This is a genomic window from Streptomyces sp. NPDC034103 (assembly GCF_055575395.1).
The window spans coordinates 167,953-280,935 of record NZ_JBVISS010000004.1 but is presented as its reverse complement, the minus strand read 5'-3'; the positions used below and the strand labels follow the sequence as shown (position 1 = coordinate 280,935).

The 112,983-nt window shown below is 71.8% G+C and carries 104 protein-coding genes (2 of these 104 cut by a window edge); 48 read left to right on the top strand and 56 right to left on the bottom strand.

Annotated elements, in window-relative coordinates; genetic code table 11:
• Nucleotides 1–224 carry the end of a sensor histidine kinase gene (locus ACZ56U_RS10680; protein ID WP_469083660.1) on the top strand. It extends 1,606 nt beyond the left edge of the window, so only the last 224 of its 1,830 coding nucleotides appear in the window; the start codon falls outside the window, past its left edge; it ends in the stop codon at nt 222–224.
• On the opposite strand, the gene ACZ56U_RS10675 is transcribed toward ACZ56U_RS10680, so the two are convergent.
• Both ACZ56U_RS10675 and ACZ56U_RS10670 read right to left on the bottom strand, forming a co-directional pair.
• Nucleotides 180–434: a WhiB family transcriptional regulator gene (locus ACZ56U_RS10675; protein ID WP_469083659.1), complete on the bottom strand. Its 255-nt coding sequence runs from the start codon at nt 432–434 to the stop codon at nt 180–182. The two genes, ACZ56U_RS10680 and ACZ56U_RS10675, sit on opposite strands and share 45 nt — an antisense overlap.
• Nucleotides 435–544: 110 nt before the next feature.
• Nucleotides 545–1,765 carry a saccharopine dehydrogenase family protein gene (locus tag ACZ56U_RS10670; RefSeq protein WP_469083658.1) on the bottom strand — a complete coding sequence of 407 codons (1,221 nt, stop codon included), beginning with the start codon at nt 1,763–1,765 and terminating at the stop codon, nt 545–547.
• Nucleotides 1,766–1,874: 109 nt separating this feature from the next.
• Between ACZ56U_RS10670 and ACZ56U_RS10665 the strand changes: the two genes are divergently transcribed.
• Nucleotides 1,875–2,591 (top strand): TetR/AcrR family transcriptional regulator, encoded by a 717-nt coding sequence (locus ACZ56U_RS10665; RefSeq protein WP_469083657.1) that lies wholly within the window; start codon nt 1,875–1,877, stop codon nt 2,589–2,591.
• Nucleotides 2,592–2,628: 37 nt separating this feature from the next.
• On the opposite strand, the gene ACZ56U_RS10660 is transcribed toward ACZ56U_RS10665, so the two are convergent.
• Nucleotides 2,629–3,528 (bottom strand): LysR family transcriptional regulator ArgP, encoded by a 900-nt coding sequence (locus ACZ56U_RS10660; RefSeq protein WP_469083656.1) that lies wholly within the window; start codon nt 3,526–3,528, stop codon nt 2,629–2,631.
• 69 nt (nt 3,529–3,597) lie between these two features.
• Between ACZ56U_RS10660 and ACZ56U_RS10655 the strand changes: the two genes are divergently transcribed.
• Nucleotides 3,598–4,215, top strand: a complete 618-nt coding sequence (locus ACZ56U_RS10655; RefSeq protein WP_469083655.1) for a LysE/ArgO family amino acid transporter — start codon at nt 3,598–3,600, stop codon at nt 4,213–4,215.
• Between the two features lie 138 nt (nt 4,216–4,353).
• On the opposite strand, the gene ACZ56U_RS10650 is transcribed toward ACZ56U_RS10655, so the two are convergent.
• Together ACZ56U_RS10650 and ACZ56U_RS10645 are read right to left on the bottom strand one after the other, a co-directional pair.
• The gene (locus tag ACZ56U_RS10650) at nt 4,354–4,806 is read right to left on the bottom strand and encodes a cyclic nucleotide-binding domain-containing protein (protein ID WP_469083654.1); all 453 of its coding nucleotides are present in this window, start codon (nt 4,804–4,806) and stop codon (nt 4,354–4,356) included.
• 316 nt (nt 4,807–5,122) lie between these two features.
• A complete protein-coding gene (locus ACZ56U_RS10645; RefSeq protein ID WP_469083653.1) occupies nt 5,123–5,389 on the bottom strand; it encodes a hypothetical protein in 267 nt (88 codons plus the stop codon).
• 188 nt (nt 5,390–5,577) lie between these two features.
• On the opposite strand from ACZ56U_RS10645, the gene ACZ56U_RS10640 reads away from it, so the two are divergent.
• The 4 genes from ACZ56U_RS10640 to ACZ56U_RS10625 all read left to right on the top strand — a co-directional run bounded on the left by ACZ56U_RS10640 (nt 5,578) and on the right by ACZ56U_RS10625 (nt 8,857).
• A complete protein-coding gene (locus tag ACZ56U_RS10640; RefSeq protein WP_469083652.1) occupies nt 5,578–5,997 on the top strand; it encodes an ATP-binding protein in 420 nt (139 codons plus the stop codon).
• Nucleotides 5,998–6,186: 189 nt separating this feature from the next.
• Nucleotides 6,187–7,020 carry a SigB/SigF/SigG family RNA polymerase sigma factor gene (locus ACZ56U_RS10635; protein ID WP_469083651.1) on the top strand — a complete coding sequence of 278 codons (834 nt, stop codon included), beginning with the start codon at nt 6,187–6,189 and terminating at the stop codon, nt 7,018–7,020.
• Between the two features lie 57 nt (nt 7,021–7,077).
• Nucleotides 7,078–7,929, top strand: coding sequence for an ANTAR domain-containing protein (locus ACZ56U_RS10630; RefSeq protein ID WP_469083650.1), 852 nt, complete (start codon nt 7,078–7,080; stop codon nt 7,927–7,929).
• 82 nt (nt 7,930–8,011) lie between these two features.
• Nucleotides 8,012–8,857, top strand: a complete 846-nt coding sequence (locus tag ACZ56U_RS10625) for a DUF1206 domain-containing protein (RefSeq protein WP_469083649.1) — start codon at nt 8,012–8,014, stop codon at nt 8,855–8,857.
• 308 nt (nt 8,858–9,165) lie between these two features.
• Here the strand turns inward: ACZ56U_RS10625 and ACZ56U_RS10620 are convergent, their stop codons facing one another.
• The 10 genes from ACZ56U_RS10620 to ACZ56U_RS10575 form a co-directional block, all read right to left on the bottom strand.
• Complete coding sequence (locus ACZ56U_RS10620; RefSeq protein ID WP_469083648.1) at nt 9,166–11,367, bottom strand: FUSC family protein; 2,202 nt, start codon at nt 11,365–11,367, stop codon at nt 9,166–9,168.
• Between the two features lie 54 nt (nt 11,368–11,421).
• Nucleotides 11,422–12,786: an NAD(P)/FAD-dependent oxidoreductase gene (locus ACZ56U_RS10615; protein ID WP_469083647.1), complete on the bottom strand. Its 1,365-nt coding sequence runs from the start codon at nt 12,784–12,786 to the stop codon at nt 11,422–11,424.
• A 216-nt stretch (nt 12,787–13,002) separates the two neighbouring features.
• A complete protein-coding gene (locus ACZ56U_RS10610; RefSeq protein WP_469083646.1) occupies nt 13,003–13,407 on the bottom strand; it encodes an ATP-binding protein in 405 nt (134 codons plus the stop codon).
• Nucleotides 13,408–13,519: 112 nt separating this feature from the next.
• Nucleotides 13,520–15,424: an AMP-dependent synthetase/ligase gene (locus ACZ56U_RS10605; protein WP_469083645.1), complete on the bottom strand. Its 1,905-nt coding sequence runs from the start codon at nt 15,422–15,424 to the stop codon at nt 13,520–13,522.
• Between the two features lie 223 nt (nt 15,425–15,647).
• Nucleotides 15,648–16,760: a glutamate--cysteine ligase 2 gene (locus tag ACZ56U_RS10600; protein ID WP_469083644.1), complete on the bottom strand. Its 1,113-nt coding sequence runs from the start codon at nt 16,758–16,760 to the stop codon at nt 15,648–15,650.
• Nucleotides 16,761–16,823: 63 nt separating this feature from the next.
• Entirely contained in the window at nt 16,824–19,025 is a 2,202-nt protein-coding gene (glgB, locus tag ACZ56U_RS10595) for a 1,4-alpha-glucan branching enzyme (protein ID WP_469083643.1), read from the bottom strand.
• Nucleotides 19,026–19,029: 4 nt separating this feature from the next.
• Complete coding sequence (locus ACZ56U_RS10590) at nt 19,030–20,394, bottom strand: maltokinase N-terminal cap-like domain-containing protein (protein ID WP_469083642.1); 1,365 nt, start codon at nt 20,392–20,394, stop codon at nt 19,030–19,032.
• 29 nt (nt 20,395–20,423) lie between these two features.
• Nucleotides 20,424–22,142: a maltose alpha-D-glucosyltransferase gene (gene treS, locus ACZ56U_RS10585; RefSeq protein WP_469083641.1), complete on the bottom strand. Its 1,719-nt coding sequence runs from the start codon at nt 22,140–22,142 to the stop codon at nt 20,424–20,426.
• Nucleotides 22,139–24,121: an alpha-1,4-glucan--maltose-1-phosphate maltosyltransferase gene (locus ACZ56U_RS10580; protein ID WP_469083640.1), complete on the bottom strand. Its 1,983-nt coding sequence runs from the start codon at nt 24,119–24,121 to the stop codon at nt 22,139–22,141. The genes treS and ACZ56U_RS10580 overlap by 4 nt, the downstream gene beginning before the upstream one ends.
• 71 nt (nt 24,122–24,192) lie before the next feature.
• Nucleotides 24,193–24,492: a DUF5133 domain-containing protein gene (locus ACZ56U_RS10575; protein ID WP_469083639.1), complete on the bottom strand. Its 300-nt coding sequence runs from the start codon at nt 24,490–24,492 to the stop codon at nt 24,193–24,195.
• Between the two features lie 227 nt (nt 24,493–24,719).
• On the opposite strand from ACZ56U_RS10575, the gene ACZ56U_RS10570 reads away from it, so the two are divergent.
• Both ACZ56U_RS10570 and glgX read left to right on the top strand, forming a co-directional pair.
• Nucleotides 24,720–25,205, top strand: a complete 486-nt coding sequence (locus tag ACZ56U_RS10570; RefSeq protein ID WP_469083638.1) for a pep a2 — start codon at nt 24,720–24,722, stop codon at nt 25,203–25,205.
• Between the two features lie 26 nt (nt 25,206–25,231).
• On the top strand, nt 25,232–27,361 hold the full coding sequence (glgX, locus tag ACZ56U_RS10565; protein ID WP_469083872.1) for a glycogen debranching protein GlgX: 2,130 nt from the start codon (nt 25,232–25,234) through the stop codon (nt 27,359–27,361).
• On the opposite strand, the gene ACZ56U_RS10560 is transcribed toward glgX, so the two are convergent.
• Nucleotides 27,333–28,136, bottom strand: a complete 804-nt coding sequence (locus tag ACZ56U_RS10560; protein ID WP_469083637.1) for a VOC family protein — start codon at nt 28,134–28,136, stop codon at nt 27,333–27,335. The two genes, glgX and ACZ56U_RS10560, sit on opposite strands and share 29 nt — an antisense overlap.
• Before the next feature lie 159 nt (nt 28,137–28,295).
• Here ACZ56U_RS10560 and ACZ56U_RS10555 point away from each other — a divergent pair, with 159 nt between their 5' ends.
• Entirely contained in the window at nt 28,296–28,628 is a 333-nt protein-coding gene (locus ACZ56U_RS10555; RefSeq protein WP_469083636.1) for an ANTAR domain-containing protein, read from the top strand.
• A gap of 10 nt (nt 28,629–28,638) precedes the next feature.
• On the opposite strand, the gene ACZ56U_RS10550 is transcribed toward ACZ56U_RS10555, so the two are convergent.
• Nucleotides 28,639–29,430: a SigB/SigF/SigG family RNA polymerase sigma factor gene (locus ACZ56U_RS10550; RefSeq protein ID WP_469083635.1), complete on the bottom strand. Its 792-nt coding sequence runs from the start codon at nt 29,428–29,430 to the stop codon at nt 28,639–28,641.
• Nucleotides 29,431–29,653: 223 nt separating this feature from the next.
• Between ACZ56U_RS10550 and ACZ56U_RS10545 the strand changes: the two genes are divergently transcribed.
• Nucleotides 29,654–29,875 (top strand): hypothetical protein, encoded by a 222-nt coding sequence (locus ACZ56U_RS10545; RefSeq protein WP_469083634.1) that lies wholly within the window; start codon nt 29,654–29,656, stop codon nt 29,873–29,875.
• A gap of 191 nt (nt 29,876–30,066) precedes the next feature.
• Nucleotides 30,067–30,582 (top strand): hypothetical protein, encoded by a 516-nt coding sequence (locus tag ACZ56U_RS10540; protein ID WP_469083633.1) that lies wholly within the window; start codon nt 30,067–30,069, stop codon nt 30,580–30,582.
• A 21-nt stretch (nt 30,583–30,603) separates the two neighbouring features.
• Here the strand turns inward: ACZ56U_RS10540 and hemC are convergent, their stop codons facing one another.
• The 5 genes from hemC to ACZ56U_RS10515 form a co-directional block, all read right to left on the bottom strand.
• Nucleotides 30,604–31,539: a hydroxymethylbilane synthase gene (hemC, locus tag ACZ56U_RS10535; RefSeq protein WP_469083632.1), complete on the bottom strand. Its 936-nt coding sequence runs from the start codon at nt 31,537–31,539 to the stop codon at nt 30,604–30,606.
• 162 nt (nt 31,540–31,701) lie between these two features.
• Nucleotides 31,702–32,712, bottom strand: coding sequence for a questin oxidase family protein (locus ACZ56U_RS10530; RefSeq protein ID WP_469083631.1), 1,011 nt, complete (start codon nt 32,710–32,712; stop codon nt 31,702–31,704).
• A 102-nt stretch (nt 32,713–32,814) separates the two neighbouring features.
• Nucleotides 32,815–33,591: an NPP1 family protein gene (locus ACZ56U_RS10525; protein WP_469083630.1), complete on the bottom strand. Its 777-nt coding sequence runs from the start codon at nt 33,589–33,591 to the stop codon at nt 32,815–32,817.
• Between the two features lie 143 nt (nt 33,592–33,734).
• Nucleotides 33,735–34,715: a non-homologous end-joining DNA ligase gene (gene ligD / locus ACZ56U_RS10520; protein ID WP_469083629.1), complete on the bottom strand. Its 981-nt coding sequence runs from the start codon at nt 34,713–34,715 to the stop codon at nt 33,735–33,737.
• Nucleotides 34,716–34,873: 158 nt separating this feature from the next.
• On the bottom strand, nt 34,874–35,611 hold the full coding sequence (locus tag ACZ56U_RS10515) for an SDR family oxidoreductase (RefSeq protein ID WP_469083628.1): 738 nt from the start codon (nt 35,609–35,611) through the stop codon (nt 34,874–34,876).
• A gap of 140 nt (nt 35,612–35,751) precedes the next feature.
• On the opposite strand from ACZ56U_RS10515, the gene ACZ56U_RS10510 reads away from it, so the two are divergent.
• From ACZ56U_RS10510 to ACZ56U_RS10495, 4 genes are all read left to right on the top strand, one after another.
• The gene (locus ACZ56U_RS10510) at nt 35,752–36,432 is read left to right on the top strand and encodes a TetR/AcrR family transcriptional regulator (protein WP_469083627.1); all 681 of its coding nucleotides are present in this window, start codon (nt 35,752–35,754) and stop codon (nt 36,430–36,432) included.
• Nucleotides 36,433–36,727: 295 nt separating this feature from the next.
• Nucleotides 36,728–37,108 (top strand): DoxX family protein, encoded by a 381-nt coding sequence (locus tag ACZ56U_RS10505; protein WP_469083626.1) that lies wholly within the window; start codon nt 36,728–36,730, stop codon nt 37,106–37,108.
• The gene (locus tag ACZ56U_RS10500; protein WP_469083625.1) at nt 37,105–37,572 is read left to right on the top strand and encodes a peroxiredoxin; all 468 of its coding nucleotides are present in this window, start codon (nt 37,105–37,107) and stop codon (nt 37,570–37,572) included. Before ACZ56U_RS10505 ends, ACZ56U_RS10500 begins: the two co-directional genes overlap by 4 nt.
• 64 nt (nt 37,573–37,636) lie before the next feature.
• Nucleotides 37,637–39,970: a SpoIIE family protein phosphatase gene (locus ACZ56U_RS10495; RefSeq protein ID WP_469083624.1), complete on the top strand. Its 2,334-nt coding sequence runs from the start codon at nt 37,637–37,639 to the stop codon at nt 39,968–39,970.
• 37 nt (nt 39,971–40,007) lie between these two features.
• Here ACZ56U_RS10495 and ACZ56U_RS10490 read toward each other — a convergent pair whose 3' ends face one another.
• Nucleotides 40,008–40,442, bottom strand: a complete 435-nt coding sequence (locus ACZ56U_RS10490; RefSeq protein ID WP_469083623.1) for a cupin domain-containing protein — start codon at nt 40,440–40,442, stop codon at nt 40,008–40,010.
• Nucleotides 40,443–40,604: 162 nt separating this feature from the next.
• Nucleotides 40,605–41,435 (bottom strand): aldo/keto reductase, encoded by an 831-nt coding sequence (locus ACZ56U_RS10485; protein ID WP_469083622.1) that lies wholly within the window; start codon nt 41,433–41,435, stop codon nt 40,605–40,607.
• 98 nt (nt 41,436–41,533) lie between these two features.
• On the opposite strand from ACZ56U_RS10485, the gene ACZ56U_RS10480 reads away from it, so the two are divergent.
• Entirely contained in the window at nt 41,534–42,595 is a 1,062-nt protein-coding gene (locus ACZ56U_RS10480; RefSeq protein WP_469083871.1) for a LacI family DNA-binding transcriptional regulator, read from the top strand.
• Here the strand turns inward: ACZ56U_RS10480 and ACZ56U_RS10475 are convergent.
• Genes ACZ56U_RS10475 through ACZ56U_RS10460 form a run of 4 tightly spaced genes read right to left on the bottom strand, consistent with a single transcriptional unit; the run spans nt 42,558 to nt 47,164 of the window.
• Nucleotides 42,558–43,943, bottom strand: a complete 1,386-nt coding sequence (locus ACZ56U_RS10475) for a glycoside hydrolase family 32 protein (protein ID WP_469083621.1) — start codon at nt 43,941–43,943, stop codon at nt 42,558–42,560. The two genes, ACZ56U_RS10480 and ACZ56U_RS10475, sit on opposite strands and share 38 nt — an antisense overlap.
• Nucleotides 43,940–44,794, bottom strand: coding sequence for a carbohydrate ABC transporter permease (locus tag ACZ56U_RS10470; RefSeq protein WP_469083620.1), 855 nt, complete (start codon nt 44,792–44,794; stop codon nt 43,940–43,942). Before ACZ56U_RS10470 ends, ACZ56U_RS10475 begins: the two co-directional genes overlap by 4 nt.
• Nucleotides 44,795–44,810: 16 nt before the next feature.
• A complete protein-coding gene (locus ACZ56U_RS10465; RefSeq protein WP_469083619.1) occupies nt 44,811–45,758 on the bottom strand; it encodes a carbohydrate ABC transporter permease in 948 nt (315 codons plus the stop codon).
• Nucleotides 45,755–47,164: an extracellular solute-binding protein gene (locus ACZ56U_RS10460; protein WP_469083618.1), complete on the bottom strand. Its 1,410-nt coding sequence runs from the start codon at nt 47,162–47,164 to the stop codon at nt 45,755–45,757. The genes ACZ56U_RS10465 and ACZ56U_RS10460 overlap by 4 nt, the downstream gene beginning before the upstream one ends.
• Before the next feature lie 215 nt (nt 47,165–47,379).
• On the opposite strand from ACZ56U_RS10460, the gene ACZ56U_RS10455 reads away from it, so the two are divergent.
• Together ACZ56U_RS10455 and ACZ56U_RS10450 are read left to right on the top strand one after the other, a co-directional pair.
• The gene (locus ACZ56U_RS10455; RefSeq protein WP_469083870.1) at nt 47,380–48,870 is read left to right on the top strand and encodes a glycoside hydrolase family 32 protein; all 1,491 of its coding nucleotides are present in this window, start codon (nt 47,380–47,382) and stop codon (nt 48,868–48,870) included.
• Nucleotides 48,871–49,034: 164 nt separating this feature from the next.
• A complete protein-coding gene (locus tag ACZ56U_RS10450; protein ID WP_469083617.1) occupies nt 49,035–50,006 on the top strand; it encodes a TauD/TfdA dioxygenase family protein in 972 nt (323 codons plus the stop codon).
• A gap of 67 nt (nt 50,007–50,073) precedes the next feature.
• Here the strand turns inward: ACZ56U_RS10450 and ACZ56U_RS10445 are convergent, their stop codons facing one another.
• The 3 genes from ACZ56U_RS10445 to ACZ56U_RS10435 form a co-directional block, all read right to left on the bottom strand.
• Nucleotides 50,074–51,102 carry an LLM class flavin-dependent oxidoreductase gene (locus ACZ56U_RS10445; RefSeq protein WP_469083616.1) on the bottom strand — a complete coding sequence of 343 codons (1,029 nt, stop codon included), beginning with the start codon at nt 51,100–51,102 and terminating at the stop codon, nt 50,074–50,076.
• Nucleotides 51,103–51,197: 95 nt separating this feature from the next.
• The gene (locus ACZ56U_RS10440) at nt 51,198–52,700 is read right to left on the bottom strand and encodes a metallophosphoesterase family protein (protein WP_469083615.1); all 1,503 of its coding nucleotides are present in this window, start codon (nt 52,698–52,700) and stop codon (nt 51,198–51,200) included.
• A 101-nt stretch (nt 52,701–52,801) separates the two neighbouring features.
• Nucleotides 52,802–53,695: an MHYT domain-containing protein gene (locus ACZ56U_RS10435; RefSeq protein WP_469083614.1), complete on the bottom strand. Its 894-nt coding sequence runs from the start codon at nt 53,693–53,695 to the stop codon at nt 52,802–52,804.
• Nucleotides 53,696–54,003: 308 nt separating this feature from the next.
• Between ACZ56U_RS10435 and ACZ56U_RS10430 the strand changes: the two genes are divergently transcribed.
• Nucleotides 54,004–54,531, top strand: coding sequence for a heme-binding beta-barrel domain-containing protein (locus ACZ56U_RS10430; RefSeq protein ID WP_469083613.1), 528 nt, complete (start codon nt 54,004–54,006; stop codon nt 54,529–54,531).
• A 218-nt stretch (nt 54,532–54,749) separates the two neighbouring features.
• Nucleotides 54,750–55,265, top strand: a complete 516-nt coding sequence (locus tag ACZ56U_RS10425) for a GNAT family N-acetyltransferase (protein ID WP_469083612.1) — start codon at nt 54,750–54,752, stop codon at nt 55,263–55,265.
• 53 nt (nt 55,266–55,318) lie between these two features.
• Here ACZ56U_RS10425 and ACZ56U_RS10420 read toward each other — a convergent pair whose 3' ends face one another.
• The 4 genes from ACZ56U_RS10420 to ACZ56U_RS10405 form a co-directional block, all read right to left on the bottom strand.
• Complete coding sequence (locus tag ACZ56U_RS10420) at nt 55,319–56,098, bottom strand: SDR family NAD(P)-dependent oxidoreductase (protein ID WP_469083611.1); 780 nt, start codon at nt 56,096–56,098, stop codon at nt 55,319–55,321.
• Between the two features lie 95 nt (nt 56,099–56,193).
• Nucleotides 56,194–57,393, bottom strand: a complete 1,200-nt coding sequence (locus ACZ56U_RS10415) for a glycoside hydrolase family 64 protein (RefSeq protein ID WP_469083610.1) — start codon at nt 57,391–57,393, stop codon at nt 56,194–56,196.
• Nucleotides 57,394–57,655: 262 nt separating this feature from the next.
• Complete coding sequence (locus tag ACZ56U_RS10410) at nt 57,656–58,411, bottom strand: dienelactone hydrolase family protein (RefSeq protein WP_469083609.1); 756 nt, start codon at nt 58,409–58,411, stop codon at nt 57,656–57,658.
• Between the two features lie 124 nt (nt 58,412–58,535).
• Nucleotides 58,536–59,156, bottom strand: coding sequence for an L-threonylcarbamoyladenylate synthase (locus ACZ56U_RS10405; RefSeq protein WP_469083608.1), 621 nt, complete (start codon nt 59,154–59,156; stop codon nt 58,536–58,538).
• Nucleotides 59,157–59,313: 157 nt separating this feature from the next.
• Between ACZ56U_RS10405 and ACZ56U_RS10400 the strand changes: the two genes are divergently transcribed.
• A complete protein-coding gene (locus tag ACZ56U_RS10400; RefSeq protein WP_469083607.1) occupies nt 59,314–60,786 on the top strand; it encodes a helix-turn-helix domain-containing protein in 1,473 nt (490 codons plus the stop codon).
• Nucleotides 60,787–60,962: 176 nt separating this feature from the next.
• Here ACZ56U_RS10400 and ACZ56U_RS10395 read toward each other — a convergent pair whose 3' ends face one another.
• Genes ACZ56U_RS10395 through ACZ56U_RS10370 form a run of 6 tightly spaced genes read right to left on the bottom strand, consistent with a single transcriptional unit; the run spans nt 60,963 to nt 66,152 of the window.
• Nucleotides 60,963–62,189 (bottom strand): cytochrome P450 family protein, encoded by a 1,227-nt coding sequence (locus ACZ56U_RS10395; RefSeq protein ID WP_469083606.1) that lies wholly within the window; start codon nt 62,187–62,189, stop codon nt 60,963–60,965.
• Entirely contained in the window at nt 62,186–63,457 is a 1,272-nt protein-coding gene (locus tag ACZ56U_RS10390; protein WP_469083605.1) for a cytochrome P450 family protein, read from the bottom strand. The genes ACZ56U_RS10395 and ACZ56U_RS10390 overlap by 4 nt, the downstream gene beginning before the upstream one ends.
• Nucleotides 63,454–64,074 carry a GTP-binding protein gene (locus ACZ56U_RS10385; RefSeq protein WP_469083604.1) on the bottom strand — a complete coding sequence of 207 codons (621 nt, stop codon included), beginning with the start codon at nt 64,072–64,074 and terminating at the stop codon, nt 63,454–63,456. Before ACZ56U_RS10385 ends, ACZ56U_RS10390 begins: the two co-directional genes overlap by 4 nt.
• Nucleotides 64,046–64,396 (bottom strand): DUF742 domain-containing protein, encoded by a 351-nt coding sequence (locus ACZ56U_RS10380; protein WP_469083603.1) that lies wholly within the window; start codon nt 64,394–64,396, stop codon nt 64,046–64,048. Before ACZ56U_RS10380 ends, ACZ56U_RS10385 begins: the two co-directional genes overlap by 29 nt.
• Entirely contained in the window at nt 64,393–64,815 is a 423-nt protein-coding gene (locus tag ACZ56U_RS10375) for a roadblock/LC7 domain-containing protein (RefSeq protein WP_469083602.1), read from the bottom strand. The genes ACZ56U_RS10380 and ACZ56U_RS10375 overlap by 4 nt, the downstream gene beginning before the upstream one ends.
• The gene (locus tag ACZ56U_RS10370) at nt 64,812–66,152 is read right to left on the bottom strand and encodes an ATP-binding protein (RefSeq protein ID WP_469083601.1); all 1,341 of its coding nucleotides are present in this window, start codon (nt 66,150–66,152) and stop codon (nt 64,812–64,814) included. The genes ACZ56U_RS10375 and ACZ56U_RS10370 overlap by 4 nt, the downstream gene beginning before the upstream one ends.
• A gap of 223 nt (nt 66,153–66,375) precedes the next feature.
• On the opposite strand from ACZ56U_RS10370, the gene ACZ56U_RS10365 reads away from it, so the two are divergent.
• The 4 genes from ACZ56U_RS10365 to ACZ56U_RS10350 all read left to right on the top strand — a co-directional run bounded on the left by ACZ56U_RS10365 (nt 66,376) and on the right by ACZ56U_RS10350 (nt 69,832).
• On the top strand, nt 66,376–67,725 hold the full coding sequence (locus ACZ56U_RS10365) for a transaminase (protein WP_469083600.1): 1,350 nt from the start codon (nt 66,376–66,378) through the stop codon (nt 67,723–67,725).
• 98 nt (nt 67,726–67,823) lie between these two features.
• On the top strand, nt 67,824–68,060 hold the full coding sequence (locus ACZ56U_RS10360; RefSeq protein ID WP_391231943.1) for a hypothetical protein: 237 nt from the start codon (nt 67,824–67,826) through the stop codon (nt 68,058–68,060).
• 102 nt (nt 68,061–68,162) lie between these two features.
• A complete protein-coding gene (locus ACZ56U_RS10355) occupies nt 68,163–69,101 on the top strand; it encodes a phosphotransferase family protein (protein WP_469083599.1) in 939 nt (312 codons plus the stop codon).
• 101 nt (nt 69,102–69,202) lie between these two features.
• On the top strand, nt 69,203–69,832 hold the full coding sequence (locus ACZ56U_RS10350; RefSeq protein ID WP_469083598.1) for an SRPBCC domain-containing protein: 630 nt from the start codon (nt 69,203–69,205) through the stop codon (nt 69,830–69,832).
• A gap of 63 nt (nt 69,833–69,895) precedes the next feature.
• On the opposite strand, the gene ACZ56U_RS10345 is transcribed toward ACZ56U_RS10350, so the two are convergent.
• Nucleotides 69,896–70,459, bottom strand: a complete 564-nt coding sequence (locus tag ACZ56U_RS10345; RefSeq protein WP_469083597.1) for an AMIN-like domain-containing (lipo)protein — start codon at nt 70,457–70,459, stop codon at nt 69,896–69,898.
• A 172-nt stretch (nt 70,460–70,631) separates the two neighbouring features.
• Nucleotides 70,632–71,291 (bottom strand): lipoprotein, encoded by a 660-nt coding sequence (locus ACZ56U_RS10340; protein WP_469083596.1) that lies wholly within the window; start codon nt 71,289–71,291, stop codon nt 70,632–70,634.
• A 199-nt stretch (nt 71,292–71,490) separates the two neighbouring features.
• Here ACZ56U_RS10340 and ACZ56U_RS10335 point away from each other — a divergent pair, with 199 nt between their 5' ends.
• The gene (locus ACZ56U_RS10335; RefSeq protein WP_469083595.1) at nt 71,491–72,195 is read left to right on the top strand and encodes a nucleotidyltransferase domain-containing protein; all 705 of its coding nucleotides are present in this window, start codon (nt 71,491–71,493) and stop codon (nt 72,193–72,195) included.
• A 75-nt stretch (nt 72,196–72,270) separates the two neighbouring features.
• Here the strand turns inward: ACZ56U_RS10335 and ACZ56U_RS10330 are convergent, their stop codons facing one another.
• Nucleotides 72,271–75,924, bottom strand: a complete 3,654-nt coding sequence (locus tag ACZ56U_RS10330) for a LamG-like jellyroll fold domain-containing protein (RefSeq protein WP_469083594.1) — start codon at nt 75,922–75,924, stop codon at nt 72,271–72,273.
• 283 nt (nt 75,925–76,207) lie between these two features.
• Here ACZ56U_RS10330 and ACZ56U_RS10325 point away from each other — a divergent pair, with 283 nt between their 5' ends.
• The 5 genes from ACZ56U_RS10325 to ACZ56U_RS10305 all read left to right on the top strand — a co-directional run bounded on the left by ACZ56U_RS10325 (nt 76,208) and on the right by ACZ56U_RS10305 (nt 82,420).
• Nucleotides 76,208–77,227, top strand: coding sequence for a LacI family DNA-binding transcriptional regulator (locus ACZ56U_RS10325; RefSeq protein ID WP_469083593.1), 1,020 nt, complete (start codon nt 76,208–76,210; stop codon nt 77,225–77,227).
• Between the two features lie 293 nt (nt 77,228–77,520).
• A complete protein-coding gene (locus tag ACZ56U_RS10320; protein ID WP_469083592.1) occupies nt 77,521–78,768 on the top strand; it encodes a sugar ABC transporter substrate-binding protein in 1,248 nt (415 codons plus the stop codon).
• A 20-nt stretch (nt 78,769–78,788) separates the two neighbouring features.
• Entirely contained in the window at nt 78,789–79,763 is a 975-nt protein-coding gene (locus tag ACZ56U_RS10315; protein WP_469083591.1) for a carbohydrate ABC transporter permease, read from the top strand.
• Nucleotides 79,760–80,584, top strand: coding sequence for a carbohydrate ABC transporter permease (locus tag ACZ56U_RS10310; RefSeq protein ID WP_469083590.1), 825 nt, complete (start codon nt 79,760–79,762; stop codon nt 80,582–80,584). The genes ACZ56U_RS10315 and ACZ56U_RS10310 overlap by 4 nt, the downstream gene beginning before the upstream one ends.
• Before the next feature lie 72 nt (nt 80,585–80,656).
• Nucleotides 80,657–82,420: an amylo-alpha-1,6-glucosidase gene (locus tag ACZ56U_RS10305; RefSeq protein ID WP_469083589.1), complete on the top strand. Its 1,764-nt coding sequence runs from the start codon at nt 80,657–80,659 to the stop codon at nt 82,418–82,420.
• Between the two features lie 69 nt (nt 82,421–82,489).
• Here the strand turns inward: ACZ56U_RS10305 and ACZ56U_RS10300 are convergent, their stop codons facing one another.
• The 3 genes from ACZ56U_RS10300 to ACZ56U_RS10290 form a co-directional block, all read right to left on the bottom strand.
• Nucleotides 82,490–83,662: an alanine--tRNA ligase-related protein gene (locus ACZ56U_RS10300; protein ID WP_469083588.1), complete on the bottom strand. Its 1,173-nt coding sequence runs from the start codon at nt 83,660–83,662 to the stop codon at nt 82,490–82,492.
• Between the two features lie 279 nt (nt 83,663–83,941).
• Nucleotides 83,942–84,625: a response regulator gene (locus tag ACZ56U_RS10295; RefSeq protein WP_469083869.1), complete on the bottom strand. Its 684-nt coding sequence runs from the start codon at nt 84,623–84,625 to the stop codon at nt 83,942–83,944.
• 86 nt (nt 84,626–84,711) lie between these two features.
• Nucleotides 84,712–85,995 carry a sensor histidine kinase gene (locus ACZ56U_RS10290; protein WP_469083587.1) on the bottom strand — a complete coding sequence of 428 codons (1,284 nt, stop codon included), beginning with the start codon at nt 85,993–85,995 and terminating at the stop codon, nt 84,712–84,714.
• A gap of 208 nt (nt 85,996–86,203) precedes the next feature.
• Between ACZ56U_RS10290 and ACZ56U_RS10285 the strand changes: the two genes are divergently transcribed.
• The 5 genes from ACZ56U_RS10285 to ACZ56U_RS10265 all read left to right on the top strand — a co-directional run bounded on the left by ACZ56U_RS10285 (nt 86,204) and on the right by ACZ56U_RS10265 (nt 91,235).
• Entirely contained in the window at nt 86,204–86,896 is a 693-nt protein-coding gene (locus ACZ56U_RS10285) for an ABC transporter ATP-binding protein (RefSeq protein WP_469083586.1), read from the top strand.
• The gene (locus ACZ56U_RS10280; protein WP_469083585.1) at nt 86,893–89,247 is read left to right on the top strand and encodes an ABC transporter permease; all 2,355 of its coding nucleotides are present in this window, start codon (nt 86,893–86,895) and stop codon (nt 89,245–89,247) included. Before ACZ56U_RS10285 ends, ACZ56U_RS10280 begins: the two co-directional genes overlap by 4 nt.
• A gap of 122 nt (nt 89,248–89,369) precedes the next feature.
• Nucleotides 89,370–90,047: a hypothetical protein gene (locus ACZ56U_RS10275; protein ID WP_469083584.1), complete on the top strand. Its 678-nt coding sequence runs from the start codon at nt 89,370–89,372 to the stop codon at nt 90,045–90,047.
• 43 nt (nt 90,048–90,090) lie between these two features.
• On the top strand, nt 90,091–90,543 hold the full coding sequence (locus tag ACZ56U_RS10270; protein ID WP_469083583.1) for a flavodoxin family protein: 453 nt from the start codon (nt 90,091–90,093) through the stop codon (nt 90,541–90,543).
• 38 nt (nt 90,544–90,581) lie between these two features.
• The gene (locus ACZ56U_RS10265) at nt 90,582–91,235 is read left to right on the top strand and encodes a class I SAM-dependent methyltransferase (protein WP_469083582.1); all 654 of its coding nucleotides are present in this window, start codon (nt 90,582–90,584) and stop codon (nt 91,233–91,235) included.
• Here ACZ56U_RS10265 and ACZ56U_RS10260 read toward each other — a convergent pair.
• The 3 genes from ACZ56U_RS10260 to ACZ56U_RS10250 all read right to left on the bottom strand — a co-directional run bounded on the left by ACZ56U_RS10260 (nt 91,199) and on the right by ACZ56U_RS10250 (nt 94,453).
• The gene (locus tag ACZ56U_RS10260; RefSeq protein ID WP_469083581.1) at nt 91,199–91,975 is read right to left on the bottom strand and encodes a class I SAM-dependent methyltransferase; all 777 of its coding nucleotides are present in this window, start codon (nt 91,973–91,975) and stop codon (nt 91,199–91,201) included. The genes ACZ56U_RS10265 and ACZ56U_RS10260 overlap by 37 nt on opposite strands.
• 160 nt (nt 91,976–92,135) lie before the next feature.
• Nucleotides 92,136–93,062, bottom strand: a complete 927-nt coding sequence (locus ACZ56U_RS10255; protein WP_469083580.1) for a GNAT family N-acetyltransferase — start codon at nt 93,060–93,062, stop codon at nt 92,136–92,138.
• Between the two features lie 71 nt (nt 93,063–93,133).
• Nucleotides 93,134–94,453, bottom strand: coding sequence for a hypothetical protein (locus ACZ56U_RS10250; RefSeq protein ID WP_469083579.1), 1,320 nt, complete (start codon nt 94,451–94,453; stop codon nt 93,134–93,136).
• Between the two features lie 113 nt (nt 94,454–94,566).
• Here ACZ56U_RS10250 and ACZ56U_RS10245 point away from each other — a divergent pair, with 113 nt between their 5' ends.
• Complete coding sequence (locus ACZ56U_RS10245; RefSeq protein WP_469083578.1) at nt 94,567–95,811, top strand: molybdopterin-dependent oxidoreductase; 1,245 nt, start codon at nt 94,567–94,569, stop codon at nt 95,809–95,811.
• A gap of 313 nt (nt 95,812–96,124) precedes the next feature.
• Here the strand turns inward: ACZ56U_RS10245 and ACZ56U_RS10240 are convergent, their stop codons facing one another.
• From ACZ56U_RS10240 to ACZ56U_RS10230, 3 genes are read right to left on the bottom strand one after another with little or no spacing between them, the layout of a single operon-like run.
• Nucleotides 96,125–96,871 (bottom strand): class I SAM-dependent methyltransferase, encoded by a 747-nt coding sequence (locus ACZ56U_RS10240; RefSeq protein WP_469083577.1) that lies wholly within the window; start codon nt 96,869–96,871, stop codon nt 96,125–96,127.
• A complete protein-coding gene (locus ACZ56U_RS10235; RefSeq protein WP_469083576.1) occupies nt 96,868–97,485 on the bottom strand; it encodes a TIGR04282 family arsenosugar biosynthesis glycosyltransferase in 618 nt (205 codons plus the stop codon). The genes ACZ56U_RS10240 and ACZ56U_RS10235 overlap by 4 nt, the downstream gene beginning before the upstream one ends.
• A complete protein-coding gene (locus tag ACZ56U_RS10230; RefSeq protein WP_469083575.1) occupies nt 97,482–98,165 on the bottom strand; it encodes a glycosyltransferase family 2 protein in 684 nt (227 codons plus the stop codon). Before ACZ56U_RS10230 ends, ACZ56U_RS10235 begins: the two co-directional genes overlap by 4 nt.
• Nucleotides 98,166–98,279: 114 nt before the next feature.
• On the opposite strand from ACZ56U_RS10230, the gene ACZ56U_RS10225 reads away from it, so the two are divergent.
• Nucleotides 98,280–98,990: a response regulator transcription factor gene (locus tag ACZ56U_RS10225; RefSeq protein WP_469083574.1), complete on the top strand. Its 711-nt coding sequence runs from the start codon at nt 98,280–98,282 to the stop codon at nt 98,988–98,990.
• Nucleotides 98,991–98,992: 2 nt separating this feature from the next.
• Nucleotides 98,993–100,105, top strand: a complete 1,113-nt coding sequence (locus ACZ56U_RS10220) for a sensor histidine kinase (RefSeq protein WP_469083573.1) — start codon at nt 98,993–98,995, stop codon at nt 100,103–100,105.
• A gap of 252 nt (nt 100,106–100,357) precedes the next feature.
• Here the strand turns inward: ACZ56U_RS10220 and ACZ56U_RS10215 are convergent, their stop codons facing one another.
• Nucleotides 100,358–101,344, bottom strand: a complete 987-nt coding sequence (locus ACZ56U_RS10215) for an NAD-dependent epimerase/dehydratase family protein (protein WP_469083572.1) — start codon at nt 101,342–101,344, stop codon at nt 100,358–100,360.
• Between the two features lie 119 nt (nt 101,345–101,463).
• Between ACZ56U_RS10215 and ACZ56U_RS10210 the strand changes: the two genes are divergently transcribed.
• From ACZ56U_RS10210 to ACZ56U_RS10195, 4 genes are all read left to right on the top strand, one after another.
• Nucleotides 101,464–101,682, top strand: a complete 219-nt coding sequence (locus ACZ56U_RS10210) for a hypothetical protein (RefSeq protein ID WP_469083571.1) — start codon at nt 101,464–101,466, stop codon at nt 101,680–101,682.
• Between the two features lie 78 nt (nt 101,683–101,760).
• Entirely contained in the window at nt 101,761–103,452 is a 1,692-nt protein-coding gene (locus ACZ56U_RS10205) for a tetratricopeptide repeat protein (protein WP_469083570.1), read from the top strand.
• A gap of 145 nt (nt 103,453–103,597) precedes the next feature.
• Nucleotides 103,598–105,253, top strand: a complete 1,656-nt coding sequence (locus ACZ56U_RS10200; protein WP_469083569.1) for a cellulase family glycosylhydrolase — start codon at nt 103,598–103,600, stop codon at nt 105,251–105,253.
• A 182-nt stretch (nt 105,254–105,435) separates the two neighbouring features.
• Nucleotides 105,436–106,398, top strand: a complete 963-nt coding sequence (locus ACZ56U_RS10195; RefSeq protein WP_469083568.1) for an alpha/beta hydrolase — start codon at nt 105,436–105,438, stop codon at nt 106,396–106,398.
• A 226-nt stretch (nt 106,399–106,624) separates the two neighbouring features.
• On the opposite strand, the gene ACZ56U_RS10190 is transcribed toward ACZ56U_RS10195, so the two are convergent.
• On the bottom strand, nt 106,625–107,272 hold the full coding sequence (locus ACZ56U_RS10190; protein ID WP_469083567.1) for a hypothetical protein: 648 nt from the start codon (nt 107,270–107,272) through the stop codon (nt 106,625–106,627).
• Between the two features lie 521 nt (nt 107,273–107,793).
• Here ACZ56U_RS10190 and ACZ56U_RS10185 point away from each other — a divergent pair.
• Nucleotides 107,794–109,314, top strand: a complete 1,521-nt coding sequence (locus ACZ56U_RS10185) for a carboxylesterase/lipase family protein (protein WP_469083566.1) — start codon at nt 107,794–107,796, stop codon at nt 109,312–109,314.
• A 327-nt stretch (nt 109,315–109,641) separates the two neighbouring features.
• Complete coding sequence (locus ACZ56U_RS10180) at nt 109,642–110,619, top strand: ABC transporter substrate-binding protein (RefSeq protein ID WP_469083565.1); 978 nt, start codon at nt 109,642–109,644, stop codon at nt 110,617–110,619.
• Here ACZ56U_RS10180 and ACZ56U_RS10175 read toward each other — a convergent pair.
• Nucleotides 110,614–110,853, bottom strand: a complete 240-nt coding sequence (locus ACZ56U_RS10175; RefSeq protein WP_469083564.1) for a twin-arginine translocase TatA/TatE family subunit — start codon at nt 110,851–110,853, stop codon at nt 110,614–110,616. The genes ACZ56U_RS10180 and ACZ56U_RS10175 overlap by 6 nt on opposite strands.
• A gap of 361 nt (nt 110,854–111,214) precedes the next feature.
• Between ACZ56U_RS10175 and ACZ56U_RS10170 the strand changes: the two genes are divergently transcribed.
• Nucleotides 111,215–112,534, top strand: a complete 1,320-nt coding sequence (locus ACZ56U_RS10170) for a hemolysin family protein (protein ID WP_469083563.1) — start codon at nt 111,215–111,217, stop codon at nt 112,532–112,534.
• Nucleotides 112,531–112,983: the 5' end (the start) of a hemolysin family protein gene (locus tag ACZ56U_RS10165; RefSeq protein ID WP_469083562.1), read on the top strand. It continues 570 nt past the right edge of the window; 453 of the gene's 1,023 nt are visible here — the first part of the coding sequence; the start codon lies at nt 112,531–112,533; its stop codon lies beyond the right edge, outside the window. Before ACZ56U_RS10170 ends, ACZ56U_RS10165 begins: the two co-directional genes overlap by 4 nt.

The following is a 112,983-nucleotide window of genomic DNA, read 5'->3' as shown; positions in this document are numbered from 1 at the left end:
ACGATCTGCCCCATGTGTTCGACCGGTTCTGGCGGGCCGAGAAGTCCCGCAGCCGTCGTACCGGCGGCAGCGGTCTGGGTCTGCCGATCGTCCGCCACCTGGTGGCCGCGCACGGCGGCACGGTCCAGGTGGCGAGCGAACCGGGAGTGGGGAGTGTCTTCACCCTGCGGCTGCCGGGGCTAGCCGGAGGCACGCCCGGCCCTGGCCCGGCGCCGCTGGAGTGAACGTCGTTCGGTCTCGCTCGTGCCGCCCCACACACCGATGGCCTGCCCGGAGTCCAGGGCCCACTCCAGGCACTGCGTCCGGACCGGGCATTGGTGGCAGACCGCCTTCGCCTGTTCCACCTGCACCAGTGCCGGGCCGGTGTTGCCGATCGGGAAGAAGAGGTCGGGGTCCTCCTGGCGGCACGCGGCATGGTCTCGCCAGTTCTCCATGGTTGTCACCTGCGCTCCAAGTCGTCCGTGCCCTCACGAATGGCTTACTCGCTGACGGGTCACCTGTCGATGCGTATGTGAAACAACGGAGTTCTGGGAAAACCGGTCTCTCACTGCTCGCGCAGACCCCACGGAGAGCCGTACGCGGTCAGCAGATCGAGGAAGGGTCCGGCGGGGAAGGCCTCCGGGCCGAGCACGCCCGAGCCCGACCAGGCGCCCGTGGCCAGGAGTTCGAGGGCGACGACCGGGTTGATCGCCGTCTGCCAGACCACGGCCTGGCAGCCGTACTCGGTCATGGACCACTGGTTGTCCACCACGTGGTAGAGGTACACCTCGCGCGGCGCCCCGTCCTTGCGGCCCTTCACCCAGGTGCCCGCGCAGGTCTTGCCGCGCATCCGCTCGCCCAGCGCCGCCGGGTCGGGGAGGCAGGCGGCGACGACGTCCCGGGGCGAGACCCGCACCGGACCGTCGGCGCTCGGGACGGTGACCGTCTCCGTGCGGTCCAGGCCGAGGAGGTGCAGCGTCCTGAGGGTCTGGATGAACTCCTCGCCCAGGCCGTACTTGAAGGTGACCCGCTGGGCGTCGATCCAGCGAGGGACGAGCAGCACCTCCTCGTGCTCGACGTTCACGCACTCCACCGGGCCGATGCCCTCGGGGAAGTCGAAGACCTCGGGCTCGCTGAACGGCTCGGTGGTGAACCAGCCGCGCTCGGCCTCGTAGACGACCGGCGGGTTCAGGCACTCCTCGATGGTGGTCCAGATGTTGAAGGAGGGGGCGAAGTCATAGCCGTCGACGGTGAGGTCGGCGCCGTCGCGGATGCCGATCTCCTCGATCTCGTCGAAGAGTTCGTCGGCCGCGTACCGGGCGAAGACGTCCGACAGACCCGGTTCCACGCCCATGCCGACGAGCGCCAGCACGCCGGCCTTCTCCCAGTCGACGGACGCCTCGAACTGGGCGTCGCCGAGCTTCACCCCGCACTCGTCGTAGGGGCGCTCCGGGTGCGGCCGGGACAGGGACATCGCCATGTCGACATAGGTGGCCCCGGCGCTGCCCGCGGCCCGGAACAGCGGCATCACGAAGCGCGGGTCGGTCGCGTTGAGCAGGACGTCGCACGCGTGCCGCTCCAGCAGCGCGGCCACGGCCGTCTCCTCGCTCGCGTCGACGCGTTCGGCCAGGAAGCGGCCGTCCTTCCCGCCCAGGGCCGCGACGGCGGCCTCGGCGCGGGCGAGGTCGTAGTCCGCCACCACCATCGCCTCGAAGAACGGCCGCCGGGCCGCGATCCGGGTGATGGCGGTGCCCACTCCACCGGCTCCCACGAGCAGTACACGCATGACAAGCACTCCGTCGGTCGAAGGTCGAAGACATCGGTGGGGCCCCTGTCGGAGATACAACGCCGCCCGCTCGGTTAAGGTCAATGGCGTTGGCATAAGGAGGCGAGCCATGCCGAAGGCCGTGGTACCCGAGGAGAAGCGGCGCCGGCGTCGCCCCACCAGGAGCGGCACCGTGCTGTCCGAGGCGCTGATCGTGGAGACCGCGCTGCGGATGCTGCGGGAGCACGGCAGCACCGGGCTCACCGCGCGCAGGCTCGGCCTCGCCCTGGACGCCGACCCGAGCACGCTCTACCGCTACTTCCGCGGCATGGACGACCTGACGCTCGCCATCGGCGACGCGCTCATCGGGCAGGCGCTGCGCGGCTGGGAGCCGACGGGGCAGTGGCGGACGGACCTGCGCGCCGTCGGGCTGCGCGTCCACGCGGCCTACGTCGCCCATCCGCAGGCCGCCCTGCTGACCGCGAACCGGGTCACCGGACGCCCGAGCGAACTCGCCGCCGACGAGGCGGTCCTGGACGTCCTGCGCACCGCGGGTTTCCCGCTGCCGGATACCGTGCGCATCTATCACGCCTTCATCGACCAGACCCTGGCCTTCGCCGCCCTCGACGCCGCCTCCCTGGCCCTGCCGAGCGCCGCGCTCCACGCCGACGAGGACAAGTGGCGCTCGACCTACGCCCGCCTGCCCCGGACCACGCACCCGCGGATCGCGGAGGCGGCACCGCTGCTGGCGGGGCGGATGGTGCACAGCGCCTACCCGACCGCGCTGGAGATGCTGCTGGACAGCGCCGAGACCCAGCTCGCCGTGCTGCTCGGTGAAGCGTCGTAGTGCTCCTCGCTGTTCCATGCCCCCGCAGGGTTGCCCGTCAGGCGTCGAGGGTCTTTGCCGCCGCGGTCGCGACCGCCTTGGCCACGGCCGCCAGCGCGGGGGAGTCCAGCTTCCACTGCTGCCAGTACAGGGGCGCGTCCATGGGGCGGTCGGGCGCGAGATGGACCAAGGTGCCCGCGTCCAGCAGGGGCGCGGCCTGTACCTCGGGGACCATGCCCCAGCCCAGGCCGAGGGCGACGGCCGCGACGAAGCCCTCCGAGGTGGGCACGTGGTGACGGGTCGGACTCGCACCGTTCCGGCCCCCGCGCAGGCTCCGTGCGAAGCGGTCCTGGTAGGAGTCGCGCCGGTCGAAGGCCACCGAGGGGGCCCGCGCGAGCGCTTCGTGCAGGGGGCCGTCACCGAGGTGCCGGTCGACGAACCCCGGGCTCGCCACGGCGTAGTACCGCATCCGTCCCAGCAGCCGCACCGAGCAGCCCGAGACGGCGTCCGGCGAGGCGGTCACCGCTGCCATCACCAGGCCCTCCCGCAGCAGCGTCGCCGTGTGCTCCTCGTCCTCGCGGTGCAGCTCGAAGGTGAGCCGGAGCCCGTCCGGGAGCCGGGTGAGGGCCGGGAGGAACCAGGTCGCCAGCGAGTCGGCGTTGACCGCGACCGACACGCGCGTGGCCTCCCCGGCGGCGCTCATCCCGAGCTCGGCCCGCGCGTCGCGCTCGAGGCGCGCCAGCTGCCGCGCGAACCGCACGACCACCTCGCCGGACTGGGTCGGCCGCACCGGCTTGGTGCGCACCAGCAGCACCCGGCCGGTGCGCTGTTCCAGCGCCTTGACCCGCTGGCTCACCGCCGACGGCGTCAGATGCAGGGCTGCGGCGGCGGCGTCGAAGGTGCCCTCGTCGACCACGGCCAGCAGGGTCCGGACCTGGTCGAGGGGAAGCTCTGACATCACGAGGGCTAATGATACGTAAGAATCTTTAGCTGTACTCCAGATGTGGCGTTCCCTAGCGTCGGGGCCATGACCGCATCGCTCACCGCCGCCGTCGCCGGATTCGGCACCGGCCTCTCGCTCATCGTCGCCATCGGCGCCCAGAACGCCTTCGTGCTGCGGCAGGGGGTCCGCCGCGACTCCGTCCTCGCCGTCGTCGGCATCTGCGCCCTGTCGGACGCGGCCCTCATCGCGTTGGGCGTCGGCGGCCTCGGTGCCCTGGTGGTGGCGTGGCCCGGGGCGCTGAGCGCGGTCGGCTGGATCGGCGGCGCCTTCCTGCTCTGCTACGGCGCCCTCGCCGCCCGTCGGGTGTTCCGACCGGCGGCGGGCGCGCTGCGGGCGGACGGCGAGGCGGCGGGCTCCCGCAGGCGGGCGGTCCTGACCTGCCTGGCGCTCACCTGGCTCAACCCGCACGTCTACCTCGACACCGTCTTCCTGCTGGGCTCCGTCGCCGCCGACCGGGGAGACCTGCGCTGGACCTTCGGGCTGGGCGCCGCGTGCGCCAGCCTGTGCTGGTTCGCGGCCCTGGGCTTCGGAGCCCGGCTGCTCGGCCGGTTCCTGACCAGGCCCACCGCCTGGCGCGTCCTGGACGGACTGGTCGCCGTCACGATGATCGCCATGGGCGGCATGCTGATCGCGGACGCCTGAACGGCGGCTCCGCGGCGTCCGGAAGCCGGGATCACCGGCCCCGGCGGTGCTGGGGCGCGGCTGCCAGCAGGTGGCGTCCGGGTCGTCCCGGTGATGCCGGCCCTGGCCGCCGCGGTCCCCGTCACGGCGTCTGGTCCGCTACCGGGCGCGCCGATGCAGGGAGTACTGCTCCAGCAGCTTGCCCCGGGTCGTCTCCAGCCGGTGCGCCAGGATCTCGGCGACGCTGCGCACCAGGATCAGGCCGAGCTGGGGATCCTCCTCGCACAGGGCGAGCACCGCCGCCGCGTCGAACTCGTAGGCGCGTACGGGGCTGAAGGCCACCGCGCCGAAGTCCCACTGGTGCGGTGGGAACAGCCACGACCAGCCGAGCAGGTCCCCGGCGCCGAGTCCGGCCACGGTCACCCGCTGCAGGGATGTCACCTGCTGGTCCAGGGAGACCGCGCCGGAGCGGATGACCCAGAAGCGGTCGGCCGTACCCCCTGCCTCGAAGATCCGGGTGTCCTCGGGGAAGGAGACCTCCCGGGCCAGGGCCGTCAGGCGCTGCCGCTGGGGCGGGGGCAGCGCGGTGAGCAGTTTGATCGCTTTGGTCATGACGCGGGGCTCCTCGCCGACGACTCGGTTCCGGTGCTTTCCCTACGCCCATTTCAGCCGCTGCGGGCGGCCGGGGCACCTCGGCGGACGACTTGTGCCTCGCCGTCGGCGCGCGGGCATGAAAAAGCCCTGGCTGGACGGGGGAGGCCAGCCAGGGCCGTACAGAGGTGGCGCAAGGGGGACGCTAGGGTCGACCCCATGACCACGTATGGATGAACCGTAAACCATCCCGGCTGCTTTTGCGTATACGAAAGCCGGTCACGTGACCCGTTTCACTTCCGTCCTTCGAGTACCGGTGCCTGCGTGTGATCCACCGTCACGGGGCCCCCGGTTCCCCGGAGCCAGGCTGCCCAGGGGATGGTTCGGCCCCCTCGGGCTGCCTGCCCGGGGTGAGGATCTCGTCCAGCACCCTGAGCACCGCCTCGTAGGCGAGCGTCCGCACGGCCGCGTCGCGCGAGCCCGCCGGGTCGCTCGACCGCAGGGCCTCGCTCCGGGACTGCCAGGCGCGCTCCTCCTCCAGGGCGCAGGCCCGGGCGCGATGCATGCGGCGCAACAGTTCATCTGAATCCACGACATCTGCCATGGCCCTCGGGTACCCAGCAAGTGACGTCGGACGACCCCGCGCACAAGGTTTGACAGGCTCCGGAAAGGTCAGCCGGAAGGGGAGACCCTTTCAGCGCTCGCGCAGTGTGGCACCCGCTGCCGCCGGGTGGGATCGCCGTGCCGTCCGCGAGCGCCTGGCCCACCCCCCACTCATCAGGGAGCCCAGGGATGTGCGAAATGCGCAGGACCGAATCAACCGATCGGTGCCGACGGCCGACCCACCCGGCCGAGGCGCGCCGAGCAGTCGAACGTGCCGTGGCCGAGCGATGCCGCGCCACCCACACCACCTGCGACCGTGAGGCACTGGCGGACGCCCTGCTGGTCGCCTCCGAACTCACCTCCAACGCGATCCTGCACGGCGGCGGGGTCACCGACTTCCACGTCGACATCGTCGAGCCCGGTGTCCGGGTCTCCGTGAGCGACCGCAGCGACGCCTTCCCCGAGGCCCTGGGCCCGGTCGACGTGCGCGGACGGCGCCGCGTCGGCGGCCTCGGCTGGCCCCTCGTGTGCCGGCTGGCCCGCGATGTCCGGGTCACGGATCTGCCCTGCGGAGGCAAGTGCATCACCGCTGTCGTGCCCCTGTCCTGAGAGTCGTCCCGTCTTTCGCGCCAAAGCGGAGTTTGGACCCCCGGGGTGAGGGCAGACGCAGTTTCGTGCTTCGGACCGGAGGCGCGTCAGCGGGAGCGATACGGCTGCCCCAGGAATCCCTTCGGGTGTTCAGCCGACCCTCTGCTCCCGTGGTAATTCCCTGAAACCACCGTTCAGGAGCGATTCCGCATGCGCATCGACATGTCGACAAGCCGTCCCGGCACGCCCGTCACGACCACCTCCGCCACCAAGCGACGCCACGACGACGCTCCCGACACCGCGGCCCTGTTCGCCCGGCTGGCCACTCTGGAGGAGGGTCCCGAGCGGGACGCCGTACGAGACGAGCTGGTCACCGCCTGGCTCCCCATGGCCCACCGGATCGCCGGCCGCTTTCGCGAGCGCGGCGAGTCCATCGAGGACCTGCGCCAGGTCGCGGCCCTCGGCCTGGTGAAGGCCGTCGACCGCTTCGACCCGGAGCGCGGCGCCTTCGAGAGCTACGCCGTGCCCACCATCACCGGCGAGGTCAAGCGGCACTTCCGCGACCGCATGTGGGCGCTGCGGGTGCCCCGCCGGGTGCAGGAACTCCGCAACAAGGTCCGGGTGGCCCGCCGGGAGCTCACCCAGACCCCGGGCAGCGCCGAGCCCACCGCCGCGGAGCTCGCCGCCCACACCGGCCTGACCGAGGAAGAGGTCGCCGCCGGCCTGGAGGCGCTGGAGAGCTTCAGCGCGCTGTCGCTGGACGCCGAGCTCTCCTCCGACGACGACGGATACAGCCTCGCCGACACCCTCGGCAGCTCCGACTCCTCGTTCGACACCGTGGTGGACCGGGAATCCGCCAAGGCGGGGCTGAGCCGACTGCCCGAACGTGAGCGCGCCATTCTCTACATGCGCTTCTTCGAGGACATGACACAGAGCCGGATCGCCGACCAGCTGGGCATCTCCCAGATGCACGTCTCGCGGCTGATCAGCCGCAGCTGCGCCCGCGTGCGCGCCGAAGTGATGGGCGAGCGCACGAGCCTGTGACCGCCCGGCCCGGATCGGGGCAGGCGCGTGTCCGGCGGAAGCAAATGAAGGAGCCACATGGCAGAGCCAGGACAGCCGGCCGCGGACGACGGAGCGGACCATGACGAGCTGCGGCGGCTGCGGGCCGAGGTCCGCGAGCTGCGCGTCCGTTCCCGCGCCCACGTCCTGATCGCCGAGGCCCAAGGCCTGCTGCGCGAGCGGTACACGCTGTCCGACGCCGACAGCGCGTTCACCCTCATGCGGAAGGCCTCCCAGCGGTACAACGTCAAGATGCGCAGCCTGGCGGAGATACTCCTGTCGGCGCCGCGCCCCGACGCCCCCGACGAGCTGTGGTTCCCGGGGCGGGCCCGGTCCGCCGAGCCCGCCCTGAGCTTCCCGGCCGCGCGACGCGTGGGGCCCGGCAACCGCGGCGGCGTCCTGAAGGCCGTACTGAGCCAGACGCTCGCCGTGGTCGGCGCCGACATGGGCAACGTCCAGCTCGTCGACCGGGTCAAGGGAGGCCTGCGCATCGAGGCGCACACCGGACACACCGAGCACTTCGTCGACTTCTTCGGCCATGTCGGCGAGGAGGGCACGTCCTGTGCGAAGGCGGCGCGTGACGTCGCCCAGGTCACCGTGCGCGATGTGGAGACCGACCCGGTCTTCACCGAGTCGGCGCGGGAGACGATCCTCGCCGAGGGCAGCCGGGCCTGTCACAGCGTGCCGCTGACCACCTCCTCCGGCCTGTGCGTGGGCATGGTCTCGGCCCATGTCGACCACACGCTCACCGGCCTGACCGACACGCAGCTGAAGGTGCTGGAGGTGGTGGGCAACCAGACCGGCCGGTGGCTCGCCTGGCACGAGCGCACGATCGTCCTGGACGCCCTGGAGTACCTGCACGCCCTGGGTGCCGGAAGGCCCCAGCAGTAGGTTCTGTCCTCACATTCCCGCCTGCCGGTGCAGGGGTGTGTCACGCCCTGACCGGGGCATTCGGAGTGCGGGAGGTCGAGAGATGAACGGGAGTCTTACGGCGGGGAGCGGACAGTCGGCGATCGGCAGATCGGCGCGCGGCTCCGCCACGGAAGGTGCCGCCCGGGCGGGGCTCGCGGCGCGTGGGGTCATCTACCTGATGGTCGGTGCGCTGGCGCTGCAGATCGCCTTCGGTAACGGAAAGCGCCAGGCGGACCGTGGCGGTGCCCTCGAAGAGCTGGCGGACAAGCCCTTCGGCTCCGCGATGCTGTGGGCCCTGGGCATCGGGCTGGTCTGCATGGCCCTGTGGCGTCTGTCGGAGATCGTGTTCGGCTCGGTCGGACCGAAGGGCCGTTCGGCGAAGAAGCGCCTGCTGGCTGGCGCCCGGTTCGTGTTCTACGCGTTCGTCGCCTACTCCGTGCTGTCGTTCGCGGCGGGCACCGGTTCCAGCAACGGCAGCGGCGGCTCCAGCGACAAGCAGTCCAAGGACGTCACCGCCAAGGTGCTGGACCTGCCCGGCGGCCAGTGGATCGTGGGCCTGGCGGGCGTCGGGATCGCCATCGCGGGCCTGTGGATCGGCGCCCGGGCCGTCATGCGGCACTACCGCGACAAGCTCAAGCTCAGCGAGATGTCGCAGCGCATGCGGCGGATGGTGGATGTGACCGGGGTGGGCGGCGGCGCGGCTCGCGGGCTGGTGTTCGCCGCGGCCGGAGCCTTCGCCGTACGGGCCGCGGTCGACTACAAGCCCGACAAGGCCAAGGGCCTGGACGACACCCTCCGCTCCTTCGCCGACACCCCGCTCGGCCCCTGGCTGCTGGCCCTGGTGGCCGCCGGCCTGGTGCTGTTCGGCCTGTTCTCCTTCGCCATGGCACGCTGGCGCCGGGTGTGAGGACAGGGCCCCGCGCCTCAGGACGCGGGCCCTGCGCGTCAGGAATCCGGCCCGCGCCTCAGGACGCGGGCCTCACGCTTCGGGACCCGTGCCCCACACCTCGGGGACTCCGGCCCGTGCCCCGCACGTCGGGACGCGGGCCTCACGCGTCGGGACATGTGCCCCGCACCTCGGGACTTCGGCCCGCGCCCCGCACCTCGGGTCGCGGGCCTCACGCGTCGGGACATGTGCCCCGCACCTCGGGACTCCGGCCCGCGCCCCGCACCTTCAGGACCCCGGTCCGCACCTCGGGACGTGGGCCTCACGCCTCAGCCCTTCGGGCTGCGCACCGGTACCTCCAGCGGGCGGGCCAGTCCCAGTACCCCTTCGTCCAGCCGTTGCAGATGTCGTAGGACCCGGTCAGTGACGCGGCCGTAGCGCGGTACGCCAGGGGCGCCGGCATCCAGGAGCGAGGCCATGCTCGGTCCCGTCTCCAGCACCTCCGTGGAACGGTCGTCGGCGACATACGCGGCGACCGCCCGGATGTTGTGCAGGATGCGCCGCCCCGCCCCGCGCAACCGGGGGTCCGCCGCGATCGAGGGATGCGTGGGCAGCAGTTCGGCCGTCGCCGCCAGCGAGCGCGCGTGGTAGGCGCAGGTCTCCAGCAGGGCGACGACGTAGCGCGCGGTGTCCCGCCGGGCCCGCAGCGGGGTGACGGGGTGGATGAGCGGCTGGGTGGCCGCCCGTAGGTCGGCCAGCGCCTGGTCCAGATCGCGGGCCAGGTCCAGCAACTCGGCCGGCGGTCCGCCGCTGAGCTGGTCCACGGCCGTCTCCGTGACATCCGCGAGCCGGTCCAGCACCTCCACCAGGAGGTCGTTCGTACGGTGGTCCGTGCGCACCGGCAGTACCAGCGCCGCCGCGAGCACCCCGCAGGCCGCCCCGAGCGCCGTCTCCTCCACCCGCAGCACCAGCACCGACAGGCTGTAGGTGTGCAGCAGGGTGTACAGCACCCCCAGCGCGGCGGTGACGAAGAACGACATCAGCGTGTACGACAGCGGCGCCGTGTAGAACATCAGGAACACACAGACCAGGACCACCGCGAACGCCGTCCAGGTGTGCTGCCCGACCAGCCCCGCCAGCGCGATACCGGCCACCACCCCCAGCAGGGTGCCCAGCAGCCGCCGGTAGCCCTTGACCAGGATCTCGCCCGTGGACGCGGTGTTGATGAACACGATCCAGCAGGTAAGCACCGCCCAGTACCAACGCTGGCTGGACAGCAGCTCACCGCCGACGATGGCCAGCGCCGACCCCACCGCGACCTGGACGGCCGCCCGGGTGGTGGGCCGCCCAAGGCCCGTGGGCTCGTCCTCGGCGGGTTCCTCGGCGGCGTCGATCGCCGCGTCCTCGGCGTCGAGCTCCTCGCGGGAACGGGTGGTGGCGGGGCTGTCGTCCGACTCGTCCTGCGGCCCGTCGAGCGCGACCCGCAGCCCCAGCACCGCGCGAGCCGCCTCCCCGACGGCCCGGAACACGTCCTGGACGGCCGGTGGCGCCGTCGGCAGGTTCTCCTCGTCCCGGTAGCCCAGCAGCCGGTTGCGGACATGCGACAGTCCCGTACCGGACCGTGCCGCGACGGGCCGATCCACGAGCAGCCGCAGCGCCTCCAGATCGCGCCGCAACATCCCGGTCGCCGCGTCCGCCGTGGCCGGCGGTCCGCCCGGCGGGACCGGCGCACCCGGCAGATGCAGGGTCAGCGTGTCCGCCCGCTCGGCACTGCGCGCGGTCAGCAGCGCGAGCCCCAGCCGCTCGGCGGCCACCTCCGCGTCCGCGATGCGCCGCTGCACCAGCCGCGCCGCCCCCTCGTCGGCCGTGCCCGCCTCCAGCCGGCCCTGGATCATCAGGGCCGTCTCGTGCAGCCGTGCCGTGCCGTCACGCACCTGCTCCAGCGCCTTCTCCACCTGGGCGGAGCCCCGCGCGTCGAGCAACTCCAGCTGCGCGGACACCAGTTGCGCCAGCCGGGCGCGGAAGGCCTCCCGCAGCCGCCCCAGCATCCCCGTCGGCGTCTCGGGCACGAGGGCGAAACGCGCGACGGCACTGGCGAGGAAGGCGACGGCCAGAGCGCCGTACAGCTCCGGCAGGGCGCCGGCGGTGGCCCCGACGAACAGGGAGACGAAGTAGACCTGGAACCCGATCAGCCCCAGTGCGGTGCCCCGGTCGCCGTAGCGCCGGCCGTAGACGGCGCAGAAGATCAGCGCGACGAAGAACAGGTCACCGGCGACCACATGGGAGCGCAGCAGCGCCCCGAGGGTGAGGGCGGCGAGCGCCACCGGCAGGCCCAGCGCGAGCGTGACGGCCTGCGCGGCACGCTCCTTCTCGCGGATGGCGAAGGTGGCGACCATCGCCGCGATCGCCCCCGCCACCAGATGCGGCACCGTGGCGCCGAGCAGGCCCAGTACGGCCAGGGTGAGCGCGATGGCGGCCACGGTCCGCAGCCCGGCCGCCAGCCGCAGCAGTCCGGGGTCGGACGCCGCCACGAGATCCCGTGGCCGCACCCGACCCGAACGACGTACCTCATGCACTGCGCGCGACTACTCCTGGCGGTCCGTTCCCTCGACGTGGGCCCGCACCTTCTCCGGCGTCAGATACGCGTCCGTGAACTCGAAGTCCTTCAGCTTCGCGGCCTTGCGGGCCTGGAAGCCGGTGCGGACGAAATCGTCGCCGGCGAGCGCGTTGAGCGTCCAGTTGGTCGCGACGCGGACCTTGGCGACGTTGGTGCGCAGCGCCATCCAGTGGTAGCCGCGGGCCGCGATCTGGGCGGGCAGGCCGCGCAGTTCGATGCCGAGCGGCTTGGACACGGCGTCCTTGCCGCCGAGGTCGACCACGAGACCGAGGTCCTTGTGGACGTAGGGCGTCGTCGCCTGCCCGCGCAGGGTCGCGATGACGTTGTCGGCGACGTGCTTGCCCTGGCGCATCGCGTGCTGCGCGGTGGGCGGGCAGACCGCGCCGTCCTCGTCCTTGGCCTCGTCGGGGACCGCGGCGGCGTCGCCGAGCGCGAACACGCCGTCGTGGCCCGGCAGTTTCATGTCGGAGGTGACCGCGAGCCGCCCCCGGATCGTCTCGGCGCCCAGCGTCGCGATGAGCGGGCTGGCGACCACGCCGGCCGTCCAGATCAGGGTGCGGGTGGGGATCACCCGGCCGTCGGTGAAGGTGACCTCCTCGGGGCCCGCCTTCGCGATGGAGGTGCCGAGCGAGATGTCGATGCCGCGCCGGGTCAGGATCTGCTGGGCGCTGCTGCCGAGCTTGTCGCCGAGTTCCGGCATCAGCTTCGGCGCGACGTCGATCAGGTGCCACTTGATGAGCCCCGGGTCGATGCGCGGGTAGCGCTTCACGGCGGCGTGGGTGAGCTTTTGCAGGCAGGCCGCGGTCTCGGTGCCCGCGTAGCCGCCGCCCACCACCACGAACTGCAGCCGCGCGGTGCGTTCGGCCTCGTCCTGGCTGGCGTCGGCGAGATCGAGCTGCGAGATGACGTGGTCACGCACATAGGCGGCCTCGGCGAGCGTCTTCATGCCGAACGCGTGGTCCGTCAGGCCGGGGATGTCGAAGGTGCGGGTCACACTGCCGGGCGCCAGCACGATGTAGTCGTAGGGCACGTCGACGATCTGGTCGGTGATGGTCCGCACCACGCAGACCTTGGACTTCAGGTCCACACCGATGGCGCCGCCCGGCACGATCCGCGTGCGGTACTTCTTGCTGCGGCGCAGCGAGACGGCGATCGACTGGGGTGTCAGCACACCGGAGGCGACCTGGGGGAGCAGCGGGAGATAGAGCTGGTAGGCGAACGGCGTCACCAGCGTGACGTCGGCTTCGTCCGGCGCGAGTTTGCGTTCCAGTCGGCGGACGCACTCCACGCCGGCGAAACCTGCGCCGACCACCAGGATCCTGGGTCGTGTCACGGTCGTTCTTCCCTTCTGCGGCTCCGGCGGTCCGAGTCGGACGCCGTACGCCTGCCCCTGGATCGCGCTCGTGCAACATCGATCCCACCGTGCTTCCGGCCGTTCCGCCAGCCGGGTGCGGCAGGCAGACGTACGCGTCGTGCACCACCATGCCCGCCGGGGCGGGCCCGACGCACCGGATCAATGTGAAAGTCATGTGATTCACGAGGGGGCTGCTCACCAGGGCAGGAACACATGCACGTCCTTGCCGGAGCCGTCGGTCAGCACGCTCACCTGATCGCACAGGGCGTGGATCAGATGCCAGCCGACACCCCCGCCCCCCTTGCTCGGGTGGAAGGGGCGCGGCGCGGGCGGGGTGGGATTGGTGTCGTGCAGGGTCACGTGCACGCCGTCGAAGGTGCGCCGCAGGGACAGCTCGAAGGGTCCCGGGGCGTACTGGACGGCGTTGGCGGCCAGTTCGGTGACGACGAGCAGGATGTCGTCCCAGTGCTCGGGTGTCGAGGGCTCCGCGGCCTGCGCGAGCCCGTAGAGAAACTCGTCCGCGGCGACCCGCGCGCCGGTGACGCTCCGCGGCTCGCCCGCGAAGCTCGTGGTGAGGCTGGGGATCTCCACAGAAGCCAATGCTCGTTCCTACGGTGCTCGCATGCCCAGTCCGGTGTCCGGCGCTCCTCGGCGGCGCCACTGCTGCGAGTTCCCGGGGGCGCTGAGGTCAATCGGACTCCCGGGACCCGCGTCACCGGAACACGTTGTCCGCGTCGTCCCAGCCGCTCACCTCGTCGGACAGCTGTTGCCGCGGGGTGCGCGAGCGCGCCTGGTACATCGCGTCGATCTCGAAGGCGTAGTGCCGCACGATCTCGTCCCTGCGCAGCTTCATCGAGGGGGTGAGCAGTCCGCTGGCCAGGTCGAACGGCTCCGGCAGCACCCGGAAGACCCGGACGGACTCCGATCGGGACACCGCGCTGTTCGCGGCGGCCACGGCCCGCCCGATCTCCTCGCGCAGCGCGTTCTCCTCACGCGCCTGCCGACTCGGCGCGTCCCCCGGCAGCGCGAGCCCGCCCCGCCAGTGGGCCAGGAAGTCCGGGTCCAGGGTGATCAGGGCGCCCACACAGGGCCGGTCGTCGCCCACCAGGACCGCCTGGTGGATGAGCGGATGCATGCGCAGCCGCTGCTCCAGGAAGGCCGGCGCCACGCTTTTGCCGCTGCCGGTGATGATGACGTCCTTCTTGCGGCCGGTGATCGACAGATAGCCCTCGGCGTCCAGGCGCCCCAGATCCCCGGTGGCCAGCCACCCGCCCCCGAGCGCGGCCCGGGTGGCAGCCTCGTCGTTGACGTACCCCTGGAACATCGAGGGGCCGCTGACCAGGATCTCCCCGTCCTCGGCCACCATGATCCGGGTGCCCGGCAGGGCCTGTCCGACGGTGCCGGACTTCTCCCGGCCCAGCGGCTGGCCGGTGACCGCGCCACTGGTCTCGGTCAGCCCGTAGCCGTCGTTCACATACAGGCCGATGCCCTCGTAGAACAGGGAGAGCTCACGGCTCAGCGGTGACCCGCCCGACGTGGCCCGCAGCACCCGCCCGCCCATCGCGGACCGGAGCCTGCGGTACACCGTGCGTTCGTACAGGGCGTGTTGCAGGCGCAGGTCGAGGCCGGGTCCCGGTCCCTGGCCGAGGCGGTGGCGTTCGACGGCCGCGGCGAAGTCCCGTGCCGTCTCCGCGGCCCGCTCGAACAGGGTGCCGCGGCCGGTCTGCTGAGCCGTGCGCAGAAAGGTCTTGTAGATCCGCTCGAAGAGCGAGGGCACGGCACAGAAGTACGTGGGCGCAAAGGAGCGCAGCGCCGCCGAGAGGGCCGCCTCGGTCAGTTCCGGTTCGTGCCCCATCAGCAGGCCGCCGCGGATGCACAGGCTCTGCACCAGCAGGCCGTAGACGTGGGAGAACGGCAGGAAGGCGAGGACGCTGCCCTGCCCGCCCGGCGGTACCACCGTGTGGCCCCAGCCCTCCAGCAGGGTGTCGCAGGCGCTCGCCAGGCCGCGGTGGCTCAGGGCGCAGCCCAGGGCGCGGCCCGTGGTGCCGGAGGTGTAGACGACGGCCGCGGTGGAGTCCGGCATGACGATGCGGCGCAGCGACTCGACCGTGGTGAAGGGGATGAACTCGCCCCGCGCGACGAGCTGTTCCAGCGCCCCGTCGTCCATCTGCCAGACATGGCGCAACCGGGGCAGCGACGCGCACACCGAGCCGACCGTCATGATGCTCTGCTCGTCCTCGACGATCACGCCGACGCAGTCGGAGTCCTTGAGGATCCAGGCGACCTGGTCGCGTGAGGACGTCGGGTAGATGGGCACGACCTCGGCGCCGACGGCCCACAGGGCGTGGCTGAGAACCGTCCACTCGTACCGGGTACGGGCCATGATCGCCACGCGGTTGCCCGGTGCGATCCCGGAGGCGATCAGGCCCTTGGCGAGGTCGACGACCTCGTCCCGCACCTCCACGGCCGTCACCTCCTGCCATCTGGTCGAGGAGGGGTCGGAGCGGCGCGCGAGCATCGGCAGGGTGGGGTTGCGGGCCGCCGTGTCGAAGACGCTGTCGGCGAGCCCGCCGGTCAGGGGTGAGACGGACGGGGGAGCGAGGGCGACGTCGCGCATGCGCTGCTCCTGGTGTGTACGGGGTGTGACTCCACCGATGAGCACGGTTATCGGCGGTGCCCGAATCTAGCCCAGGTCAGCGCGGTCGATGCAGGGATTCGACAAGTAGGCCCCACTTGGTGATCTGGGCGTGATCAAGGCACTCGGAAGGCGTGCGCGACGGCGACCACGGTCCGGACCGGCGCGCAGGCTCACCCCTTGGCGGAGGCTGTCCCGCGCCCCGTCACAGGTGCGGCGAGAGCGGGCCGCTCTCCTCCTGGGTCTGGCGCACGCACTCGGTGACGACGTCCCGCAGACTCCCGGTCCGCTCCATCAGCTCCCGCTGCACCCGCGCGCCGTTGCCGTGCCGCAGCAACGCGGCACAGCCCTCCCGCGCCCGGTCGAGGTCACCGGTTTCGGCCAGTGCGTCACCGACGTGTTCCAGGAGTGCCCGTACGACCGTCTCCGCGGGCAGTCGTCTCATGGTCGTCGGATGCAGCAGTTCCCCCGTCAGACCCGACCTCGCGGCCTGCCAGGCGCCCATCCGCAGCAGGCTGACGCTGTGGCCCGCCGGTTCCCGGCCCGCGCGCCAGTCGCGCGCCGAGGTCTCGACGAGTCCGCGGGCGAGCGTGGCGATCAGGGCGGCGGTGGAGGCGTGCAGACAGACGTCCGAGACCCGGATCTCGACCGTCGGGTAGCGCTGGGACAGCCGGGCGTCGAAGTAGACCATCGCCTCGTCGAGGATCACCCCGGTGGCGACCATGTCCGCCACCCGCCGGTGATAGCACTCGGCCGACCCGAAGACCTCGGTCGGACCGGCCGACGGCCACCGCTGCCACACCCGGCTGCGATAACTGCTGTATTGGGTGTCCCGGCCCTGCCAGAACGGGGAGTTGGCACTCAGTGCCGCCAGCACCGACAGCCAGGGCTGCATCCGGTCGATCACGGCGACGCCCTCGTCGTCGGACTCGACGGACACATGGACATGGCACCCCAGCACGAGGTCCTTGCTGGTGGCGCCGTACTGCTCGGCCATCCACTGGTAGCGCTCGCCCACGTTCACCGAGGGGCTGACCGGCAGCGGAGAGGTCGCGAGCGCGGCGACGGTGCAGCCGATCTCCCCGGCATGCCGGGCCGCCTCCTTGCGGCAGCGGACGATCTCCGCGGCGAGTTCCGCCATCTCCGACTGGGGATGGGTGGCGAACTCGAGCATCTGGTTGTGGAGCTCCTTCTCGAAGACGTCCCCGTCCGGGTCGTCCTTTGCGGCACGCGCCAGCACTGCGGCCGACATGGCCCGAGGCTCGCCGGTCTCCGGGTCGACCAGGAGGAGTTCCTCCTCTACTCCAACGGTGCGCACGTGATACTGCCCTTCTGCCGCGACGGGGGTGTCGTACGCCCCGACTGCCCAGCGGACGGCCGATCACACAGGAGTGAGCCATACCGTCGCGAGCGGAGGCAGCGTGACGCGTACGACACCGTCCTCCGGTGTGACCGGTTCGGCGCAGGTCACGCCGCTGCCGCCATAGCGGTGCGCGTCGGTGTTGAGGATCTCCCGCCAGGCGGGGATGTCGTCGGGGACGCCGAGGCGGTAGTCGTGGCGGACGACGGGGGAGAAGTTCGAGACGGCCAGCAGCGGTGTGCCCTCCGCGTCGAAACGCAGGAAGGCGAAGACGTTGTCGTCGGCGGCGTCGCCCACGATCCACCGGAAGCCGTCGGGGGTGGTGTCCCGCTGCCACAGTGCCGGGGTGTGCCGGTAGACGGTGTTGAGGTCGGCCACCAGGTCCCGCACGCCGCGGTGGTCGGGCTCGGCGTCGTAGGCCGGGTCCAGCAGCCACCAGTCCGGGCCGTGCGCCTCGGACCACTCGGCGCCCTGGGCGAACTCCTGGCCCATGAAGAGGAGTTGCTTGCCGGGGTGGGCCCACATGAAGCCGAGGTAGGCGCGGTGGGTGGCGCGCTGCTGCCACCAGTCGCCGGGCATCTTGGAGACCAACGACTGTTTGCCGTGGACGACTTCGTCGTGGGAGATGGGCAGGACGTAGTTCTCGCTGTACGCGTAGACCATCGAGAAGGTCATCTCGTGGTGGTGGTACTTGCGGTGGATCGGATCGTGCTGGACGTAGCCGAGCGAGTCGTGCATCCAGCCCATGTTCCACTTCAGCCCGAAGCCCAGACCACCGCTCTCCGTGGGCCGCGTCACCCCGTCCCACGCGGTGGACTCCTCGGCGATCGTCATGACCCCCGGCACCCGCCGGTAGACGGTGGCGTTCATCTCCTGGAGGAACGCCATCGCGTCCAGGTCCTCACGGCCGCCGAACACATTGGGTGTCCACTGTCCGGAGTCGCGCGAGTAGTCCAGGTAGAGCATCGAGGCGACCGCGTCCACGCGCAGCCCGTCGATGTGGAACTCCTCGCACCAGTAGACCGCGTTGGCGACGAGGAAGTTGCGCACCTCGACCCGCCCGTAGTCGAACTCGTACGTCCCCCAGTCCGGGTGCTCGGCCCGTCGCCAGTCTCCCGGCTCGTACAGGGGCTCGCCGTCGAAGCGGCCCAACGCCCAGTCGTCCTTGGGGAAGTGAGCGGGCACCCAGTCCATGATCACGCCGAGACCGGCCCGGTGCAGTGCGTCGACGAGGTACTTGAAGTCGTCCGGTGAGCCGAGCCGGGCCGTCGGCGCGTAGAAACCGGTCACCTGGTAGCCCCAGGAACCGCTGAAGGGATGGTGCGCCACCGGCATCAGCTCCACATGCGTGAAGCCCAACTCCTTGACATATGGCGGGAGTTCCTCGGCCAACTGGCGATACGTCAGCCCGGGGCGCCAGGAGGGCAGATGGACCTCGTACACGGAGAACGGCGCCTCGTGCACGGGGACGTCGCCCCGGTGCGCCATCCACTCCGCGTCGTCCCACTCGTGGTGCGACACGGTCACGATCGACGCGGTGTCGGGAGGGACCTCGGCGCGACGGGCCATCGGGTCGGCCTTCAGGAACCGGTCGCCGCGCCGGGAGGTGATCTCGAACTTGTACCGGGCACCCTCCCCGATGCCCGGCAGGAACAGCTCCCACACCCCGGACGCGCCCAGCGACCGCATCGGGAACGCCGTGCCGTCCCAGCACGTGAAGTCCCCGGCGACGCGTACCCCGCGCGCGTTCGGCGCCCAGACCGTGAAGCGCGTGCCGGTCACACCCTGGTGGGTCATCGGCTCGGCGCCGAGGGCCTTCCACAGCTGCTCGTGCCGGCCCTCACGGATGAGGTGCAGGTCCACCTCGCCGAGCGCGGGCAGGAAGGCGTACGGGTCGTGCACCTCGCGCTGGTCGTCCCCGTACGCCACGAGCAGGGTGTACGCGGGGATCGCGGTGAGGGGGAGGACGCCGGTGAACAGGCCCTCGCCCTCGGAGATGAGCCTGTGGGGCTCGGCGTCGACGACCACGCTCACCGAGCTCGCGAAGGGACGCAGGGCGCGGAAGGCGATGCCGCCGGGCACCGGGTGGGCGCCCAGGAGGGCGTGCGGATCGTGATGGGCGCCCGACAGCAGCCGGTCGCGATCGGCAGGGTCCAGGGCGGGGGCGGCTCGGCAGGGGGCCGGGCCGCCCGCCTCGGGGGGCGTGGTATCACGCAGGGCCACGGTCTCAGGCTCCTCTCACGGCAAGGCGTTCGATCGCCGCCATCGGTACGGGCATCCAGTCAGGGCGGTGCCGGGCCTCGTAGAGCACCTCGTACACGGCCCGGTCGGTCTCGTAGGCACGCAGCAGCCCGTGCTTCTTGCGCGGGTCCCACCCGGCGAGCGAGGCGTACCCCGCGCAGAAGGCCTCACGGCAGCGGCGCGCCCACTCCGGGCGCCAGGGGCGCCGCTGGCGGGCCGCGTAGTCGAAGGACCGCAGCATGCCGGCGATGTCCCGGACCGGGGAGTGGGTGCTGCGCCGTTCGGCGAGCGGGCGGGACGGTTCGCCCTCGAAGTCGATCACGAACCAGTCGCGGCCTGCCCGCAGCACCTGCCCGAGGTGCAGGTCGCCGTGGATGCGCTGGGCCGGCGGACCGGAGTCGCACGTGGTGAGCGCGGCGAAAGCGGCCCGCAGCCCGGGCACGAACGGCTGGAGGGCCGGTACGCAGTGCGCGGCGGAGGTCAGGCGCTCGCTCATCTCGGCCGCCGTCCGGTCGTTCTCCGCGGGGGCCCCGGTCGGGAAGGCGGCGGCCAGGGCGAGGTGCACCTCGGCGGTGGCCCGCCCCAGCGCGTGGGCCTGCGCCGTGAAGTCGTCCCCGGAGGCGAGGGCCTGGAGGGCCAGGGTCCAGCCGTCCGAGGCGTCGGGCAGGAAGGGCTGGAGCACCCCGAGGGTCGCCTCCTGCGGATGCGTGGTCCGGAACCAGGCGACCGGAGCGGGCACCCGGCGGCACCCCTGCCCGGCCAGCGCGCCCGGCACCTCCAGATCCGGGTTGACGCCGGGCTGCACCCGCCGGAAGACCTTGAGGATGTACGACTCCCCGTACACCAGCGAGGAGTTGGACTGCTCCGCCTCCAGGGCCCGCGGCGCGAGTCCCGCGGGCACCGACACGGCCGGGTCGGCCTCGAAACGCAGCGGTCCGGCCGCGCCGGGCTGCCGCAGCCGCTCCAGCAGCAGCTGTGCCGCCCGGGGATCTTGCAGGGCGTCGTAGACCACCAGCCCGGCCAGCGGCCCCTCCTCGGCCCGCCCGATCAGGGCCCGGCCGAGGCGCGGCGACAGATGCTTGCGGACGCCGAGGAGCAGCTGGTAGCAGTCGCCGGAGCTGCCGGCCGTGCCGCTGGGGGCGGGCAGGGCCGTGTGTCCGGCGTGGACCAGCAGGTGCAGACAGCCCGGGAACAGCTCCGTCATGGACAGCAGCGTGAGCTCCGTGACGGGCCGGTCCTTGCCCGCGAACCAGCGCTGCCGGGGCAGCCACTCGCGCAGCAGCCCGGCGAGCGAGGCCATGGGCCCGGTGACGGTCGTACCGTCCGGGCGTGGGAAGGCGGTCTTCGGCATGGTGACGACTCCTTTCACCGGCGCATCGCTCACGGTCGTCGGACGATGCGGGATGCGACTCGGGAGAGCCGGAACCAGTAGAAGCCGTGCCCTGCCAGCGTCAGCAGATACGGCAGTTCACCGATGGCGGGGAAGCGGACCCCGCCGATGAGTTCCACCGGGTGGCGTCCGTCGAAGGCGCGCAGATCGAGTTCGGTGGGCTGTGCGAAGCGGGAGAAGTTGTGCACGCACAGCACGAGGTCGTCCTCGTACTCGCGCAGGAAGGCGATCACGGCCGGGTTGGAGGACTGGAGCTCGGTGTAGGAGCCCAGGCCGAAGGCGGGATTCTGCTTGCGGATCTCGATCATGCGGCGGGTCCAGTGCAGCAGCGAGGAGGGGCTGCTCATGGACGCCTCGACGTTGGTGACCTGGTGGCCGTAGACCGGGTCCATGATGGTCGGCAGGTAGAGCCGCCCGGGGTCGGCCGTGGAGAAACCCGCGTTGCGGTCCGGTGTCCACTGCATCGGTGTGCGCACCGCGTCGCGGTCGCCGAGCCAGATGTTGTCGCCCATGCCGATCTCGTCGCCGTAGTAGAGGATCGGCGAGCCGGGCAGGGACAGCAGCAGCGCGGTGAACAGCTCGATGGTGTCCCGGTCGTTGTCGAGGAGCGGGGCGAGGCGGCGGCGGATGCCGATGTTGGCGCGCATCCGCGGGTCCTTGGCGTACTCCGCCCACATGTAGTCGCGTTCCTCGTCGGTGACCATCTCCAGGGTCAGCTCGTCGTGGTTGCGCAGGAAGATGCCCCACTGGCAACTGGACGGGATGGCCGGGGTCTTGGCGAGAATTTCGGAGACGGGGTAGCGCGATTCGCGGCGTACGGCCATGAAGATGCGGGGCATGACGGGGAAGTGGAACGCCATGTGGCACTCGTCGCCGCCGGAGGAGTAGTCGCCGAAGTAGTCCACGACGTCCTCGGGCCACTGGTTGGCCTCCGCCAGCAGCACCGTGTCCGGGTACATCAGGTCGATCTCGCGGCGCACCCGCTTGAGGAACTGGTGGGTGGCGGGCAGGTTCTCGCAGTTGGTGCCCTCCTCGGCGTAGAGGTAGGGGACCGCGTCGAGGCGGAAGCCGTCGATGCCCAGGTCCAGCCAGAAGCGCAGCGCCGCCAGGATCTCCTCCTGGACCGCGGGGTTCTCGTAGTTGAGGTCGGGCTGGTGGGAGAAGAACCGGTGGAAGAAGTACTGGCCGCGCACCGGATCGTGGGTCCAGTTGGAGACCTCGGTGTCGACGAAGATGATCCGCGCCTCGTCGTACTTCTTGTCGTCGTCGGCCCACATGTAGTAGTCGCCGTAGGGGCCGTCGGGGTCGCGCCTGGACTCCTGGAACCACGGGTGCTGGTCGCTGGTGTGGTTCATGACGAAGTCGATGATGACGCGCATGCCGCGCTGGTGGGCGGCGTCGACGAACTCCACGAAGTCGGCGAGGTCGCCGAACTCGGGCAGGACGGCGGTGTAGTCGGAGACGTCGTAGCCGCCGTCGCGCAGGGGTGACTTGAAGAAGGGCGGCAGCCACAGGCAGTCGACGCCGAGCCATTGCAGGTAGTCGAGTTTGGAGGTGAGGCCCTTCAGGTCGCCGACGCCGTCGCCGTTGCTGTCCTGGAAGGAGCGGACGAGCACCTCGTAGAACACGGCGCGCTTGAACCAGTCGGGATCCCGGTCCTTGGCGGGGGTGTCCTCGAAGGTGTCGTGGACGGGCTCGTTGACGGTCATGACGCTCTTGACCCTCCGGTCTCGGATGCCGATGGCTGGACGTGGAACACGTGCGCGGGCGCCCGACCGGGTTCGAGGCGCACATAGTTCCTGTCGCCCCAGCGGTAGCTGTCACCCGTCAGTTCGTCGTGCACGGACAGCGATGTGTTCCCGTCCAGGCCGAGTTGCGGCATGTCCAACGAGACCGTGGCCTCCTGGGTGTGATGAGGGTCGAGATTGACGACCACCAGAACCGTGTCCTCCCCGGTGCGCTTGCTGTAGGCGATCACCGAGTCGTTGTCGGTGGGGTGGAAGTGGATGTTCCTGAGCCGGCGCAGGGCCGGGTGCGCCCGGCGGATCGCGTTGAGCCGGGTGATCAGGGGAGCGATGGTGTCTTGTGCCGACTCCCAGTCGCGGGGCCTGAGTTGGTACTTCTCCGAGTCCAGGTACTCCTCGCTGCCGGCGCGCAGGGGGGTGTTCTCGCACAGTTCGTAGCCGCTGTAGATGCCCCAGGCCGGCGAGAGGGTGGCGGCCAGGACCGCGCGGACCTCGAAGGCCGGACGGCCGCCGTGCTGGAGGTAGGCGTGCAGGATGTCGGGGGTGTTGGCGAAGAAGTTGGGCCGCATGTAGGCGGCCGCCTCACCCGACAGCTCCGTCAGGTACTCGGTGAGTTCTTCCTTGGTGTTGCGCCAGGTGAAGTACGTGTAGGACTGCTGGAAGCCGATCTGGGCCAGGGTGTGCATCATCGCCGGCCGGGTGAACGCCTCGGCCAGGAAGATCACGTCCGGGTCGGCGGCGTTGATGTCCGCGATCACCCGCTGCCAGAACACGACCGGCTTGGTGTGCGGGTTGTCCACCCGGAAGATCCGCACCCCGTGCTCCATCCAGAACCGCAGCACCCGCACCGTCTCCGCGACCAGCCCGTCCAGGTCGGCGTCGAAGGCGATGGGGTAGATGTCCTGGTACTTCTTCGGCGGGTTCTCCGCGTACGCGATCGTCCCGTCCGGGCGGTGATGGAACCACTCCGGATGCTTGTGCACCCACGGATGGTCCGGCGAGCACTGCAACGCGAAGTCCAGCGCGATCTCCAGGTCGTGCCGGCGGGCCTGCTCCACGAACCAGTCGAAGTCCTCGATCGTGCCCAGATCCGGGTGCACCGCGTCATGACCGCCCTCGGGCGAACCGATCGCCCACGGCACCCCGGGATCCTCCGGACCCGCCGACAGCGTGTTGTTCGGCCCCTTGCGAAACGTCGTCCCGATCGGATGGACCGGCGGCAGATACACCACGTCGAAACCCATCGCCGCGATCGCCTCGAACCGCCGCGCCGCCGTCCGGAACGTACCGTGCGGCCGCTCCGGCGTGCCCTCCGAACGGGGGAAGAACTCGTACCACGCCCCCACCAACGCCCGCTCCCGCTCCACCAGAAGCGGCAGCACCTCCGAAACGGTCACCAGCTCCCGCAACGGATACCGGGCCAGCACCGCCTCCACCTCCGGCGACAACGCCCCCGCGAGCCGTGCGGAGACCACCAGCAGGTCGTCGCGCAGCGCGTCCGCGGCGGCCAGGACCAGCTCGCGCCCCGCGTCCTCGGGCACCCCGGCCGCCGCCCGGAGGTACAGGTCGGCGCCCTCCTCCAGCACGAGGCCGACGTCGATGCCGGCCGGGATCTTGATGCCGGCGTGGTGGCGCCAGGTGGCGATCGGGTGGCTCCAGGCCTCCACGTGGTACGTCCACCGGCCCACGGCGTCGGGGGTGACGTCGGCGCCCCAGCGGTCGGAGCCGGGGGCCAGTTCACGCATCGGGGTCCAGGGACCGGGGCGGCCTTCCGGGTCCGTGAGTACGACATTGGCGGCGACCGCGTCATGGCCCTCGCGGAACACGGTGGCCGTGACCTGGAACGTCTCCCCAGGGACCGCCTTGGCCGGGCTGCTGCCGCCGTCGACGAGCGGCCGGACGTCCCGTACCGGGATGCGGCCGATGGTGGTGTTCGCGCTCATGGGTCTCACCTCCGCCGTGCTCGAGGCCGGGCCCGTGGCCCGGCCGGGGATGGAAGCTGCGCCGGAAGGATCTACCTCCCCGCGGGGGTACGCACCGACGTCACCGGCGGGCTCCGTCGGACCTCGGTGGTCGCGCGGAACTGTTCGTCCTGCTCGCGCAGATAGGTGACGGGATTCGTCCGCAGATAGCGTTCGGCGGCGTCGGCGGCCTCGCGCGCGCAGCGTTTCCCCATGAGAACGCACAGGGTGTAGCCCGCGTCCTCGAAGGTGGCCCGTGCCCCGCGGTCGGCGGGGGAGGCGAGCATCACGCGTTCGCAGGCGCGGTAACGCCGAAGTTGCCGGGCGACTTCGGCCTTGGCCGGTAGCAGCATGGCGCCGTTCACCTTCCATGGAGAGTTTCACTCATGGTGCACGGGTCACGACGTAGCGTCTTGTTGGATCTTCAACCACCTCGTTGGCCTCACGGCTCGCTCGTGTTGCACGAATGGCGTAGCACTCCCACTCTTGAGGTGACTCAGGAGCGATCACTGCTCACGCTGCGCGTTCGTCCCGCCGGGGCGAGGGGCGGCAGAGCTTCGCCGGTGAGGAGCCAACGACGATGAACACCGCAGTGCCCCGCTACTACCACCTCGACGTGGACGTCACCCCGGAACGGGTCGATCAGGTCAGCCGCATCCTGGCGGCTCACCTGCGGTACTGGGACCTCGACAACCTGGTCGAACCCGTCTGCCGCGGCGCCGAGTTGCTGCTGAAGGCCATCGACGAGCACGCGACCGACAAGCTCACCTCGATCGAGATGTGGTGGAACGGCCAGCACCTCATCACGGCCGTCGGCGACGACGACCGTGACCTGCGCCCGGACCAGGACCTGCGTAGCTGCCTGGAGCACATCGCCGCGATGAGCGACGGCTGGGGCTGCTGCGCCACGGAGACCGGCAGCAAGGTCATCTGGTTCTCGCAGCGTGCCCGCGCCGGTGAGCGCGTCCCGCTGGTGCCGACCGCGCCCGTGCCGAGCGAGTGCGAGGTGCTGCAAGTGCCGCGCGAGGAACCGGTCGTCGGCGGCGTCCTGGAGGATGCCCGGTGACCGCGGAACGCCGACGCACGGCAGGGGTGCCCGTCTGGAGCGGGCACCCCTACCCGTTGGGCGCCTCCTACGACGGACAGGGCACCAACTTCGCGCTCTTCAGCGAGGTCGCCGAGTGCGTCGAACTCGTCCTCGTCGACGACGACGGCGGCCACCGCAGCGTCCCCCTCGCGGAGGTGGACGGCTTCGTATGGCACTGCTACCTGCCCGGGATCGGCCCCGGACAGCGTTACGGCTACCGGGTGCACGGGCCCTGGGACCCCGGGTTCGGCCATCGCTGCAACTCCGCGAAATTGCTGCTCGACCCGTACAGCAGGGCCGTGGACGGGCAGGTGGACCACGATCCCGCGCTCTACGACCCCGCCGCCGACAGCGCCGGACACACCATGCTCGGCGTGGTCACCGACCCGTTCTTCGACTGGGGCGACGACCGCCCACCCCGTCGGCCCTACGCGGACACCGTCATCTACGAGGCCCACGTCCGCGGGATGAGCCAGACCCACCCCGACGTCCCCGCCGAACTCCGCGGCACCTACGCCGGGTTGGCCCACCCGGCCGTCGTCGAGCACCTGACGTCCCTCGGGGTGACCGCGGTGGAGCTGATGCCGGTGCACCAGTTCGTGCACGACGGGGTGCTGCGCGGGCGCGGACTGTCCAACTACTGGGGCTACAACACGATCGGCTTCTTCGCCCCGCACAACGACTACGCCGCCCACGGCACCCGCGGTCAGCAGGTCACCGAGTTCAAGTCGATGGTGCGCACCCTGCACGCGGCCGGCCTCGAGGTGATCCTGGACGTCGTCTACAACCACACCGCCGAGGGCAACGAGAAGGGGCCCACCCTCTCCTTCCGGGGCATCGACAACGCGTCGTACTACCGGCTGGTGGACGGCGACTGGGAGCACTACTACGACACCACCGGCACCGGGAACAGCCTGCTGATGCGGCACCCCTACGTGCTCCAGCTCATCATGGACTCGCTGCGGTACTGGGTCACCGAGATGCATGTCGACGGCTTCCGCTTCGACCTCGCGGCGACCCTGGCCCGGCAGTTCCACGAGGTGGACCGGCTGTCGGCGTTCTTCGACCTGATCCAGCAGGACCCGGTGATCAGCCGCGTCAAGCTGATCGCCGAGCCGTGGGACGTCGGCGAGGGCGGCTACCAGGTGGGCAACTTCCCGCCGCTGTGGTCGGAGTGGAACGGCAAGTACCGGGACACCGTGCGGGACTTCTGGCGCGGCGGCGAGCACACCCTCGGCGACTTCGCCTCCCGGCTGACCGGCTCCTCCGACCTGTACCAGCACAGTCGGCGCCGGCCGCGGGCCAGCGTCAACTTCGTGACCGCGCACGACGGTTTCACCCTGCGCGACCTGGTCTCCTACAACGACAAGCACAACGAGGCCAACGGCGAGGGCAACAGCGACGGCGAGAGCGTCAACCAATCCTGGAACTGCGGGGTGGAGGGCGAGACCGACGACCCCGCCGTGCTCGAGCTGCGCGGCCGCCAGCAGCGCAACTTCCTGGCCACCCTGCTGCTGTCGCAGGGCATCCCGATGCTGTGCCACGGCGACGAACTCGGCCGCACCCAACGCGGCAACAACAACGCCTACTGCCAGGACAACGACGTCTCCTGGATCGACTGGCGGCTGACGGAGGACCAGCGCGACCTCGCCGACTTCACGCGGTACGTCGTGGGCCTGCGCGCCGCACACCCCGTGCTGCGGCGGCGGCGCTTCTTCCGCGGCGAGACCGTGACCCACGCCGGCCAGCCCCTGCCCGACCTCGTGTGGTTCGCGCCGGACGCGCGGGAGATGACCGACGAGGACTGGCTGCGCTCCGACGCGCACTCCGTCGCCGTCTTCCTCAACGGTGACGCCATCGCCGAACCGGACCCGTGCGGCCGGCCGGTGGTGGACGACTCCTTCCTGCTGCTGCTGAACAGCTACTGGGAGCCGGTCGACTTCCGGCTGCCGGACCCGGAGTACGGCGAACGCTGGACGACGCTGATCGACACCGCCGAGCCGAAGGGCGCCCCGGACGAGACGGAGCACAAGGCGCAGACGGTGGTGAGTGTCGAGCCGCGCAGCCTGGTCCTGCTGTCACGGCCCTCGAAGACGGCGTCCCCGCTCAGCGGGCGCGGCGCGCCGTCACGGTGAACCGGGCCCCGTCGGGATCGCGCAGCACGGCCTCGTCCTCGCCCTTGGACAGGACGCTCCCGCCGTGCCGCTCGGCGGCCAGGGCGCAGGCGCCGACGTCCGAGACGGCGAAGTGCACCTGCCAGTGCGGCCGAATGGTGGGATCGGGCGCCGCTCCCAGCGCCCCCGACTCGATCCGGGCCACGACGTCCCCCTGGCTGCGCAGGACGACCTCGCCGCCCTCGTAGCGGACCTCGCAGCAGCCGGGCCGGTTGGAGGCCCAGTCCAGGACCTCGCCGTAGAAGATGGCCGCGTCGAAGGCGTCGCGGGTGTGCAGGCGGATGAAGGTGGGGGCGGCGCGGCGCCAGCTGCCCCAGTTGGAGACGAGCTCGCCCTCCCAGATCCCGAAGGTCGCCCCGTCCCGGTCGGCCAGCAGTGCCGCCCGTCCGGGCGGGAAGGACAGCGGCCCGACGGCGGCGGTGCCGCCCCGCTCCTGTGCCCGCGCCACGGCCTCGTCGGCGCTGGGCACGGCGAAGTACGGCGTCCACGCGACCGCCATCTGCCACATCGTGGCGATCGCGGCGATCCCGGCGACCGGGGTCCCGTCCGCCACGGCCATCCGGAACCGGTCGCCGAGCTTGGCCGGGCGCCACTCCCAGCCCAGTACGGCGGTGTAGAACGCCTCGGCGGCCTCCTGGTCCCGGGTGGTCAGGCTCACCCAGCAGGGGGCACCGAACACGGAGTGGGTGGAGACGACGTCCGTCGTACCACCGGGTCGTCTGATGTCGTGGTTCATGGCAGTCGCGTCCTGATCTCGCCGGTCGGCGGCTCCTGGTCTGCTGACAGTGTCCGACCGGAACCGTTCCCAGCGCCTGTCGAGTACCCGGCGGACATGACCGAAACGAGCGGGACGCACCCGGTGGCACTGGGCCGGTGGAGTGACGAGGATGGTGGGGTGACCACGGAACGGGACGAACCCGGCGACGAGACGGACCGTATCTTCAAGCTCCAGGCGGAAGTGGAGCAGCTGAAGGAGGCGGTGACCGCGCATGCCGTCGTGGACCAGGCGATCGGCATGGTCGTCGCCCTCGGGCGCGTCACCCCGGACCAGGGCTGGGCGGTGCTGAAGGAGGTCTCCCAGCACACCAACATCAAGCTCCGCAATGTCGCCGAGCTGATCCTGATCTGGGGGCGCAGCGGACAGATGCCGCCGGAGATCCGGGCCGCGCTCGAGGAGGCGCTCGACCGCCACGGCCCGACCCAGATCCCCGGCTCGACCACGGAGTGACCCGCCGGCATCACCGGACCTCGGCCAGCAGTTCCTCACGGATCTGGGCGAAGCAGCCGCTGAGCAGCCGGGAGACGTGCATCTGTGAGATGCCCAGTTCCTCGGCGATGCCGCTCTGTGTCATGCCCTGGAAGAACCGCAGGTAGAGGATGGTCCGCTCGCGCTCCGGAAGGGCCCGCAGACAGGGGCCGACGGCGACGCGGTCCACCACGGTGTCGTACCGCGGGTCGGGGCCGCCGATGGCGTCGCCGAGCGCGTATCCGTCGGTGCCCGGCATCTCCGCCTCCAGGGACAGCGCGGAGAAGCACTCCAGGGCCTCCATGCCGCTGCGCACCTCGTCCTCGCTGAGGTGGGCGAACTCGGCGATCTCGGCCACGGTGGGGGCCCGCCCCTGGGTCGTCTGCGACAGCTCCTTGAGTGCCGCGCGGACCCGGTTGCGCAGGTCCTGCACCCGGCGGGGTACGTGCAGCGTCCACAGATGGTCGCGGAAGTGCCGCTTGATCTCACCGGTCACGGTCGGTACGGCGTACGCCTCGAAGGCGTGGCCGCGCGCGGGATCGTAGTGGTCGACGGCTTTCACCAGGCCCAGGGCGGCCACCTGGTAGAGGTCCTCCAGGGACTCCCCGCGGCCCTTGAAGCGGACCGCGATGCGCTCGGACATCGGCAGCCAGACCGCGATGAGCTCGTCGCGGAGCGCCTTGCGTTCCGGGCCGTCGGGCAGGGAGGCGAGTCGTTCGAAGGACGCCGCGGTGTCGGGGGCGTCGTCGTGCGGGTGCTGCTTGGTTCTGGTGGTGACGCGCATCGCGCGCACCTCCCTCAGCGGATGCTGGGATGGGAAACAACCATGGGAGGCGCGCGCTCGGAACCCGAACGGAGGACACCGGGGACGGACTCCCACGGACGTGCCTCCTGTCCGAAGCACATAGCTGCGCATTCCCGGTGACACATGAGTCAAAACAATCCGGGACATTTCGCCCAAAAAGATGTACGCGCTGACACCTTCCGCATCCTGTGCGTGAGCGACCTTGACCTGCCCTCGGGGCGGTTGCCTCTGCTGCGGAGGGCTGGTCGGCGGCGACCCCCGCGCTCTCGACAGGCGTCGTCGTCCCGGCTGCCAGGTCGACGCCCCGCGCGGCGTCCTCCTCGGCACGCCCGCCCATCTCGCGCTCGACTTCGGGGTACTGTTCGGCGCTGCCACGCTCGGCATCGCGGCGGCCCCGTCACTGCTCGGCCGGCTCGCGCGCTGATCATGGGGCGGGACGTGATGTGCGGCACGCCCGCGGGGTGGTGCGCCCCCGGTGTCGGGGTGTTCTTCCTGCGCACGGCTTGATCACTGATCAAAGGGGGTGAACCCGCTGGCCACAGCGCATTCTGCTCATTTGACAGTGCGCTGAGCACACAGATAGGAAGCAGCTCTCTGAGGGACAAGAGGTGGATTGTGTACGAGCCGAACGTGGTCGGGGACTGGCAGGAGTACGACGAGCGTGCCGGTCTGCGTGTCCGCGTCCACCGGCTGGAAGCCTCCGAGCCACCACGCGGCCGGGACGACGCCGCCGAGGGCCTCACGTACTTCAGCGTCCGCGTGACCGTCGAGAACCGCGGCGACCGGCACTCCACCATCCACCTGGAGGACGGCCAGATCGACGTCCGGATCGGTGCCGACGGCGAGAGCGCGTTCATCGACTGGCGCAACTCGCAGTTCATCGAGGGCTTCGACGTCTACCCGCTGCGCCGCGCCACCGCCGTGCTGTACGCGGCGGGCCCGGAGGCGTCCCTGAGCCAGGTCGACGTGCAGATCCAGCTGCGGGTCGACGAGGAGTGGGCCGACCGCAGGCTGTGGGCGGGCGGCATCGGCCTCCAGGAGGGTGCTGTGAGCTGCGCCGCCGGACGGGACGGCCTGGCCCACCAGATCAGCAACTTCCTGCGGGACCAGGCCGAAGAGGGCAGCGCCTGACGGTCGTTGCCGGCCGCGGGCTCAGTGCGGGATGCCGTCGATGATCTCCCGGGCGCCCTGCCGCAGCAGCGCCACCGCGACCGAGGTGCCGAGCGTGGCCGGGTCGAGACGGCCCGCCCACTCGTGGGCGTTCAGGCGGGTCTTGCCGTCCGGGGTGAACACACAGGCCCGCAGTGACAGTTCGCCCCCGTGGTCCACGCGCGCGTACCCGGCGATCGGGCTGTTGCAGTGCCCCTGGAGCACGTGCAGGAACATCCGCTCCGCCGTGGCCTCCCGGTGGGTGTCCGGATCGCCGAGCCCGCTGACCGCGTCGATCAGCTCGGTGTCGCCCTCGCGGCACTGGAGCGCCAGGATGCCCGCACCGATCGGCGGCATCATGGTCTCGGGGGAGAGGACCTCGCTGATCACGTCCTCGCGGCCGATGCGTTCCAGGCCGGACACCGCGAGCAGCAGCGCGTCCGCCTCTCCGGCCGCCAGCTTCGCGAGCCGCCGGTTGGCGTTGCCGCGGAACGGCACGCACTCCAACTCGGGGTGCGTGGCCGCCAGTTGTGCGACCCGGCGGACCGAGGAGGTGCCGATCCTGGTGCCGGCCGGCAGCTCGTCCAGGGTGAGCCCGCCCGGGTGGATCAGGGCGTCCCGGATGTCGTCCCGCTTCAGGAACGCGGCGAAGGTGGTCCCCGCCGGGAGCGGCCGGTCGGCGGGCACGTCCTTGACGCAGTGCACCGCGAGGTCGGCCTCGCCGGCCAGCAGGGCGGCGTCGACCTCCTTGGTGAAGGCGCCCTTGCCCTCGACCTTGGACAGGTCGCCCATCCACTTGTCGCCGGTCGTCCTCACCGGTACGACCTCGGTGCGCACACCCGGGTGCAGGACGGCCAACTCGGCGCGGACACGCTCCACTTGGGCGAGCGCCATGGGCGAGTCGCGGGAGACGATACGGATCAGTTCGGGCACGGACATGCGGACACGATAGACCCTCGCGACCGAGCGGCAGTCCGGTACCGCTCTCTTCACGCGCGCCGGTCGAAGGGGTGGAGACCCCTGCCGCCCGAGAGACCGGCCGCATCGCCCGGAAGTGCGCACCAGGCAGCGGTGGCGCGGGAGTTCGCGCCGCTCCACGCGCTATCCGGCGAGCGGATCGCTCATCTCGACCGAGCGCAGCGCCGCCGCGAGCGCCAGGTCGTCACCCACGTCGAGGGCTGTGTCGGTGAGCTTGATGACGTGTTCGTCGCCGTGGGCCAGGGCGCGTTCCAGGACCTCTTCGGGGGTGAGGCGGGCGGGTGGCGTGTACGTGACCCCGTCCGCGGGGGCGTACATCGCGGTGACCGCGGCGGAGGCGTTCCAGGCCGCGTGCAGGCTCGGCGCCCACAGGGTGCGGGGCAGCGCGTCCAGGGTGCGCAGGACGGCGTTGGGCGCCGTGGCCGCGTGGACGAGCATGGTCGGCTCGCCGTGGCCGTGGGTGGCGTAGCGGTGGGTGGCGGCGTGGACGAGTTCGGTGAGCCGGGCGCGGGCCGTCTCCGGGTCGGTCACGTCGTCGGCCCACGTGGGCAGGTGGCGGACGGCGCCGAGACGGTTCCGGAAGCCCACGTGGCCCGGTTCGATCGCGGGCACGGCGTCCAGGGACTCGCGCGCGCTCGGTGCGCCCTGCAGCGCGGTGAGACCGGTCACCGGCTGGTGCCGGGCGGCCCAGTAGCCCAGCGCGTGCGCCAGTTCGGTGACCCGGGGCGCGTTCTCGCCCGCCTCCAGGGCGCGGACGGCGTGGCCGACCCGGATGACGGTGTGGGTGGCACCGCCGTACAGGCCGGGCAGCAGTCGTGGCCACCACTCGGCGAGGACGGCCCGCCACGGGTGTGCGTCGAGGGCGCGGGCATAGTGGTCGGTCCAGTCGGCGATACGGCGTGGATCACCCAGCGCCTCCCGCCAGTTGGCCTCCGTGACGGGCGCGACGCGGTCGGGGAAGTCCTCCAGCTTGTCCCGGTACTGGTCCAGCCAGCGGTGCACCGCGTTCGCCTGTCCGTGGGCGGCGAGCGCCTCGACGACCATGGGGGCGTGGTTGCTGAGCCAGCCCTCCCGCTCGGGACCGAAGGCGTGGACGCGTTCGAGGGCCTCTTCCAGGTGTCCGCTTGTGTTCATGACAGGGACGGTATGCCGCCCGCCGGGGGGCGGGGATCGGGCGCGGGACCCAGAACCGTGCGTGCCTGGGACCTAGGTCTCGCGCCCGATGCCGTCAGCGGCTCACGCGTTGGGGTCGAAGGCGATCCCCGACGGCTTCGCGGACGCCAGATGGTTGGTGAAGTTGCCGTCCTTCAGGCCGAAGTTGGCGCTGCCGAAGTCGTACGCGCTGAGCTTGTCGCGGACTCCCGAGGGGTAGCCGTTCCATCCGACGAGCGGCGGGTACTGCCAGGTGCCCTTGGCGTTCTCCGGCGGCTCGTCGTTGGAGTTGGCGAGTCGGAAGCAGTGGGTGCTGATGCCGTCTTTGTGGTAGACGACCTTCGCGTGGCTGCCGTCGAAGCGGACGCCGGAGGCGGCGGTGATGGTGAACGAGCCGTGGTTGGACGTCGAGACGTACCGGACCGCGCCGTTCTGCACCCAGATCACGACGTGCTCCCAGTCGTGTCGGTGCCCGCCGATGCCGCTGCCCGCGACGGCCTGGTCCTTCTCGAAGTACAGGCCGTACATATAGGCGCACCAGCCGTTGTTGCACTTGGAGCGCGAGTACGAGTTGGTGTTGTTCAGGTCCGCGAGGTCGTGGCAGTCGCCGCTGAGCGAACCGGCCGGCTTCAGACCGCCGTTGACGGTCCCGTCGGGGCCGATCGCGGGCGTCGGGTAACAGCCGTCGGTGTCGTAGTCGAAGGCCGGCTGGTAGGTGTACTCGGCCGACTCGGCGTTGGTCGGCAGGGCGGCGGGCGGGGCAGCGAAGGCGACGCTGGGGAAGGCGACGACCAGGGCGGCGGCGCCGGCCAGACCGGTGAACCATCTCGCGCGGTGCCTCTTGAGCGACGGTGACGACACTGCGTCCTCCTCCTGGTGCGGGCGCAGCCGAACGGCTGTGGGGGAAAGGGAGGTTCAGCTTCCCCTTTTTTCATGTCCGCGCCAAGACTGTGCAAGCGGCTCTCTGGTAAAGGCCGTTGGAACCTTTGGATCCTGCGCGGGGCTCAGACGAGGTCGTCCGGCAGATCGGCCGCCGACTCCTGCGGCGCGAGGTCCGGACGCAGTCGCAGCCAGGACGGCTGGCGCAGCAGACCCGCCCGGGTACGGGTGGAGTAGCGGACCTCGCCGACGAGTCGGGGCAGGACCCAGTGGGCGCCCGCGACCCGGGGCACGGGGGAGAAGGGGCACGTGTCCGTGGCGGCGGTTCGCAGGAGCGCGGCGAGCTGGGTGCGTTCGGTCTCGCTCCAGCCGGTGCCCACGCTGCCGACGTACCGCAGCCGTCCGGCGGCGCGCTGGCCGACCAGCACCGCGCCCGGCAGGCCGGTGAGCCGCCCCTTGCCGGGCAGCCAGCCGCCGACGACGACGTCCTCGCTGCGCATGTTCCGGATCTTGATCCAGGCCCGGGAGCGGACCCCGGGCTCGTACACCGAGTCCAGTCGCTTGCACACCAGGCCTTCGAGACCGTGGTCGAGGGTGGCCTGGAGCGCCTGCCGACCGTGGCCGACGAGGGCGCCCGGGGTCGACCAGTAGGGGCCGTCCAGGCCGAGTTCCTGGAGCCGGTCGCGCCGGCGGACGTACGGGAGCGCGGTCAGGGTGCGGTCGGCCAGGTGGAGCACGTCGAACAGCACCAGGTGGACGGGGACTTCGGCGGCCTTCCGGGCGGCCTTGCCGGGGGCGTGCGCCAGCCCCATGCGGGACTGCAGGAGCTGGAAGTCGGCACGCCCCTGCGCGTCGAGCGCCAGGACCTCGCCGTCCAGTACGGCGGGCAGGGTGCCGAGTGCGCTGCCCAGAGGCGCCAGTTCGGGATAGGCGGCGGTGATGTCCTCCCCGGAGCGGGCGCGCAGCAGCACGCTGCCGTCACCGGCGAGGTAGACCACCACGCGCTGGCCGTCCTGCTTGGTCTCGTAGGCCCAGCGCGCGTCCTGTGCGGGGGGTGGCAGGGTGCCGGACGTGGCGAGCATGGGCGGGATCAGGGGGAGCTTCACGGGTGAGGTGTCGACGGGCCCCGCCCTCGGCACGCGCGCGTGAGGACGGTTTCGCCTGAACGGCGCTGCGCCTGCCGGCGGGGGCGGGACCGCACGCGGGGGCGCGACCGCACACGGGGGTGGGGTCCCACGCGGGGTTGGGGCCTCACACGATCGCCTCAGACGATCCCGCCGTTGGCCCGCAGCACCTGCCCGTTGACCCAGTGCCCGGCCGGGCCGACCAGGAAGGCGACCACCGAGGCGATGTCCTGCGGCGTGCCCAGGCGCTCCAGCGGCGGCTGCGCGGCCAGCCGGGCCACGGTCTCCTCGTCCTTGCCGTCCAGGAACAGGTCGGTCGCGGTCGGGCCGGGGGCCACGGCGTTGACCGTCACGTCACGGCCGCGCAGCTCACGGGCGAGGATCAGCGTCAGCGCCTCGACCGCGCCCTTGCTCGCGGCGTAGGCGCCGTAGCCGGGGAAGGACAGGCCGACGACCGAGCTGGAGAAGTTCACCAGCGCACCGCCCGGACGCAGCCTGCGGGCGGCCTGCTGGTCGACGACGAAGGTGCCGCGGATGTTGGTGCGGTACAGGGCGTCGAGCTCGTCGAGGTCCAGTTCCGCGATCGGAGCCAGGGGCATGCGGCCCGCCGCGTGCACGACCGCGTCCACCCCGCCGTACGTCGTCTCCGCGAGGTCGAAGAGTGCGGCCACCTCGGTCTCGTCGCCGACGTCCGCGCGGGCGGCCACGGCCGAGCCGCCGGCGGCCTCGATACCGCGTACGACCTCGTCGGCCGCGTCCTTGTCGCCCGCGTAGTTGACGACGACGGCGAACCCGTCGGCGGCCAGCTGCCGGGCGGTCTGGCGTCCGATGCCGCGCGATCCTCCGGTGACGATCGCGACGCGCTGCTCCGTGCTCATGTCCGCTCCTCGTGTGCCGTGCGAGTGGGGTTCGCATTTGTTAGCGATGCTACGTGCACCGCGTAACGACGATAACACAGTATCGTAGCGCTGCTATTCCCAGCTCGTATCAGCGCTACGAATGGCGTACCGTGCGGAGCATGGACGCGAGGGAAAAGATCCTGGAAGCCGCCGCGACGCTGCTCGCCGCGGCGCCCGCCGCCGATGTCTCCACCCGGGCCGTGTGCGAGGCGGCCGGAGTGGGCGCGCCGATGCTCTACCGGCTGTTCGGCGACAAGGCGGGGCTGCTGGCCGCCGTGGTGGACCGGGGATTCGAGCGGTACCTCGCCTCCAAGCGGGCCGCCAGGCCCGGCGAGGATCCCGTCGCCGACGTCAAGAACGGCTGGGACAACCACATGCGGTTCGCGCTGGAGCACCCCCATCACTACCGCCTGATGTACTCGCCCGAGCTGACGGCCCCGCCCGCCGCCGCGCGCGAGGCCCACGACCTGCTGCACGCCATCCTCGAACGCTGCGCGGCGGCCGGGCGGCTGAGCGTCCCGCCCGCTCTGGCCACACAGGTGATCATGTCCGCCAACGTGGGGGCGGCCCTGTCGATGCTCACCAGGCCGGAGCAGTACCCGGACCCGGGCTTCTCGACCCGCCTGCGCGATGCGGTGATCGACTCCCTGACCCGGCCGGCGGGCCCCGCGCAGACGGACGGCGTCCCCGTCGCGGCCGCCACCCTCGCCGCCCGGCTGCGCGCCGAACCCCCCGCGTCCTTCACGCCCGCCGAGTCGGGCTTGCTGCATCAGTGGCTGGGGACACTCGCCGGGAACTGACCTGACATGGCGCCGGGCGCGCGCGGCCCGCACATCGGCAGCCGCACGGCGCGGGCAGGGCGATGAGCGGCAACAGCGCGATCCGCGGGGACGTGGCGAGCACGTACGGCGCGACCGTGCCGGCCACCTGCTCGCCGCCGGTGCGCTCACGGACGTACGGCGAGGTGAAGGCGCTCAGCCCCACGAGAAACGATCGACCGGCAGACGAGCGCCCCCGCACGACCGGCAGGGGCCGAGGCACTCACGGATATACCGTCCAGTAATATCCGGCGGCAGGCCCCCCATAGGAGGAACCGTGCCCCGGTCCGAACGTTCACCCCTGCTGCTGGCCGCCCTGCTGGCCGGCGTGGGGGTCACCCACTTCGCCTCGCCCCGCTCGTTCGACGCGACCATCCCGCGGTCCCTGCCGGGCTCGCCCCGGACCTGGACCTACGCCAGTGGTGTCGCCGAGTTCGCGCTGGCGGCCGGGCTCGTGGCGCCGCGTACCCGCAAGGCCGCCGCGCTGGCATCCGCCGCCTTCTTCGTGGGTGTCTTCCCCGCCAACGTCAAGATGGCCGTGGACTGGCGCCACCGCCCGACCCCGCAGAAGGCCCTCGCGTTCGGCCGGCTGCCGCTCCAGGTGCCCCTCGTCCTGTGGGCCCGCAACGTCGCACGGAACACGGAGGGCCGGGCATGAGCGTACGCGTCGGCGTCGGCGACAAGATCGACGACTTCGAGCTGCCCGACGAGACCGGCACCCCGCGCAGCCTGACCTCGCTGCTCGCCGACGGGCCGATCGTCCTGTTCTTCTACCCGGCCGCGATGACGGCCGGCTGCACCGCCGAGGCCTGCCACTTCCGCGACCTCGCGGCCGAGTTCGCGGCCGTCGGCGCCCGCCCCGTCGGCATCAGCGGCGACTCTGTGGAGCGCCAGCAGGAGTTCGCCGGCAAGCACACCCTCGGCATGCCGCTGCTGTCCGACGCCGACGGGACGATCCGGGAGCGCTTCGGCGTGAACCGCGGTTTCTCACTGGCGCCCACCAGGCGGGTCACCTTCGTCATAGCCGAGGACCGCACCGTCCTGGAGGTCGTGCGCAGCGAGCTGCGGATGAACACCCACGCCGACCGGGCGCTGGCCGCGTTGCGCGACCACCGCAAGTGACTGCGGAGTCCCGGATGCCGTACCGAGGTTGAAGCGGTGCGGTAATGGGACCATCCTGGACGATATGGAGCACGCCTCCGCAGCGGCGGTCATCGACGTCCACGGCACGGTGACGGGGTGGAGCGACGGTGCCCGGCGACTGACCGGATACCCGGCCGAGGAGGCCGTGGGACTTCCGGTGCGTGAGCTGCTCGCCGAGGACCCGCCGCCCGACGTCGTGGCGGCCCGGACCGGCACCGTCGTCCTGCGGCACCGGGACGGCACCCCCCTCGCCCTCCCGCTGCGGGCGTGCGAGGTGCAGGGCCCGGACGGCTCACCCGGCGGTTTCGTGATCACCGCGGAGCAGCCCGGCGGGGCGGAGCCGACCCTCGCCGGGCAGGCCTTCCAGCAGGCCTCCATGTCCATGTCGGTCTTCGATCCCGGGCAGCGGTACCTACGGCTCAACGACGCCGCCTGCCAGGTGATGGGCGTTCCGGAGGAGGCCCTGCTGGGCCGGTTCTTCCCCGAGACCGTGGAGGAGGCCCAGCACAGCCACGGTTTCCACTGGCATCTGCGACGGGTCGCCGAGACCGGCGAGCCCCTGCACTACGAGAGCTACACCCGCGCCCCGTCCGGCAACCGCTACCACGCCTGGAACATCGAGATGTGGCCGGTGCGCAACGGCGCCGACGACGTCGTCGGGGTGGCCCTGGCCGCGTTCGACAGCACCGAGCAGCACTGGGCCCGGCAGCGCCTGGCGCTGCTCAACGAGGCCGCGGACGCCATCGGCACCACCCTCGACGTGGTCCGCACCGCCGAGGAACTGGTCTCGCTGGTGGTCCCGCGGTTCGCCGACTTCACCAGCGTCGACCTGCTCGAATGGGTCCTCGGGAGCGAGGAACCGCCGAGCGCCATGTCCCAGGACGTCGTTCTGCGCCGCGTCGCCCACGGCTCCGCCCACGAAGGCACCCCGGAGGCCGCCGTCCACCTGGGCGCGCTGGACGTCTACCCGCCCTACTCCCCGCCCGCCCGAGCCCTGCGCGAGGGCCGGGCCGTGCTCAGCCGGGCCGGCGAGCCCTCCTTCGACCGCTGGGTGCGCGAGCGCAACGCCCGCGCACCCCAGGGACGCTCCTACCGCGAGGGCACCCACTCGATGCTGGCGGTCCCGCTGCGGGCCCGCGGGATCACACTGGGCGTCGCCGTCGCCGTCCGTATCGGCCCCACCGACCCCTACGTCCCCGACGACGTCGCCCTCGCCGAGGAGCTGGCCAGCCGGGCCGCGGTCTGCGTCGACAACTCCCGCCGCTTCGCCCGGGAGCGGACCACCGCGCTGGCCCTCCAGCACAGCCTGCTGCCCCGGGGCCTGCCGGGACAGGCCGCCGTCGAGGTCGCCCACCGCTATCTGCCCTCAGGGTCCCTCGCGGGCATCGGCGGCGACTGGTTCGACGTCATCCCGCTCTCCGGCAGCCGGGTCGCCCTGGTCGTCGGCGACGTCGTCGGGCACGGCATCACCTCCTCGGCGACGATGGGCCGCCTGTGCACGGCCGTGCGCACCCTCGCCGACGTGGACCTGCCCCCCGACGAACTCCTCACCCACCTCGACGACCTGGTCACCCACCTGGCGGCCTACGACGTGGACGACGACATCGCGGAACTCGGCGCGACCTGCCTCTACGCCGTCTACGACCCGGTCTCGCGCCGCCTCACCCTCGCCGCCGCCGGGCATCCGCCGGCCGTCCTCGTGCTGCCCGACGGCACCTCGGCGCTCGTCCCCATGAACGCGGGCCCCCCGCTCGGCGTCGGAGGGCTGCCCTTCGAGGCCACCGAGGTGGAGGTGCCCGAGGGCGCCATCGTCGCCCTGTACACCGACGGCCTCATCGAGGACCGCGACCGCGACATCGACCACGCCAGCGGCGAACTGTGCCGCGCGCTCACCGCCCGCGCCAGCAGCCTCGACGCGCTGTGCGACTCGGTCCTCAAGGCCGTGCTGCCGGAGGAGCCGAGCGACGACGTGGCCCTGCTGCTGGCCCGCACCCGCGCGCTCGGCGCGGACCGCGTCGCCACCTGGGACGTGACGCCCGACCCCGTCCACGTGGCCGCCGCCCGGCAGGCCGCCACCGAGCAGCTCACCGCGTGGGGCCTGGACGAGGCCGCCTTCGTCACCGAACTCGTCGTCAGCGAACTGGTCACCAACGCCATTCGCTACGGCGCCCCGCCCGTCCAGCTCAGGCTGATCCGCGACCGCACCCTCATCTGCGAGGTCTCCGACGGCAGTTCGACCTCGCCGCACCTGCGCCGCGCCCACGCCTACGACGAAGGAGGGCGCGGACTGCTGCTGGTCGCCCAGTTCACCCAGCGCTGGGGCAGCAGACAGACCGGTTCCGGCAAGACGATCTGGGCCGAACAGCCGCTGCCCTGAGGTGCCTTGAGGTGCCTTGAGGTGCCCTGGGGCCCGATCACTCGAACGGGCACCCCGGGTTGGGCGCGTCCTCGGAGAACGGCGCCCCGTGCGGCAGCACGTACAGCACGTCCAGCACCAGCGGGGTGTCGCCCAGGTTGCGCCCGATGTGCACGTTGACCGACCCGGCCGGCTCCTGGACGAACTCGCCCTTCGCGTACACCCCGTCCGACGCGCAGGTGGAGTCGAAGTGGCTGAGCGTGCCCTGCTGGACGAAGGCGTACAGCGGGCCGTCGTGGTAGTGCCAGCCGGTCGCCTGACCCGGCGGAATCGTGATCTCTCTCAGGACGTAATCCGTGTCACCCACGGTCCGCTGGCTGACGAGCTTCGCGGTGACGCCGGGTCCCGGCGGGGTCGCCTGAGCGGTGCCGCAGGTGAGGGCGGTGGCCGCGGCCACCGCCCCGGCGATGCCGACACGGAGCGAGGTGCGCATACGGGGCCTCCAGAGGCTTGAGCGGCCGATCGGCCGATCGGCCGCTTCGGCGGACGATCGAGGACGTGCCGCTGCGAACATAGAGGCACAGCTGGGGAGTCGGGACCGGATTCAACAGATCTGAGGGTCCCCGGACGCGCCGCGTGCGGGCTCCGGCCGGTCTCAGAACTCCTCGTGCGCCTCCGGGTCCCCGCCCCTGCGCGGGTGCGCCCGGTCGCCGACCGCCGCCAGCTGGGCCGGGTCCAGCGTGAAGCCGAAGACGTCCAGGTTCAGGCGCTGCCGTTCCGGGTCCGAGGACTTCGGGATGGGCACCGCGCCGAGCTGTGTGTGCCAGCGCACGATCACCTGCCCCGGTGTCACCCCGTGGGCCTCGGCGACCCCGGCGACGACCGGGTCGTCCAGCAGGTCCGCGCCGGGGGCCAGCGGGCTCCAGCTCTCGGTGCGGATGCCCTTGGCGGTGTGGAAGGCGCGCAGCTCGTCCTGCGGGAACAGGGGGTGCAGCTCGATCTGGTTGACGCTCGGCAGGACGCCGGTCTCCTTCTCCAGCCGCTCGATGTGCTCCACCGTGAAGTTGGAGACGCCGATCGACCGCACCAGGCCCTCCTCGCGCAGCTTGATCATGGCCCGCCAGGAGTCGGCATAGCGGTCCACGCGGGGCAGCGGCCAGTGGATGAGGTACAGGTCCACGTAGTCCACGCCGAGGCGGCGGCGGGACTCCTCGAAGGAGGCGAGGGTCTCCTCGAAGCCGTGGTGGCGGCCCGGGAGCTTCGTCGTCACCACGACCTCCTCGCGGGGGACGCCGCTGCGGGTGACGCCGAGGCCCACGCCGACCTCGTTGCCGTAGTTCGTGGCCGTGTCCACCAGGCGGTAGCCCACCTCCAGGGCCCGGGCCACCGCCCGTTCCGCCTCCGCGTCGTCCATGGGCCAGGTGCCCAGGCCGATGGCCGGGAGCCTCGTACCGTCGTTGAGTTCGTGTGCCGGGGTGCTGATCACTGCCGGACCTTTCTCCTCGACCGTGTCGTCCTCCCAGCCTCACGGATAGGCTGGGCCGTGATCAAGCGGACGGGCGGGGGATGAGGGCGGCGGACGGCATGGGCGGCACCGAGGAGAAGCAGCGCGCGGGCGGGCGCCCCACGTCGAAGGACGTCGCCCGGCTCGCCGGGGTCTCCCACACCGCGGTCTCCTTCGTGTTCAACGGACGCGCCGAGGGCAACCTCTCGCCCGCCACCCAGGAACGCATCCGGCAGGCCGCCGCCCAGCTCGGCTACCGGCCCGACCCCGTCGCCCGGGGCCTGCGCCGCCGTCGTACGGCCGTGATCGGCCTGGTCACCGACGAGATCGCCTCCTCGCCGTTCGCGGGCCGGCTGCTGCGCGGCGCCATGGACACCGCCTGGGGCAGCGAACACCTGGTGCTGACCGTCGACTCCGGCGGTGACGCCGCCAAGGAGGACGCGGCGGTCGCCGAGCTCCTCGACCGGCGCGTGGACGGCATCATCTACGCGGCGATGTCCCTGCGCCGGGTGCGGGTCCCCGAGGGCCTGCACCGCACCCACTCGGTCCTCGCCAACTGTGTGCCCGAGGACGACTCGCTGCCCGCCGTCGTCCCCGCCGAGCGCGCCGGCGGCCGCACCGCGGCCCGGCTGCTGCTGGACGAGGGGCATCGCAGGGTCGCCATGGTGGGCGGCCAGGACGACATGGCCTCCGTGGACCGGCTGCGCGGCTTCCGCGACGCCCTGCGCGCCGAGGGCGTCACCGTGCCCAAGGAGTGGGTGGTGCGCAGCGGGGGCGAGATCTCCGGCGGGTACGAGGGCGCGCTGCGCGTCCTCGACGGCGTCCCCGCCGACCGGCGCCCCACCGGGATCTTCTGCTACAACGACCGGGTCGCGGCAGGCGTCCTGCACGCCGCGACCCGGCTCGGCCTCGCCGTTCCACAGGATCTGTCGGTGGTCGGCTACGACGACCAGGAGCACATGGCCGCGTACCTCACCCCGGCCCTCACCACGGTCGCGCTGCCGCACCGGGCGATGGGCGAGGCCGCCGCCCGGCTCGTCCTCGACTCGATCGACACTGGCCGGACGCCGTCCGCGACGGTACGGCGCCTGGCCTGCCAGGTGATCAGTCGTGCGTCGGTGGGACCAGCTCCCAGCCGGTGACCGCGGCCCCGGCGCCGGTGACGAGGAGTTCGGGTACGTCGTCGGGGCGCAGGTAGACCCGCTCGGTGACCGTGGCCCGGTCGCCGACGAACAGCTCCAGGAGTGAACCGTCCACGAGGATCCGCACCTCGCCGGCCGGTGCCCGCACCACGATCGGCGCCGACCCGTCGGGCCGTGCGCGCGTCCAGTCGGCCCGGTCGAGAGTGACCGTGCCCGTCCCCGGGTCGAGGAGGACGGTCAGTGCGGCGCCGGAGGCGGACCGCAGCAGACTCACCGTGGTGCGGCCGGACGCGGTGACGGTCAGGTCGTACGCCGACGGCAGCGGGGTGGGCCCGCCCGGCGCCGTGACGAACGGTTCGGCCGCCCGCAGCAGCGCGAGCTCCGGAGCCGGTACGACACGCAGGGAGCCGTCGGGATGGACGTCCACCACCCGCGGTGCCGTCAGGACACCGGCCCACCCGGCGCGGTCGACCTCGCCCTGTCCCCGGGCCTCCCACGACCAGCCCCACATGAGCACCCGGTCGGGCTCCTGGAGCACGGCGGGCGCGTAGAAGTCCCGGCCCTGGTCCAGGCGACCGGCGGCACGGGCCTCGAAGCGCAACCCGACCTGTCCGTACGGCTGGAGACGACCCGTCAGATAGCCGGTGGAGCACGGGTCCCCGTCCCACAGCGACACCGCCAGCACCCACTCGCCACTCGCCGTCGCGTACAGCTGCGGGCACTCCCAGCCGACCGCCTTGTCCCCGAACGCGTCGACCGCGACCGGGTCGTTGCCGTCCAGCAGCACCCCGGCGAACCGCCAGTCGGTCAGGTCCTCGCAGTCGTAGAGGAGCACCGAGGGGGTTCCGTCGGCGTGGCCCGCGCCGACCAGGGCCCAACGGCGGCCGGCGGCGCGGAAGACGAACGGGTCGCGGAACATCACCACGTCCAGTCCGGCGGGCGGGCCGGTCACGACGGGGGCGGGCAGCGGCCGCCAGTCGGTCAGCGTCTCGTCCTGAGGCATCAGGGCACGCGCCAGGCAGATGGAGCCGACACCGTTGTGATGGCGGTCGACGCCGGTGTAGACGGCGGTCGGCACGCCGTCGTCGTCGACCACGCACCCTGACCAGCAGCCCGCCTCGTCGGGGCCGCCCGGGGTCGGGGCGAGCGCGATCGGATGCTGTTCCCAGTGCGCGAGGTCGGGGCTGGAGACATGGCCCCAGTGGACGTTCGCGTGGACCGGTGCCTGCGGGTTGTGCTGGAAGAACAGGTGATAGCGGTTCCGCCAACGGAACGGCCCGTTCGGGTCGTTGAGCCAGTTCGCGGGCGGACGGACCCGGAACCGGGGGGCGTTGGGCGTGTGGCTCAACGGTTGACTCCTGCGGAAGTGATGCCCTCGCGAAGAGGGCGCTGGCCGACGAGGAACACGGCGACGGCGGGGAGCATGGAGAGCACGACACCGGCCAGCACCACCGAGATGGAACCGGTGCCGAGGTTGCCCTGGAGCGAGACCAGGCCCAGCGGCAGGGTGTAGTTCTGACCCGAGGTCTCCAGGATCAACGGCCGGAAGAACTCGTTCCAGTGGTAGTTGAAGGCCAGCACGCCGACGATCGCGAGGCCGGGCGCGGCCAGCGGCGCGTACACCGACCGGAAGGTCCGCCAGGGCCCGCAGCCGTCCAGCATCGCCGCCTCACCCAGGTCCTTGGGCATACCGAGGAAGTACTGGCGCATCAGGAAGGTGCCGAACGCGGTCGGGAAGGCCGGGATGATCAGACCGAGCAGGGTGTCGGTCAGACCCATCGACTTGAGCACCAGGAACACCGGCACGATGGTGACCTGCAACGGCACCATCATGGTCGCCAGGACCAGGCCGAACAGCGGCTTCTTGAACCGGAACTCAAGGCGCGCGAAGGCGTACCCCGCGAGACCGGCGGTGATCATCTGTCCGACGGCGATCAGCGCGGTCACCAGCGTGGAGTTGAGCGCCAGCAGCCAGACGTCGATCTGGTCGAACACCCCCCGGTAGGACTCGGCCGTGGGGTTCGTCGGGATGATCCTCGGAGGCAGGTCGAAGGACTCGGCCGGGGTGCGCAGGGAGGTGGAGACGGTCCAGATGACCGGGCCGAGGGTCAGCAGCGCGCACACCGCGAGGGCGGTGATCCGCGCCCAGGGCGCCAGGGAGTGGCGGGCTCGGCTCAGGTTCAGGGTTGCTTGGCTCATAGGGGGCTCACCCGGCTCACTGGTAGTGGACGAAACGCCGGCTGAGCCGGAACTGGAGGGCGGTGACGGCCATGATCAGCACGAACAGCAGCACGCCCACCGCGGAGGCCTCACCGAAGCGGAGCTGTTCGAAGGCGCTCTCGTAGATCACCATCACCACGGTCCGGGTGGCGTCCCCGGGCCCGCCGTTCGTGAGGACGTAGGGCTGCTCGAAGACCTGGAGCGCGTTGATGATCCCGACGACCGAGGCGACCAGCAGGGTGGGCGACAGCAGTGGCAGGGTGATGTTCAGGTGCTTGCGCAGACCGGTGGCGCCGTCGAGCGAGGAGGCCTCGTGGATCTCCTTGGGGATGTTGTTCAGACCGCCGACGAACAGCAGGAACGAGAAGCCGAACTGCTGCCAGACGTAGACCAGGACGACGGTCGCCATCGCGGCGTTCTCGGACGTCAGCCACGGCACGGGGGCGATCCCGACCGTGCCGAGCAGCCAGTTCACCACCCCGAAGTCCTGGTTGAACAGGTACTTCATCACCACCGAGATGGAGGCGGCGGACAGCACCAGCGGGAAGAAGAACGCCGAGCGGAACACCGACCGCAGCCACACCGGCATCCGCCCGTTGACCGCGAGCGCCAGCACCAGGGCGATCAGCAGTTGGAGCGCGACGGCGAGCACCATGAACACGAGGGTGTTGCGGAAGGAGACCAGCACGGTCGAATCGCCGAACGCCTCACGGTAGTTGGCGGCACCGGCGAAGCTCGGGTCGTCGATGACGTTCCAGTGGAAGAGGCTCAGCACCACCGAGCCGACGATCGGTACGACCGTGAAGACGACGATGCCGACGATCGTGGGTGCCAGGAAGAGGGTGGCCAGCATCCGGGTTCCGCGGTCACGGGCCGAAGGCCGCGCGGGGACCGGGGGCGGCGCGAACGGCTTCGTGGGCGCCGGGATCTGAGTGTCCGTCATACCTCACGCTCCATGGCCTTCTCCAGATCGTCCTGCATCCGCCGCAGCGCGGGGGCCACCGCGCGCCGGGACGACAGCGCGGTGCCGGTGTGCTTGAGCAGTACCTGCTCGACCTCGGCCACCTGCGGCGGGGCGGGGATCGGCCCGGTGTCGGGGAACGCGTCGAGGGTGTCGTAGAAGACCCGCCAGTGCCGGGGGCCGATCTCCCGGTAGCGGTCGGCGGTGAGCATCGAACGGCGGGCCGGGGTGGTCTGGTTGGTCCGGAACAGCCGCATCAGGGTGTCCCGGCGGGCGGCGTACTTGATGAACTCCCAGGCCTCGTCCTGTCGTGTGGAGGTACGCAGCAGCGCGTAGCCCGCGGCGCCGAACTGCATGCGCTGGGTGCGCCAGCGCGGGAAGTACTGCACGTCGAAACTGTCGGCCTCCATGCCGGCCAGATGCAGACCGCCGGCCCAGAAGCCGCCGGCGGGCGTGACGCCGACCCGGCCGGTGGAGAACACGCCGATCAGGTTCTGGCCGTTGCCTCCCTCGGGGCGGGTGCACAGGTCCTCCTGGATGAGGGAGGCGAGGTAGTCGTACGCCTCCTCCACCCGCTCATGGGTGGCCTGCGGGGTGGTCCACCGGAACCCGCCACCGCGCCCCTGCCGCTGGGCGGCCGGGTAGAAGGAGTCCCACAGCCAACTGCCGCCGGGCGCTTTGGACTCGGCGAGGAGGTTGGTGTCGTTGGCGAACAGCCACGGCACCACGCCGCCCCAGAGGCGGTTGGTCCAGAAGTACGGCGTGAACTGCGAGCCGCTGGACCTCTTCATGTCCCGCAGGAGGGCGGTGAAGTCGTCGCGGGTCCAGTCGGGCGCCGGGAAGCTCGCGCCCGCCCGCTTGAGGACCTGGTCGTTGAGGTACATGTCGGCCGCGTTGAACTCGACCGGCAGCTGGTAGAGGCTCCCCTCGTACATCATCGACTCCACCAGCGAGGGATGGACGTCGGCGAAGTACTCGCGCAGCTCCTCGGCGTCCCGCTTCACCCAGTGGTCCAGCGGGACCCCGAGGCGCTGCGCGAACAACTGGACGCCCTCGGTGGCGACATACACCAGGTCGGGGGCCGTGCCCGCCGCGATCTGGGTGAGGATCTTCGCGAAGAAGTCGGACCAGTCGACGGCCTGTACGGCGTTGATCCGCAGCTTGATGTCGGGGTGGAGCTCCTTGAAGCCCTCGGTGAGGGTGCGTACGGCCTCCGGGCCGTAGGCGGGGCCGAGCGTGGCGACGACGAGCGAGCCGTCGTCACGGCCGGGGATGTCGGCTCCGGTGAGCCGTTCCCAGCTGGCGGCGGTGCCGGCGAGGGCGGCTGCGCCCGCGCCGTAGGCGCCGTACCGCAGCAGGGTGCGGCGGGTGAGGTGCGAGTGGGTCATCCAAGCGCCTAACTCGTGTTAGTCCAGCCTTGACGCCCCAGATGATGGGAAACGGGGGATGTCCGTGTCAAGAGTCGTGCACCCCTTGACCTTTAACGAGTTAGGTCTCAGAGTCCTGGACCCATGAGCCGCAGTACTCACGAGAGGGGCGTCGCGTGACGCACGGGGTGACCAGAAGAGCGTTGCTGGCCGGGACGGCCGTCGGGGCGGCGGCCGTGGCGGTGCCGGCGGGACCGGCCTCGGCACGGCCGGGGCGTCCGGCGCGGGCAGGCGCGAGCTACCGCGCCGGGTACCACCTCACCGTCCCCGACGGATGGAAGAACGACCCGCAGCGGCCGGTCTGGATCGACGGCGAGTACCACTACTACTACCTGTACAACGCGGACTACCTCACCGGAGCCGTGGGCACGGCCTGGCGCCTGGCCACCAGCACCGACCTGGTCTCCTTCACCGACCGGGGGGTCGCCGTCCCGAAGGACACCACCCCCAACGGCGATGTCTGGTCGGGCTGCGCGGTGGTGGACACCGAGGGCACGGCGGGCTTCGGCGCGGGCGCGGTCGTGGTGCTCGCGACCATGGCGCCCGGCGACGGCCCCACCTCCCAGGCGCAGTACCTGTACTACTCCACCGACGGCGGCCGCACCTTCCGCAACCACGGCACCGAACCGGTGCTGCCCAACCCCGGTGTGCGCGACTTCCGCGACCCCAAGGTGATCCGCGACGAGGAGCGCGACCGGTGGGTGATGGCCCTCGCCGAAGGCACCAAGGTCGGCTTCTACCACTCCACGGACCTCAAGCGCTGGACGTACGCGGGCGGTTTCGTCAAGGAGGGGATCGGGACCCTGGAGTGCCCGGACCTGTTCCGCATCACGGCGACCGACGGCACGCGGACCTGGGTGCTGGGCGTGAGCGCGAACGGCAAGGGAGCCGGGCTGCCGAACACCTACGCCTACTGGACCGGCTCCTTCGACGGCGCCTCCTTCGCCGCCGACACCGCCGACCCGCAGTGGCTGGACCACGGCTTCGACTGGTACGGCGCCGTCACCTTCGACAAGCACCACGCCGACGGCTCGGTCGACCCCGGCACCCGGTACGCGATCGGCTGGCTGAACAACTGGGACTACGCCCACTTCACGCCGACGATCGACGGCGACGGCTTCAACGGCACCGACTCCGTCGTCCGCGAGATCGTCCTGAAGCGGGCCGCCTCCGGAACGCTGTACCTCGCCTCCCGGCCGGTCACCGCCCTGGACGACCACGTCTCCCGCACGATCGACCTCGGCGACCTGGAGGTCGACGGCACCCGCCTCCTGGACTACAACGGCACCGCCTACGAACTGACCTGCACGATCACCTGGGAGCAACTCACCGGGGCAGGTGTGCAGTTGCGCCGCTCGGCGGACGGGAACCGGCACATCGACGCCGGCGTGTACCGCGACTTCGCCTTCGTCAACCGGCGCGGCGCCGCGAACCCGGACGGCTCGGCCCGATGGCAGGAGAGCCACACGCCCTTCGACCCGGCCGCGCGCCGGGTTCGGCTGCGGATCCTCGTCGACCGTACGTCGGTGGAGGCGTTCGTGGACGACGGCCGTTACGTGCACTCCCTGGCGGCGTTCCCGTACCTGGCCGACACAGGGCTGGCCCTGTTCACGATCGACGGCAGGGCCGTGTTCCGGGACGTCGTGATACGGGAGTTCACCATGTGACCGCGCAACCCGCCCCCACGGCAGGGGAGTCGGGGCGGTCGGCCGTGCGAGCGCGGTCGCTCTGTCGCCGCTCTGGTGGAGGCCGCCCGGGTGGCGCTGTCGCCAGGAGTCGGGATCGCTGTCACGATCTTCGTGGAGAACGGCGGACGACCAACGGAGCACGGATGACCACGAACACGGGTACGGCGCAGGCGGAGCACATCCCGGGGATCGAGGTGAGACCGGTCGCCGGGCACATCGGGGCGGAGATCACGGGCGTCGACCTGGCCGGGGAGCTCGACGACGCCGTGGTCGCCGTGATCCGGGCGGCGGTGCTGCGCTGGAAGGTGGTGTTCTTCCGGGAGCAGCGGCTGGACCACGCCGGGCATGTGGCGTTCGCGCGCCGGTTCGGCACCCCGGTGGTGCTGCGCAAGCGGGGCGGCGCCTCGCCGCCGGACTTCCCCGAGGTGGAGACGACCGCCGACCGGCTGGAGCTGGGCGGCAGGTTCGGGATGGAGCACGACGAGTGGCTCCGGCGCCGCCGGCACACCCTGCTGCGCGGCTGGCACTGCGACCACGGCGCCCGCGTCGATCCGCCGGCCGCCACGATCCTGCGCGCCGAGACCGTTCCGCCGTACGGCGGCGACACCACCTGGTCCAACCTGGCCGCCGCGTACGCCGGGCTCTCCGCGCCGGTGCGGGAGTTCGTGGCCGGACTGCGGGCGGAGCACCGGCTCGGGGTCGGCTACCAGGCCCGCCCCGGGGACGACGCCTACGTCCGGCACCTGCTGGACCACCAGGTCGCCTCGCTGCACCCGCTGGTACGCGTCCACCCGGAGACGGGTGAGCGGATCCTCTGCGTCAACGGCTACTACGTCGAGCAGATCGCCGACCTCTCCCGCGCCGAGAGCACGGCGATCCTGGACATGCTCCTGGAGCAGGCGGTCCGGCCCGAGTACACGGTCCGCTTCCGCTGGGAGCCCGGCAGCGTCGCCTTCTGGGACAACCGCGCCACCATCCACCTCGCCCCGAGCGACAACGCCCACCTCGACTTCCCCCGGACCATGCACCGGGTCATGCTCACCGGCGACGTCCCGGTCGGCGTGGACGGCAGGCCGTCGGAGCCGGTGGTCGGCACGGAGGCGGGACGCTGGTGAGGCAGGGCTGACCCGCCCTTGCGCCCGCGACGCCGTGGCCGGTGGTGCCGCACCCGCCGCCCGTTCCTCAGGCGGACGGCCGCCGGCCCAGGGCCGGGCCCAGCTTCGTCGCCATGTCGGTGAGGATCTGCACGTAGTCCTCGTGCTCGAAGGTGAACGGCAGCGCGAAGGCCACCTCTTCCACCTCGCGGAACGCGGCGTGTGCGTGCAGCCGCTCGGCGATCTCCGCCGAGGTGCCGACGATGTCGGGGGCGAACATCAGCCGGGCCGGCCCCTGCGGGGACGTGGTGCGAGGGGTGCGCTGGGCGGCGTACTCCTCGTACCGGGCCCGCTGTGCGGGGGTGGCCGAGTCGGTGGGGATGACGACGAGGCCCTGGGAGACGCGGGCGGCCTCGCCCTCGGGGTGGGCGGCGCGGAAGGCGCGGATGTGGGAGAGCTGGATCTCGGCGAAGTCGGTCGTCACGTCCGGGTTCTCGGCCTTGACGACACTGCTGGTCAGGAAGTTCATGCCGTGCTCGCCCGCCCAGCGCGCCGAGCTCAGGCTGCCGCCGCCGTACCACATCCGCCCGCCCAGGCCGGGGGAGTGGGGCTGCACCCGGTCCGAGAACACCTCGAAGCCCTCGACGCCGCTGAAGTCCGTGGCCGGCTTGCCGCGCACGAGGTCGAGCAGCCGCCGCACCCGCTCGTAGGAGAAGTCCTCGGCGTCGGCGGTGTCCGGGTACAGCGCCTCCTTGACCTGGTCGTAGTGCAGCGGCGGGCCCACGCTCACGCCCGCGTTGACCCGGCCGCCCGAGAGGATGTCCGCCGTCGCCAGGTCCTCGGCCAGGCGCAGCGGGTTCTCCCAGCCGAGCGGGATGACCGCGGTGCCGAGCTCGATGCGGCTGGTGCGCTGGGAGGCCGCCGCCATGACCGCGACCGGGGAGGAGATGCCGTACTGCAGGTGCCGGTGGCGCAGCCAGGCGCTGTCGAAGCCGAGTCGTTCGCCCAGTTCGATGATCTCCAGGGTGGACTCGTGTCCGCGGCCCGGGTCCGCCTCGTCGAAGAGGCCGATGGTGAGGAAACCCAGTTTGCGCAACGGGCGAGGGGTGGGGGGCACCGGCTCCTCCAGGTGAGCACCGATCGACGTCGTACGGCAGTGGCAACTCGATCGCGGTCCGTGATGTTCCCGGCCGCCGCGATCGGGACGCCGTCTCAGACCAGGGGGATCGTGACCTCGTCCTCGACCGGCGGGTCCAGTTCCTGCGCGCGGTTGCCGGTGGCCGCGTGACAGCGCAGCCGGATCGACTCCGGGGTGACGTCCAGGCGCAGGAAGCACTTGAAGAACGGCGGGCTGTACGTGGCCGAGCTCGGGGAGAACAACTGCGTGTAGATCTTGCGCACCGGGAGCCGGAACCGTGAGGTGCGGTCGGGTCGGCCGCCGGCGCCCAGGAGACTGGCGACCAGACGCGTGCGGAACGTGACGCGCGCGGGTTCGCCCGGGGTGCGGGTCCGTGGGATGCCGAGGCGCTCGGCGATGACCGCCGCGGACTCCGCCTCGGTGAGGGTGAAGAAGCGGCGCAGCCGCAGCCGGCACCCGTAGAGCGTGCTGTAGAAGGCGAGGGAGTCGCCGCGCAGCGGGTAGCAGCGGAAGTCCCCCTCCGTGACGTTCGCGACCGAGACGCGCGGGATGGTGTGGGTGGCGTGCATGAAGGCTCCGCCGCCGCCCGAGACGACGTACTGGATGGTGCGGCCGTCCACGTCGACCGGATAGCGCTGGTAGTTGTGGATGTCGCCGCCTATCGCCGCGACGTAGTGGTGCTCGGGGGCGCGGACGAGGTCGTCGACGGTGCCGCCGCCCTCGATGGGGCAGGGGTGGTGCTCGCCGTCGACGTACAGGGGCGATCCGGTGACGAGGATCTTCGGTCGCGGCCCTTGTGACACCTCGCGCAGCCACGCGCCCTGTTCGGCGTCGACCGTCCCCAGGAGACCGGTGTCGATGCCTATGATCCGCACCGGTCCGGCGTCGATGGCCCAGTACGGGCCTGGCTGGGCGGCCTGTTGGTCCGGCGCCGAGCGCAACTGCCGTGCCGCGTCGAGGCGTTGGCCGTCACGGGGGCTCGGCCGGTGCCACAGCAGGGAGCGCAGCCAGGCCCGGCCGAGCGGGCGGGGGCGCGGCTCGGGAGTCAGTGGCGGGGTGTCGTCGCAGAAGACGCGCATGAAGGCGCCGAGGTCCTCGTACCAGTCGTGGTTGCCCGGTATCGCGTAGATGGGCGCCCGGTAGTCCTGGTAGGGGCGGAAGAACTTGGTGTCGTAGTCGTCGGCGCTGCCGGCCGGGTAGATCACGTCGCTGGCGAGGACCGAGAAGCGGGTGTCCTGACCGACCTTCAGAAAGCCTGGGACGACGGCGTACTGGGGTGCGTCGCCCTCGCCGGTGTCGCCGATCACCATGAAGGAGAAGCGGTCCGGGTCGTCCCGCCGGATCACCTTGTCGGCGGGGGCGCCGGCCGCCGCCCGCTGCGCCACCCAGCGGGCGCGGGTCCGGCCCGTGGGGTCCCCGAACCAGGAGGCCAGCACGCCGTTGCGGGCGGCCCACAGGGTCCTGGGGGCGAGCCAGGAGAGCTTGTGGACCTTGGTCGGCATCAACCGCTGGTACGCGCCGCGTTCTGCGGCACCCCAGCCGGCGCCCTCGGGGGTATCGCGTGAGGAGTCAGACACCGGTGCACCGTAACAACGCGCTGGTGGAGGTGGTACGGGGGAGGGGGCGTTCCTCGTGAACGCGCCCTGGACGCGGGGCCGTTGACCGTCGGGATCGTCGGTCACCACTCGCCGGGGTGCTGCCGGGCGCGCGGAGGTGTCGCGGAGGCGTCGAAGACCGAGCTGTGGCGCGGTGCGGGCGACTCCTCGACGGGGGCGGGTTCGGGGGCGGCGCGGCGGCGCGAGGAGGTGCGGTGCGAGGCGGTGCGGTTCCAGTCGCCGTCGCCGAGCACGAGCAGCGGGTCGAACATCACGACCACACCGGCCAGGACCAGGAAGATGACCGGCCCCAGCAGCATCGGCAGGAGCAGCGAGGAGGCCGAGTCGCCGGCCCAGGTGCCGCCGGTGGTGCCGTGCACATGGACACTGACGGCGGCCATCGCCGTGTAGTGCATGCCGGAGACGGCCACCCCCATGACCAGACTGGCGCCTAGGCTCGCCAGGAAGCCGCGGATGGTGACGGCCGCCCACAGGGCCGCGGTGGCGGCGACGATCGCGATCAGGATGGACAGGGCGACGGTGAACGGGTCATAGCGGATGGCACCGTTGAGGCGCATCGCGTGCATGCCCAGGTAGTGCATGGCGGCCACGCCGAGTCCGGTGACGATGCCGGCCAGGGCCAGGTTGCCGGTGGTGGCGCCGCGGTAGCCGACGATGAAGACACCGATGCCGACCACGACGACCGCCACGGCGAGACTGAGGAGGGTGAGCCCCGCGTCGTAGCGGATCCGGGTCTCCTCGACCTGGAAGCCGATCATGGCGATGAAGTGCATCGTCCAGATGCCGCAGCCGATGGACGCGGCGCCGAGCGCCAGCCAACCGGGCTTCCACGACTGGTCGTTGAGCAGGGACCGGACGATGCAGCGCAGCCCCAGCGCCCCTCCCAGGCAGGCCATGAGATAGGCCGTCACCGGCGTCACGGCGCCGTAGCGGAACCCGTCAACGGTGCCGTCCATAAGCCAACTCCCCCCAGAGTCACGGCTGCTGATGGAGCAGGTCTACGGGTAACGGCCGAGTAAAGCAAGCGCCTACCGGCGGTAACCAGATAACTCTGAACCGTCATGGCTTCACTCTCGTCACGGATCGAAAAGATTCAGCCATAAACCACTTGGGGACGCCCGTGCCGTCACCGGGGCCCTCCTGGCGAGTGGTCCGTCAGGCGCGGCGGGTGATGGCGCCCCCGGGTTTCGGCGCGCGGTTCGGGGCGCCGGGCGGCTCGCCCTCTAGGCTCGCTCCCGGTACCCCGACGACCCGAGGAGCACGCATGGAAGTCCCGTACCCCGATGGTCCGGAGCCCGGCGAAGGGCCTGTTCCGCATGCGCTGCTCGGGCCCGTCGTCCGGCTGCTGGGGGCGTGGCGCGGGCGGGGGCAGGGCGGGTATCCGACGCTTGCCGAAGGCTTCGCGTACGCGCAGGACGTCAGCTTCAGTCATGACGGGCGGCCCTTCCTCCGTTACGAGGCCCGGGCCTGGCTGATCGACGCCGAGGGCGTGCCGTTGCGGCCCGCCGCGCGGGAGAGCGGCTGGTGGCGGCTTCAGCCGGACGGCCGGGTGGAGGCGCTGATCACCCAGCCGACCGGCATCGCGGAGATCGCGGTCGGGCACGCGGCGGACGGCGTCGTGGAACTGTCCACCCACGACGTGGCCCTCACTCCCACCGCCAAGGACGTCACCGCCACCCGCCGCCGCTACACCCTGACCGACGACGACACGCTCACCTTCGTCCACCACCTCGCGGCGGTCGGCCAGCCCCTGCAGCACCATCTGTCGGCCACCCTGCGACGGGCGCGGTAGGCTCACCGGTGTTCGTGTGCCGGAATCGAGGAACACCGAGGGAAACGGGGAGGCGACGTCCGATGACCGCGCTCAAGGCCACTGCCGCGCGCAGCGCCCGGACCCTCCGCATGTCCCGGGCGACGGTCTGACCTCGACCCGATCCGCCTCGCCGGGAGCGTGAGCTCGCGAGGTGTCACCCACACGAACACCACCATGGAACGGATCCGTATCCCGCCATGAGCACACACACCGACTGGATCACCCGCGCCGAGACCGGCGCCGACCTGCCCGCCCTCCGTGAGATCGACCTGGCGGCGTTCGACACCCCGCTGGAGGCCGACCTCGTCGAGGCCCTGCGCGCCGACAGCGCCTGGATCGACGGGCTGTCGCTCGTCGTCACCGACCAGGACGGCAAGGTCGTCGGACACGCGTTGCTGACCCGCTGCCACATCGACGAGACCCCCGCCCTGTGCCTGGGCCCCGTCGCCGTGCTCCCCGAGTACCAGAACACCGGTGCCGGATCGGCGGTCATCCGGGCCGCGCTGGACACGGCCAGGAGCAAGGGCGAACGCTTCGTCACCGTCCTCGGGCACCCGCCGTACTATCCGCGCTTCGGCTTCACCCGGGCCTCGGCGCACGGCATCCGCGTCACCTTCGACGTCCCGGACGAGGCCATGATGGCCCTCGCCCTCGACGCCGGACATCCGCTGCCCGCCGGCACCGTCCGGTACGCGGCACCCTTCGGCGTCTAGGGCGCCAGGCGCCGGACGGGAGCCCCGTGCCCCGTCCGGCGTCCCGCGCGGACTCAGTGCACCGAGAGCCCGCCGTCGACGAACAACGACTGCCCGGTGACGTACGCGGACGCGCCGCTCGCCAGGAACACCGCCGCGCCCGCGAAGTCCTCGGCCAGACCGTTGCGCCCGACCATCGTGCGCGCGGCCAGCTCCGCCACCTTCTCGGGGTCACAGGCCAGGCGCGCGTTGAGCGGTGTCAGTACGAAACCCGGCACGAGCGTGTTGCAGGTGACGCCGTACGGCGACCAGGCCTCGGCCTGTGAGCGGGCCAGCGACTCCAGCGCGCCCTTGGACACGCCGTAGGCGCCGCTCTGGACGAACGCCCGGTGTGCCTGCTGGGAGGTGACGTGGATGATCCGCCCGAAGCCCCGCTCGGCCATGCCGGGCCCGAACCGCTGACCCAGCAGGAACGGCGCCTCCAGGTTGACCGCCATGGTGGTGTCCCAGACGTCCTCGCCCAGTTCCCCCATCGGCGGCCGCAGATTGATCCCGGCGCAGTTCACGAGGATGTCGGGCTCACCGAACACCTCCACCGCCCGCTCCGCCGCCGCGCGCACCCCCGCGCGGGTGCCCAGGTCGCCGCTGACCCAGGCCGCCCGGCCGCCCTCCGCGGTCAACTCGTCCACGGTCGCGGCCAGTTCGGCCTCCTTGCGTGCGACGACCACGACGCTCGCCCCCGCACGGGCCAGCGCTCCGGCGATCGCCCGTCCGATGCCGGAGCTGCCGCCGGTCACCAGCGCGACCCGGCCGTCCAGGGAGAACAGTGTGGAGAGGTACGTCTGCGAGCTCATGCCCCGCACCCTAGACGCCGCGCCTTGGACGCCCCGCACCCCGGGCGCCGTGATCGATGCGAGCAGGCGTCCAAGGTGCGGGGCGAGGGGTGCGGTCAGCTGAACGGGTCGAGCGTGAGATACGCCTGCTGCGGATTCCCGTCGTGCACCAGCGACTCGTGGTGCCCGACGTCGTCGAACGCGAACGCGTACGCCTTGCCGTCGGCCATCTGTGCGTGGATGACCCGGGCGTAGTGGTTGGTCACCGCGTCCTTGTAGAAGCCCGCCGACGACGTGTCCGGCTGGTTGGGGTTGGTCAGGAGCGTGGAACGGTTGAAGCCCGCGCACAGGGTGCGGGAGATCGGGCCGCGCACCAGGTCGTTGGGGGCGTCGAGGAGCCGGTGGCAGCCGAAGACGCTGCTCGCGTCCGGCTTCTGGAAGCTGGTGACGGTCGCGCCGGAGGAGTTGGTGAAGTTCATGACCCCGCCGGAGACCCGGCCGTAGTACCTGGTGCCGGGCTGGTCGGCGAACGGCGTCACCGTGAGCGTGGTGGTGGCGTACTTCTGCCAGACGCGGTTGATGTAGTCGTCCAGGACGGAGGCCGGCAGCACCCCGGTCTCCAGCCCGTACGCCGGGGACAGGGCGCGCAGCACCGTGCCGTCCGGTCGGGTCTGGATCAGGCCGCCCCAGCCGCCCGACTGTCCGCGCAGACCGCTCAGAACGGCGTTGTAGCCACCGGGCTTGAGGTGTCCGGTGTTGGCGACACTGCCGTCGGCGCGCTGGACGCCCACCGCGTAGGGGGCGGAGAACATGTCGACCTGGGTGCTGTTGAGCCACAGGCCCGAGTCGTTGAGCGTGTACTCCGACCAGTTGAACAGGATGTTGCGGTTCGGGTCGCTCGGGTTCTGGACGGCCGGCTGCACCAGGCCGCCGGTCGTCAGCCGGAACACCAGCTTCTGGCCGTACGAGAAGTAGATGCGGCCGGAGAACTTCGGGAGCCGGATCGTCGTGGACTGGCCCGCGGCCGGGCCGGGGATGGAGGCGTCCGGGGCCGGGGTGGGCGGGTTCCCGCCCGCGGGCCAGGCGTGGAAGGTGCCGCTCGCGTCGGCCCAACCCTGCTGGCCGGTGGCGAGGTTGGTGCCGAGGTTGTAGACGTAGACCGCGTCTGTGCGGCCGGAGTTGTTGGTCAGCTTCAGGGGGATCGTGGCGGGCACCGCGCCGCTCGCGGGAGACGGTGCCGCGAGTGTGAGCAGGGCGCCGAGCAGGGCCGACGCCCCGGCAGCGGCCAGGAGTTGGCGTTTGAGTCGTCCGAGCACGCTCCACCTCCGTGGGGGGAAGCAGGGAGTTGGGGGAGTTGGGGGAGGAGTAGGGGGTGTAGGGGAGCAGGGGGGAGATTGGTCCGTACCAGTTTTGAGAGCGCTCTCAGAGTTGCGCCACGACGGGGGCATGTCAATGCCGTGCGCAGAACTGAGGGCGGCGCCCACGCAGGTCCGCGGGTGCCGCCCTGCGGTCCGGAAAGTCGGATGCGGACGCGCGCTTCAGGGCGCCCTCCGGCACATCCGCTTCAGAACGTCCGCGTCAGAACGTTCGCTTCAGCAGATCCAGCAGCGCCGCCCAGTGCCGTTCGTCGCCCTCGCGGTGGTACGCGGCGGTGTCGGCCTGGGTGAAGCCGTGGTGCGCGCCCGGGTAGACCTCGCAGCGGTGCCGTACGCCGGCCTCGGTCAGTGTGTCCTCCAGGAGCCGGATCTGCTGCGGGGGCAGCGAGGGGTCCTCGTCGGCGTGGCCGAAGTACAGCTCGGCGGTGACGTGTTCGGCCACCCGGTGCGGACTCTCCGGGGCGTCGGTCGCCAGGCGCCCGCCGTGGAAGCCGGCCGCGGCGGCGACCCGGTCCGGATACGTGCCCGCGGTGAGCAGGGAGAGCCGGGCGCCCATGCAGTAACCCGTCAGTCCCACCGGTCCGTCGGTCACGAGCGGGCTCCCGGCCAGCCAGGCGAGGTAAGCCCCCGCGTCACGCATCGCCAGTTCCGGGGTGAGCGACTGCATGACCGGGACGATCGCGTCCCACAGGTCGGGCCGGGTGTCGGTGTCGATGAACTCGGGCAGCTCGAAGACCGGCGCGCGTCCGTGGCGGTAGAAGAGGTTGGGCACCAGGACGGTGTAACCGGCCTCGGCGAGCCGGTCGGCCATCGACCTCAGATGCGGGCGCAGCCCGAAGGCGTCCTGGTAGAGGAGGACGCCCGGGTGGGGGAGTCCGTCACCGGGGTGGGCTAGGTAGGCGTCGGCGACGCCGTCCTCGGTGGGGATGTCCACGGCAGTGCCCTGTGCGGAGGTCATGGGGGTGCCTCTCTGTGCGGTAGACGGCGATCGTTCGCCGGCCCGGGGGGCGCGGGCCGCGCATATGGTTTCATGCACCATCCACCTGGCTCGCGACACCCCCGCGACCCCGCGGGCGCCGGTCCTACTCGAACCGTGAGGCGTCGCCCGCCCCGTGCCGGATGACCTCCGCCTCGCCGTTCGAGAAGTCGATGACCGTCGTCGGCTCGGTGCCGCACTCGCCGGAGTCGACGACCGCGTCCAGCACATGGTCGAGGAGGTCCTTGATCTCCCAGCCCTGGGTCATCGGCTCCTCCTCGTCGGGCAGGAGCAGCGTGCTGGACAGCAGCGGCTCCCCGAGCTCGGCGAGCAGCGCCTGGGTGACGACATGGTCGGGGATGCGCACGCCCACCGTCTTCTTCTTGGGGTGCTGGAGCATGCGCGGCACCTCCCTCGTCGCGGGCAGGATGAAGGTGTAACTGCCCGGCGTCGACGCCTTGATCGCCCGGAACACGTCGTTGTCGACCCGTACGAACTGGCCGAGCTGCGCGAAGTCCTGGCAGACCAGGGTGAAGTGGTGTCGGTCGTCCAGCTTGCGGATGGTACGGATCCGGTCGATGCCGTCACGGCTGCCCAGCCGGCAGCCGAGCGCGTAGCAGGAGTCGGTCGGATACGCGATGAGCGCTCCCGCGCGGACACTGTCGGCGACCTGCGAGATGGTGCGCGGCTGGGGGTTGTCGGGGTGCACGTCGAAGTACTTCGCCATCCGTCGAGCTTATGCCGTCCCGGGGTCGCGGCGACGCAGGCCCCGTTCGCACCGGGCCGCGTTCCACCGTCCCGCGCGGGGGGACCCGAGGCAGGGGTGAGGTAACGTCCCGGACCGTTGTGCCGAGGTCGAGACGACGAACGAGGAGAAGGGTGCCGTGACGGGCGGAGGGGACGACCGGGCGAAGGACGCCGGCGTGGCGTGGGCGCGGGAGCTGCTCGACCACCTGCGGCCCACCGGACGGGACGTCCGCCGGGTGGTCGCCTGGCTCGCGACCGGCGTGCACGGCACGGCCGCCCTCCACGACGCCGGCGGTGCCCTCCTCGCCGGAAACCGGATCCCGCTCGACGAGAACCTGGTGGCCGACATCACCGCCGGCCGGATCGCCTCCGCCGCCTGGGAGGGCGAGGGCCGCCACCAGCGCCTGGTCAGGGTGGAGCAGCCGCACTCCGCCGCGGCCTGCGTCCTGGCCGTGTGCCGCGAGGCGCCTTTCGACCGCCGGTCCGCCGAGATGGTGACGCACACCGCCCAGGTCGTCGAACTCCTGCTCACAGCGGACCAGAGGACCGCCGCCGGGCGCCGCCTGGAACGGGCCACCGCCGACCTGCGGCTGGCGATACTCCAACTCCTGATGGTGGAGGACATCGTCTCGGCGCGCCGGGTCGCCGCGGGCCTGTGGCCCGGGCTGCTCGACACGGACTCCGCGTGCGTCTACGTCGTGGAGGGCACCGCCGAGGAGCGCGACCGGCTGGCCGAGGAGCTGGTGGCGGCCACCGAGGAACAGGCCCTGGTCGTGCGCTGCCCCGCGGTGGACCAGCACGTCATCATCGTGGTCCCCGACGAGAGCGTCGCCCGGGAGCTGCGGTCCGTGACCGAAGGGCGCTCCGGCACCTACATCGGAGGCAGCTCCCGGCAGAGCCTGGCCCGGACCGCCACCGCCTACGGACAGGCCGTCAGTGCCCTGGCCGTCGCGCACTTCCGGCCCGACAACGCCGCGGTCTACGCCGAGCGCACCCACCCCGAACGCCTCATGGACCCGGCGCTGCTGCACCGCTGGACCGCCGGTCTGCTGCGCCCGCTGGACGCCCTGACCCACCACACCCACGGCGAACTCCTCGCCACCACCCGGCTCGGACTGGAGTTCACGGCCGTCAACGCGGCCAAGGTGCTGGGCGTCAGCCGCAACACCGTGCGGGCCCGGATGGAGCGCGTGGAGGGACTGCTGGGCACGGACTTCTCCGACCTCACCGTCCGGGCCCTGGTCCATCTGGCACTGAACACCCAGGTCGGCATGGAACAGGGGCCCGGTGGGGCGGAGCCGGCGCCCGTCCCGCTGGGCGCTCTGCTCACCGGGCCCGCGCTGCGCGCCTGGGCCCTGGACCTGCTCGGGCGTCTCGACCCGGACGCCCGCGATCTGCGCCGCACCCTGCGCACCTGGATCGTCGCCGGGGGGAACTCCGAACGGGCCGCGCAGACCCTCGGCGTCCACGCGCAGACCGTGCGCGAGCACGTGCGCAGTGCGGAGCCGGTCCTCGAACGCCAGCTGCTGGCCGGGGGCAGCGATCTCTACGAGGTCGTCCTGGCCCATCTGGCGACGGGCGAGCTGCGACCGCCCCCGCTGGCCGCATAGAAAACGCGCCATTCGGACTCACTTGTGCACAGGTGAGCCCCCGGGGCCGCACAACAGGCATGAACGCGGTTCACAACCGCACTGTTGTTCACGTAAGTTCGACGGGTCACGGGGGCACGACCGGAACGGGGGACCGGTCGCGCCCCCTTTCCGTGCGGTCAGCGTTGTCAGCGTTGTCAGCCACGCGGCCGCACCGGCACCTCCTGCCAGCCGAACGCGATGAACGACGGAACCTGCCGCAGCTCCTTCGCGGGGACGGCGAGCCGCAGGTCGGGGAAGCGGTCGAAGAGGGCGGGCAGCGCCGTGAGCGCCTCCGCCCGGGCCAGCGGGGCGCCGATGCACCGGTGCACGCCGATCCCGAACGCCAGATGGTCGTCCGCGCCGCGCGAGGCGTCGAAGGCGTGCGCGTTCGCCCCGTAGTGAGCGGGATCGAGCCCGGCCGCGGCGTACGTGGTGATGATGGCGTCGCCCGCCGGGATCGTGACGCCGCCGACCTCGATGTCCTCGACGGCGAACCGCAGCGGCAGCGCGGCGATGGACGGCTCGACCCGCAGCGTCTCGTCGATCACGGCGTCCCAGCCGATCTCCCCGGCGCGCACGGCGGCCAGCTGCTCGGGGTGCCGCAGCAGGGCGACGACCGCGTTGCCGATGAGGTTGACGGTCGTCTCGAAGCCGGCGCCGATGACCAGCAGCAGCGTGTAGAGCAGCTCCTCGTCGCTGAGCCGGTCGCCGTCCTCGTCGCGGACCCTGATCAGCTCGGTGGTCAGGTCGTCGCCGGGGTGCTCGGTGCGGTGCGCGATGAGCGCGGGCAGCACCGTGCCGATCTGCCGCTGCACCGATGCGGCGTGCTCCGGTGAGGGGTCGGAGGTGTCCATGATGGCCGCTATCAGACGTGCGGTGTCGGGCACCAACTCCGCCGGAACACCGAAGAGTTCGCAGATGACCCGCATGGGCAGCGGGTGCGCGAGGGCGGCCCGCAGATCGACGACCTCGGCCTCGCCCGCCGCCACCGCGTCGAGCAGCTCCGCCGTGATCGCCTCGACCCGGTGCCGCATCGCCTCGGTGCGCCGGTGGGTGAAGCTCGGCGCCACCAGTTTGCGCAGCCGGGTGTGGTCGGCGCCGTAGGTGGAGAGCATGTTGACCACGCCGATCCAGCCCAGCACCCAGCCCCAGGAGGGGTGTTCGGCCAACTCGGGCCAGAGCCGCCAGTGCAGCCGGGGGTCCCTGCTGACCCGGGGGTCGAGGATGAGTTCCTTGAGCGTGTCGTAGCCCGTGGGCGCCCAGGCGGGGATGCCGCCGGGCAGGTCGACGGGGACGATCGGGCCGAGGGCGCGCAACCGGGCGCACTCGGCGGCGATGTCGGCGCCGAACGGGTCGAGGGCGATGCGGTCGGTGACGGTCACGGCATGACTCCTGGCTGGTCGGGGGAGCGGGGGCTGAACCGGACGGGCAGGGCGGTCAGCGAACGGTGGAACGGGCCGGGCCGCCAGGTCAGTCGCTCGCGGGGCAGGACGGGCGCGAGGTCGGGCAGCCACTGGGTGAGGCGTTCGATCGCCTCGGTCGCGATGAGCAGCGTGTGCTGCTTGACCGGGCAGGCGTGCGGGCCCGCCGACCAGGACAGGTGCGAGGCGTCCTTGGGATGGCGGCCGCTGACCGGCTCCTGCCCGGCGACGGGCGCGCTCCCCGTGCCGTTCGGGCCCTGGGCGAGCGCGAGTGCCCCGTAGGAGATCACCACCGGCACCGCCGCCCTGATCCACGCCCCGTGGAAGGCGACCGGCCGGCGCGCGTAGTGGATGCCGTAGTTGGCCAACGGGGTCTCGTGGTGCAGCACTTCGACCACCGCGTCCATCACCGGGCGGGCACCGCTGGTGAGGGTGGAGTAGTAGGCCGGGTTGCCCAGGATGCGGGACAGTGCGTTGGACACCAGGTTGGCGGTCGGCTCGTGGCCGGCGCCGAGGGTGAGGAACACCTGCCAGGTGACCTCTTCGGGGGTGAGGCCCGCCGGGTGGTCCAGGAGCCGGCTCGGCAGGTCGTCGCCGCGCCGCTCGGCCTTGGCCGCGATCAGCTCCACGACGTAACCGCCGAACTCCGCCTCGCCCGCGGCCGCCTGGGCGCCGCCCTCCATCATCTTGCCGAGCGCCTCGTTGAGCCGGTCGCTCTGGCTGTCGGGCAGACCGAACAGGCTGTTGAAGACCAGGGCCATCAGCGGCCGGGCGAACTCGGCCACCAGGTCCGCCTCGCCGCGCGGCCCGATCCGGCCGACCAGCAGATGCACCGCGCGGTGCACCCGTTCCCGCAGATCGTGCGGCTCGACCAGGTCGAAGGTGTCGATCAGCGAGTCGCGGTAGCGGACATGGGCGGCGCCGTCCGCGAACAGGGTGTTGGGCCGCCAGCGCATCATGCCCAGCACGGGGGAGTCGTCGGCGACCGTCGACTCCCAGGGCCGCGGATCGTGCGAGAACGTCTCCGTGTCGTGCAGCAGGTCCAGCGCCGCCCGCCGGTCGGTGACGACGTAGGCCGGCACACCCGGCGCCAACTCGGCCCAGCCGACCGGCCCCTGGGAGCGCAGGTCGGCGTAGTAGCGGTACGGGTCGGCGGCGAAGCCGTCCTCCCACAGCCGTACCGGCGCGGAGCGGGAGAAGTCCTGCCGGGCAGGGGGATAGGTGGTCACCGGCTCTCCGAGGGGTGGTGGTCGATGAGGTGCTGGACGAGCGTGAGGAGCGCGTCGATGGAGGAGTTGGCGTCCCGCGCGTCGCAGGTCACCATCGGCGTGGCGGGCTCCAGATCGAGGGCGGCCCGCAGTTGTTCGTCGGTGTGGTGGCCCGGCGCGTCGGGGAAGGCGTTGAAGGCCACCGCGTACGGCAACCCGGTCTCCTCCACCAGACCGAGCACGTCGAACGAGGCGTCGATCCGGCGGGAGTCCACCAGGACGAGGGCGCCCAGCGCCCCGTAGGCGATGTCGTCCCACAGGGACCGGAACCGTTCCTGCCCGGGCGTGCCGAACAGGTACAGCACCACCCCGCCCGCCAGGCTGATCCGCCCGAAGTCGATGGCGACGGTGGTCGTCGACTTGTCCCGCACCCCCTCCAGGTCGTCCACCTGCGTCGAGGCCTCGGTGAGGTGTTCCTCGGTGTGCAGCGGCACGATCTCGGACACCGAGTCGATCAGGGTCGTCTTGCCCACCCCGAACGGGCCGGCGACCAGGATCTTCACCAGGTCGCGGGCCGTGTCGGGCAGATGGACGCGGCTGGGGGCGCCGCTAGTCGTGCTTGAGGGCGCGGAGGCCATCGGCCACTCTCTTCAGCAGGTCGGGGTCGAACCGTTCGGCGGGCGGCACCGGGGCGCGGGCCACCACCAGCGCCCGGTCCAGGAGGGCACCGGCCAGGACCCGGACGGCGGAGACCGGCAGCCGCAGCAGGGCGGCGGCCTCCACCACCGTCAGCGAACCCTCCTCCAGGGCGTCCAGGAGGGCCAGTTCGGCGGCGGGCAGGTCGGGAGGCGGAGGCGTGCCGCTGCCGGTGAGGACCGACAGCCGCTCCAGGGACGGCCGGCTGGGCCGGGCGACGCCGCCGGTCGACAGGTATGCCGGGACCAGGGGGCGGCCGGTCATGCCGGAGTGCCGTCGTCGCCCCCTCGGGGTGCGGCGGCCATGGCCTTCTCGCCGAGGCGGGCCACCTGTGAGTGGACGCGGTGCGCGAGCAGGTCCAGTCGCACGTCGCCGGTGCCGTACGCGGCCACGCAGGTGCCGTGGGCGGTGGGCACGATGAGGACGTACCCGTGGTCCGACTCGATGACGACCTGCCGTACCTCGGCGCGGTCCTGGTCGGCGAACGCGGCCGCGGCGGTGCGGCACGCGCCCTGCACGGTGCTGCTGATCGCGGCGACCCGTTCGGCCGAGGCCTGCTGGAGCGCGTCCGTGTACCCCGTGACCAGTCCGTCCCGGGTGAGCAGGACGGCGGCCACGACATGCGGCACCTCCAGGATCGGTTCCAGCACCCAGGCCGTGTCGCCTGCCTCGCGGCTGGTCATCGGGCCGCTCCCCCTTCGTCGTGGGTCTCGTTCGCTGATACGTCGGACGCGGCACCGTCCGCGCGGGCCGCGGCGGTGCCGGACTGCAGGGCGCCCAGCGCGGCGGCGGCGTCCTCGGGACTGCGTACCCGCGTCCCGGCCGCGGGCGTCTCCACGGCGGCGGTGCTCCGGGTACGGCGGCGGCGCTGCGGCAGTTCGTCGTGGTGTCCGAGGAGGGCGGCGTCGTCCTCGGTGCCGTAGCCGTGGGTCGTGTCCGGCGCGGCCTTGCGGGTGGAGCGCGGGGCGCTGACGGCAGGGGGCTGTTCGACGGGGTCGATCCGGCTGAGGAGATGGTTCTCCACCCGCAGCACCGCCCGTACGCCCCCGTACGGGGACGGTGAGGAGAGGTCCACGCCGAGGTCGAACTGGCGGGTCAGCCGGCCGATCGCGGCCAGGCCCATGCGCGGCGGATCGCCGAGGTCGGTGAGCAGGATCGGCTCGGAGCCGGCCACCATCCGCTGGGCGCGCGCCCGTTCGTCCTGCGTCATGCCCACGCCCGCGTCGTCGACGGTGACGCAGACGCCGTGGTGGACGTGCTCCAGGTTGACCACGACGTCGGTGTCGGGCGCGGAGTGACGCAGCGCGTTGTCCAGGAGCTCGGCCGCGATGATGGCGACCGGCTCGACGGCGTGCGACACCAGCGCGGTGCCCGCCTCCAGATGGTTGTGCACCTTCACCCGGTGGTATCCCGCGAGTCGCGACTGCCCGCCCGTCACCGCCTCCACGAGGTGCGACTCCTGGCGTGCGAGCCCCACCCAGGCCCCGCACACCACTGCGGCGACCTGCGCCCGGCGCAGCGACTGCTCGTTCTCGTGGTCCAGTTGGAAGAGGGTCTCGGTCAACTCCGGGTCGTCGTAGCGCTGTTGCAGCTGCCGCAGCGCGTCCTGAAGGCGGTACAGGGCCGCCTGGATCTCCCGGGTGGCTCCGCGCATCCCGGCCTGGGCGGCCGCGTCGATACGGGTGCGCTGCGCGGCGAGTTCGGCGCGCACACCCAGCAGCACGCCCTCCAGCGCGATCCCGAGGGGGGTCCCCGCGGTGTACGGCTGGAGCGGGCCCGGCACCACCACATGCGGATGGGCGAGTTGCCGGGCGGCGGCGGGCAGGCGCTGGGCCGTCAGGTGCTCGACCTCGGCCGTCAACGCCAGGAGGGTGGCGTCGAGTCGGGAGCGCAGGGCGGTCGTCTCCGCGCGCTGCCGGGTCAGTTGACGCCGTGCGCGCAGCAGCCCGCCGCCGAGGGCGAGCGCGGACAGCGTGCCGGCGGCGAGAGCGCCGGCGGCCACATCCGGTAATTCGATCATCGAATCGGTTTCCAGGGGGAAGGCGGGCAGGGCTGAGTCCGCGGCCCGGTGGCACGGCGCTCGCAGCACAGTACACACCGTCATCGACTCTTCTCGCACGGTTGATCGACACTTCGCGTCGAATCCGACAGCCCTCTGTTCGCTTCTGTGCCGACTGTCTGAAATGCCATACGGTCAAGGCGAGTTGATCTCGTCCGAAACCCGCAGCACTTCCGGAGCAGCCATGGACCGCACCCGTGTGACGCACCTCCTGACGCGCGAGAGCGCGGAGGCCGAACGGCGCTGCCCGCGCTCGAAGGACGCCTACCGGCGCGCCGGGCACCTCTTCGGACGGGTGCCGATGACGTGGATGAACAAGACCGCCGGCCCCTTCCCGCGCTACCTCGACACCGCCCGCGGCGCCCGGGTCACCGACCTCGACGGGCACACGTACATCGACTTCTGCCTCGGTGACACCGGGGCGATGGCCGGACACTCGCCCGCCCCGGTGGCCGAGGCGGTCCAGCGGCGGTTCGCCGAACAGGGCGGTGCCACCGCGATGCTGCCGACCGAGGACGCCGAGTGGGTCGGCGCGGAGCTGACCCGCCGCTTCGGACTGGCCCGCTGGAGCTTCTCCCTGACCGCGACCGACGCCAACCGGTGGGCGATCCGGCTCGCCCGCGCCGTCACCGGCCGCCCGAAGATCCTGGTGAACAGCTACAGCTACCACGGCAGCGTCGACGAGTCCCTCATCGTCGTCGGACCCGACGGCCACGGCGTCAGCCGCCCCGGCAACGTCGGCGCGCCCTGCGACGTCACCCTCACCAGCCGCGTCGCCGAGTTCAACGACCTCGAACAGCTGGAGCGCGAACTCGCCCACGGCGACGTGGCCGCCGTCCTCATGGAACCGGCGCTCACCAACATCGGCATCGTGCTGCCCGAGCCCGGCTACCTGGCCGGCGTGCGGGAACTGACCCGACGGCACGGCACTTTGCTCGTCAACGACGAGACCCACACCCTCTCCGCGGGCCCCGGCGGCTGCACGGCGGCCTGGGACCTGGAGCCCGACCTGCTCACCGTCGGCAAGGCCATCGGCGGCGGCATCCCGGCCGGGGCCTACGGGCTGACCGCCGAACTCGCCGACCGGCTGCTCGGCCGCGCGGACCTCGACCTCGTCGACATGGGCGGCGTCGGCGGCACCCTGGCCGGCAACGCGCTCTCGGTCGCCGCGATGCGCGCCACGCTGGAGCACGTCCTCACCGACGAGGCGTTCACCCGGATGGCGAAGCTGTCCGAACGGTTCGAGACGGGCGTCCGGGCGGGCCTCGACGCCCACGCGCTGCCCTGGTCGGTGAGCCGGCTCGGCGCCCGCACCGAGTACCGCTTCACCTCCCCGGCGCCCCGCACCGGCACCGAGTCCGCGGCGGCCGCGGACCCCGAGCTGGAGGACTTCCTGCACGTCTATCTCGCCAACCGGGGCATCCTGCTGACCCCGTTCCACAACATGGCGCTGATGTGCCCGGACACCACCGAGGCGGACGTCGACACCCACACCGAGGTCTTCGCCGCCGCCCTCGACGAACTGGCCGGATGACGCCCACGGGCCGCGCACCCGCTCGGACCCGGCTGATTGACCCGCGTGGGGCGGGTACTCGGGCGGCCCGGAACGACAACCGCTGGAGGAGGCCCGCAATGACCAGCAGCACGGAGACCGGCGGCGTGACCGGTACGCCGGACAAGGACTACAACCTCATCTGGTATGTGGAGGCGTGCCTGAACAACGCGCTGCGTCTGGAGTCCTACATCCAGGACGCGGAGCGGAACAAGGACACCGAGGTCGCGGACCTGTTCCGCAAGGCGCAGGCCGACAGCCGCAAGGGCGCCGAGATCGGCAAGAAACTGCTGCGCGCGCGACTGAACGGCGGCTGACCGCAGGTCCGCGCGGACGCCCGGCCGGAGCTTTTCGGCCGGGCGTCCGCCTGTGCGAAACCCGGTTGCCCCTGGCGTACCCTCCCGCCTACGGTCGCGATCATGCTGCCTGTGGTGGAGACGGACGCCCAGTGGGACTCGGTCGTCGCGGACGAGCGACTGATGCGGGCCGGCGCGGCGGACCTCTGTGCCCGCCTCGGGCTCGCCGACGCGCCGCTGGCCCGCTTCCCGGACGGATCGCAGCCGGTCTACGCGGTCGGCGCGAACCGGGTCCTGAAGCTCTTCCCCACCACCGCCGCCGAGGACGGCGTCGCCGAAGGCCGCGTCCTGTCCCATCTGCACGGGCGACTCCCGGTCCCCACACCGGCGGTGGAGTCCTTCGGACCGTACGAGAACGGCTGGCGGTACGTCCTGATGTCCCGGCTGCGCGGCGAGAACCTCGCCCGGGCCTGGGACCGCGTCCCGCGGTCCGACCGGGAACGGCTCGTCACCGAGATCGGCGAGGCCCTCGCCGCCCTGCACTCCCTGGACCCGGCCCCGCTCCAGGACGTCCTCGGGCCCGGTGACTGGGGCGCCTTCGTGGACCGGCAGCGGGCGAACGCCGTGGCACGCCAGCGCGGGCACGGCCTCGCGGACTCCTGGCTGGAGCAGATCCCCGACTACCTCGCGGCCGTTCCCCTGCCGCGTGCCCCACGCCGCTCGCTGCTGCACACCGAGGTGATGCGCCGGCACTTCCTGGTCGACCCCGACGGCTGGCGCCTGACCGGCCTGTTCGACTTCGAGCCCGCCATGATCGGGGACGCCGCCTACGACTTCGTGGGCGTCGGCGTGTTCGTCACCGGCGGTGACCCGCACCTGCTCGACCGCCTCACGAGGGCCTACGGCAGCCCCCTCGACCCGGACCACGCCCTCGCGTACACGCTGCTGCACGTCTACAGCAACCTGCCCTGGTATCTGCGGGAGCTGCACGCCCCCGCCGAGGGCACCCTGACCGCGCTCGCCCGCGCCTGGTTCGGGACGGGCGGCTCGCCCTCGGTCTGACGAGTCCCCGAGTCGGGACACAGGGGGCGGCCGGTACCGGGCGAGCCCGCCGCCGCTGTGCGAGCGTTGCCCTGAGCACGCCGACAGAGGAAGTGAACGGGATGAGCGAGATCGTGGACGAGATCGACCGCGGCCGTCGAGAGGTCGGCGCCCGGGAGGTCGAGGCGGGGGAGGCCCAGGGGGTGATGCTGCGGCGCGCCTACGACGCCGGGATCGCCGAGGTGTGGGACGCGCTGACCGTGCCCGAGCGGATCGGGGCCTGGTTCCTGCCGGTCACCGGGGAGTTCCGGCTCGGCGGGCGCTACCGGCTCGAAGGGCACGCCGGGGGCGAGATCCTCGAGTGCGTGGCACCGCGGCGGCTGCGGGTGAGCTGGCTGTACGGGCCGGACCCGGGGTTCAGCGAGGTCGAGGTGCGGCTCACGGCGGACGGCGCGGAGCGGACCGTGTTCGAGCTGGAGCACGTGGCCGTCGTGCCGGAGGACTTCTGGAAGCAGTTCGGACCGGGCGCGGTCGGTATCGGCTGGGACAGCATCGCGCTCGGCCTCGGACTGCATCTCGCGGGGCGCGGGATGAGCCGGGAGGAGTCCGAGGCCTGGCAGCGCACGGACGAGGCCAAGGAGTTCTTCCGGCGCTCCGGTGAGGCGTGGGGCACCGCGTACGCCGTCTCGGGAGCCGACCCGGAGACGGTGGCGGCCACGACGGAGGCGACGATCGCGGCCTACACGGCGTAGCTGCCGCCGCCGTCGAGGACGGTCGGTCCCGCCGCGGTGTCGCGGGACCGACCGGTAGGGGTGTCAGGGCTTGGCGCCCCAGGAGTGGGCCACGTCCACCACGACCCGGTCGTCCAGGCGCAGGACCCGGAACGGGAGCCGGGCGCGGATGCCGACGCCGAACTGTGTCTCTCCTTCGAAGCTGCCGGCGAAGCGGGTGTCCCGGAACGTGCGGTAGCCGGCGAGGTCGACCCCCGGCAGGGTGCGGCCCACCCGGCCGGGATAGGTCGCGGCCCCGGTCTCGGGGTCGTATGCGGGTGCCGTCACCCGGACCTCCAGGACGGCACCCCCGCCGACCGGTATGACGTGGCCCGATCCGTCCTGCCGGAGCCGGTCGACGTACTGGACGGAATAGCCGAGGCTGTCCTTGCCCGCGCCGGGGACCTCCACGACCAGCCGGTCGTAGCAGGCGTGCTTTCCGGTCCGCGCCTGCGTCAGGGGTTCCGCCGTGCCGACCGCGCGGCTCTTGCCGATGCTGCCCCAGCCGGTGGGGCAGGTGGTGGTGGCGGCCTGCGCGGGTACCGCGGCCACGCCCAGCGTCACGCCCATGAGGGCGACGGTGGCCCATGTCGTTCTCTTGTGTCGCATGATGTCCCCCGGGATTCATGTGTCTGTTATTGGGTGAGACAACCGGGTTGACGAAAAGGTTGCACCTTGTCCGGGTATAAATTTCCGAGACGTTCGGTATGGCCGCGGCCGAGAAGCACGGCGTGGCGCCAGGCCGCCGGCGCGACGGACCGGCCCGTCGCGCCGGTACGGCTCAGACCGTCCGCAGGGTGTTCCGCGCCAGTTCGTAGGCCGGGACCATCTTCTCGTGCTCCTCGGTGTCCATCCCGCCGAGGTGCACGACGACCGGGCCGCCCGGGGTGGCGACGGCGAAGGCGCTCTCCTTCTTCGTCTCCCCCAGCAGCTTGCTCGTGACGAAGTACTCCACCTCGGCCCCCGAGAGGTCGCCCGACTCGAACGAGCCGTACGTCGCCTTGCTCGCCCCGTCCTCGGCCGCCACGAACTCCTCCAGCACGGTACGCGCGTCGTCGCCCCCCGGCTCACCGGTCCAGATCCGCAGGAAGCCGACGTACCCGGCGGGCTTGGCGTCGACCTCGCAGGCGGCGGCGACCGGACCCTGCCGGAGCAGGGAGTCGAGGACCTCCTCCGAGATCTCGTCCTCCAGGTCACCGGTATCGGCCGAGGAGGCCTTGTCCTGGGCGGCCCCGGAGTCGATGGCCTCCGGCTCCCAGTCCTTGGCCAGATCGAAGCTCACCGGCAGCTCGCACGCCGAACCGGCCGCCCCGAGGCTGCCACCGCTCTCCACGCTCTTGCCCGCGCTCGCCGACGCACTCGCGGACGCCTTCGTGTCCGTGTCGTCGGCCGCCTCGGAACAGCTCGCCAACACCCCCACCAGCAAGGCCACCTGAGCCATCCGGCGCCCCGCGTTCCCCGCCCTGACCAGCACTGTCGTGTCTCCCCTCGGTTCAGGGCGCACACACTAGCGAAAGGGCGCCGACACCGCGTACGCGGGCGTCCCGTCGGTCGGTCCGGGCCCCCGAAAAACCCGGTGACGGCATTCGCGCAGGTCAGCACAATGGGGGACCACGACCCCGACCCGAAAGGTGGCCGACGTGACCGTCCCGAACGTACTGCTGTCCGGCATCGTCGGCTCCACGGCCTACGGGCTCGCCCACGCGGGTTCCGACGTGGACCGTCTCGGCATGTTCGCCGCGCCCACGAACAGCCTGCACGGTCTGCACGGGCCGAAGGAGTCCCATGTGACCACGGCCCCGGACCGCACCCTGCACGAGGCCGCCAAGTGGTGCCGCCTCGCCCTGGGCGGCAACCCGACCGCCATGGAACTCGTCTGGCTGCCCGCGGAGTTGTACGAGGTGCGCACGCCGCTCGGTGACGAACTCATCGCCCTGCGCACCTCGTTCCTGAGCGCCAAGAAGGTCCGCGACGCCTATCTCGGCTACGCCACGCAGCAGTTCCGCCGACTGGAGAACCGCGGCGACGGCTCCTTCTCCGCGGACACCCGCAAACGCACCGCCAAGCACGCCCGACACCTCAAGCGGCTGTGCCACCAGGGCCTGGAGCTGTACGCCACCGGGAACCTCACCATCCGGGTCGAGAACCCCGACGAGTACCGGGAGTTCGGCGAGCGCGTGGCCGTCGACGCCTCGGTGGCACGGCCCCTGCTCGCCTTCTACGAGAAGGCGTTCGACGAGACCCCCACCGCGCTGCCCGAGCGGCCCGACGAGCCGGCGGTGGAGGCGTGGCTGCACCGGGTGCGCGCCCACTTCTACACCCCGGCCGAGGTACGGGCGTCCTGACGAGACGGCCCCCGAGCGAAATGGGGCGGGTCCCGTCCGAAGCGGCCGGCGCTCCGGACGGGACCCGCGCTCAGGTCAGCGCACCTCCCGGGCGTACGGGGCGACGGTGAGCCGGTCGATCAGCGGCGCGTGGCGCGAGCGGAGCAGTACGCCGGGGAAGGTGTCCGAGGCGTAGGTGGCGCCGTCGAAGTTCGGCAGTTCCTCGGCGGAGAAGGCGACCTTGTTCTGTCCCTTCTTGAGGTGGACGGGGACGGTCAGCTCCCAGAAGTTGTTGCGGTGGAAGCTGTGCGGGAAGCCGACGCGCCGCTTCTCGCCGCCGTTGACGGTGATGTCGGCGTGCCGGGCGAGCGGGTCCGGGTTGTAGTGCGTGGCCTCGGACTGCTCGGGGTTGGAGTAGCGGATGCGCAGCGCGTACAGGCCGGCCCGGTCGGCGGTGACCGTGAAGGTCGCGGTGTTGCCGTTGCCGGGATCGCCGCCGATGCCGTCGACCGCCGTCCCGCCCGTCGCCAGGGACAGGGAGGTGAGCGCGGCCGAACCGGCGAGCGTGGCGTCCTTGGCCTCGTAGGTGCGCACCGGCAGCGTGCCCTCGGTCGGGGTGACCGTGAGACGGTCGACCAGGGTGGTGGCCGAACCACCGGTCAGCGTCACCTTGTTGACACCGCCGGAGAGGGAGACCGCGACGCCGCTGCGGCCCTTGGCCAGGCGTCGGACGTCGTGCCCGTTGACGGCGAGCAGGGCGCCGCTGCCGTCGAGGGTGTCGACCCGGACGGTGGCCTCGCGGTCGGCGGGGGAGTAGACCCAGAACGTGGCGGTCTGCCCCTTCGCCAGACGGGCGGCGCCCGAGCCGGTGGCCGCCCGCTTCGGCAGGTCGTAGACCGGCCGCGCCCCGCCGCCCAGCCAGGCCAGCTCACCCTCATGGACCTGGGTGCCCGCCGAGGCGTCGGGCAGGGACAGCGTGAGGCGGTCGACGATGGCGTCGCCCCGGGTGGTGCGCCTGCCGTCGAGGCTCTTCGCGGCGAGCGTCAGGGTGTGCTTGCCCTTGGCGAGCTTCACCTGCGTGTCGGTGTGGTCCCACACCACCCACTTGTAGCCCAGCGGAAGATGCAACTCCTGCTCGCTGTCGGCCTTGCCGTCCACCCGGAGGAAGACGTTGGTGGGGCCCTGCTCCTTCACCTTGTCGTAGGTGTTGAGGGAGTTGGCGAAGACGCTGAGGTCGTAGGTGCCGTCCTCGGGTACGTCGACGGTGAAGTCCAGCGTGACGTCGGAGCCGGTCCGCAGACCGCCCACGTCGTAGCCGCCCGAGGTGTAGAACTTCGAGACGTTGCTCGGCGAGCCCTCCGGGCCGTTCCTGGAGTAGCCGGAACCGGTGTGCGCGGCGTCCTCCGCCTCGTAGGAACCCTGCCAGCGCACCGGCGCCGACTGCGTGCCGGCCGCCTTCCCGGCCGGGCTGAGGACGATCTCGTACGCCGACGACTCCTTCAGCGTCGGCAGCGTGCCGTCACCGAAGTCGACGGTCACCGTGCCGTCGTCGGCGACCTCCAGGTTCCGCTCGGTGAGCAGCTTCGGTCCGGAGTTGTCGCCCACCTGGCCGCTCCAGTCGATCTCGCGGACCCAGGCGTGCACGCGCTTGCCGAAGAGCTTCTTCGGAACCCCGGCGAAGGTGATGTGGCCCTTGCCGGTGGAGCCGCCGAAGAGCAGCCGCGCCTGTTTCTTCTTCTCGTCGAGCGTGGCCACGCCCTGCATGGTGTAGTTCTGGCCCGGGAACGGCGGGGCCACCTCGACCGTGTGTCCGCTCATCGAGGCATACGAGTTGAGCAGCCACCACTGGCCGTTGCCCCGGTTGGACTGCACGGCCGAGTCGGAGAGGTTGCCGTCGATGTTCCAGTACGCGATGTCGGCGTCGACCTTGGACTCCTCGATGGCGGAGACCCACTGGATCATCTGGCCCGGTACCGAGGTGTGGTAGTTGAAGGCGTACTCGTTGATGTTGATGGGGAGTCGGGTGCCCTCGTGGTCGGTGCCCGCGAACAACTCCTTCTCCCAGCCCCGGTACTTGGCGACGCTCTCGCGCACCGCCTCGGGGTGGCTCAGCTCGTGCCAGGTGATGACGTCCGGGAGGGTGCCCGCGGCCAGAGCGTGGGTGAGGAAGCCCTTGACCTGGTCGTAGAGGACGCTGGTGTTGGGGCCGGCTATCCGGGCCTCGGGCATCTTGCCCTTGATGAGCCGGTACGCGGAGTCCCAGGCGGCGAAGTAGGCGGCGGGGTCGCTGAGCCAGCTGACCTTGTCGTAGCTCCACTCGCCGGTGCCGAACATGTTGCCCTCGGGCTCGTTGAACGGCACGAAGACGATGTTGTCCTGGTACTGCTTCGGCAGCTTCAGCACCTGCTCGACCTGCGTCGCGATCTTCTCCTCGTACAGCTTCAGCTTCTCGGCGGGGGTGTCGCCGGGCCACTGGTACGGGAAGCCGCGGTGGATGTCGGTCATGTAGATGTACACATCACCGTCGGTGGAGTCGGCCAGCGGCTTCACCACCTCCAGCGCGTCGGCGCCCGGGTGCTGCGGACCGTCCTGCGCCTTCGTGGAGACCGTGCGCAGGCCCATGCCCTCGATCAGGTTGTTGGTGGGGACGTCCGGCCCGTACACGCCGTACAGGGTGCCCGAGGCGCCGCCGTGGAAGGCGCCGGTGTCCGAGCCGAGGTCGACGGTGAGCGCCCCCTCCCGGACCACGGTGACGGTCGCCTTCACGGCTCGTCCGGCGGCGGTGCCCGCCACGGTGAAGGTGCCCGGCCGGGCGTACTTCTCGGAGGGCACGGAGTCCCAGGCGATCGGGGTGTCACGGTCGTAGCCGTCGGAGAACGAGGAACGCACACCGGTGGGGAGCGCCGGGGCGGTCCCGACCGTCGTACGGAGGTCGAAGGAGGTCTGCGAGAGGTCCTGGGCGGTGGGCACGGTCTCGACCGTACCGGCCACCTGCTCGGCGCTCAGGGCCGCGTGCCACACGGTGAAGTCGTCGATCGCGCCCTTGAGCAGCGGGTCCGGCCAGAAGGATTTGCCGATGTAGCCGGCGGCGGTGGCCGAACCGTCCAGCAGTTCCCTGGCCTTGATGGAGGTGGCGGTGGAGGAGACCGCGGCGCCGTCGAGGTAGGTGGTGAGCCGGCCGGCGGCGGTGTCGAGGGTGACGGTCACCGTCCGCCACTGCTCAGCGGGCAACATCGCGTACCCGCGGACCTGCGCCTCCGCGCCGCCACCGCCGGTGGTCACGGAGGTCTGGAACACCCCGCCGCCGTTGTACGGGGTGCTGAAGAGGTATCTGTCGGTGTTGGTGCCCAGATCGAAGATCCGCTGCCAGGCCGACTTCTCGCCGCTCCACCTCACGCGGGCGGAGACCGTCAGGTCGGTCGCGTCGCCGACCACCGCGCGGGGCAGGCGGACATAGGCGCCGTCGGAGGTGGGCGCCCCGCCGGGCAGGGACAGTGCCCTGCCTCCGCCGGTGCCGTCGACGGAGCGGGCGGTGGAGCCGTTCACCAGGGTCGCCGTCAGGCCGTTGCCGGAGCTGTCGGTGATCCGGCCTGAGGCCAGGTCGTCCTGGTCGAAGGTGTAGCGGGCGGTGGGCTGGGGCGCCTCGGCCGCCTGGGCGGGTGCGGCGGGCGCGGCGAGCAGTCCCGCGCCGAGGGCCAGAGCGACGGCGGCCGGGGCGCGGCGCCGGGCGGATCTGTCGGGGGATGACATGGATCGCGTCCTCAATCCTCGAGTAACGGCAGTGCGAACCGGTTCGAGGGCGCCGGGGCCAGGCCAGGATGACTCTGCGGAGCTCCCTGTGGTGACTCCGCGGGTGTCCCTGTCGAACCGGTTCGGCAAGCTAGCACCGGGGCATCGGCCGGACAATCCCCCCGGCACAAGGAAATCTCGATGACGTACGAGGTGTTGACAGCCGCTCCGGCCCTTCCTACCGTCACTTCACGCGAACCGGTTCGACGACCGGTCCTCGCCCCTAGCCCAGCAAGGAGTCGCCGTGAACATCGGTGAGATCGCCCGGCGGGCCGGTGTCTCACGCAGCACCGTGTCCTACGCACTCAGCGGCAAGCGCCCGGTGTCGGAGGACACGCGCCGGAAGATCCAGCAGGTCGTCGACGAGCTCGGATACCGCCCCAGTGCCAGCGCACGCGCCCTGGCCAACGGACGGACCAGCACGATCGGCCTGGTGTTCCCGCCCGCCGGCAACCACTACACCGGGATGCAGCTGGACTTCATCGGCAGCGTGGTCGAGGCCGCGGCGGCCTACGACTACGACGTACTGCTCTCACCGAGCGGCGTCGACAGCGACCGTTCCTTCCAGCGGCTGCTGGGGGAGCGGCGGGTCGACGGCGCGATCCTGATGGAGATCAGGCTGGCGGACGACCGGGTCGATCACCTGGCCGCGCTGGACTTCCCCGCCGTCACCATCGGCCGCACCGCCCATCCCGAGGGCAGCTGGTGGGTCGGCCTGGACCACACCGCCCTCGCGGCGGCCTGCGTCCACCACCTGGCGGACCTCGGCCACCGCCGGGTCGCCTTCGTCAACCGGCCCGAACAGCTGCTGCGGGCCGGGTACGAGTCCGCGCACCGCGGCCTGGAGGGCTTCACCAAAGCCGCGGCCGAACGCGGGCTGACGGTGCGCGGCTACTGCTGCGGGGACGACGCGGCCTCGGGCCAGAACTGTGTGGAACGGATCCTGCACGACGACCCTGCCACCACCGCCCTGGTCACCCTGAACGAGGCCGCCCTGGGCGGCCTGTACCGGGGGCTCGCCCAGGCGGGCCGCCATGTGCCGCGCGACTTCTCCGTCACCGGGGTCGTGGCCGGCCGCTGGGCGGAGACGGTGACCCCGCAGCTCACCGCGGCGGACGTACCGGCGGCCGAACTGGGCCGACTCGCCGTGGAGTTGCTGGTGGAGCGACTGGACCAGCCCGACGCCCCGCCCCGGCACCACCTGCTCACGCCGCCCATCTCCCTGCGGGCCAGCACCGGCCCGGCGGGAGCGAGCGGCGACTGACGCACCCGCTGCCACCGCCGGTCCCGCCTGACCGTATCCATGCCCCCGCCGGTCCGGGCTGACAGGACCGCCTGACCGTACCCACCGCCACCGCCACCGCCCCCTCCCACCGGCCGACACGGCCGCCTGACCGCCGTCACGACCCCTGTTCCACACGCCCCGTGAGGGCGAGCCGCCTCACGGCGCCGTTCGCCGTGCCCGCTTCCGCCTCCCCTCCCCGGGGACGCGGACACTCACCTCCTCGCAAGCCGACGCCTCGGCACCCGCATGCCGAAAACCGAAGGAAACCCGCGATGAACAGCTTCTCCGGACGACGCCGTCTGGCCACCGCCGCCCTCACCGCCCTGGCTCTCGCCGGTACCGCCACCGCGTGTGGCTCCGGCTCGGACGGCGGCGGGTCCGACGCGGCCGACAGCGGGACCTACACCATCTGGGACCCCTACCCGCAGTTCGACAAGAGCTCGGCGTGGGCGAAGCTGCTGGACTCCTGCGGCACCGAGGCCGGGGTGAAGGTCAAGCGGACCGCCTTCGACACCAGCGACCTGTCCAACAAGGCCCTGCTCGCGGCCCAGCAGGACAACTCCGCGGACGTCCTCATCGTCGACAACCCCGTGGTGTCGACCCTCGCCGAGGCCGGCGTGCTCACCACGACCGACGACAACAAGCTCGACACCTCCGCGGTGGACGCCAACCTGCTGGCGGCCGGCCAGACCGACGGCAAGACCTACGGCACCCCGATCGGCGCCAACACCCTCGCCCTCTACTACAACAAGGAGATCCTGAAGAAGGCCGGCGTCGACACCGCCTCCATCAAGGACTGGGCCTCCCTGACCGCGGCCCTGGAGAAGGTCGACAAGGCCGGCAAGAAGGGCATCACCTTCTCCGCGATCGGCACCGAGGAGGGCAGCTTCCAGTTCCTCCCCTGGTTCTGGGGCTCCGGCGCCCAGCTGACCGACCTCGACTCCACCGAGGGCGTCGCCGCGCTGCGCCTGTGGACCGACTGGCTGAAGAAGGGGTATGCGCCCAACTCGGTCATCAACAACACCCAGACGACCAGCTGGCAGGAGTTCGCCGGCGGCGACTACGCCTTCGCCGAGAACGGCACCTGGCAGCTCGCCAACGCGAAGAAGGCCGGCTTCGAGTACGGGGTGCTCCCGATACCCGGCGCCAAGGGCGGCAACGCCGCGGCCCCCACCGGCGGCGAGTTCGTCACCGTCCCCGTCCAGGGCGACACCGAGCGGTACGCCACCTCGCAGAAGCTGGTCGCCTGCCTGACCAACACCGCCAACCTCTACGACACCGACACCACTCTGTCCTACGTCGCCCCCACCACCGAGGTCCAGGACAAACAGGTCGCGGCGAACGCCGAGTTGAAGCCGTGGGTCGAGGCGGTCAAGGCGGCCAAGGGTCGCACCAGCGGCGACCTGGGCACCAAGTACCCGAAGATCTCGGAGCAGATGTGGAAGGCCGTCCAGTCCGCCCTCAGCGGTTCGCAGTCTCCCCAGGACGCGCTCGCCGCCGCCCAGTCCGCCGTCAAGTGACCACACGGCAGGGTCCGTCGATGAGCCAGACCACACACGAGCGACCCCGCCGCCGGCCGGTGCCCGGCCCCGGCGGGAAAGCGCCCGCCGCCCCGCCCGGAGCACGCCTCCGCCCCCGCTCCCCGCAGTGGGCCGCCTGGGCCTTCCTCACCCCGGTGACCCTCTACCTCCTGCTCTTCTACGCCTATCCGCTCTACCGCAACGTCGACCTGAGCCTGCGCCACTACACGGTCCGCTCCTTCGTGCAGGGCGACGCGCCCTTCTCCGGCCTCGCCAACTACCGCACGATCCTCGACGACCCGACCTTCGCCCCCGCCCTGCTCCACACCGCGGTGTTCACGGTCGTGTGCCTGGCCTTCCAGTACGCCCTCGGCCTGGCGCTGGCGGTCTTCTTCAACCAGCACTTCCGGCTCTCGGCCACCCTGCGCGCCCTGTTCCTGGTGCCCTGGCTGCTGCCGCTGATCGTGTCGGCCTCCACCTGGTCGTGGATGCTGAACAGCGAATCGGGCGTGGTCAACGCCCTGTTGGGCGCCCTCGGCGCCGACCCGGTCAACTGGTTGACCTCGCCGACCTGGTCACTGACCTCGGTGATCATCGCGAACATCTGGATCGGCGTCCCGTTCAACCTGGTCGTGCTCTACAGCGGCCTGCAGTCCATCCCGGCCTCGCTGTACGAGGCGGCGGCCCTGGACGGCGCGAACGCCTGGCAGCGCTTCTGGCGGATCACCTTCCCGCTGCTGCGCCCGGTGTCCGCGATCACCCTGCTGCTGGGCCTGGTCTACACGCTCAAGGTCTTCGACATCATCTGGATCATGACCAAGGGCGGTCCCGCGGACTCGTCCACGACCTTCGCCACCTGGTCCTACCAACTGGGCTTCGGCAACCTGGTGCCCGAATTCGGCCCCGGCGCGGCCGTCGGCAACCTGCTCGTGGTCGCCGCCCTGGTCTTCGGCCTGGTCTACGTCCGGGTACAGAGAAAGCAGGCGCTGTCATGAACCGTCGCGCCCCGCGCACCTGGGGAAAGACCACGATCGGCGTCGTCCTGACCGCGATCATGCTCTTCCCGGTCTACTGGATGCTGAACGTGTCCCTCACCCGTGAGCAGGACATGCGCAAGAGCCCGCCCGACCTGCTGCCGATCCACGGCACCCTGGAGGGCTACCGCACCGTCCTGGCCGACCAGTTGCCCTACCTCGGCACCAGCCTCGTCATCGGCCTGGGCACCGTCGCACTGACCGTGGCCCTCGCCGCACCCGCCGGATACGCGCTGGCCAAGCTGCGCCCACGCGGCGGCGGCGCGCTGAGCTTCGTCCTGCTGGCCGCCCAGATGATCCCCGGCATCATCATGGCGATGGGCTTCTACGCCATCTACCTCCAGCTGGACATGCTCCAGTCCGTCCCCGGGCTGATCGTCGCCGACTCCACCCTGGCCGTGCCCTTCGGGGTCCTCATCTTCACCGCGTTCATGTCGGGCATCCCCGGCGAACTCCTCCAGGCGGCCAGGACCGACGGCGCGGGGCCCCTGCGCACCTTCTGGTCCGTCGTCCTGCCGATGAGCCGCAACGCCGTGGTCACCGTCTCCCTGTTCGCGTTCCTGTGGTCCTGGTCCGACTTCGTCCTCGCCAGCACCCTCGTCAACGGCGGCGCCCACGAGCCGATCACGCTCGGCATCTACCACTACATCGGCAACAACAACCAGGAGTGGAACGCCATCATGGCCACCGCCGTCGTGGCGTCCCTGCCGGCCGCGGTCATCCTCGTCCTCGCCCAGCGCTATGTCGCGGCGGGTGTGACCGCCGGTGCCGTCAAGGACTGAGTTCTCCCCGTCACCGACCCGTCCTCCTTCCCTCTGTTCGAGTCCCCGTGCTCGAGAAACGAGTCGCACGTCATGACCGCCGCCTCTCCCGGCCCGGCCTTCTCCGTCCACGACATCCCGTTCAGCGTGTCCGGCTCCTGGTTCGACATCTCGCCCGTGGTGGCGGAGAAGACGTACGCCGAGGACCTGCACCTCGTCTCGCACCAGAACGGCATGCACGCCGTGCTGCGACTGCTCCCCGTGGACCCGGCGACGGGCGTCCGCGCCGAGACCCGCGTCGAGGCCACCCCGGGTCTGCTCCGCTGGACCGGCGCGAGCGGCCAAGTCGACCTCACCTACGAGACCCCGGACACCGTCCGGCTGCGGGGGAGCGGCGGGCTGGGCCTCGCGGTGTCCGCCGCCGCGCGGACCCTCACCCCGTTCAGCGGCACGTACTTCTTCCACGACCCGGCCTCGGACGGGCACGTGTTCACGTCGTACGAGACCGGCCGCCGCTACCGCGTCACCGTGCTGTCCGGGACGGTGGCCGCCACCGCCGGGGACCAGGCGCTGGGCGGTGCGGACCGAGGCCTGACCGTGACCGCGGGGGAGGGCACAGGTGCGACGGCCGAGGAGGGCGGCGGCTGGGAGGTGGCGATCGAGGAACTCGACACCGCCCGCCCGCCGTTCGTGTCCTCGGCGGGTTTCGACGACGTCGTGGCGTCCGCGCGGGGCGCGTTCGCGGACTTCGTCCAGGCCGTGGCCCCCTGGCGCTCGGCCGCCACGCCGGCCGCCGAACTCGCCGCCTACGTCGTGTGGTCGGCGACCGTACGACCGGCGGGGCTGGTCTCCCGGCCCGCCGTGCTGATGTCCAAGCACTGGATGGACAAGGTCTGGAGCTGGGACCACTGCTTCAACGCCCTCGCCCTGGCGCCTGGTTGCCCCGAACTGGCGCTGGACCAGTACCACCTGCCCTTCGACCACCAGGACGACAGCGGCGCGCTGCCCGACTCGGTCACCCACTCCGAGGTCCTGCACAACTTCGTCAAGCCGCCCATCCACGGCTGGGCCTTCGGCCACCTGCGCCGCCGCCTGCCCGTACCACTCGGCGCAGCCGAACTCACCGAGGCCTACGACCGGTTGGCGCGCTGGGCCGACTTCTGGCTGACCGCGCGACGGGCCCCCGGTGACCGACTGCCCTACTACCAGCACGGCAACGACAGCGGCTGGGACAACGCCACCACCTTCGACCCCGAGCGCGTGGTGGTCACCGCCGACCTCGCCGCCTTCCTCATCCTGGAACTGCACGAACTCGCGGACCTGGCGGCGGAACTGGGCAAGGAGGAGGAGTCCCGCAGATGGGCGGGCCTGGCCGAGGAGACGCAGTCGGCACTGTTCGAGGAGCTCTGGGCCGGCGACCGGTTCGTCGCCCGGGGCGCCGGCACCGGGGACACCTGGAGCAGCGCGAGCCTGCTCGACCTGATGCCCATCGTGCTGGGCGAGCACCTGCCCGCCGAGATCGGCAGCACGCTCGCCGACCACATCAAGGCCCACCTGACGCCGTACGGCCTGGCCACCGAACTGACCACCTCACCGCACTACCTGCCCGACGGCTACTGGCGCGGCCCGATCTGGGCGCCCGCCACGGTCCTCGTCGAGGACGGTCTGCGCCGCGCCGGACACCAGCGGCTGGCCGACGACATCAGCGCCCGCTTCCGCGCCCTGTGCGAGACGCACGGCTTCGCCGAGAACTTCGACGCCCTCACCGGCAGGGGCCTGCGGGACCGCGCCTACACCTGGACGGCGAGCAGCTACCTCCTCCTGGCCGAGGCCCACGTACGCCGGGACGCCCACTGATCGACGAGAAAGAGGATGCCCGCGACCGTGTCGGTGTGCCCGAGGGCGGTCGGCCCGCCCCTTCCGGGGCTACCCGTTCTGCCCCTGGAGGCTCATGACCAGGTCGCGCGGCAGGCCGTGGGTGTCGTGGAGGTAGGCGTAGTCCTGCTCGGTCAACTCCCCTTGGTAGCGGGGGCGGGAGAGGAGGCGGCGGCCCCGGTCGAGGAGTCCGGTGAAGCGGCTCTCCTCGTCCAGGAGCACCTCGCGCACGCGGTCGGGACCGCCGGGCATGCGGAAGCGGTCCAGGGTGTGTTCGACGAGCTCCGGTGGCAGATCGGACAGCGTGCGGGTGGGGTCGTGCTGCCAGAGGGTGGTGAGGGTACGGCGGACGAGCCGGCGCAGGACGTAGCCGCGGCCGGTGGGGGAGGGCCGTACGCCCTCGCCGATCACGACGATCCCGGAGCGCAGGTGGTCCGAGACCAGGCGCAGCGACGGCTCGTCGAGTTCCCACAGCTGTCGGAGCAGGCGCGTCCAGGGCTCGAACAGGTCGGTGTCGTAGACCGAGTCATGGCCCTGGAGGACGGTGACCAGGCGTTCCAGGCCCATGCCCGTGTCGATGGAGGGCTGCGGGAGCGGGGTGAGGCCGCCGTCCTCGTGGCGGCGGTAGCGCATGCTGACGTGGTTCCAGACCTCCACCCAGCGCGGGTCGGTGGTGGGGGTGCCCCGCGGTGGGGTGTCGCCGGTCCACAGGAAGATCTCCGAGTCGGGGCCGCACGGGCCGACGGGGCCGTTGGACCACCAGTTGTCCTCGCGGGTCCGCTCGACCGGCACGCCCAACTCCCGCCAGGTGTCCAGGGATTCGGAGTCGGGGCCGACCTGTTCGTCCCCGCCGAAGACCGTGACGTACAGCTGCCCGTGCGGAACGCCGAAGCCGTCGCGCAGCAGCTCGTACCCCCAGCGCAGACTCTGCGGATGGCCGTAGTCGCCGAGCGACCAGGAGCCGAGCATCTCGAAGACCGTCAGATGGGTGGAGTCCCCGACCTCGTCGAGGTCGGTGGTGCGCAGACAGCGCTGGACGTTGACCAGGCGTCGGCCTCGGGGGTGCGGGCGGCCCTCCAGGTACGGGGTGAGGGGGTGCATGCCGGACGTGGTGAACAGCACCGGGTCCGAGGGCGGCGGCAGGAGGGTGCCACCGGTGATGAGGTGGTGTCCGCGCTCGACATAGAAGTCCGTGAAGGTGCGCAGGATCTGGTCCGTGTTCATGGCGGTCTTCCTTCGGGTCGGGGGACCGGAGAGGGACCGCGGGGACAGCGGGGAAGAGCGCGCACTGAACCGACGGTCCGTTTCCGGCCGCCGGGAGGGGTGAGGTGAGGTCAGGCGTCGGCAGCCGGGGAGCTGGTCGCTCGCGCGGCTGCGGTGTGGGTGTGCTCGTTGACCTCCATGGATCAACGGTAACCGGACGCGGCGAGGACGTCCTGTGGTTTTCGGCCCGCGAGGACGTCCTGTATGTAATGCTCCGTCCGCGAGGACGTCCCGCGGTCCTCAGTCCGCTCCGCCCGGGGTGATCAGCCCGGTCTCGTAGGCGAGGACGACCGCCTGGACCCGGTCGCGCAGGTCCAGCTTGGACAGGATGCGTCCGATGTGGGTCTTGACCGTCGTGGGGCTGAGGAAGAGGCGGTCGGCGAGCTCGGCGTTGCTCAGCCCCGTCGCGAGCAGGCGCAGCACCTCCGTCTCACGCGGGGTGAGCTCGGACAGGTCGCGCCGGAGTCCGGCCGCCGGGCGGGCCTCCTCGCGGTGGGCGAAGCGCTCGATCAGCCGGCGGGTGATGGCCGGCGCGAGCAGGGCGTCCCCGGACTGCACCAGGCGTACGGCGGCCACCAGGTGCTCCGGTGTGACGTCCTTGAGCAGGAAGCCGCTGGCGCCCGCGCTGAGCGCGTCGTACACGTAGTGGTCGAGGTCGTAGGTGGTCAGGATGATGACCCGGGTGCCCGCGGCGCCGTCGTCGGCGATGATGCGGCGGGTGGCCTCGATGCCGTCCATGTTCGGCATCCGGATGTCCATCAGGACCACGTCGGGCCGGGTGCGGCGGGCCGCGGCGACCGCCTCCGCCCCGTCGGCGGCCTCGGCGGTGACCTCGATGCCGTCCGCGGCGAGGATCATTCCGAACCCGGTGCGTACGAGCGCCTGGTCGTCGGCGATGACGGCGCGCAGCACCGGTCCGCTCATGCCGCCATGCCCGTTCGTGCCGCCCGGTCCGCTCATGCCGCCATGCCCGTTCGTGCCGCCCGGTCCGCTCATGCCGTCTGACCCGTTCATGCCGCCCGCCACGGGAGGTGCGCCTTGACGCGGTAGCCGCCGGCGAGGGTCGGTCCGGCCGTCAACTCGCCGCCGTAGAGCGCCAGTCGCTCCCGCAGTCCGATCAGGCCGCGGCCGTTGCCGTCCGCCCGGGCGGCGTCGCGGACGGCGCCGGTGTCGGTGACCTCGATCTGGAGGACCTCCTCGGCGTATCCGATCATGACCGAGGCGTCCGCGCCGGGCGCGTGTTTGATGGTGTTGGTCAGCGCCTCCTGCACCACGCGGTAGGCCGTCAGGTCGATGCCCGGCGGCAACGGGTCCGGCGGGAGCGACACCGCGACCCCGACCGGTGTGCCCGCGGCGCGGACCCGCTCGATCAGCGCGCCCAGTTGCCCGAGACCGGGCTGGGGCTCCAGGGCGTCCGGCTGCTCGACGTCCGGGGCCGCCAACAGGCCCATCACATGGCGCAGTTCGGCCATCGCCGCCCGGCCGCCCGCCTCCACCGCCAGCAGCGCCTGTCGGGAGCGCTCCGGCGCCACGTCCATCACCTTGCGTGCCGCCCCCGCCTGAATGACCATCACGCTCACATTGTGGGTCACGACATCATGCAACTCGGCGGCGATACGCGCCCGTTCCTCCTCCACGGCCCGGCGCATGGCCGCCTCCTGGTCCTGCTGGAGCCGCGCGAGCTGCTCACGGTCGGCGGTCAGCCGGCGTCGCCAGTAGCGGACGAGACCCGCCGTGACTCCGGCGATCAACAGCACCACGGCGGGGCTCGACCAGCCCGGCAGGATGGGTTCGGTCTCCCGGAACGCGAAGCCTGCCAGCGCCGCCGCGACGACCATCGCGACGGTCGCCACCGTCCGGTGGCGGCTGTGCATGACGGCGCTGTACGCGGCGATCACGCAGGTCAGCACATTGATCCAGGAGGCGTCGTCACCGATGGCCAGCACCGCGAGCATCAGCATCGCGAACGCGGCGAGCGGGTACGTGCGCCGCGCGGCCAGGGGCAGCGCCGACAGCACGACCAGCGGCCAGGACGCGGACTGCGGCTCGGTCCTCACGAAGCCCGGGCCCGGAGGCACCGGCGGGCGAGGCGGCTCCGGCACGCCGTACGTCACCTTGCCGAGGCTCGCCGGACCGTCCCCGGGATAGCGCGCCGCCACGACCAGCGCGACCACGGTCAGCACCACCGCCAGGGCGACGTCGCCCCGGACCGCACGCCGCGACAGCGGGGCACGCCGGGGCTCCGGCCGCAGCGCCGCCCGCACCTGACGCAGCCAACGGTTCATGGTCTCCATCGCCACATTGTGCTGCCCCTCTCACGGCGAGCGCGTCCGTCTGCGCGGTCGAGGGACCGTCCTGAAGGCGTACGTCGTGAGGACGACCCCGCGATCGGCTCCTCCGCGGGAAGGGCCGCATGTCGGTGCCCCGGGCGACGCGGCGGACAGGCCCCCGCCCTTAGCTTTCGCTGAGCCCGAGCCCCTTCGACCGCGAGGACCCCTCCCCATGACTGATGTGATCGCGCTGACGGGCGTGGCCAAGCGCTACGACCCCACGGGCGCCCCCGCGCTCGGACCGATCGACCTCGGCGTCGCCCAGGGCGAGGCCCTCGCCGTCACCGGCCCCTCCGGCAGCGGCAAGTCCACGCTTCTGAACCTCGTCGCGGGCCTCGACAAGCCCACCACGGGCACCGTGACCGTGGCCGGCGAGCGCGTCGACCGGTTGAGCGAGCACGCGCTGGCCCGGTTCCGGCGGGAACGGATCGGTATGGTCTTCCAGTTCTTCAACCTGCTCGACGACCTCACCGTCGCCGACAACATCCAGCTCCCCGCCCAACTGACCGGCACCGACCGGCGTACGGCAGCCTCCCGCGCCGAGGAGTTGATGGAGGTGCTGGGCATCCAGAAGCACGCCCGCGCCTACCCGGGCCGGCTCTCCGGCGGCGAGCGTCAACGGGTCGCGGTGGCACGGGCGTTGGTCAACCGTCCCGCGCTGCTGCTGGCCGACGAGCCGACCGGGGCCCTCGACAGCGCCTCGGGCCAGGACGTCCGGGACCTCCTCGTCGACCTGCACCGCGGCGGCCAGACCATCGTGCTCGTCACCCACGACCTCGCCCTAGCCGAGGCGTGCGCGAGCCGCACGATCCACCTGGTCGACGGTCACCTCGCCCTCGACACCCGCGCGGAGGCCGTCCGATGAGCGCCCTCACCCAGGTCGTACGGTCGGGGGTGAGCCGGCGGCGGGTGCAGACCGTCGTCATCGCCCTGGCCACGATGATGGCCGTCGCCTCGGCCGTGGTCGCGGGATCCCTCATGGTCGCCGCCGACGCCCCCTTCGACCACGCCTTCGCCCGGCAGAACGGGGCCCATCTCACCGCCGAGTTCGACCCGGGGAAGGCGAGCGCCGCCCAACTGAAGGCCACGAGAGGGCTGGACGGCGTCACCGCCACCGCCGGGCCGTACCCCGCCACCACGATCCACGCGCTCGACGACCAGGGCCGGCAGACCCCGGCGATGACCTTGGTCGGCCGGTCCGACCCGGACACCGAGGTCGACCGGCTGGAGCTGAAGTCCGGGCGCTGGTCGACGAAACCCGGTGAGATCGTGCTGTCGGCCGGTTACGAGGGTCCCGCCTTCGCCCTCGGGTCCACGCTGAAGACCTCGGACGCCGCGGGCAGCCCGGCGCTGACCGTCGTCGGTTTCGCGCTCTCCGTGGGCAGGACCGCCGACGCCTGGGCGACACCCGGCCAGGTCACGGCTCTCTCCGAGGACACTCCGGTCACGAGCCAGATGCTGTATCGCCTCCAGGACGCGGACACCAAGGGCGACATCGCCGCCGGTCGCGACAAGCTGGCCGCCGCCGTCCCCTCCCAAGGCCTCCTCGGCACGCGGTCCTACCTGGACACCAAGCGGGCCGCCGACCAGAACGCGGCACCCACCATCCCGTTCCTGGTCGCGTTCGGGGTGCTCGGCATCGTCATGTCGGTCATCATCGTGGGCAGCGTCATCAGCGGCGCGGTCGGCACCAGCCTGCGCAGGATCGGCATCCTGAAGGCCATCGGCTTCACCCCGCGCGAAGTCGTCCGCGCCTACGTCGCCCAGGCTCTCCTCCCGGCCGCCGTCGGCATCGCCCTCGGCGTCGTCCTGGGCAACCTCATGGCCCTGCCGCTCCTGGAGGACACCGAGACGATCTACGGCAGTGCCTCGCTGTCGGTCGCGTGGTGGGTGGACGTCCTCGTGGTGGCGGGCACGCTGCTCGTCGTCGGGGTCGCGGCACTGGTGCCCGCGCTGCGGGCCGGGCGGCTGCGCACCGTCGAGGCCATCGCCGTCGGCCGGGCGCCCCGCACCGGACGCGGGCAGTGGGCACACCGGGCCGCGGGGCGGCTGCCGTTGCCCCGCGCGGTGACGTACGGCCTCGCCAGCCCCTTCGCCCACCCGGTGCGCACCCTGGCGATGGTCCTCGCGGTGGCCTTCGGGACGGTCGCGGCGACCTTCACGCTCGGCCTGGTCTCCTCGCTGAACGCGGTGAGCTCGGCACTGGACCCCGAGAGCCGCACCGATGTCAGCGTGTTCGGCGGCGGACCCAGTATCGCCGGGGGCGAGCACGTGCCCGCGGAGAACACCGCCCAGCCCGCGCCGGCCGACCCCGTGAAGCTGAGGGCCGCCATCGAGGCGCAGCAGGGGACGGCCGCGTACTACGGCATGACCCAGGAGGAGGCCACCGTGCCCGGTGTCTCCGGCACCGTCGAGCTCAGCCTCTACGAGGGCGCCTCCAGCTCCAGCGCCTACGAGATGATCTCGGGCCACTGGATCGACGGCCCCGGCCAGATCGTCGTGCCCTCCCGCTTCCTCGACGTCACCGGCACCGGGATCGGCGACACCGTCCGGGTGAGCACGGGCGAGGACACCGCCACCCTGAGGATCGTGGGCGAGGCCTTCGAGACCTCCGACGAGAACCTGGAGATCTACGCCGGTCTCACCGACTTCCCGCACGCCGTCGCCAGGGCGTTCAGCGTGGAGGTGCGGGACGGTGTCTCCGCGAGCGCGTACGCCGAGAAACTCGCCGCGGTCGTACGGCCCCTCGGGGGTGAGGCCTTCGCCAACTCGCCCTCCGAGCAGGACAACCTCCTCGTCCTCATCGACACGATGGCGGCGCTGCTCAGCCTGATGCTCGTCTCCGTGGCCGGGCTCGGAGTGCTCAACTCCGTGGTCCTGGACACCCGCGAACGCGTCCACGACCTCGGCGTGTGCAAGGCGCTCGGGATGTCGCCGCGGCAGACCGTGAGTCTGGTGCTCGCGTCGGTGGCCGGGATCGGCGTGCTCGGCGCCCTCGTCGGCGTACCGGTCGGATACGCGCTGCACGGCCTGGTGCTGCCGGAGATGGGCGAGGCCGTCGGGACCGGGCTCCCGTCATCCGTCCTGGACGTCTTCGGCACCCTCGAACTCGTCCTGCTCGCACTGGCCGGCGTCGCCATCGCCCTCCTGGGCGCCGCGCTCCCGGCGGGATGGGCGGCCCGGGCACGTACGGCGACGGCGCTGCGGACGGAGTGACGGACCCCGCCATCAGCGCCGTGCCCTTTCCCGTCGGCAACACGGTTTCATCACGGCGATGTCACCCAGGGAGTCTTCCGAGTGATCATTGAGCACTCAACAGCACCATCCCTGGGGGGACCATGAGTCACGACAACACGCCACCGCCCATGCCGGGCTACACCCCGCCGCCCGCGCCCGGTTATCCGCCGCCGCAGCCGCCCAGGAAGACCAACACGGTCCTCGTGGCCGCCGCTGCCGCGGTGGTGGCCGCGGTCCTCGCCGCCGCCGTCACCGCGAGCGTCACCGGGGACGGCGACGGCAAGGCCGAGGCGGCACCGACCGTCACGGTCACCACGACGGTGCCGGCCGACGCCGAGGACACGGTCGCGGACACCGCGTCCGAGGAGCCCACCGACGAGGCGGGCGACGAGTCCTACGGCTTCGCCGACACGATCGTCTACGACAACGACGTCGAGATCAGCCTGTCGAAGCTGTCCCGCGCGGTCTCCAGCGACTACGCCTCGCCCGAGAACACCCCGTACGCCAAGTTCACCATCAAGATCGTCAACAAGTCCGGCAAGAAGGTCGACGCCGGCATGATGACGGTCAACTGCGCCTACGGCGACGAGGGCAAGGAGGGCGAGTCCGTCTACGACGACGGGCTCGACGGCCTGCCCGACACCAGCATCCTCGCCGGCCGCTCGCTCTCCGTGCCCTGGGGCTGCGAACTGCCCAAGGGGGAGACGTTCCTCCAGATCGAGGTGGCCCCCGACTACGAGTCCGAGACCTCCATCTTCACCGGAGAACTCAAGAAGTAGTCACGGTTTGCGCGGGACGGGGGACCGGCGGCAGGGTTCGGGTGTGGCTACCTTGCTGATCGTGCATCACACCCCCTCCCCCCACTGCCAGGCGATGCTGGAGGCCGTCGTCTCCGGTGCCACGGCGCCGGAGATCGAGGACGTCCAGGTCGTGCGGCGGGCCGCGCTGGCGGCCACCGCGTCCGACGTACTGGCCGCCGACGGCTACCTGCTGGGCACCCCGGCGAACCTCGGGTACATGTCCGGCGCCCTGAAGCACTTCTTCGACCAGGTCTACTACCCGTGCCTGGACGAGACGCGGGGCCGGCCCTTCGGCTACTACGTGCACGGCGGCAACGACGTCACCGGCGCGGTGCGGGGCATCGAGTCGGTCACGACGGGACTCGGCTGGCGGCGCGCCGCGAACGCCGTGACCGTGACCGGGGAGCCCGACAAGGCCGCGGTCGAGGCCTGCTGGGAACTGGGCGCCGGCCTTGCCGCCGGGCTCATGACCTGACCGGGACCGCCCGAGGGTGCTCATGCCATGCTGGCCCCATGGGTGATCACGCGCAGCACGACTCCGTCCGCCGCAGCTACGACACCGTCGCCGAGGAGTACGCGAACCGTCTGCATGCCGAACTCGACGACAAGCCGCTCGACAAGGCGCTGCTCACGGCCCTGCTGGAGCAGACGGAAGAAGGGACCGTGATCGGCGACCTGGGCTGCGGGCCCGGTCATGTGGCGGACCGCCTCGCCGAGCAGGGCGCGCGCACCGTCGGGATCGATCTGTCGCCGGGCATGGTCGCGGAAGGGCAGCGCCGGTTCCCGCGGGTGGAGTTCCGCGAGGGGGACCTGCTGGAACTGCCCGCCGCGGACGCCGAGTTCGGGGCGGTGACCGCCCTCTACACGATCATTCACCTCGACCCCGCCGAACTGCACCGCGCCTTCGCGGAGATGGCACGGGTCCTGCGCCCCTCGGGTCTGGCGCTGCTCTCCTTCCACATCGGCGAGGAGGTCCGGCACCTGGACGAGTGGTGGGGGCACGAGGTGGACGTCGACTTCCGCTTCCTGGACCCCGCGCACATCGCCGGGGTGCTGGAGGCGGCCGGGTTCACCGTGGAGATGCGTCTGGAGCGCACCCACTACCCCCACGAGGTGGAGACCCGCCGCGCCTATCTGCTGGCCCGCCGCGCGGTGAGCACCGGCTGATAGAACCCGGTGGAGTCCGGGGTGTGCCAGGTGACGTCGGTGAACCCGGCCGTGCCGACGAAGCGCGTGAGCTCGGCGCGGGTCAGCGCCCAGTAGGTGGTCCGGCGGGTGCGGACCGTCCAGGTGTCGCCCGCGGGGATCAGTTGCAGGTGCTCCAGGTCGTAGCGTTCGCCGTCGTCGTGCCAGTGCCACAGCTGAAGGGTGATGACCCGGCCCTCGGGGGTCTCCGCGATCTGGGGCGGTGGCGCCGGGGGCCGGACCGCGAGGATCTCGTCGTAGTCCCGGACGGTCAGCACCAGCAGCCCGTCCTCGCACAGCACCCGTCGCATGCTCCGCAACGCCGTGCCGATGTCCTGCTCGCGGAGCAGGTGCGGCAACGAGTTGTCGGCGGCGAGGACCACGTCGAACGCGCCGTCGGCGAAGGGGAGGTGCCGCATGTCCGCGACGACGACCGGAAGTTCGAGCCCCCGCGCGGCGGCCTCGGTCGCGGCGCGTGCGGCGGCCCGGCCACTCAGGTCGCCGCCGATCACGCGGTGCCCGGCCCGGGCCAGTCCGATCGCCTGGGTGCCGATGCCGCAGGAGCAGTCGAGCACACGCCGTGGGCCGGGACCCGGATGACGGCGCAGGAGCGAGTCCAGCACCGCCGCCTGGTGCGCCATGCTCGCGTCCCAGTCCGCGAAGATCAGGTGGTAGTCGGCGGCGAGTTCGTCGTAGAAGCGCCGCACCGAGGAATCCGACATACCCGCACGGTAGTGCCGCGGCAGGCAACGTTCGCCCGTCAATGGGTGTGCCGGGCGTCGCGTCGGGGCCAACGCTGCCTGCCGCGGCACTGGGCCCTGTCGTCACCCTCCTGCCTGCCGTGCGGGGCCAGTGCGTGGGCCACGTGCCCGCGTGCCGCGCTCAGTCGAGCACGACCTCCCAGGTGTCCACGGCGTAGTGCAGCGTCATCCCGTTACGCCCGTACAGCTCCGGAGCGCCCGTGGCGTTGGCCGTGTCCACGCCCAGCCCCACCGTGTCCCGCCCCCGCCCGGCGAACACGGCGAAGGCGTGCCGCAGCAGCAGTCCGCCCAGTCCCCGCCCCCGGGCCTCACGGAGCACTCCGATGCTGCGGATCCACCCCATGGCCTCGCGGTCGTCGCGGGAGATCAGGAACCCGGCGTCCCCCGTCTCCTCGGTGCCGGCGATCCACACCAGGGACCAGTCGAGGGCCCCGGCGTCGATGTCGTGCAGCCACTGCTCGTGGGTGCGCGGCTGGAAGTCGAAGTGCTCGGCGAAACTCGCCTGGTAGAGACGGTGGACGCTCTCGCGGTCGGCGTCGGTGGTGCAGGGCCGTATCCGCACCCCGGCGGGCGGCTCCGGGGCGAGATCCTGCGCCGGGTCCAGAGCCCGTCGCAGTACGTGGTAGCGGCGCACGACCCGCCAGCCCCGGGTCTCGATCACCGAAGTGTCCAGCGTGGGCCGCGTGTTGAGGTGCAGATGCACCACGGCCCGGACTGCCCCGTTCGCGCGGGCCTTCTCGAGCGCCCGCGTCTGCATGGCGTCGAGGAGTCGCGCGCCGACCTCCTGATGGTCGGGCAGGACGTAGTGGTCGATGTCGATGCGCTCGGCCCCCGAGTCGTCCCACAGCAGTCCGTAGGCCACCAGCAGGTCCCCGTCGAAGGCCAGCCAGGAGTCGCGCCCGAGATCGATGTCGGGGCGCTTGAGGTCGGCCTCCACGGTGGGCAGGTCGGTCTCGCGGCGGCCGATCTCGATCTCGTCGACGGTGTTGAGGAGTTCGGTGATGGCGGGACCGTCGGCGAGGAGGGCCGGGCGCAGGAGGTACGGCATGGGGGACAGGTTCCAGGCAGAGCACGGCTGGTCGCAACGGGATTTCGGGCGCCCGGCCCGGTGGGTCCGGGTCACCAGCCGGTGCGCAGGAGATGGTTCAGCAGCAGGGCGAGCACCGCCTGCGCGGCCAGCCAGACGCGCGGACGGGTGAGGAACGCGCAGGCCGGGAGCAGCCACATGGCGAAGGGGAGCCAGATCCGTTCGGTCTCGGCCTTGCTCATGCCGGACAGGTCGGCGGCGAGCAGGGCCAGGAGGGCGGCCGCCACGAGAAGGGCCAGACGCCCGCCGCCCCGGCGCCGGATCAGCACGACCCCGGTCCGCCGCAGCCCCGCCGCCGTCGCCAGACCCGTGATCAGCACCGTGCACGCCAGGTTGGCCCAGACCCAGTAGCCGTACGGGCGGATGCCGCCGGCGCCCTGGTGATAGCGGGTGACCAGCAGCCGGTACGCCTCCCACCAGTCGAACCCGGCGAACGTGAAGACGGCCGGCACCACGGCCAGCCCGGCGAGCAGCGGCACCCACAGCACCGGCCGCTCCCGCACGCCCCGCCGGCCGAGCAGCAGGACCGTCGCGCCCAGGAGGGCCAAGAGCGTCAGGCCGTAGGAGAGATAGCAGGTGAGGCCGAACAGCAGACCCGAGCCAGCGCCCCACCACAGCGAGCGTCCCGTGACCGCGAGCGCCAGCAGGGCCACGGCCCAGGCGGCGACCGCCGCGAAGTACGCGTCCGCCGAGGTGCCCATCCACACCGCGGCCGGCGCCAGCACCAGGAAGGGTGCCGCCCGCCGCGCGAGCCGCTCCTCGGCCAGCGCGCGGACGGCGACGAGCACCGCCACACATGCGGTGGCGCCGACGAGGACGCACCACATGCCCGCCCAGCCGCCGCCCCGCAGGCCGAGCCGGTCGAGGAGGACGAAGGTGAGGGTGGCGGCCGGGGGGTGTCCGGCGACGTGGGCGGGCCAGTTGTCGGGGGAGTCGAGAAGGATGTGGCCGGTGAAGCCGCGCAGCGCGGCCGGGATGTCGTGGAAGCGGTCCACGACGCGCAGGTACTCCTGGCGGGTGGTGAGCTGTTCGGCGATGCCCCGGTGCCAGCCGTCGACGAGGGCGAGGGAGAGGATCCAGGCCGTGGCCGCCCCCCAGGCGCTCACGAGCAGGGCCCGCCAGGGCAGTCGGTCGGCCAGTGCGGGACCGTACGCCACGGTCGCCGCCGCCACCAGGACGGCGGCCGGGGTGCCGGGACCCAGATGGGGGTCCCAGTTCGCGAGCAGCGGGGGCCAGTCGACGAACAGCGTGTGGTGGGCGTGCTGGATGCGGTGGCCGACGAGCACGGCCGCGGTGACGAGCAGCGCGGCGGCCAGGGCGGCGTACACATCGCGAAGGAGGGCGCGGTTCACACCGGAACGCTAGGCCGGGCAACCGGGCGGATACCGCCGTCCGGGCCGGACGTCAGCGTTTCGTCATGGGTCGTGGCCCCTTTCCGGTGCCGGTGCGGACCTACGGTCGAGCCATGACATGGTCTCCTTCCTCGCCGGGCTTCTGGCGCAGTCCCCTGCGCGGGCCCTGGTTGACCTCCGTGCTCGGGGTGGTGCTCCTCGGCGGGATCACGGTGCTGTTCGTGACGGGTCTGGTCTCGTACGCCGCCTACAACCCGAACCTGGCGGCGGTGAACGACAAGACCCCCGACAAAGGGCTCCTCGGCTTCTACCTCTTCTCCTGGCCGACCCGTCCGCACTGGCTCTACCGCCTCAACCAGGGGGTCCACGTCACCCTCGGCGTCACCCTGATCCCCGTCCTGCTGGCCAAGCTGTGGTCGGTGGTGCCGAAGCTGTTCACACTGCCGCCGGCCCGCTCGCTCAGCCACGCGCTGGAGCGGCTCTCCCTGCTGTTGCTGGTCGGCGGCGGACTGTTCGAGTTCGTGACGGGCGTCCTCAACATCCAGCTGGACTACGTCTTCCCGGGCTCCTTCTACCCCCTGCACTTCTACGGCGCCTGGGTGTTCTTCTCCGCGTTCGTCGCCCACGCCGTGCTGAAGACCCCGGCGGCGCTGCGCAATCTGCGCCGACTGCGCGAGGCAAAGGGCGAACTCCCGCAGCAGGAAAGCACGTTGGTCTCCCCGCGCCCGGCCGCGCCGACCGTCTCGCGCCGAGGTGCCCTGGGGCTGGTCGGCGGCGGTTCGCTGCTGCTGTTCACGACCACCGCCGGTCAGTCCTTCGACGGCCCGCTGCGGCGCACCGCTCTGCTCGCACCCCACGGCGGCCCCGACCCCGTCAGCGGCCCGAACGGGTTCCAGATCAACAAGACGGCCGCCTACGCCGGGATCGACGCGGCACGCACCGGTGCGGACGCCTGGCGCCTGACCGTGACGGGACGCTCCGGAACCGTCCGCCTCAGCCGCGCCGACCTGGCCCGACTCCCCTTGCACAGCGCGGCGTTGCCGATCGCCTGCGTCGAGGGCTGGTCGACGTCCGACCAGCGGTGGCGCGGGGTCCGGCTGCGCGACCTCGCCGCGCTGGTGGGTCACGAAGACGGCTCACCGGACGTCCTGGTGGACTCCCTCCAACTGCACGGCTCCTTCCGCCGCGCGGCGCTGCGCGCCAACCAGGTCGCCGACCCGCGTTCCCTGCTCGCCCTGTACGTCAACGGCGAGGACCTGTCCCCCGACCACGGCTACCCGGCGCGGATCATCGTGCCCGCCGCGCCCGGTGTGCTCAACACCAAATGGGTGGCCCGGATGACCTTCGGAGACCTGTGATGCGACCGCGGATCCCCGTCGGCGACCCCTTCCACCTCCTGCTGCTCGCCACCTCGTTCGCCCTCGCCGCCTACGCGGGGGTGCGGCTGCTCGCCGACGACTGGTTCGGCGTGGCGCTGTGGTGGGTGGGAGCGGCGCTGCTGCACGACCTCGTCCTGGTGCCGCTGTACGCGGGAGCGGACCGGGCGGCGCTCCGAGGGCTGGACGCGGCCAGCCACCGCACCTGGGCGATGTACGTCCGCGTCCCGGCGGCCCTGTCGGGGCTGCTGCTCCTCGTGTGGTTCCCGCTGATCAGCGGGATGACGGCCCGGCGTTACCGGTCGGCCACCGGGCTCTCGCCGGACGGCTTCCTGGCCCGCTGGCTGCTGATCACCGCCGCGCTGTTCGGTGTCTCGGCCCTGCTGCTGGTCCTGCGGTCGCGCAGGAGGACGAAACACCGGGCACCGGCCGCCCACTGATCGACGGCACGCCACCCCGCCCGGCCCGCGTACCGGAGCAGGGCCGGCGTGCCGAGCCGCGCCCAGGGGAAGGTGCCGCCGGTCATCCCGGTGTGGACGACGTCCACGACCTGCACCTCGGCCCGCTCGTCGATGTCCAGCGGCGCGGTCTCGGCGATCAACAGGCCCCCCGGAGCGAGCAGTTCGGACATACGGTGCAGCAGGGCCCCGGGGTCGCCGCCGATGCCGACATTGCCGTCCATGAGCAGCACGGTGCCCCAGCGGCCCTCGCCGGGCAGCGGCTCGAACACCGAGCGCCGCAGCGCCGGACCGCCCAGCCGCACGGTGTGGTCGACGGCCGTGCCGCTGACGTCGATACCGAGGGCCGTACGTCCCCGGGCGGCGAGCTCCGCCACCAGCCGGCCGGGGCCGCAACCGACGTCCAGGACAGTGCCCTCGCAGCGGTCCAGCACGTCCCGGTCGACCCTGTCGGCGCGGGCGCACCAGCGCTCCACCTCCAGCGGCAATAGCCAGCCGTCGGCGCGGCGCAGGAACAGCGGGCCACGGCCGGCGCGCAGGGCGGTGGCGTAGGGGTCGGCCGTGGCCCAGGCCGTCGTGCTCATCGGTGCCCCGCCGTGGCGTACCGGGCCAGCCGGGCGGCGAACCGGCCGTGCGGGGCCAGCGCCGCGACCGCGTGGGCGTCGTCCGCGGTGTCCACGTCCCGCAGCCGCGGCAGATCCCGCACCCGCAACCCCGCGTCGACCAGCCGCTGCCGCTGCACGGCCCCGGTGACCGGCGTCGACATGGGAACGCCCAGCAGCAGGCCCGGATCGGGCTCGGCCAGTCCCAGCGCCCAGAAACCTCCGTCCTCGGCCGCCCCGAAGTACGCGTCACAACCGGCGAAGTCGACCGTCAGCAGCTCCGGCGTCACCTGCGGGGTGTCCATGCCGATCAGCAGGGCGGGCCCGGAGCAGTGCGCGAAGGCTGCGGCGAGCCGCTCGTCCAGACCGCCCGGACCCTGTCGTACGACGTCGAAACCCGGCGGCAGCCACGGGCCCGGAACGCCCTCCAGGACCAGCACGCGCCGGGAGGCGGGGGTGGCCGCCACGGCCCGCAGGGTGTCGGTCAGCGAGGCCGCCGCGAGCGCCGCCGCCTGGGGCGGGGTGAACGGCGGGGTGAGCCGGGTCTTCACCCGGCCAGGCAGGGGCTCCTTGGCGATGACGAGAAGGGTGGTCATCGGGGCGCCCCCTCGCCCAGCACGCGGCTCATGTCCCGGGTCGCCTGCCAGGTGCCACGCCAGGTGCCCGTCACCTTCGAGGCGCCGGTGCGGGGCAGATAGGGCACGTCGTGCTCGGTGACCCGCCAGCCCGCGTCGGCGGCACGCACCACCATCTGCAAGGGGTAGCCGCTGCGGCGGTCGGTGAGCCCCAGGTCAAGCAGCGGCTCGCGGCGGGCGGCCCGCAGCGGCCCCAGGTCGTGCAGTCGCAGGCCGGTGCGGCGGCGCAGCAGCCTGGCCAGGACCAGGTTCCCGGCCCGGGCGTGCGCGGGCCACGCACCCCGGCCGAGCGGCCGCCTGCGGCCGAGCACCAGGTCGGCCGTCCCGGCGCGGACCTCGGCCACGAAGGGCACGAGCAGGGCCGGGTCCAAGGAGGCGTCGCAGTCACAGAAGCAGACGACGTCCGCGGTGGCCGCGGTCAGCCCGGCATGGCAGGCGGCGCCGAAACCCCGGCGCGGTTCGTGCACGACGGTCGCGCCGAGCGCGCGGGCGACGTCCGCCGAGCCGTCCGTGGAGCCGTTGTCCACGACCAGGGCCCGCCAGCCGGACGGGATACGGGCCAGCACCCAGGGGAGCGCCTCGGCCTCGTTGAGACAGGGAAGGACGACATCAACGTCCGCTTCGGTGGTCACGGTTTTCACCCTACGAACGCGAACCGGGCATACCGGGCTTCGGCTCCTTACGAAACGCGGACGTCCGAGCCCCCGAAGGCCGTGGGACCGACGCGCGCGCGATCCCGGTGCGAGGCTGGAGGCATGCAGCAGTCCAACGCATCCGGCGGCACGGCCGGACGGGTCCTGGTCGTCGACGACGACCCCACGGTCGCGGAGATCGTCGCCGGCTACCTCGACCGGGCCGGGTACCTCGTCGACCGGGCCGACGACGGCCCCACGGCCCTGAACCGGGCCGCCGCGCACTGGCCCGACCTGGTGGTGCTGGACCTCATGCTGCCGGGCATGGACGGCCTGGAGGTGTGCCGCAGGATGCGCGGCCAGGGGCCGGTGCCGGTCATCATGCTCACCGCGCGCGGCGACGAGGACGACCGCATCCTAGGCCTGGAGGTCGGGGCCGACGACTACGTCACCAAACCGTTCAGCCCGCGCGAACTCGTGCTGCGCGTGGAGTCGGTCCTGCGCCGCACCCGGCCTCCCACCGGCACCCGCCTGCTTGGCTCGGCCGGCCTGTCCGTCGATGCCGGAGCCCGCCGCGCCACGAAGGACGGGGCGGAACTCGCGCTCACCCTGCGCGAGTTCGATCTGCTCGCCTTCTTCCTGCGCAACCCTGGCAAGGCCTACGCCCGCGAGGACCTGATGCGCGAGGTGTGGGGCTGGGACTTCGGCGACCTGTCCACCGTCACCGTCCATGTCCGCCGACTGCGCGGCAAGGTCGAGGACGACCCGGCCCGGCCCCGGTTGATCCAGACCGTGTGGGGCGTGGGCTACCGCTTCGAGCCGGAGGGGGAGTGACCATGCGCGACACCCTGCTCATCGCCCTCTTCGCCTTCCTCGGCGCGGCCGCGGCCGGACTCCTCGGTGCCGGCACCCTGTGGCTGCTGCGCCGCCGCTCGCTCACGGCCTCCCTCACCGTGGTGGCCGCGGTCGCCGTGACCGCGATGCTCGCGGGCACCCTGGCCGTGGCACAGGCGATGTTCCTGTCCCCGCACGACCTGAGCGTCGTGACGATGGTCGTCGCGATGGCCGCCGTGGTCTCCCTGCTCACCGCGCTGATCCTGGGCCGCTGGGTCGTCGCCCGCAGCCGTGAACTCGCCCGCGCGGCCCGCTCCTTCGGCGACGGCGGTGCCTTTACCGCCCCCGACGGGCCCGCCACCGCCGAACTGGAGGCGCTCAGCAGGGAGTTGGCGGTCACCAGCGCCAAGCTCGCTGAATCCCGCGACCGGGAGAGGGCGTTGGAGACCTCCCGGCGCGAGCTGGTCGCCTGGATCTCGCACGATCTGCGCACCCCGCTGGCCGGACTGCGCGCGATGTCCGAGGCGCTGGAGGACGGCGTCGCCACCGACCCCGACCGCTACCTGAGGCAGATCCGCACCGAGGTCGAGCGCCTCAACGACATGGTCACCGACCTCTTCGAACTCTCCCGCATCCACGCCGGCACCCTGCCCCTGAGCTGCGCCCGGATCTCCCTCTACGACCTGATCGGGGACGCCCTCGCGGGCGCGGACCCACTCGCCCGCGAACACGGGGTACGGCTGGTCGGCGACCGGGTGGACGCGGTGCCGGTCGAGGTCGACGGCAAGGAGATGAGCCGGGTACTGGGCAACCTCCTCGTCAACGCCATCCGCCGCACCCCCGCCGACGGCACGGTGGCCGTCGCCGCCGAACTGTCGCCGGACGGCGTCGTGGTGTCCGTGACGGACGGCTGCGGAGGAATCCCCGAGACGGACCTGCCCCGCGTCTTCGACACCGGTTGGCGCGGCACCCACGCCCGCACCCCACCTGCCGGCGCGGGTCTCGGCCTCGCCATCGTGCGCGGCATCGTGGAAGCCCACCAGGGCCGGGCCACGGTCCGCAACATCCCGGGGGGCTGCCGCTTCGAGGTGACCCTTCCGGTGGCACCGGTGTGAAGCGGCGACCGGACGGGGGCGGTGCGCGGGAGCGGTGCGGCGACGCGGGTGGGCCGTGCGGGCGGTCAGGGGCGTGCCGGCGCGGCGGGCGGGGTGGGGCGTGGGTTGGTGGTGCGGTGCGGCTGAGGTCGGCTTGCCGGTACGGCCATGGGGGCGTGCGGCGACCCGTGTGGGGCCCGCGGTGTCCGGCCCGGGGCCTGCCCGCACGGTGTTCGGGCGTCACGCCGCCCCGGCCACGCCTGCCTCCCGCGGTCACTCCTCGGCGAACTCCCGCATGCCGTCCTCGAAGCGGACCTGGGGTTTCCAGCCCAGTTCGGCCCGTAGCCGTGCGGAGTCCGCGGTGATGTGCCGGACGTCCCCGAGCCGGTACTCACCGGTGACCACGGGTTCGGATCCGCCGGTCGCGGTGGCGAGGGCCCGCGCCATGTCGCCCACGGTGCGCGGCTCGCCGCTGCCGGTGTTGTACACCGTGAGCGCACCGGTCGGCCCGCCGTTCTCCAGCGCGGCCACGTTGGCGGCGGCGACGTCCCGTACGTGCACGAAGTCCCGCAGCTGCCGGCCGTCCTCGAAGACGCGCGGCGCCTCACCCCGGGCCAGCGCGGACCGGAAGAAGGAGGCGACGCCGGCGTACGGGGTGTCGCGCGGCATGCGAGGGCCGTACACGTTGTGGTACCGCAGCGACACGGCCTGACCGCCGGTCACCCGAGCCCAGGCGGTGGCCAGGTGCTCCTGGGCGAGCTTGGTCGTGGCGTAGACGTTGCGAGGGTCCACGGGAGCGTCCTCCCCGACCAGCCCGGGGGAGAGGTCGGCCCCGCAGCGGGGGCAGGGCGGCTCGAAGCGGCCCGCGGACAGGTCGGCGACGACCCGCGGTCCCGGCCGCACCACGCCGTGCCGGGGACACGCGTACCGGCCCTCCCCGTACACGACCATCGACCCGGCCAGTACCAGGCGCCGGACGCCCGCGTCGGCCATGGCGGTGAGCAGGACGGCGGTGCCGAGGTCATTGTGGGAGACGTAGTCCGCCGCGTCCGCGACGCCGTTTCCGAGCCCCACCATCGCCGCCTGGTGACAGACCGCGTCCACGCCCGCCAGCGCACGGGCGACGGCCGCGGGGTCACGTACGTCGGCGGTGGGGTCCTCCCGCACGTCGTAGAGGACCGGCTCGTGCCCGTGCGCCCGCAGCGCGTCGATGACATGGGACCCGATGAATCCGGCACCGCCGGTGACCAGTACACGCATGGGGCCACGCTAGGTCCGTGACCGCGCCGAACCCGCCGACCGGCCCGGTACGTCATCACTCCGTAAGACGTCGGGGCGCGCGACGCGGGCGGACAGACCGGGGCGCGCGAGACGCCGCCGTGCACCCCGTGACCTTCGCCGAGGAGGACCGCCGTGGCAGCCTCGCCCACCGCGAGGGCGCCCACGCCCAGGGGCTGATCGACAAGATCGGGAGGCGTGGCGTGGCCACCGGGGTGATCCGGGCGGTCGACCACGACCTCACCCCCGCCCCCCACGGCCGGCGAAACCCGGCCCCTCGTACCTCGATCGCGGATCGGGCGCCCCCCGAACACCGCTGACGTTCCCGACCGTTCGGTGTGTCGGGTGCAAAACACCCGGTAACGTCACGGTTCTCAGCGCGCCGGCAAGGGGATCGCATGCAGTACGACTACGACCTCGGCACCCACACCCGTTCCGTCACCACGACGTCCCCGGAGGCCCAACTCTGGTTCGACCGGGGGCTGGTGTGGACGTACGGCTTCCATCACGAGGAGGCCGTCGCCTGCTTCGAGGCCGCCGCCGCGGCCGACCCCGACTGCGCCATGGCGTACTGGGGCCTCGCGTACGCACTCGGCCCCAACTACAACAAGCCGTGGGAGTTCTTCGACGGCGAGGATCTCGTGCGGACCGTCGAGCGCACCCATGCCGCGGTGGCACGCGCGCACGAGAAGGCGCAGGCCAGGGCCACCCCCGTCGAGCGGGCGCTGATCGACGCGCTGTGCGCCCGCTACCCGCAGGCGCGGGCCGTCGAGGACTGCTCGGTGTGGAACGCGCCGTACGCCGACCGCATGCGCGCTGTCCACGAACTCGCCCCGGACGACCTCGACGTGGCCGCCCTGTACGCCGACGCCCTGATGAACCTGACGCCCTGGCGGTTGTGGAACCTCAGAACGGGTGAGCCGGAGGAGGGTGCCCGCACGCTGGAGGCCAAGGCCGTGCTCGACCGGGCGGTCGCCACGGACGAGGGCCTGTCGCACCCGGGTGTCCTGCACTTCTACATCCACCTGATGGAGATGTCCCCGACTCCCGAGGTGGCCCTGCCGGTCGCCGACCGGCTGCGCGGACTGGTCCCCGACGCCGGTCATCTCCAGCACATGCCCACACACCTGGACGTCCTGTGCGGCGACTACCGGCGGGTCGTCTCGGACAACAGTGCCGCGATCGTCGCCGACGAGAAGTTCCGCGCGCGGGCCGGGGCGATGAACTTCTACACCCTGTACCGCTCGCACGACTACCACTTCAAGATCTACGGTGCCATGTTCCTCGGCCAGTCCCGCGTCGCCCTGGACACCGCCGCGGAGCTGGAGGCCTCCATCCCGGAGGAGCTGCTCCGCGTGCAGAGCCCGCCCATGGCCGACTGGCTGGAGGGCTTCCTCGCCATGCGGGTCCACGTGCTCATCCGCTTCGGCCGCTGGTCCGACATCCTCCGACTGCCCCTGCCCACCGACCCGGAGCTGTACAGCGTCACGACCGCGATGCTCCACTACGCCCGTGGCGTCGCGCTTTCGGCCACCGGCCGGGTCGAGGAGGCCGAGGCTGAACGCCGGTCGTTCCGGGCGGCGGCGGCGCGGGTGCAGGAGACCCGCACGCTGTTCAACAACACCTGCGCCGACATCCTCGCCATCGCGTCGGCGATGCTCGACGGCGAACTCGAATACCGCAAGGGCAACGTCGACACCGCCTTCGCCGCGCTGGAGCGGTCCATCGCCCTCGACGACAACCTGCCCTACGACGAGCCGTGGGGCTGGATGCAACCCACCCGGCACGCGTACGGCGCACTGCTCCTGGAGCAGGGGCGGGTGGTGGCGGCCGAGGCCGTCTACCGGGCCGACCTGGGGCTCGACGACACCCTTCCGCGTGCTGTCCAACACCCCGGCAACGTATGGGCGTTGCACGGCTTCCACGAGTGCCTGGTCCGGCTCGGCAAGGCGGGCGAGGCACGGATCGTGGCGCAGCAGCTGAAGATCGCCGTCGCGCTGGCGGACGTACCGATCGCGGCTTCCTGTTTCTGCCGGCTCGACGCGGCATCGCAGCTGGAGCAGCACGCGGGCGAGGAGTGTTGCTCCTGATCGAGTGTCGTCGACGAGGCCGGGCTTGAACTGCGCATGCGCTTTCTATTGACGTGTACTTGACGTGATGGCTTTATGGGAGCGCTCCCACCCTCAATCCCCTTCCCGAGCCTGAGTTTCTTGGCGCTCACTCCCTGGAGTCGCAGTGAGAAGAACAAGAAGCACGACGACAAAGAGTCTCCTGGCCCGTCTGGTGACCGTCCTCCTCGGCCTCGTCGTGGTGGGCGCCCTGTGTCCCGCCGCCGCCCAGGCGCAGGCCGAGCCGCCGGGCACCCAGGCCACCGGCCTGCACATCAGCAACGGCAGGCTGGTCGAGGGCAACGGCAACGACTTCGTGATGCGCGGCGTCAACCACGCCCACACCTGGTACCCGGGTGAACTGCAGTCACTGGCCGACGTCAAGGCACTCGGCGCCAACACGGTCCGCGTCGTCCTCGCCGACGGGGACCGCTGGAGCGCCAACAGCGCCGCGGACGTTGCCAACGTTGTCAACCAGTGCAAGGCCAACCGGCTCATCTGTGTCCTGGAGGTCCACGACACCACCGGGTACGGCGAGGATGCCGCCGCCGGCACCCTCGACCAGGCGGCCGATTACTGGATCGGCCTGAAGAACGTGCTCGCGGGCCAGGAGAACTACGTCATCATCAACATCGGCAACGAGCCCTGGGGCAACACCGACCCGGCGGGCTGGACCGATCCCACCATCGCCGCGATCAAGAAGATGCGCGCTGCCGGCTTCGAGCACACGATCATGGTGGACGCCCCCAACTGGGGCCAGGACTGGCAGGGCGTGATGCGCGCCAACGCCCGGTCCGTGTACGCCGCCGACACCACCGGCAATCTGATCTTCTCGATCCACATGTACAGCGTCTTCGACACCGCGGCGGAGGTCACCGACTACCTCAACGCCTTCGTCACCGCCAAACTCCCGCTCGTCATCGGCGAGTTCGGCGGTCCCGCCGACCAGTGGGGCGACCCGGACGAGGACACGATGCTGGCCACCGCCGAGCAGCTCGACCTCGGCTACCTCGCCTGGTCCTGGAGCGGCAACACCGACCCGATCCTCGACCTGTCGATCGACTTCGACCCCAGTCGGCTGAGCGCCTGGGGACAGCGCATCTTCCACGGCGTCAACGGCATCGCCCAGACGTCCAAGGAGGCGACGATCTACGGCGGCACCCCGGGTGACACCCAGGCGCCCACCGCCCCCGGCACCCCGACCGCCTCCGCCGTCACGGCCACCTCGGCGAACCTCGGATGGGCCGCCTCGACCGACAATGTGGGCGTCGCCGGCTACGACGTGGTGCGGATCAGCGGCGGCACCGAGACGAAGGTCGCCGCCTCCACCACCAACTCGGTCACGCTGTCCGGCCTCACCGCCAAGACGACGTACACCTTCGCCGTCTACGCCCGTGACGCGGCAGGCAACCGTTCCTCCCGTTCCGCCACGGTGAACGTCACCACCGGCGACACCCCCGCCGGCACCTGCTCCGTCGGCTACCGCGTCGTCGGCGACTGGCAGGGCGGCTTCCAGGGCGAGATCACCATCCGCAACACCGGGACGGCCGCGATCAAGGGCTGGACGCTGGGCTTCTCCTTCGCCAACGGTCAGACCGTCTCCAACATGTGGGGCGGCACACCCACCCAGACCGGCGCCGCGGTGAGCGTCACCCCGGCGTCCTACACCTCCACCATCCCCGCCGCCGGGTCGGTCACCGTCGGCTTCATCGCTACCAAGGGCGCGACCAACACCGCTCCGAGCGCGTTCACGCTGAGCGGCAGCGCCTGCACGACCGTCTGACCCGGACCGCATTCGGCCGACCGGCGGGGGCAGCGTCCTCGCCGGTCGGCGGTCCCACCCGTGGACGGCGGGGCAGCCATCCTGCCCGGTGGGTGGTGCCGCCGGTGGACGTCGGCCGACCAGGCAATCGGTTGCGGTCGGGCCCCGGGTTCGAAAGACCAGCCGAGGGAAGTCGACATCACATGCCCTACGCCTTTGATCCCGAGCTGGCCCCCTGGGTGGACCTGCTTCCCGCCCTGTCCTTCGACGACGTCGTGGCGGCTCGCGCCCTGGAGTCCGAGATCCTCGCCCAGATGCCCGAACGCGAGCTGTCGGCCCCCGTGGACGTACGGGATTCGACGGCGCCCGGTCCGGACGGGGCGGACGATGTACCCGTACGGATCTACACACCACAGGTCGGCGAAGCGCCCCGGTCCGCGCTGGTCTACCTGCACGGCGGCGGGTTCTGCCTGGGCAACGTCGCCCTCGCGCACGGGGGCTGCACCCTGTTCGCCGCGGAGACGGGCGCTGTCGTGGTCTCCGTGGAGTACCGGCTGGCCCCCGAGCACCCGTTCCCGGCCGGCCTCGAGGACGGCTACGCCGCGTTCGAGTGGACCGTCAAACACGCCGCCGAGCTGGGTGTGGACCCCACCCGGATCGGAGTGGGCGGGGACAGCGCCGGCGGTGGGCTCGCGGCGGCGCTGTCATTGCTGGCGCGGGACCGGGGCGGGCCGGTGCCGTGCTTCCAGTACCTGGGGATGCCGGTGCTGGACGACCGACTCCGGACGCCGTCGATGCACACGTTCACCGACACCCCCGGGCTGCGCAGGTGCGACGCGGAGTCGTTCTGGGACCACTATCTCGGCGGCCCCGGCGTACGGGGCGGTGCGGACGTCTCGTGCCATGCCGCGCCTGCCCGCGCCGGCGACCTCGCCGCGCTGCCGCCCGCCTATGTGTCCGTCTGCGAGTTCGACCCCCTGCGTGACGAGGCGCTGGACTACGCCCACCGCCTCGTCCGGGCCGGCGTCCCGACCGAACTGCACCTGTTCCCCGGCACGTTCCACGCCTCCACCGCGATCCAGGACGCGGACGTCAGCAGGCGCATGACCGGGGAAGCGATCGGCGCCATGCGGCGGGGGCTGCGCGTCGGGTCGCCCGGGGAGTGACGCACCGACAGGAGACGGACAGCGGTCGTGGTGGGTGCCGGCCCCGACCAGGCCGACGCGCACGCGGTACGCACGCGGGTACGCACGCGCTACCTGAAGAGCACGATCGTGGTGCGGTCGGGACTTCTTCGACGGCAACGCGTGGTTCCTACCGGAGGTTGCCGGTTGCCGGTGGCCATGAGTCGGGCCGGGCCGCGGACCGTCGCCCGCGGGTCCCGCGGGGAGGTCAGCCGGAGCTGTCCTGGTCGACCAGGGTGTACATGACGGATCGCTGCTGCTTGTGGCGGCGGATACGGCCCTTGGCGACCAGGGACTCAAGGGTGTTGCGCACGACCTGCGGTGTGGGATCGCGGTCGGGGTGCTTCTCGATGAGTTCGTCCCGCAACTCCTTCGCCAACCGCGGCTCCTCGTACCGGCCGAGCAACTCCGTCAGGAGGTCACTGAGGAGAGGCTGCCCCGACTTCTTCCTGGCGCCGGTCTTGGCACCGGGTTTGGGGCCGGTCTTGGCGTCCGGTTTGGCGGCGGCCTTGGCGTCGGGTGTGGCGTCCGGTTTGGCGTCGGGTTTGGCGCCGGTCTTCGCACCCGTCTTCGCGGTCCCGCCGGTGCTCGTGGCAGGGGGCCGGGCCGCTTTCGTGGCGGCCTTCGTCGCCTTCGGGGCGGCGGGCTCGTCCTGACGCTGCTCGGGCAATGGGGCGTTCGCGAAACCCTCGTACTGCTCCGCGAGTTTGAGGATGTCCAGCAGGAGGGACTCCTCCTGTTTCAACACGGAGATCCTTTCCGTCAGCTGCTGTTGCAGCTGACGGTTTTCCTCCAGGTCCGCCGCGGCCTGTGTGACGTACCGCGATCGGAGCGTGGCGGCTGACTGGCTGGACACAACCGTTCACTCCCCTTGCATATGGACGACGTTCGCGCATGGTACCCACGTCGAAGGGTTCTGTGTGGACAAAGGTCACGGACACAGACAACCGCACACTCCCGACACATGGTGCCGCCTGTGTGCGCACGCGCGACGGGAGCGGCTCACATGTGTGACTCGTGTGTGTGCCGTTCGTGACACCGGAACGGGTGAATGCAGGGCCGCAAGTCGCCGCGCGCCGTGTCACACGTGTGAGCCTTCCCGGGGGCCAGGTCGTCCTCCTCCGCGGCCGGCTCCGCGCCAGCGGCCGGCCAGCCTTCGGTGCGGGCCCCACCGGGACCTCGGAGCGGCCGGAGCGCGGATTCGCGGCTTTCTGTACAAAGCCGAACCAGTTTCTTGGCGATCCGGACGGAGTCACCGCGTTCTGCCGCGAGGTGACGCGTCGCGCGGCCAGCATTGCGAGAGGAGGGGATGACTTTTGTTCGCAGAGTGGATTAGTTTTCACCACGGTGTCGCGCTGAGCTCTTGAGGAGTCGTCGATGAGCAGAACCGAGTTTCCCGAGGCCGCGTCGGCGGCGGGTCCCGTACGTGGCCGCCGGGAGGGTTCCCTGTCGGTGTTCCGCGGCATCCCCTACGCGCAGCCTCCGGTGGGCGAGGCCCGCTTCGCGGTTCCGCGGCCTGTGGACCGCTGGGACGGGGTGCGGGACGCCTTCGCGTTCGGTCCGCCTCCGCCGCAGGAGTCGATGGGTCCCGAGGCCCCCGGGCACGCCGCGGCCGGTGACGACTGGCTGACCGTGAACGTCTGGACCCCGGACGCCGACCCGGCGGCACGCCGGCCGGTGATGGTGTGGCTCTACGGCGGCGCCTACAAGTTCGGTTCCTCCGACGACCGTGCCTACGACGGCGCCCGTCTGGCGAGCGAGGGCGGGCTCGTCGTGGTCACCCTCAACTACCGGGTCGGCGTCGAGGGCTTCCTGCGCATCGAGGGCGCCCCCGCCAACCGAGGTCTGCTCGACCAGGTCGCGGCGCTGGAGTGGGTGCGTGAGAACATCACCGCCTTCGGGGGAGACCCGGACCAGGTCACCGTTTTCGGCGAGTCGGCGGGCGCGGGGTCCATCGCCGCCCTGATGGCCATGCCGAGGGCGCGGGGCCTGTTCCGCCGGGCCATCGCCCAGAGCGTGCCGGGCACGTACTTCTCGGACCCGCTCGCCGCCGACATCGCCGAGGCCCTCGCGGGCGGGATCGGACTGCGGCCGAGTGTGGCGGACCTCGCCGGCGTGGACCCGCGCAAGCTGCCCGAAGCCGGGGCGATCCTGACCGCACGGATGCGCGAGTACCTGCCGCGCTGGGGCGCGGTCGCGCTCACCCCGACCCCCTTCTCGCCGGTCGTGGACGGCGAGGTGCTGCCCACCGCGCCCTGGGAGGCCCTGGCGGGCGGCGCGGCCGCGGACGTGGAGCTGATCGTCGGGCACAACCGCGACGAGTACCGCCTGTTCCTCCTGCTCGGCGGGCTCCTCGGTCGCGTGGACGACGAACTGTGCGCACTGGCCCTGAGCCTGTTCGGTCCGGCGCCGGACGCCGAACAGGCCTACCGGGCCGCCTTCCCGGACGCGAGCGCGGAGCGCCTCTTCGAACTCGTGCAGTCCGACTGGCTGTTCCGCATGCCGTCCCTGCGTCTGGCCGAGGCGCAGGTGGCCGGCGGAGGCCGCGCACACGTCTACGACCTCACCTGGACAGCCCCAGCGAACGGTGGCGCGCTCGGTGCCTGTCACGGTCTGGACGTCCCCCTGGCCTTCGGTGTGTTCGACGGCGACGGGCTCGGCACGATGTTGATCGGACCGACTCCCACGCCCGCGACCAAGGCGCTCTCCGCCCATGTGCGCTCCGCCTGGACCGCGTTCGCCACCACGGGCGATCCGGGCTGGCCCGCCTACGACCCCGAACGCCGTCTCGTCCAACTCCTCGACGAGGAACCGACGGTGGCCGTCTATCCGGAGGAGACCTCGCGCCGTCTGTGGGAGCGACACACCTTCACGGCGCTGCCGTTGGTGACGGACTGACCTGATCGGCGGGTTGGTCGACGGTCCTTGCCGGGAGCCGCCGGACGGCCGTTGTCGGGGAGCCGCCGGGCGACCGTTGGCCGCCAGGCGACCGTTGTCAGGAGCCACCGGACGACCCTCGCCGGGAGCCGCCGGACGACCGTGTGAGGGAGTCGTCGGTCGCCCCTCGCCGGGAAGCCGGCGCACGACCCTTGTCGGGAGTGCTGACAGCATGAAATAGGGCGTGTAGATTGCGGCCGTCTCGAAAATGCACAAAATAAGCCGGGCTGTCGAGCCGCACCAGGACAGCCGTGGTCTCTTCTCCACCCCTTCCCCCTGGAGGAGCCCATGCAAAGGCGTGTACTCGGGCTTGGCGCAGCGCTGATCGTCCTCGTCGGTGTGGCCGGATGCGGCTCCTCGGACTCGGGGACGAGCGGTTCGCCGGCCGCGGGCGGCGGCGGAACCACCACGGTGAAGGTCGGCATCGTGCCGATCGTCGACGTCGCCCCGCTCTATCTGGGGCAGCAGAAGGGCTTCTTCAGCAGCCGCGGCATCAAGGTGGAGATGATTGCCGCCCAGGGCGGTGCCGCGATCATCCCCGGGGTCGTGAGCGGCCAGTTCGAGTTCGGGTTCAGCAACACGACCTCGCTCATGGTCGCCCAGGTCAAGAAGGTGCCCGTCAAGTCCGTCGCCACCGCTGCCGCCTCCAACGGCAAGGTGGGCGCCGACGTGACCGCCGTGATGGTGAGGAAGGACAGCCCCGTCAAGACGGCCAAGGACCTGGCCGGACGGACCGTGGCGGTCAACACCCTCCAGAACATCGGCTCCACCACCGTGCGCGAGTCGGTCCGCAAGGCCGGCGGTGATCCCTCGAAGGTCAAGTTCGTCGAGATCCCGTTCGACCAGATGCCGGCCGCCGTGGACGACGGGAGGGTGGACGCCGCCTGGATGGGCGAGCCCGCGCAGACCGTCGCCAAGGCCCAGGGTGCCCGTGTCGTGGCCTCACCGTTCGCCGAGACGGACCCGCGGCTCACCGTCGCGACGTACTTCACCTCGGCCCAGCTCGCACAGCGGGACCCGGACCTGGTGAAGAGGTTCGCCGAGGCGATCGCCGAGTCGCTGCGGTACGCCTCCGCGCACCCGGACGAGGCCCGGCAGACCCTGACCACCTACACCAAGATCAGCGGCGACGTACTGAAGAAGCTCATCCTCCCCGGCTGGCCCACCGAGGTCGACATGGCCTCCCTGGAGAAGCTGGCCGGCCTCAGTGAGCAGGACGGTCTGTTCGGCGACCAGAAGCCGGACCTGGCCACCCTGTTCTCATGACCCGCCCGCACCGCCGCCGGGGGAGCGCCGCTGCCCGGAGTCGGTGACCACCTCGCCCTGGATCACCCGAGGGGGCGCCGTTTCTCCGGCCGCCTCCTCTCGCATGGCGCGCTTCTCCGCCTTCAGGATGCGCGCCGACTTGCCCGCCGAGCGGGCCAGTTCGGGGAGCTTCTTGGCCGCGAGCGCGGCGATGACGACGAGCAGGATGACGGCGAGCTCGCTCATTCCGAACATCGGGGTCCCTCCGGATCGAACGGTGACGCCGAAGTCGCAGGCGATCCCGGCCAGGCGGGCAGCGTACCTCCGCCGGTTCGTGACCTGCTCGGACGGGCAGGAGCGACGGGGGCGACCGAACCGCCTACGATCTGCACCAACGTGGAAACAGGCGGACGGAGGGCCGGCTCCCAGTGCTCCTCGGAGGTCTCCTCGGGGAACTGCCCGCCCGCTCCGTTCGTTCTCCCACCGCACATCAACTGAAGGAGCAAGACGTGTCCGCCACATCGACGGACTCCCCGGGGCACAGTCCCGGGCCACCCCGCCTCGCCGAGCGTGATCGCGGCACCGGACAGGGCGCCCCCTCTCGGTCGACACGCCGATGAGTGTCGTGAACGCCCTGCTCGGCCTGCTGGCCGTCTTCGTCCTCACCGCCGGCACCGGCTACTTCGTGGCCCAGGAGTTCGCCTACGTCTCCGTGGACCGGCTCGCGCTCGCCCGTGAGGCGGAAGCGGGTGACCGAAGGGCCGCCCGCGCCCTGACGGTGCTGGAGCGGCTGTCCTTCATGCTGTCGGGCGCCCAGCTCGGCATCACCGTCACCGGCCTGGTCGTCGGGTTCATCGCCGAGCCGTCCGTCTCCGCGCTCCTCGAGCCCGCTCTGACCGGCGTCGGCATCCCCGAGGGCGCCGTCGGCGGGATCTCCGTGACCCTCGCCTTCGTCCTGGCCACCGTCGTCCAGATGGTGCTCGGCGAGCTGGCCCCCAAGAACCTCGCGATCGCCGTGCCGGAGCGGCTGGCGAAGTCACTGGCCGGCTCCACGCTGGCGTACCTCAAGGTCGTCGGACCGCTCGTCCGGGTCTTCGACGGCGCGGCCAACCGGCTGCTGCGCAAGGTCGGCATCGAGCCCGTCGAGGAACTGCACCACGGCGCGACCCTGGAGGAACTCGGCCATCTCATCGGCGAGTCCCACGAACAGGGCGAGCTGCCCAAGGAGACGGCCGAACTCATCGACCACGCACTGGAGTTCTCCGAGCGGACCCTGGACGAGGTCATGGTGCCGCGCGTCGACGCCGTCTTCGTCCGCAAGGACGCCAGCGCCGCCGAGGCCGTCGACCTGATCGCCAAGCACGGCCACTCCACCTACCCCGTCCTCGGCGACCACCCGGACGACGTCCCGGGCGTCGTCGGAGTGCGCGAGCTGACGCGGCTGCCCGCCGCGATGCTGGCCGCCACGACCGCGGGCGCGCTGGCCCGGCGTCCGCTGCTGCTGCCCGACACCCTCCCGCTGCCGGACGCCGTGGAGCGGATGCGCGAGGGGGACGACGAGTTCGCGGTGGTCCTCGACGAGCACGGCGGCGTCGCCGGCATCGTCACCTACGAGGACATCGCCGAGGAACTGGTCGGCGACATCGCCGACGAGACCGACACGGTCATCGAGGTCGCCGTCGCGGACGGCGCGGGCTGGCTGGTCGACGCGGGCCGCCGCCTGGACGAGGTCGCCGACGCCACCGGCGTCGACCTGCCCGAGGACGACGACTACGACACCGTCGCCGGCCTGATCGTGGACCGGCTGGGCCGCTTCCCGGCCATCGGTGACCGGCTGACGGTCGAACTGGCCGAAGGCGGCAGCGCGGTCATCGTCGTACGCACCCTGGACCGGCATGTGCCGGAGCGGGTCCGGATCCACAAGGAGCGGTCATGAGCTTCCCGATGGCGCTCTTCGTCACCGTGCTGCTGCTGATCGGCAGCGGGTTCTTCGTGGCGGCCGAGTTCGCCCTGGTCGCCGCCAAGCGCCACCGCATGGAGAAGGCCGTAGCCCAGGGACAGCGCGGCGCCAGGGCGGCCCTGGCCGGTATGCGCGAGCTGTCGCTGATGCTGGCCGGCGCCCAGCTCGGCATCACCGTCTGCACCCTGGGGCTGGGCTCGGTCTCCAAGCCCGCCATCTCCCACCGACTCGATCCGCTGCTGCACGACCTGGGCCTGCCCAGCGCCCTCAGCTACGGCATCGCGTTCGTCTTCGCGATGGTCGTCGTGGTGTTCCTGCACATGGTGGTCGGCGAGATGGCCCCCAAGTCCTGGGCCATCGCCCACCCCGAACACTCCGCCATGCTCCTCGCCCCGCCCTTCCGGGCCGTGGTGAAGGCGGTCCGG

Bases quoted from the DNA above. Each gene is read 5' to 3' on its own strand.
- ACZ56U_RS10660 (WP_469083656.1), bottom strand. From the start codon at position 3,528: ATGTCAGAGCTTCCCCTCGACCAGGTCCGGACCCTGCTGGCCGTGGTC.
- ACZ56U_RS10330 (WP_469083594.1), bottom strand. From the start codon at position 75,924: ATGTCATCCCCCGACAGATCCGCCCGGCGCCGCGCCCCGGCCGCCGTC.
- ACZ56U_RS10295 (WP_469083869.1), bottom strand. From the start codon at position 84,625: ATGAGCGGACCGGTGCTGCGCGCCGTCATCGCCGACGACCAGGCGCTC.
- ACZ56U_RS10170 (WP_469083563.1), top strand. From the start codon at position 111,215: ATGAGTGTCGTGAACGCCCTGCTCGGCCTGCTGGCCGTCTTCGTCCTC.
- ACZ56U_RS10385 (WP_469083604.1), bottom strand. From the start codon at position 64,074: ATGGCCTCCGCGCCCTCAAGCACGACTAGCGGCGCCCCCAGCCGCGTC.
- ACZ56U_RS10380 (WP_469083603.1), bottom strand. From the start codon at position 64,396: ATGACCGGCCGCCCCCTGGTCCCGGCATACCTGTCGACCGGCGGCGTC.
- ACZ56U_RS10645 (WP_469083653.1), bottom strand. From the start codon at position 5,389: ATGGCAGATGTCGTGGATTCAGATGAACTGTTGCGCCGCATGCATCGC.
- ACZ56U_RS10665 (WP_469083657.1), top strand. From the start codon at position 1,875: ATGCCGAAGGCCGTGGTACCCGAGGAGAAGCGGCGCCGGCGTCGCCCC.
- ACZ56U_RS10265 (WP_469083582.1), top strand. From the start codon at position 90,582: ATGGGTGATCACGCGCAGCACGACTCCGTCCGCCGCAGCTACGACACC.
- ACZ56U_RS10405 (WP_469083608.1), bottom strand. From the start codon at position 59,156: ATGGCGAAGTACTTCGACGTGCACCCCGACAACCCCCAGCCGCGCACC.
- ACZ56U_RS10185 (WP_469083566.1), top strand. From the start codon at position 107,794: ATGAGCAGAACCGAGTTTCCCGAGGCCGCGTCGGCGGCGGGTCCCGTA.
- ACZ56U_RS10500 (WP_469083625.1), top strand. From the start codon at position 37,105: ATGAGCGTACGCGTCGGCGTCGGCGACAAGATCGACGACTTCGAGCTG.
- ACZ56U_RS10605 (WP_469083645.1), bottom strand. From the start codon at position 15,424: ATGCGCGACGTCGCCCTCGCTCCCCCGTCCGTCTCACCCCTGACCGGC.
- ACZ56U_RS10560 (WP_469083637.1), bottom strand. From the start codon at position 28,136: ATGAACCACGACATCAGACGACCCGGTGGTACGACGGACGTCGTCTCC.
- treS (WP_469083641.1), bottom strand. From the start codon at position 22,142: ATGACCGTCAACGAGCCCGTCCACGACACCTTCGAGGACACCCCCGCC.
- ACZ56U_RS10370 (WP_469083601.1), bottom strand. From the start codon at position 66,152: ATGATCGAATTACCGGATGTGGCCGCCGGCGCTCTCGCCGCCGGCACG.
- ACZ56U_RS10195 (WP_469083568.1), top strand. From the start codon at position 105,436: ATGCCCTACGCCTTTGATCCCGAGCTGGCCCCCTGGGTGGACCTGCTT.
- ACZ56U_RS10460 (WP_469083618.1), bottom strand. From the start codon at position 47,164: ATGACCCACTCGCACCTCACCCGCCGCACCCTGCTGCGGTACGGCGCC.
- ACZ56U_RS10450 (WP_469083617.1), top strand. From the start codon at position 49,035: ATGACCACGAACACGGGTACGGCGCAGGCGGAGCACATCCCGGGGATC.
- ACZ56U_RS10300 (WP_469083588.1), bottom strand. From the start codon at position 83,662: ATGAACACGGACCAGATCCTGCGCACCTTCACGGACTTCTATGTCGAG.
- ACZ56U_RS10425 (WP_469083612.1), top strand. From the start codon at position 54,750: ATGAGCACACACACCGACTGGATCACCCGCGCCGAGACCGGCGCCGAC.
- ACZ56U_RS10420 (WP_469083611.1), bottom strand. From the start codon at position 56,098: ATGAGCTCGCAGACGTACCTCTCCACACTGTTCTCCCTGGACGGCCGG.
- ACZ56U_RS10640 (WP_469083652.1), top strand. From the start codon at position 5,578: ATGTGCGAAATGCGCAGGACCGAATCAACCGATCGGTGCCGACGGCCG.
- ACZ56U_RS10635 (WP_469083651.1), top strand. From the start codon at position 6,187: ATGCGCATCGACATGTCGACAAGCCGTCCCGGCACGCCCGTCACGACC.
- ACZ56U_RS10360 (WP_391231943.1), top strand. From the start codon at position 67,824: ATGACCAGCAGCACGGAGACCGGCGGCGTGACCGGTACGCCGGACAAG.
- ACZ56U_RS10310 (WP_469083590.1), top strand. From the start codon at position 79,760: ATGAACCGTCGCGCCCCGCGCACCTGGGGAAAGACCACGATCGGCGTC.
- ACZ56U_RS10235 (WP_469083576.1), bottom strand. From the start codon at position 97,485: ATGACCACCCTTCTCGTCATCGCCAAGGAGCCCCTGCCTGGCCGGGTG.
- ACZ56U_RS10345 (WP_469083597.1), bottom strand. From the start codon at position 70,459: ATGCGACACAAGAGAACGACATGGGCCACCGTCGCCCTCATGGGCGTG.
- ACZ56U_RS10365 (WP_469083600.1), top strand. From the start codon at position 66,376: ATGGACCGCACCCGTGTGACGCACCTCCTGACGCGCGAGAGCGCGGAG.
- ACZ56U_RS10320 (WP_469083592.1), top strand. From the start codon at position 77,521: ATGAACAGCTTCTCCGGACGACGCCGTCTGGCCACCGCCGCCCTCACC.
- ACZ56U_RS10495 (WP_469083624.1), top strand. From the start codon at position 37,637: ATGGAGCACGCCTCCGCAGCGGCGGTCATCGACGTCCACGGCACGGTG.
- ACZ56U_RS10175 (WP_469083564.1), bottom strand. From the start codon at position 110,853: ATGTTCGGAATGAGCGAGCTCGCCGTCATCCTGCTCGTCGTCATCGCC.
- ACZ56U_RS10315 (WP_469083591.1), top strand. From the start codon at position 78,789: ATGAGCCAGACCACACACGAGCGACCCCGCCGCCGGCCGGTGCCCGGC.
- ACZ56U_RS10285 (WP_469083586.1), top strand. From the start codon at position 86,204: ATGACTGATGTGATCGCGCTGACGGGCGTGGCCAAGCGCTACGACCCC.
- ACZ56U_RS10240 (WP_469083577.1), bottom strand. From the start codon at position 96,871: ATGAGCACGACGGCCTGGGCCACGGCCGACCCCTACGCCACCGCCCTG.
- ACZ56U_RS10290 (WP_469083587.1), bottom strand. From the start codon at position 85,995: ATGGAGACCATGAACCGTTGGCTGCGTCAGGTGCGGGCGGCGCTGCGG.
- ACZ56U_RS10430 (WP_469083613.1), top strand. From the start codon at position 54,004: ATGGAAGTCCCGTACCCCGATGGTCCGGAGCCCGGCGAAGGGCCTGTT.
- ACZ56U_RS10630 (WP_469083650.1), top strand. From the start codon at position 7,078: ATGGCAGAGCCAGGACAGCCGGCCGCGGACGACGGAGCGGACCATGAC.
- ACZ56U_RS10550 (WP_469083635.1), bottom strand. From the start codon at position 29,430: ATGCGCGTCACCACCAGAACCAAGCAGCACCCGCACGACGACGCCCCC.
- ACZ56U_RS10375 (WP_469083602.1), bottom strand. From the start codon at position 64,815: ATGACCAGCCGCGAGGCAGGCGACACGGCCTGGGTGCTGGAACCGATC.
- ACZ56U_RS10340 (WP_469083596.1), bottom strand. From the start codon at position 71,291: ATGGCTCAGGTGGCCTTGCTGGTGGGGGTGTTGGCGAGCTGTTCCGAG.
- ACZ56U_RS10590 (WP_469083642.1), bottom strand. From the start codon at position 20,394: ATGCCGAAGACCGCCTTCCCACGCCCGGACGGTACGACCGTCACCGGG.
- ACZ56U_RS10480 (WP_469083871.1), top strand. From the start codon at position 41,534: ATGGGCGGCACCGAGGAGAAGCAGCGCGCGGGCGGGCGCCCCACGTCG.
- ACZ56U_RS10245 (WP_469083578.1), top strand. From the start codon at position 94,567: ATGACATGGTCTCCTTCCTCGCCGGGCTTCTGGCGCAGTCCCCTGCGC.
- ACZ56U_RS10650 (WP_469083654.1), bottom strand. From the start codon at position 4,806: ATGACCAAAGCGATCAAACTGCTCACCGCGCTGCCCCCGCCCCAGCGG.
- ACZ56U_RS10625 (WP_469083649.1), top strand. From the start codon at position 8,012: ATGAACGGGAGTCTTACGGCGGGGAGCGGACAGTCGGCGATCGGCAGA.
- ACZ56U_RS10510 (WP_469083627.1), top strand. From the start codon at position 35,752: ATGGACGCGAGGGAAAAGATCCTGGAAGCCGCCGCGACGCTGCTCGCC.
- ACZ56U_RS10575 (WP_469083639.1), bottom strand. From the start codon at position 24,492: ATGCTGCTACCGGCCAAGGCCGAAGTCGCCCGGCAACTTCGGCGTTAC.
- ACZ56U_RS10470 (WP_469083620.1), bottom strand. From the start codon at position 44,794: ATGAGCCAAGCAACCCTGAACCTGAGCCGAGCCCGCCACTCCCTGGCG.
- ACZ56U_RS10530 (WP_469083631.1), bottom strand. From the start codon at position 32,712: ATGAACACAAGCGGACACCTGGAAGAGGCCCTCGAACGCGTCCACGCC.
- ACZ56U_RS10280 (WP_469083585.1), top strand. From the start codon at position 86,893: ATGAGCGCCCTCACCCAGGTCGTACGGTCGGGGGTGAGCCGGCGGCGG.
- ACZ56U_RS10655 (WP_469083655.1), top strand. From the start codon at position 3,598: ATGACCGCATCGCTCACCGCCGCCGTCGCCGGATTCGGCACCGGCCTC.
- ACZ56U_RS10305 (WP_469083589.1), top strand. From the start codon at position 80,657: ATGACCGCCGCCTCTCCCGGCCCGGCCTTCTCCGTCCACGACATCCCG.
- ACZ56U_RS10410 (WP_469083609.1), bottom strand. From the start codon at position 58,411: ATGACCTCCGCACAGGGCACTGCCGTGGACATCCCCACCGAGGACGGC.
- ACZ56U_RS10350 (WP_469083598.1), top strand. From the start codon at position 69,203: ATGAGCGAGATCGTGGACGAGATCGACCGCGGCCGTCGAGAGGTCGGC.
- ACZ56U_RS10570 (WP_469083638.1), top strand. From the start codon at position 24,720: ATGAACACCGCAGTGCCCCGCTACTACCACCTCGACGTGGACGTCACC.
- ACZ56U_RS10215 (WP_469083572.1), bottom strand. From the start codon at position 101,344: ATGCGTGTACTGGTCACCGGCGGTGCCGGATTCATCGGGTCCCATGTC.
- ACZ56U_RS10255 (WP_469083580.1), bottom strand. From the start codon at position 93,062: ATGCCGTACCTCCTGCGCCCGGCCCTCCTCGCCGACGGTCCCGCCATC.
- ACZ56U_RS10205 (WP_469083570.1), top strand. From the start codon at position 101,761: ATGCAGTACGACTACGACCTCGGCACCCACACCCGTTCCGTCACCACG.
- ACZ56U_RS10220 (WP_469083573.1), top strand. From the start codon at position 98,993: ATGCGCGACACCCTGCTCATCGCCCTCTTCGCCTTCCTCGGCGCGGCC.
- ACZ56U_RS10225 (WP_469083574.1), top strand. From the start codon at position 98,280: ATGCAGCAGTCCAACGCATCCGGCGGCACGGCCGGACGGGTCCTGGTC.
- ACZ56U_RS10675 (WP_469083659.1), bottom strand. From the start codon at position 434: ATGGAGAACTGGCGAGACCATGCCGCGTGCCGCCAGGAGGACCCCGAC.
- ACZ56U_RS10515 (WP_469083628.1), bottom strand. From the start codon at position 35,611: ATGAGCACGGAGCAGCGCGTCGCGATCGTCACCGGAGGATCGCGCGGC.
- ACZ56U_RS10670 (WP_469083658.1), bottom strand. From the start codon at position 1,765: ATGCGTGTACTGCTCGTGGGAGCCGGTGGAGTGGGCACCGCCATCACC.
- ACZ56U_RS10465 (WP_469083619.1), bottom strand. From the start codon at position 45,758: ATGACGGACACTCAGATCCCGGCGCCCACGAAGCCGTTCGCGCCGCCC.
- ACZ56U_RS10435 (WP_469083614.1), bottom strand. From the start codon at position 53,695: ATGGACGGCACCGTTGACGGGTTCCGCTACGGCGCCGTGACGCCGGTG.
- ACZ56U_RS10275 (WP_469083584.1), top strand. From the start codon at position 89,370: ATGAGTCACGACAACACGCCACCGCCCATGCCGGGCTACACCCCGCCG.
- ACZ56U_RS10180 (WP_469083565.1), top strand. From the start codon at position 109,642: ATGCAAAGGCGTGTACTCGGGCTTGGCGCAGCGCTGATCGTCCTCGTC.
- ACZ56U_RS10260 (WP_469083581.1), bottom strand. From the start codon at position 91,975: ATGTCGGATTCCTCGGTGCGGCGCTTCTACGACGAACTCGCCGCCGAC.
- ACZ56U_RS10580 (WP_469083640.1), bottom strand. From the start codon at position 24,121: ATGAGCGCGAACACCACCATCGGCCGCATCCCGGTACGGGACGTCCGG.
- ACZ56U_RS10490 (WP_469083623.1), bottom strand. From the start codon at position 40,442: ATGCGCACCTCGCTCCGTGTCGGCATCGCCGGGGCGGTGGCCGCGGCC.
- ACZ56U_RS10355 (WP_469083599.1), top strand. From the start codon at position 68,163: ATGCTGCCTGTGGTGGAGACGGACGCCCAGTGGGACTCGGTCGTCGCG.
- hemC (WP_469083632.1), bottom strand. From the start codon at position 31,539: ATGTCCGTGCCCGAACTGATCCGTATCGTCTCCCGCGACTCGCCCATG.